This is a genomic window from Pseudomonas sp. C1C7 (assembly GCF_013359595.1).
Lineage (GTDB): Bacteria > Pseudomonadota > Gammaproteobacteria > Pseudomonadales > Pseudomonadaceae > Aquipseudomonas.
In genome coordinates this window covers 1-102,030 of the sequence record NZ_JABFMP010000028.1, presented here as the reverse complement: position 1 = coordinate 102,030, position 102,030 = coordinate 1, and the positions used below count along the sequence as shown (strand labels likewise).

Sequence of the window (102,030 nt, the reverse complement as noted above, 5' to 3'; positions counted from 1 at the left end):
TGGTCAGCGCCTTGGCAAGAAACAGAAAATCGGAAGCCATGCTCAACGCATCACCGAGCGGAACGTCGCGAGTGACATGGAACAGCGGTTGATCCGCGCAATAGATCGCGGGTGTCAGGCCGATGGTTTTGAGTTCGGGTTGTTCGGTCATTGGCCACCTCCGGTGAGGGAGAGGCAATGGGGGAGGGGGTTACGCGATTGGGGACTGCGTAGGGGGGAAGGCCAGGTTTTGTACGGACTTTTAGTGCACATGATCTAACTCCTTGATACGAAACTTCAGGAGCTGCCACGTTCGTTACCACACGAATGGGTGACAGCTGTGCGCAGGGTGGTAAACCGGGTATCAAGGAAACCGGCACGCCCGAGGGCGTCCCACGCACAGCCGCCATAACTCACGTCTGCGGGCATAAAAAAACGCCTGCATACGTGATGGGGGCGCTGTTGCGCCTTAATACATCGGGTTACCACACCCGGTCGCTGATTTGGCAGCGACGGGTGGGAGGGTATCGTGCCGATATTTTTCCTGCAACCCTAAGGTCCTGGTCGCCTATCTCCCTGGACGAAAAAGTTCATGTCCTCTGGACAGGACAAAAAGGGGACAGATCTAAAATCTGTCCCCTTTTGGACCTCAGCTTTCAGGTAACAAAAATTTCGTCTTTCATTAGAGATATCTTGCTGGAATAAAGGGGCTAAGCTTGGCCCAGCCCCGGTAAACCGGCACTGTTGCAGTCTTCTGCGCCTCAGTTTTTCTCGGCACTGACCTGGCCGGTGTACTTGGGCAGATTGATTTCCACATCAGCTTTTTGTTGCAGGCCTAGTTCCATCAGGCGGCCGATATGGTGTTGGGCGGCAGGGCGTCGAACAGAGTTGAGAAAAGCGGGCCATTCCTTCCCGACGTCTTCGTTTGAAGGGAGGGAAGCTACGTTCACCAGATCCTTGATCTCGCCCAGAGATTGCTTGTCGAAGGTGGCGATGCGGCGGGCCAGGGCATCGACGAAGCCGTTCAGCTCGTTTTCGGGAAAGCTGCGGTTTACGTACCCATAACGCTCGGCCAGCTTGCCGTCGATGTCGTTACCGCTTAGCAGGACTTCTAATGCACGGCCGCGGCCGATAAGGCGTGGCAGGCGCGCCATTGGGCCTCCGCCTGGAACAAAGCCGGCGCCGATTTCAAATTGGGAAAGTACTGCCTTGTCGCTGGCAAAACGCATATCGCTGGCCAGGGCCAGTTCGCTGCCCACGCCAGAGGCGCGGCCGTTGATCATCGCGATGGAAACCACCGGGGACTTGCTCAGGCGTACCAACATGTCCGGAAGGGGCGGCAGGCCGGTCTTCCCGTTGGGCATTTCCAGGGTCCGCTCCAGGGGCTCCGCGAAGTCGTAGTGGGTCAGGAAAAAGCCAGGCACCTTGCTTTCAAAAACCACCACCTTGAGTTTGGCGTCGTTTTCTATCGCGCTAACCACTTTCTCGAACTGTAAGGTTGAATCCGGACCATATATGTTGAAAGGCGGGTTGTTGATCTGCACTCGCCAGTATTCCGGGCTGACCTTATCAATCAGAAACTGGTTGGGGGAGGAACTGGCGGATTTTGGGGGGCTGGCAGCCGTGTCGGCGGCAAGGGCTTGACCTGCGATGAAGCTCCCACCCAACAGCATGCTAAAGGCGAGAGTGGCGCTTACGATACGTTGTGATTTCATAATGGTAGAGCTCCAATTTTATGGAATGAACTGCGATTGATTGACCTGAGTTCTGTTCAGGGCCACGAGCGCTAGTTGATGCTCGAATTATCAGTACCGTTTCGGCAGACATAGGCTCGATGTGGTCATTTTAGTGCTCAACTTTGTGATACCCCCCTCCTTCCGCCGGCAAGCCAATATCGCCGGTTTTTTATGGAATATTGAACTTGGCTGTGCTTCTGGAGAGCGATGGGGTCACTATATTTATGATGATCAGCAAGATAAACGGACGATTTGAAATATCAGTTAATACATGGCGTAACTAATCAGCTGAAATTTCAGGAGGGATGGGCTATCGATTCGAAGTGGTTGGTTGAGCGGTTGGGTGAGCGACAGGCTGAAATCGGCCGATTCTTTTGAAAAAGTCAGCGTTGTGGTTCGACACAGAACCCATCAAGTCATCGGCGGCAATCGATCCAGCATCTTGTCCAAGGTAATCGGGTACTCACGGACCCGAATCCCTGTCGCGTTGTAGATCGCATTGGCAATCGCCGCGCTGACCCCGCAGATACCCAGTTCACCGACACCCTTGGCCTTCATCGGCGAGGACACCGGGTCGGTTTCGTCGAGGAAGATCACTTCCTGGTGAGGAATGTCGGCATGCACCGGCACTTCGTAGCCGGCCAGGTCGTGATTGACGAAAAAGCCCAGGCGTTTGTCCACGGCTAACTCTTCCATCAGTGCCGCTCCCACACCCATGGTCATCGCGCCGATTACTTGGCTTCGGGCTGAGGTCGGGTTGAGGATGCGCCCGGCTGCGCACACCGCGAGCATGCGCCGCACTCGGGTTTCGCCCGTGGCGCTGTCCACCGCAACTTCGACGAAGTGCGCGCCGAAGGTCGATTGCTGGAATTTCTTGCTCAGCTCGCCGAACTCGATCGAGTCTTCGGCCACCAGCTCCCCGGCTTGCGCGGCGTCTTGCAGCGGTATGCGTTGATCGCCAGTCCGTACTTCGCCCTCGGCAAATGTCGCATCGTCCACCTTCACACCCAAGCGCTGCGCGACGGCTTCTCGCAGCTTGACGCAAGCGGCATACACCCCGGCCGTCGAGCAATTGCCGCCAAACTGCCCGCCAGACCCCGCCGACACCGGAAAGCTCGAATCGCCAAGGCGCACTACCACCTTGTCCAGGCTCACGCCCATCATCTCGGCCGCGGTTTGGCCGATGATCGTGTAGCTGCCGGTGCCGATATCGGTCATGTCGGTTTCGACGGTGACGATGCCTTGCGGATTCAACCTCACCCGCGCTCCCGACTTGACCAGCAGGTTGTTGCGAAACGCCACCGCCATTCCCATGCCGAGCAACCAGCGACCCTCACGCTGCGTACCCGGTTGCGCCGCGCGCTTGTTCCAGCCGAATCGTTCTGCGCCAGTGCGCAGGCATTCGGTCAGGTGGCGCTGGGAGAAGGGGCGCTTGGGGTCGACCGGATCGACCTGGGTGTCATTGAGGATGCGAAATTCCACCGGGTCCAGCTTCAGTTTGTGCGCCATTTCATCCATGGCGATTTCCAGGGCCATCATCCCTGGCGCTTCCCCCGGCGCGCGCATGGCGTTGCCTTCGGGGAGGTCGAGGGTCGACAGGCGCATGGTCACCCGACGGTTCTCCCCCGCGTACAGCAGTTTGCTCGGTTGCGCCGCCAACTCGACCTTGCCGTCGGGCAGGCCGCCGTTCCAGCCTTCGTGAGCCGAGGCGATGATCTTGCCTTCGGCGGTGCATCCGATACGAATGCGCTGAATAGTGGCGGGGCGGTGCGTCGAGTTGTTGAACATCAAGGGCCGGGCGAGGGCGACTTTCACCGGCCGCTTTGCCATGCGCGCGCCAAGCGCCGCCAGCACCGCATCGGCGCGCAGGAACAGCTTGCCGCCGAAGCCGCCGCCAATGTAGGGCGAGATCAAACGCACATTCTGTTTGTCGATGCCGAGGGTGGTCGCAAGGTCCGTCACGGACCAATCGATCATTTGGTTCGAGGTCCACAGGGTCAGTTTGTTGTCGTCCCACGCCGCCATTGAGGCGAACGGCTCCATCATGGCGTGGGCCTGATCCGGTGTGGTGTAGGTGGCGTCCAGTTGCACGGGTGCGGCGGCGAATGCTCCCTCGAAATCTCCGTGCAGGGTATCGGGCATCTGCTCCTTGTCTTCCTTGCCCGACTCGCGGGTGGCCGCCAGATCAAACATGCCCTCGGCGCGCTCGTAGCGAATGTCGACCATCTGCGCGGCGGTGCGGGCCTGCTCAAAGGTATCCGCCACCACCAGCGCGACGGCCTGGTGGTAGTGCTGGATCTGCGGCCCGCCCAGCAGTTTCGCCGTGTTGTATTTGCCTTTGCCGAGCTTGCCGGCGTTGGCCGCCGTGACGATGGCCAGCACTCCGGGCGCGGCCTGGGCAGCCTCCAGATTCATCGAGGCGATGCGCCCCTTGGCGATGGCCGAACCGATCACCACGCCATAGGCCTGGTTCGGCGCGACGTCGTGATGCTCGTAGGCGTAATGGGCGGTGCCGGTGGTTTTCAACGGGCCCTCGATGCGGGGAGTGGCCTTGCCCACGACCTGCAATTGATCGATGGGATTGGTGGTGGCCGGGGTATCGAATTTCATGCCTGTTCCCTCGCTTGGGCCATCACCGCAGCCAGCGTGCGCTCGACCAGGGTCAGTTTGAAGGCGTTGTCATGGGTGGGGGTGGCGCCGGCGAGCAGTTGCCCGGCCACCGCTTTTGCGCCTTGGGCCATCCGCGCTTCGGCACCCTCCACGCGCCAGGGTTTGGGCGCGACGCCGCCAAGGGCGATTCGACCGCTGCCATCCTTCTGGATCACGGCGGCCACGGATACCAGGGCGAAGGCGTAAGACGACCGATCTCGAACCTTCTGATAAAGGTGCGTACCGCCAAGGGGCGGTGGCAGCGTGACAGCGGTGATCAACTCATTGGCGGTCAGGCTGGTTTCGATGTTGGGCGTGGTACCGGGCAGTCTATGCAAATCGGCCATGGGAATGACCCGGGTGGTGCCGTCGGGTTTCACCGTCTCGATCTGGGCATCTAGCAAACGCATGGCCACGGTCATGTCGCTGGGATGGGTGGCGATGCAGGCGCTGCTGACACCGATGATGCCCAGTTGCCGACTGACGCCGTCGATGGCCGAGCAGCCGCTGCCGGGCTGGCGTTTGTTGCAGGCCTGGTTGGGGTCGTAGAAATACGGGCAGCGGGTGCGTTGCAGCAGGTTGCCAGCGGTGGTTGCCATGTTGCGTAGCTGGCCGGAGGCGCCGGCGAGCAGGGCCCGCGCCAGCACCCCATAGTCTTTGCGCACCCGCGAGTCGGCGGCGAGGTCGGTGTTGCGCACCAGCGCGCCGATGCGCAGGCCGCCATCGGCCGTGGCTTCGATCCGGTCCAGGCCGGCACCGTTGACGTCGATCAGATGGGTGGGCGTTTCGATTTCCAGCTTCATCAGGTCGAGCAGGTTGGTGCCGCCGGCAATGAAGCGCGACCCGTTGGCCTGGGCGGCGAGGGCGGCGGCGTCGGCGGGTGATTTGGCTCGCAGGTAGGCAAAGGGTTTCATGCGCTCGCCTCCGCGACTTCGCTGATCGCCTCGATGATGTTGGAGTAGGCGCCGCAGCGGCAGATGTTGCCGCTCATGCGTTCCTGGATTTCACGGGCAATCAGCTTCGGTGGCTCGGTCAGACTGGGGCTGGCGTGGCTGGGAATGCCATCGCGGATTTCCCCCAGTACCGCCACCGCCGAGCAAATCTGCCCCGGCGTGCAGTACCCGCACTGATAACCGTCGTGCTTGATGAAAGCGGCCTGCATCGGGTGCAACTGTTGCGGCGTGCCGAGACCCTCGATGGTGGTGATTTTCGAACCTTCGTGCATCACCGCCAGGGTCAGGCAGGAATTGATGCGCCGGCCGTCGGCGATCACTGTGCAGGCGCCGCACTGGCCATGGTCGCAACCTTTCTTGGTGCCGGTCAGGTGCAGCTGTTCGCGCAGGGTATCGAGCAGCGTGGTGCGGGTGTCGAGGTCCAGGGCGTGCTGGTGGCCGTTCACCTCGATCGACACCTTGGCGTTGATCGGACGGGCGGCGTTGGCGGCGCTGGCCCGTGCGCAAATGAAGGGCGGTAGCGCGACACTGGCGGCGGTCACGGCTCCTACGATCAGAAAGGTGCGTCGGGAAATCGTCATCAGGTCAATTCCTTTGCAGGTTCTGGGAGAGCAGCGCACTGCGGCGCTTTCGCTGCCCTCATAAGACTGACCTTGGGGTTGACTGAAACGTTCTGTATTTTTCGCCAATGCTGTCATGCGCGTGTCTCATGAGTCTCGACACCAATCCACTGTGGGACCTGTAGGAGCCGAGCTTGCTCGCGATGGTGGTGCAAACACCGCTGGGCATCACACCCAGTGTCATCGGTCTCCTCCGTCCGCTGGCGCTTGCGGGTACACCGGCAGCCCGTACGTCAACGCAAGTTCCATGGCCGATTACAAGGGGTATAACTGTCAGTGCAACAGACGGTGCACATGCCCTCCAAAGGCTGCGCCCTGACCACCCCCCCCCAGCCTGACAGGTACCCGCGGCGCGGAGCGATGTGATGAGTTCCAGAGCATGGCGATGGGCTCGCAAGAGTCTTCTTGGCGGCATCGAACTGGCCTTGCTGGTGGTGCCACTGTGCGCCAGCGCCATGTTCAAGTGCCAATCCAGGGACGGCGCCATCAGCTACACCAGCCAAACCATCGCCACCGCCCGCTGCACCCGCGTGAATGGCATGGCGGGCGCCGATACCGGTGCCGGTGCCAAGGCAACGGCCCAGCCACGCTTTGTCCGGGGCGACGACCCCGGCGCGATGCGGATTCGGGTGTTCACCTTCATGCACAAGGGTGTTCGTCAGTATGTGAGCCGGCGCCCCGTCGGGATCTCCGCGCGGGTCGATGAGCTCGACGTCTATTACATCAAGGGCTGCTACCTGTGCACGATGCCGAAGGATTTCAAGGTCGCCTCACTGCGCCTGGACACCCGGTCCTATCAGCGGGAAATCGAAGCCGCTTCGGGTCAGTATGGTGTCGACAGGGCGCTGGTGCGCGCAGTGATCCATGCCGAATCGGCGTTTCGCCCCAACGTCATTTCCGAAGCCGGCGCCCAAGGCCTGATGCAATTGATGCCCGCCACCGCCGAGCGCTTCGCCGTGAACGATCCGTTCGACGCTCGACAGAACATTCGTGGCGGTGTGCGCTACCTGGCCTGGTTGCTCAAACGCTTCAACGGCAACCGGACGCTGGCGTTGGCAGGTTACAACGCCGGCGAAGCGTCCGTGGATCAGTACAACGGGGTGCCTCCCTACGCCGAGACGCAATCCTATGTCAGCCTCGTGCAATCCTTGACGGAACGCTATCAGAACCACCGGTAGTACCGCAGGGCACATAGCCCGCAAGCTGCGCTTGCCCGCGTTCAACTCTGATCAGGCAATACAGCCATGCTGACCCGTGACGGCCTTTCACGACTCATATGGACGGTATTGAGCGCAACCCGTTTGTGCACAGCCTGTCCTTGCGGTTCACCACTGTTGGGATTCACGTCGAAACGAGGAAAGTTGCTGCTCGCAATATCGACTCGCAGCCGATGCCCGGCTTTGAAACGATTGCAGGTGGCAAACGGTGTGATCGATACCTTGAAGCACAGTCCGGGCACGGTGGGCGTTGGATCACTCCACGAATCACGGTAGCGGCAACGGATGATGCCGTCCGTGATGTTCATCGCGAAACCTTCCGGGTAGTCAGTGCTTGGCGGGTATACATCGATGAGTTTGGCTGTGAAGTCGGTATCCAGCCCATCGGTCTCTACCCACAGCTCGAACTCGATGCTGCCTGCCACCACAAGATCCGCTGACAAAGGGTTTGTTTCAAAGCTGAGTACATCCGGCCTGTCGCTCAAGTACTCGTTGTCACCTCTGGCACCGAAAAACCGGGACGATTCGCGTTGATCATAGGCGCCGCCCGCAAACACGGGAGCCCCCGACGTGAGTGCGCCACCAATCGTTGGTACAGGGTTCAGGGGATCGGCCTGATAGGTTTTGCGGGTCGATTTTTCAGGCGCGTCCTCTCGGAGTACGCCATCAGCATGGAAATGAAGTGTCATCTGTTGGCTACCCGGCAACGGCCATCGGCTTGTTGTCAGCCACTCTCCACCATGATCGATCCGCTGGTTTACGTCTTTGCGGCCCGATCCACCCCCCATGATGAACACCTGCACCTGTTGGGGCGGGGGCGTTGTGGAACTGGCCTGGAGCAAGTGGGTTTCGAACCAGCGCAAGCGACAGGCGAGCCAGTCATCCTCGACATGGCCATCGAATGCCGCGGTCAGTCCGTACTCGGCGTCACCGCTGTGCGTGATGTTCCGATCACCGTGAAGCCATGGCCCCATGATCAATCGTTGAGGGGCATTGCCATGGCGAATGAAGGCATTGAAGTTGTCCAGAGTCGAGCTGACGTAGGCGTCGTACCAGCTGGACATATGGAGCACTGGAATATCGGGAATTGTGCTCCGGTAGTGGTCGGCGCAGAGGCCCAGTTGCTGCCAGTACGAGTCGTAATTACCCCGTCGCCACTGGTCCAGGAGATAGTCCTCGTACTCGGGCGCATGACGCAGCGGCGAGTGCCCCGATTGCCAGGGCATATTGGCAAACCACTGGTGAATGTCTTCTTTTTCCAGCGATGCCCGCAGATGCGGGTCTGCCTTTGCCGTTGGGCTTTCCTTGGCCTGTTTGTAGGCCCAGGTGACCTGTTTCAATTCGAATGCGCCACCCTGGCGAATCCCGCAATGAAACGCGTTGGCGAAGCCGCCTGAGTCGAGCACCATTGTGCACAGGCCTGGCGGGCTCAGGCACGCCATGGCCAGCTGTGTATGGGCGGCGTAGGAAAGGCCCATGCTTCCCACCCGCCCGTTGCACCAGGGCTGTTCGACCAGCCACGAAAGCGTGTCGTAGCCGTCCTCGCCTTCATTGATGTACTTGACGAACTCGCCTTCGGATTCATATCGCCCACGGCAATCCTGAAAGACGGTGACGAATCCTTTGGCGGCGAACGCAGCTGCCATTTCCTCGCGTCCGAGGTGGTGTCCATCGAAACGTTTCTCGGAGCGAGAGGGCATGGATTTGTTGTACGGGGTGCGCTCAATGATGACGGGGAGCGGAGCATTTGTGGCATTGGGCAAGTAAACGTCCGTGGCCAGCCGAACGCCATCGCGCATCGGCACCATCAGGTTTTTCATAACGTGCATGTTTGAGACTCGAAGCTGCAGGGCTGCCGAGGCAGCCCGAAATTAGTAACCGATGTACACGGCGATACTCAGGAGCGCCAGGGCAATGGCGGTGAAGACAAGGAACAGCGGCCAGATGAAACGTGCCCATTGACCCCAGCCCACTTGTGCCGTCGCCAACAGAATCAGCAACCCGCTGGAGGTGGGTGTGATGAGGTTTGTCAGCCCGTTGCCGAGCAGAAACGCATACACAGTGGTCTGCGGTGTTACGCCCGAGAGTTGTCCGAGCGGGCCGAAAATCGGCATGGTCACGGCGGCCTGGCCGGAGGTTGAAGGAATCAGGACGTCCAGCCCCAGTTGGGCGAAGAACATGCCGAAAGCGGACACCAGCGGTCCATGCTCACTGATCAGTTCGGAGAGATGGTTGACGATGGTGTCGAGTACCTGCCCGGTGCTGAGGATGATTTCGACAGCGGTCGCCAGGCCAATCAGCACACCCGCCATCAATACTTTTTTCATGCCATCGACAAAGGCGCCGGCAGCTTCACTGGCCCCAATACCGGCAACCAGCGTGAAGACCATGCTGAGGGCCAGGTAGTACGCGGACAGCTCCGGATACTTCCAGTGCCAGCGGTTCGATGCATACACCAGGAAAGCGACGCCCATTGCCAGAATGATGAGGTTTGCCGCGTGACGTGGATGCAGTCGCGACTGCTTGAAGTCGAACTGTGCCGTGCTATCGAAACCGTGACGGCGAATGCTCAGCAGCACGAAAGCGATGCCGATGACCAGGAAGGTCAAATAGGCAACCACCCGCATGTTCAGGCCGCTGAACATCGGTACGCCCACCAGGGGCTGAGCGACTGCCAGCGATACCGGGTTGGTGATGGAGCCCAGGTAACCGACCTTCACCGAGATGGCCACAATCGCCAGGCCGATGATGTTCGGAAGGCCCAGCCTGTTGGCCATGGCCACCATCAGTGGGACGATCAGAATGAATTCCTTCGCCAGGCCCATGAATGTGCTCCCGGCAGAGAACACCAGCATCAGGCAAGGCACCAGGACGTAGATGTTGCCCCTGGTGAGTCCCAGTATCCGCTCGAGTCCGGCATCGATGGCGCCGGCCTTGTTCAGGACGCCGAACATTCCGCCGATGAACAGCACCATGAAAATGAGCCCGGCGCGTTTCTCGATGCCCTGAGGGATAGCCATGAAGGCCTCCACCAGGGAAACAGGGTGTGCGACCTCGGCATTCGCGGTTCTTGGCTCGATCGAAAACAACTGACCGAGGCCGGAGTCTTTTTGCAGGGTCTGGTAGGAGCCTGGGATGACCGCAATGCCTTTGCGCTCAAATTGGCCAGAGTCCACAAGGTAAGTGAATGCCAGTGCCATGAAGACGATGCTCAGCAGGATCAGCGCCGGGTTGAGTTGCTTGGGTGGATTCTGGGTGACGAGGTTGGCGGATGCAGACGCATCGACCGGTTCGGCAAATGCCGAAGGGGAGTGGGAGCGGTTCATAATGCGCGTTCTCGATTGTTGTTCTTCAGGGTGCCCAGGCGTTATGGCGGCACACTAGAACAACTCATTGTGATCGCTCAACGTTATGAGTGATTCGGGTTGGCCTATGCGTTATCCGTCTTGTGAGAGGCCCGCAAGGCGGTTGCTCAAGTGCTCGGCGAATGCCTCCACCAGCCTCGAACGCGGTTGATCCTTGCGGAAAATCAGACCGAACCGATACGGCAGAAGGGGGCGCAGAGGCCTGGTCAACAGTGGGAGATTACCGAAATCCCGGGCAAGCAATCCGTTGATGATCGAGACGCCCATCCCTTGAGCTACGAACGCACAGGCCGCACTCACGGAATGCACTTCGACCCGAACTTGTGGAGTGACACGGGCCTCTCGAAAGCGTTGATCCAGCTCTGAACGAAGATTTCTCTGGCGGCCAAGAAGAACCAGCGGAACGCCTCGAAGCTGATCGACGGTGATTTTCGAGTGTTCTGCCAGCGCATGCCCCACAGGCATCACGCATACCCCTTCGGTTTCCAGTACCGGTTGTACCTCGAAATCGGGCAGCTCGGCGGGCAACCGGACAAACGCGAAGTCGGCACTGCGGTCGAGGACAGCACGCTCCAACGCGTCATAGCCTCCGGTGACGACCTCGACAACGACGTCCTCCCGCTCTCGCAGAAACTCGGCAACGATGCTTGGCAGCAGGTGATGAGTCATGCTGGTGGGTACCGCGACCCGGAGCAGGCTGCGCTGGGAGCGGCCAACCCTGAGTTCGTCGGCCAAACGCTGAACGCGTTGCAAGTTGTCGACGAGCGAGGCGACCTGACCGAGCAGTTCTTCAGCTTCGGGCGTTGCCATCAACCGACCCTTGCGACGCAGGAACAGTGCGAAGCCCAGATGCTCTTCAAGCTGTGTCAGCAGTCGACTGACCGCCGACTGGGACAAGTCCATCCGCGTTGCAGCACCGATGGTAGATCCGGTCGCCATGATGGCCTGAAAGGCTTCGAGTTGCTTGAGGTTCACGTCCTGCTCCAACGATGTAGAAAGACCCGAGCGCATAGGGTGATGCGCTTTACACATAACGTTGTGACTTGATTCACAGGGCGTTAGTGTCCGCCGCACGAACACGCTGAGTCCAGTCCCGGCCTCGATAGCCTTACTGATTTCAGGCGTTCGTTAACCCATCTGCCAACAATCACAACATTAAGCAGAGACTTCCAATGCGCATGCTTATGAGCACAGGCACCCTCGCTTGCGTGGGTGCAATGACCAGCCTCGTCCCGGATTTGGCTGTCGCAGAATTCTTCAAAGACTCCCAGGCCCGCCTGGCCCTGCGCAATTACTACTTCAATGACGACTATCGTGACGGTGGTGCTGATCGAAGAGAATGGGCGCAAGGGTTCATACTCAAGGCGCAGTCCGGCTTCACTGAAGGACCTGTCGGGTTCGGCATGGAGGCATTGGGGCTATCAGGCTTGCGGTTGGACTCAAGCCGGGCTCATGCAGGGACAGGGCTGCTGCCTGTGCACGACGACGGGCGAGCTGCGAGCGAATACTCAAGCCTCGGCCTGACTGCCAAATTTCGTTGGCAAAATACCTTGGTCAGCACCGGCACCCTGTTACCCAAGATTCCGGTGCTCGTCTACAACGACGGTCGGCTTTTGCCTCAGACATTTCAAGGCATGCAAATCGAGTACACCGGTATCGATCGGCTCTACGCGCATGCCGGTCACCTGGACAAGTTCAAGGCCCGGAACTCCACCGATAGCGTCGATATCTTTCCTCAGGGATACACGGGTAGCGAAGGCTCCGATTTCGACTTCGCGGGCCTTCGCTACGACCTCAGCAAGCAGCTCAGCTTGAGTACCTATTACGGCGAGCTGCGAGATTTCTATCGGCAGCAATTCTACGGCCTGGTGTACACAGCTCCGGTGGGGGAGGGAAAGCTGACGAGCGATCTTCGGTACTTTGTCAGTGATGACGTCGGTGCCGCTCGAAATGGTTCTGTCGATGCCGACATGTTCAGCGGGCTATTCACCTATCGCCTGGGCGGCCACTCACTTGGATTCGGATATCAGAAAGTCGATGGCAGCACCGCCCTGCCGTACGTGAGTGTGAGTACGGTGTACTCCTTCAGTAACGCCAGTGTCGGGAAGTTCATTCAGCCGGGCGAACGCACCTGGATGCTGCGTTACGACTTTGACTTCGCCACTGTGGGCATACCTGGTCTTGCCTTCATGACCCGCTACTACAACGGCAGCGGCGGTGAATACCGTGGGTTGGAAGCCAGGGAGCATGAAACCAATACCCAGCTGAAGTATGTTGTTCAGGATGGGATGTTCAAGGGTGTAGGGGCCGAGTTGCGCCATGCTGTCTCACGAAGCACCTATGCTAGCGATCGGGACAACGTTCGGGTTTATCTGACGTATGACTTCGTGTTGTGGTGAGCACAGGCGGCGCAGCCAGGCACTCACACCGCGTGCCTTTTTCCAACCATCCCTTTCCATGGACTCCCAGACTACGCCGGGCCGCGGCCCAAGGCTCATACGGTATTCGCGCAAGCGATCCAGCCGAACCTTGGCGGCTTGGTGGGTAGCCAAGGGCACAGGACAGGACTATGGCGGGTTGAGACGGCCATCCAGAGCAAACCGCTCCTGCAGCACGACCTCAAAATGCCCCTCGGCGAGTGCTGGATTCATTAGCAGATTCCAGCTATGTCGCGAAACACACGACGGAAAAATCACAAACGGGCGGCTCTCTAGCAGCGATTCGCCATACTCTTGCTGGCTTCTGCTCGGTGAGCCGGGAACCAGCCAATTCTGATTAGCGATGTCTTCCGGCTTTATTACCAGTACTTCGGCTCGGTCGAGTATTCGCACCTCGGTCAAAATGTAGCTCTCACTATCCAGTGACTTGAACCCCTTGTGTACGGCAACCTCCAAAATGGCTGTTGCCGCATCAAGGGCACCATATACGATTGGCATGCCTTTGGGATTCCAACGCCCCCCGGCGATTTCTGCGCCACGTCCCGTGTGCCACGTCGCTGAATGACGGGCCGAATCAATTCGCCAAAAGTGGATGTCAGTGCTTAGCGGGTCCTTCGCCATTAATAAACTCCATAGTCCATTCTGGTCAGGAAATCATTGACCAGCTCATAGCCTATGGCATTGGCGATCAAATCAACTGGAGCCAGCCCGTCCAGCCCGCGAGCAGGCTCCGACATCCACTGCTCAGCCAGGTCCCTGCTGCCTAGTACCTCAGTCGCCTTTTCCATGATTTCGGCGAAGTAGAGAGCGCGCGTGCTTTGCTCAGGGGTAAGCAACCGATCAGGCTCCTGCATCCGGCGAGCAAGGGTGCGATCAGAAGATCCGATAATCTTTGAAAGCACGTTGGCTTTCTTGAACGCAGGGGAATTGTCCACCCAAACCACAACCGAGCGCAGCGGGAAACCGTTCTGCACCGCGTGGTAGGCATCCATGCGGTCGTCGCCGCGAACGTTGCGAAGAAAAAGCGCAATGGACTTTTCCATCGATTCCCCAACAACGCTGACTTTGCGGCCATGGGCCAATTTGCGCACGTAAGCCGCACGGCCTTCGTACAGGGTCTTGCCTTTGCCGTAGCCTGCGACTTCCATTTTTCCACTGTCAGGCAGTTCCTGGTTGTCCGGTTTATTTACAGCCATAAGGCCTCCCGCTGTTTATCATGACAAGTGGCACTTATATTAGTGCCACTTGGCAGAACAAGCGAGGCCCTCCCGGATCAACGGCCCAGCAGATCCCAGTAGCGCATGACAAGCGAGAAAGGGCTGTCGCTCGCATTGCCATAAGTTCACCAAAAAGGGATAGATCTCTCTTTAATAAATGATTCTGTCCCCTTTTGATTTGTTGACGACCATCGCGAGCAAGCTCGCTCCTACAGTGGATTTGTGTCGTGCGCAGCATTTGTGATCAACGCAGAACATTGTGGGAGCGGGTTTGCCCGCGAAGAGGCCGGTACATTCAACATCGATGTCGCCTGAACTGACGCCTTCGCGAGCAAGCCCGCAGTTGATTTGCGCGTTGGTTATGGCGAAGGCCGGGCGCGCAGGCGTCGGCCGATGATGTCCAGGACGTCGCAGCCATCGCGCAGCGGGATGGCGCAGAGCAGGGCGAAGTCGCCGAGGATGAAGGAGTCGCACTCGATGGAGCCGCGCATGGCGAGGTGGGACGGCGAGGGTTCAGTCTTTCTCACCGGGCCGGTGGAGACGTCTTTTTCAGGAACAATCGCGGATGCTTTGTTGAGAGCTTGAAGGTGGGTGGGAAGGCTTTCCAACCACCAACGCATCAAGGCCTCAGAACTGCCAGATAGGCCCGTGTGTCCCATAACAAGCATTTTCCAGCACATCGCTGCGCACGCCATGTTGAGTGACAGCGCCCCATTCGTTCACCTCAAAGATGAGCTGCGGCTTGCGCACCTTGCCATCGCGCATATGCACACTGTCGTAGACCTTGAGGCCTTTCCCGGCGCTAGCGACGCGTGTCTCGATCCAGGCGTTTGGCTCGTTCGCATTTTCCAGGCGTGCCAGCAACGCGTTATGCAGCGGCAGGTAGCGACCGTCCATGGCGCGGCAGTCGATATTGATCGTCCTGACCGTGCGCTCGGCCTGCGCGGTGGCGAAGTGCAGCCGCGCACCATAATCCCGTTGCAGCCGCTGCACGTAAGTCAAACCATCGCCGCCGGCCGTCTTGGTGAGCGAAGTGGTTTCGGGTTTTCTTTCCAGATCCTGTTTGCAGAGGTCTTCTCGTTTGTAAAAACGATGGGAAACATGCTCGCCGGAAGGTTTGTGCACCGCGGAAAGCACAAGCACATTGCCTTCCTCGAACAGCATTGAAGTTTCCGGGCCGTAGTCGCTGGCAGGACTCCAGACAGAGGCGGGCAGGCCCGCTTCGGATGGCACGCACTGTGGCCCCGACGGTGTGGCGCGCAACTCATAGAGCGGAGGTTGATGGAAAGACTGTGGCGTTGCGGCGTGCACTGAGCAGGTCAGCAACATGGGTACTGAAAAAGCGGTTCCGAGGATAGGGAAAGTTCGGCTCACGTTGTCCTCATGCGCAATCAAGTCGTCGAAAAACAGCATAGAAGCACGATGTAACCCGCAAGGTGCCCACGCAAGAATGCCTTCCAGGAATTCACGCGTTCGGTACGTCCTGCGGGCAATACCAGGACTTATCTAGCCATCACCTCATCCAATGCCTTCTCCAGCGTGCTGACCGTACGCTCGATGTTGTGCAGCTTTTCAAGCCCGAACAGCCCGACACGAAAGGTCTGGAAGTCCGCCGGCTCATCGCATTGCAACGGCACGCCGGCGGCGATCTGCAGGCCGTGGCTGACAAATTTCTTTCCGCTCTTGATGTCCGGATCATCGGTGTAGCTCACCACGACGCCGGGGGCCTGAAAGCCGGTGGCGGCCACGCTTTTGATGCCTTTGCCGGTCAGCATTGCGCGCACCCGATCGCCCAACGCCTGTTGCTCGTCGCGGACCTTGTCGAAACCGTAGGCTTGCGTCTCTTTCATCACTTCGTTGAATCGCGCGATGGAGTCGCAGGGCATGGTCGCGTGATAGGCATGCCCACCCTGTTCGTAGGCCTGCATGATCTGCAGCCACTTTTTCAGGTCACAGGCGAAGCTGCTGCTTTGCGTGTGTTCGATGCGTTCGAGGGCCAAGGCACTGAGCATTACCAGGGCGCAGCAAGGGGAGGCGCTCCAGCCTTTCTGCGGTGCGCTGATCAGCAGGTCGACCGCGCATTTGTGCATATCCACCCAAATCGTGCCCGAGGCGATGCAGTCCAGCACGAACAGGCCACCCACCGCGTGCACGGCGTCGCCAACGGCTCGCAGGTAGTCGTCGGGCAGGATGATGCCTGACGAGGTTTCAACGTGGGGGGCGAAGACGATCTGCGGCTTCTGCGTCTGGATGGCGGCCAGCACTTCGTCCAGAGGGGGAGGGGCGTAGGCCGCCTGCCGACCGGTTTCGACCGGCCGGGCCTTGAGCACCGTGGTGGCCGCCGGGATGTTGCCCATCTCCAGAATCTGGCTCCAGCGATAGCTGAACCAGCCGTTGCGAATCACCAGGCATTGCTGGCCGGTGGCGAACTGGCGCGCCACCGCTTCCATGCCGAACGTGCCACTGCCCGGCACCACCGCGACAGCCTGGGCGTTGTAGACCTGTTTCAGGGTGCTGGAAATGTTCTTCATCACGCCTTGGAACGACTGCGACATGTGGTTGAGCGAGCGGTCGGTGTAGACCACTGAGTACTCGACCAGCCCCTCGGGATCGATGCTGGGGTATAGCTTTGACATGGGGTGGCTCCTTATTCCGCAGGCAGGGGAAGTCTGCCTACGCGCATTAAACATAGCTGAACCGTGCGCGTTTAAAAGGCTTCGGAATTAGTTCCGGAAAGCTACAGGACCTTGCGTCGTTGCCTACGGCTACGCCAGAATCCGCCGGCTTGTGCGCCTGGGGGCTGCTGGGTAATTTGATTCGTGTCACTGCCCATCAGTGATCGGGTTTAGTCGCCCGTGGTGACATCGAAGCGCATTAGCATCCATATCGTCAGGTCATATTCATGCCTGCACTTCATGGTAGCTGTGCGCAGGGCGCCTTCGGGCGCGCCGGATTCGTGTCTCCCCGGTCGACTAACCTGCGTACAGCTGCCACCACTCGTTTAGTCGCGAGAGGGTGACGGCTCCACATTCTGGAGACCGAAAATTGATAAAACCTTCACCCAATCCCCCAAACACCGACTCCAATCTCGACACCCCCTCAACGGTCGACATCAAAGCCACTCCCCGAACACCCAGCACCCTGTTCATCGTCAACCCCGAAACCCGAACCGAAGACCTGATGGTCTATCTGGTCGAAACACTGGCCTCGGTCGACGTGATGGTCCATCACCTCGTCGATCATCTGGACGGCGGTTTACGCAACGCTCTGTTGGGCATTTCCAACAGCGTCATGCTGGCGGAGATCACGGCCAATCGCGTGCTGGATCAGCTTGATCCGCCTTGAGTGAGCGTTGTTCCGAAAAGATCGCAGCCTGCGGCAGCTCCTACAGGGAATGTGTTCCGGTTCAGGAGCTGTCGTCGTCCAGGAAAGGCAGAACGACCCTAAGTTGCCCTTTGCGTCACTTCATCCCTTCGCCGCGCAGACAATGACCTCCACCCGCAACGCCGGATCGGCCAGTTTCGCCTCGCCGCAGGCACGCGCCGGGGCGTGCCCTTCCGGGACCCAGGCGTCCCACACCGCATTCATCGCGGCGAAATCCGCCATGTCGGCAAGCCAGATGGTGGTTTGCAGCAGGTGTTCCTTCGAAGAGCCGGCCTGCGCCAGCAGGGCTTCGACCCGGGCCAGGGCGTCGCGGGTCTGGCCGGCGACGTCGTGCTGCGGGTTGCCCACTTGTCCGGCCAGGTACACGGTGTGGCCGTGGATGACGATCTGGCTCATGCGCGTGTTGGTCTGATGACGCTCGATGGTTTGCATCAATGTTTTCTCCTGTGGATGGGCGTTGCTCGGAAGCGTTGCACGGAAAAGCTGTCGAGCCACTGCGGCGCCTTGCCGGCGATGCAGTCGGCCACCAACTGGCCGGTGGCGCCGGCCAGCGTCAGGCCCAGGTGCTGATGGCCGAAGGCGTAGATCAGTCGTGGCTCGTTCGGCGAGGGGCCGATCACGGGCAGCGAATCGGGCAGGGAAGGGCGGAACCCCAGCCACTTGCGTGACACCGGTTGGGTCAGGCCCATGACTCGGCGCACGTTGCGCTCCAGATAGTCGAAGCGTTTCGGATTGGCCGGATCATTGATCGAACCGAGTTCCACCGTGCCCGCCACCCGCAGGCGACCGGCCATGGGCGTCATGTAGAACGCGCTTTCCACCGGGCAGCACGGGCGGTTGAGCGGAGTGTCCGGCCTGTCGAATTCGATGTGATAACCGCGTTCGGTATCCAGCGGGATCTTATCGCCCACCTGGCGGGCAAGGGCTGCCGACCATGCGCCGCCACACAGCACGACGCGGTTGGCGCGCCAGCTTTTGCCTTCGGTGCTGCTCAGGTACAGGCCATCGCTCTTGCGTTGCAGGCCGGTGATCGTCGCTTGATGCAAACTGCCGTCGGCAATCAACGGTGCCGCCAGCGCTTCGATGAAGGCGCGCGGGTCATCCATGTGCGACGACTCGGGGAACAGGATGCCGGCCACCGCCTTGCCCGCCAGCGCCGGCTCCATCTGCTCGACATCCGAGGCTTTCAGCACCTGTTGGGCGATGCCCAGCGAGCGTCGCAACTCGATGGCGGCCTGGGCGCCTGCAAAGCCCTGCTCGGTGCCGTAGGCATACAGGCAGCCGTTGTGGCGCAAATGTTGATCGGCCTCGGGGCAATCGGCCAACAACGGCGCATAACCGCTGTAAGTATGTTGAAGGATCTGGCTCAGGGCCTGGGTGTTGACGGCGCAACGCGAAGCCCGACACTCATTGAGAAACCGCACCAGCCACGGCATCAACTTCGGCAAGCGTGCCCAGTTGATGACGAAGGGCGATTCCCTGGAAAACAGCAGCGACGGTATCGCCTTGAGCAGCGACGGCTGGGCGATCGGCATCACGCCATAGGGCGCAAGCGTCCCGGCATTGCCGTAGGAGGCGCCGCTGGCAATCGCCTCGCGCTCCAGCAGCGCCACCTGGTAACCCTGGCGCCGCAGCCAGAGGGCGGTGGCCACCCCGACCACGCCGGCACCGATAACCGCAATTTCACAATGAACGGGCTGTGTCATGTCTCTCTCAGATCCGGTTGTGCATGTAGAGATGGCCCTGGCGCGCCAGTTGGCTGATGACCTTCAGGGCCTTGACCAGTTGCTCGCGGGACAGGGCCGCCGAAATATTGATACGCACCGCCTGCGGCGAGAGCTCCGGACGCAGGGTGAACGCGCCGCCGGCCAGCAGCACCACGCCACGGTCGTGGCACAGGCGGGCGAAACGCGAGCCGGTCCAGGGTTCCGGCAGGATCAGCCAGGCGTGAGTGCCGGTGGTGCTGTGTTCGAATTCCAGGCCTTCCAGGTGACTGGCGAGCAACGTCTGGCGGGCGCGCAACTCTTCGCGCTGCTCCGCCACCAGTTGCTCGGCATGGCCATCCTCGATCAGCCGGGTGGCGATCAGCGCCGTCAGCGGCGAAGTGCTCCAGCAGTCGATGCGCTGCATGGCGGCGATGTCCGGGGCCAGCGCCGGTGGGGCCATGACAAAGCCCATGCGCAGGCCCGGGGCGATGCATTTGGACAGGGCCGAGATGTAGATCGTGCGCTCTGGCAGCAAGGCGGCGAAGGCGGGCGGCGACTGATCCAGCAGCGGCCGGTAGACGTCGTCTTCGATCACCAGCAGGTCGGTCTCGCGGATGACCGCCGCCAGGGCTTCACGGCGCTCGGCGTCGAGGGTGATGGCGGTGGGGTTGTGAATCGAAGGCACCAGGAACAGCAGCCGTGGCTGATGTTCGGCGCAGGCCTGGCGTAGCGCTTCGGGTGACATTCCGCGCTCGTCCGCGTCGACCCCGACCAGGATCAGCCCCAGCGACCGGCACAAGGCATTGATGCCCTGGTAAGTGACGCTGTCGGCCAGCACGGTATCGCCGCTGTTGGTCAGGCTGCGCAAGGTGCTGGCGATGCCGTGCTGGGCGCCCTCGGCGATCAGCATCTGCGAGGCATGGGCCTGCACGCCCGTGTGGCGCAGCCATTGCGCGGCGGCTTCGCGCGCCCATAGCGGACCTTCGGAAGGGTGATAGTCCTTCATGTCGCCAAAGCGCGGGTCGCTGGCCAGGCGCGGCAGCAACTGCGCCAGCACCCGGTTGAAGCCGTCGGTGGCGGGGCGATTGACGCTCAGGTCAACCGTGCCCGGGTCATTGCTGGGTGACGACTGGAACTGCGCCGCCGGATGCCGTGGCTGTGCGACCTGGGTGCCGCGACCGGGGCGGCTTTCCACCAGACCTTTCTGCTGCAGCACCGCCATGGCCTTGGTCACGGTGGTGATGTTCACCCCCAAGGCACTGGCGAAGTCACGGTGGGGCGGCAGGCGCTCCCCCGGCTTGAGCTTGCCGTTGCCGATGGCTTCGGCCAGCGAGTCGGCCAGTTGCGCGTACAGGGTCTCCGCCTTGTCGCGTTGCAACGCCGCACTGGCCTTGAGTTCTTCCAATAGTTGTTCGAATTGACTCATGGTGCCTTATCCCTGCTTGTCATGCTCGTAGCAAGACAATAAGCAAATTTGTATTGCTTTTTATCCGATACAACGCCCATTGACAAGCTAAAAAACCGTGATTAGTGTGTGAGTTGTAATGCTTGTCATGCAACACAATAAGAAAATGACTGCCATACGCAGTTCAACGGGTACGCACATGACTTACAGATCGTTCCATTCGGGCACGCCCCGGTCCTGCGAACACCACCGACACCTGCGCCTGCCGGCGAGCGGCACAGAGTATCCGGTGAGTTGTCTCCCTCGCGCAAAGTCTTCGATGAAATTATCCGGTCGATTGACCCTATCCAATGCTGCGGAGGTCATCCGATGAGCAATGCCCAGCCAAAAGGCAACCCGCAACGCTTGAGTGGCGCATTGCGTCAGCGTCACATCACCATGATTTCCCTGGGCGGGATCATCGGTGCCGGTCTCTTCGTCGGCAGCAGCGCGACGATTCAGGCGATTGGTCCTGCCGCCTTCCTGAGTTATCTCGCTGCCGGCATCGTGGTGATGCTGGTCATGCGCATGCTTGGCGAGATGGCCGTGGCGTTGCCCGGCGTCGGCTCCTTCACCGAATACGCGCGCATCGGCCTGGGCAATTGGGTCGGTTTTACCAGCGGCTGGTTGTACTGGTACTTCTGGGTGATTGTGGTGGCGGTGGAAGCGGTGGTCGGCGCCAACATCCTCGAGCAGTGGATCCCGCTGCCGGCATGGATGATCGGCCTGAGCCTGCTGGCGATCATGACCGCCATCAACTGCCTGTCGGTGAAATCCTATGGCGAGTTCGAATACTGGTTCGCCTCGCTGAAGGTGTTCGCCATCATCGTCTTCATCTTTGTCGTCGGTGCCTATTTGTTCGGCTTTGCCCCGAGTACCAGCGACCTGCTGGGCAACCTGGTCAATGATCGCGGCTTCATGCCCTATGGCGTCAGCGCCATTCTGGCGGGAGTGCCGACGGTGATTTTCGCCGTGGGTGGCGCCGAGATCGCGACCATTGCCGCCGCCGAATCCGACGATCCTTCGAAGAACGTGGCGAACATGACCCGTTCGGTGATCTTCCGGGTCATCACCTTTTACGTCGGCTCGATCTTCCTGATCGTCTGCGTGGTGCCCTGGGGCCAGATCGTCGCCGGACATTCGCCGTTCGTGGCGGCGCTGGATGTCATGCGCATTCCGGGCGCGGCGATGATCATGCAGGCAGTGGTGCTGGTGGCGGTGCTGTCGGCGCTCAACTCCGGCCTGTATGTGTCTTCGCGGATTCTGTTCGGCCTGAGCCAGCGCGGTGATGCGCCGGCGAAACTCGCGGTGCTGACCGAGCGCAAGGTGCCACGGGCCGCGGTGCTGCTCAGCAGTGTGATCGGTTACATCGCGATCATGGCCGCAATCATTTCTCCGCAAGGCGTGTTCCTGTTTCTGGTCAACGCCTCCGGCGCGGTGATGCTGTTCGTGTACTTGGCGGTGGCGCTGGCACAGATCAAGGTGCGGCGTCAGGTCGAGGCCACGGCGCCGGCGCGGCTGACCCTGAAAATGTGGCTGTTCCCCTGGCTGTCCTATGCTGTGGTGGCAGTGATTGCGGGTGTTTTGGTCGCCATGGCGTTCCAGGAAACCTTGCGTACACAGTTCCTCGCCAGTCTGGTCAGCCTCGCCGTCGTGTCCGCCGCTTACCTGATCCTCAAGCGTCAGCGGCAGCAAGACGCCAAACCCCACGTCAATGCCAACGACATCCTCGCGGGCTTGTCGGCACGGTCATGAATCCCGGGAAACATCAGTAGAAGAACCCACCACGCCAGGGACGGCGCATCAGCAACAAGGCTTGTACCGGTCAAAAACAATAAATTTGCCAATAGGTGATCTATGTCCGACTTCAAGTTCGATACCCAGGGTTTCTCCCGCCGCGGCCTGCTCAAGGCGGCCGGCTACGGTTCACTCGCCGCATTGGCCGCCAGCGCCATGGGACCGGTGTCCTTCGCCTTCGCGGCCGACAAGCCGATCAAGACCGTGCGGCCCGGTTATCTGACCGCCGCGTGCCTGGGCGACATGCCCCTGGGCGCGCTGCGCGAAGGCGTGCCGATCGGCACTGACCTTGAACTGCTAAAGCTCATCGCCGATCGCCTGGAGCTGAAACTCGATGTGCTGACCATGGGCTTCCCGGCGGTGGTCGAGGCGGTGCGGTCCGGGCGCGCCGACTGGTTCGGCGGCAACTTCGCCTGGAACCCGATGCGCTCGAAAATCCTGCTGCTGACCGACCCGGTGTTCTACACCGGCGCCTACGTGATCATGCGGGACAGCGAACCGTTCGACACCTCGATCACGGTCAACGATGTGAAGGGCCGCACCATCGGCGCCATCACCGGCTATTTCACCATTCCCGACATGAAGAAAATCGAGGGCGTGAAGGAGGTCAAACTCTACGACAACACCGACTCCTGCCTGCGTGACGTGCGCGCCGGACGCCTGGATTTTGCCGTGCTCGATGCACCGACCATCGACTACATGATCCTTCAGGACCCGAGCCTCAAGCTCAAACAGATCCCCATGGCCTACGACGAGAAATTCCCCAGCCTGACCGCCAAGTTCGAGGCGATCTGGGGCGTGCATCCGCAGAACCAGGACCTGTTCGACGGGGTGAACCAGGGCGTGCGCTGGCTGAAGGCGACCGATCAGATCAAGCCGATCCTGGCCAAGTACGGCATCAAGAACCCCGACTACCTGGTACCACCGGCGAAGAACCCGCGTATCGGCGTCGATCGCGACGACAAGGGCAACGTGATCGGCCCGTTCGAGCACCCGGCCCGTGATTTCAGCCAGGCGTTTGCCTGAATAGAGGAGCGGGCGCATGGCTGAATCAACTCCACTGGTACGCATCGAGGGGCTGCACAAGTCCTTCGGCAGCCTGGAAGTGCTCAAGGGCATCGACCTCAATGTGCAGCAGGGCCAGAAGATCTCGCTGATCGGCCCCAGCGGCTCGGGCAAGACCACCTTGCTGCGCTGCGTGAATTACCTGGAGGAACCGACCAAGGGCGATATCTACATCGATAACGAACTGATCGGGCAACGGCTGGTGGGCACCCGCAAGGTGCCCATGAGCGATAAGGAACTGGCGCGGATGCGTGCGGAAATCGGCATGGTGTTCCAGCGCTTCAACCTGTTCCCGCATCTGTCGGTGCTGGAAAACATCATCCTCGGGCCGCTCAAGGTCCAGGCGCGCGAGCGTGCCGAAGCGGTGGCGATGGCTGAGGATCTGCTGAACAAGGTCGGCATGTTCGCCAAGCGCGATGCCTTTCCGGAACAGCTCTCGGGCGGGCAGCAGCAACGCATCGCCATCGCCCGCGCACTGGCGATGCGACCCAAGCTGATGCTGTTCGATGAAGCCACCTCGGCCCTCGACCCGGAACTGGTGGGGGAGGTGCTGGGGGTAATGCGCAAGCTGGCGGAGGAGGGCATGACGATGATCATCGTGACCCACGAAATGAGCTTCGCCGAGAGCGTGTCCGATCAGGTGATCTTCATGGCCGACGGCAACATCGTCGAACAGGGACCACCCCGGCAGATTTTCCGCGAGAGCCAGGTGGAACGGACCCGCTCCTTTATCCGCGCCGTGCAGGAGCATTGATCGATGTTCGATACTACCGCACTGCACAAGGCCATCGAACTGCTGCCGTACTTTCTGAACGTGCTGGGCATGGGCGCATTGACCACGGTTGGCCTGACCGCCGCGGCGTTCGTCGTGGCGGCGCTGCTGGGGTTCTGTCTGGCGTTGATGCGGTTGTCGCGCAGTCGCCTCCTGAGCCTGATCGCCAGTGTGTACCTGGAGATCTTCCGCAACGTTCCGATCCTGACCCAGTTGTTCATCCTGTACTTCGGGCTGACCTACATCGGCATCACCCTGCCGGCGATCGGTGCAGCGATCATCGGTTTCGGGCTCAACGGTGCGGCGATTCTGTCGGAGGTGTTCCGCGCGAGCATCCGCACCATCGATCGCGGGCAAAGCGAGGCGGCGTTTTCCATCGGCATGACCCGCGCCGTGGCGCTGCGCCTGATCGTGTTGCCCCAGGCGTTCAAGGTGGCGATTCCGGGGATGGCCAACTTCGCCATCGGCCTGCTCAAGGACACCTCGCTGGCCTCCGCCGCCGCGGTGCCGGAGCTGACGTTCAAGGCGAAGATGCTGGTCAGCGAGACCTACCAGACCAACCTCATCTACTTTTTGCTGGCGATGATTTACCTGGTGCTGAGTCTGGTGCTGTCCCACTGGGCGGCGCGCACCGAACGCCGCCTCAAAGTCGTCAAGGAGAACTGATATGGGCTACGGCGAACTGTGGGAAGCCACCCATGTCGAGTTCCTTGCGGCGGCCTGGGCTACCTTGCAACTGGCGTTTGGCGCGCTGGTGATCGGCTTGATCGTCGGGCTGCTGGTGGCGCTGGCGCGGTTGTCCAGCAGCCGGTCATTGCGCAGGCTGGCGCTGGGCTACATCGAGTTGTTCCGGGGAACACCGGCGCTGGTGCAACTGTTCATCGTCTATTTCAGCCTGACCGAAATCGGCGTGCAGTTCAGCTCGTTCCAGGCGGCGATGATTGGCCTTGGGCTCAATGCGGCGGCGTATCTGGCGGAGATTTATCGGGCGGGGCTGGAGGCAGTGCCCAAAGGGCAGGTGGAAGCGGCAAAAGCCATCGGAATGCCACGGCTCAAGGTGCTGCGCTGGGTGGTGCTGCCCCAGGCCATCCGCATCGTCCTGGCACCCATCGGCAACGTCGCCATTTCGCTGCTCAAGGACACCTCGGTCGCCTCGCTGATCGCCGCACCGGACTTGATGCTGCGGGCGCAGGACTTGAGCTCGGTGTACTTCATGCCACTGGAAATCTACATCCTGGTGGGCGCGATCTACTTTGCGTTGTGTTATCCGCTGTCGCTGGGAGTGCGGTTGCTGGAGCACAAGACGCGGCGGTCCTGAGTCCATCGCTCTCAGCCGCACCACAATACCCTGTGGGAGCGGTTCAATGCCTGCCCTGTAGGAGCGAGGCTTGCCCGCGAAGACGGTCTGCCAGTCCACACCGATGGCGTCTGATGAACCGCTTTCGCGAGCAAGCTTCGCTCCTACAGGCCCGGCAGCTTGGCGATCACCTTGATCTCGAAGTCGAAGCCCGACAGCCAGGTCACGCCGATAGCGGTCACCGTCGGATAGGGCGCTTCGCCCCAATACTCGGCCGCCACTTCCCAGATGGTTTCGAATGTCGAGTCGGGGTCGACCATGAAGATCGTCGTGTCGACCACATCCTCGAAACTACCGCCGGCCTCGGCCAAAATCGCGTTCAGGTTGGCAAAGGCCAAGCGAACCTGTGCCGCAAGGTCCGGCTCGGCCGAGCCATCCTTGCGGCTGCCCACCTGACCGGATACGAACAGAAAACCGTTGGAGCGAATCGCCGGCGAGTAGCGGTGCAGCTCGTACAGCGCATGGCGGTCAGGCGGGAAAACAACATCACGTTTGCTAGTCATTGCTTACATCCTTCAGGGCCATCGCGGCCCGGTGTTTACGGTGAGGCCACTATAAAAAAGGCCGCCGACCTCAATAAACGGGCAGCTCTGGTCATGACTGTTTGTACAATCCAAACAATCCAGACCCGAGAGAGGCGTGAAATGGACCGTTTCGATGCAATGCAGGCGTTTGCCCGGGTGGTGGAAACGGGCAGTTTCACCAAGGCCGCAGCCACCCTGCACATGAGCAAGACCACCGTGACGCAGCTCGTTCAGCAACTGGAAGCGAGGCTGCGTGTGCGCCTGCTCAACCGCACCACACGCAAGGTCAATGTCACCGCCGACGGCGCGGCCTACTACGAACGCGTCGTGCGGCTTCTGGTCGATATGGACGATGCCGAGACCAGCTTGTCCAGCGCGTCGCTGACACCGCGCGGGCGGCTGCGGGTGGATGTGCCCAGCCCATTTGCGCGCATGCTGCTGATGCCGGCTCTGCCGAGGTTCTTTGCGCGTTATCCGGAAATTCAGCTGACCCTGGGCGTGAGCGATCGCATCGTCGACATCATTGGAGAAAACGTCGACTGCGTGCTGCGTGGCGGCGAGATCACCGATCAGTCTCTGGTGGCCAGGCATGTGGGCGATTTGAAACTCGGCATCTATGCCGCGCCCGGCTATTTGCAGCGCTTCGGTACGCCGGCGCATCCCCGTGATCTGGAGGAGGGCCGACACCACACCGTCGGCTTCCTCTGGTTTCGTACCGGCAAAACCTTGCCCTACGCAATGCAGCGCGGTGAGGAGCACATCGAAGCCCACGGCCGCCCGCAACTGACGGTCGACGACGGCAATGCCTACCTTGCCGCCGGCCTGGCGGGCCTGGGCATGCTCTGGCTACCGCAGTACATGGCCAAACCGCACCTGGCCAGCGGTGAGTTGCTGCCGCTGTTTGAGGACTGGCAGATGGCGCCGATGCCGATGTACCTGGCGTTTGCGCCGAATCGCCATGTCAGTGCCAAGGTGCGGGTGTTTATCGATTGGGTGATTGAATTGATGGCTGAGCATGCGCCGGTGGTTGGGTGAGGCAGGTGTAAGCCTGTTTCAGGGGAAAGACTCTAAATTTCGGGTTTTGGCTGATTCATGCCATTCGAAAGCCACTCCGTACGTGTCATCTCCCAAACCTCGACCCGCATCAACCCGCAGACAAAATTACCTTCTCGCACACCCACCAACCGCATGCCCTCATGCTCTGAGACCCTGCGGGACGCGTGGTTGGCAACCGCTTTGGGAACCTGCATGACTGGACGCGACAATGTCTCGAACCAATACGCGTTGATGATCCGACATGCTTCACGCATATAGCCTTTTCCCCACCACTGCGGCGCAAGCCAGAAGCCTCTGTTGTTCCCAGGCTGTTCAAACAAACTGATGCTGCCGAGGGTGCATTCGGCATCGTTGCGCATGCGGATCATCCAATGCCATTCGCGACCCGCTGTCATCGCAGGCAGGGCGATATCCCGCACATAGACCAGTGCTCCATCTTCTGGATACGGCCATGGGACGCGGCTATCCAGGTAGCGGACTACCTCCCATTGGGGGAACAGCTCCTGGATGATGGGGGCATCCTCCAGCTGGAGGGGCGTGAGTACAAGACGATCGGTGAAGAGTGTCGGAAGGTGATCCATGGCATACGTCCCTGGGCATCCTTGGAGGGGCATTTGATGATCTGCGATGGACTCGTTTGTGTCGAGCGTTGCCAAAAGATCGCAGCCTGCGGCAGGTCCTACAGGGGACGTGTTCCAATTCAGGAGCTGCTGCGAAATTGCACTTCACTTGACCACCCGTTTGCATTCGACCTGACCAGCACGCTTCGTAGCCAAGATCGGCAAAGAATTGCCCATTGCTGCCGGTGGCGACAGGCAACAACCGGCCAGAAGCGGGCGGTTGACCCAAGTCTGCATCGTTTCCATCGAACGGTTGAACCCGAGCGGAAAACCACATTGCGTCAGCTTCCTCCAAGTCTAACTGTTGCCTGTAAGCAAACGTCGGAAGCGTCCAATCACGACAAAAGTTTGGCATCATATGCCTCCTGCGACGACGACCTATACGGCTATTCAAGGAGGAAACACCTTTGCCGCTGAGACCTTCAATCCCGTTATTCTGTCTCGCACTGTGCACCGCTGCACAGGCCGCGACTACCGCCGAGACCGACGCAGCCTTTCAACACGCGATCCAGATGGCCGAAGCTAATCAGCAATGGATTAATCTGTTAGTCGAGCAGGAGAAAACGGGACGAAGCGATAAACAAAAGCAGACCCAAGCCGTGCTGGAGATGACACAAAACATCCAAACCTATGAGGGGGAACTACGCAAGGCGAGCGCAGGAGGGCATGCAGTAGCCACTTACTTGCTGGCAAATCTGCAAGAAGGTCGTAAAACATTGCCTAATCAGGACTCTGTGTCGAGGCACGCCGAAGCCTGCGCGTTATACCAGAACGCCTCGGATCAGGGCTTAATGGCCGGCGCGGTGATGCTATTGCGTGACTGTGAAAACGCGTCCGAGCGCTTCAAGTTCGATGACCCAGAGCTTCTCCGACTACGGGACCAGCTACTCAAAGCTCTGGAACAGCCCGATCCGTACTCCGACTATTACCCATTGCCAGCGATAAACTCCTTCTGCTTCAAAGAGCAGAAGATGATCGCACGTAACCGTGAGCGTCCGCTGACTGCCCTGATGGATTTCTATGCGCCACTGCCTCTGAGTCTTGAACAGTTTCGTGCAGACGGTTATTACCTGCTTACTTTCAAAGGCGATATTGAGAGTCCGAAAGCGCGGGACCATTTCAAACAGATGCAGGCCCTGACCCCAGACTGCCAGGACCCTATCGGCATCGGGCTCATGTTCAAAGTCATGGACGAGAAGGCACGCTGATCTCATTCATGGCTCAACGCCCGCAGCCCAGTTGCAGGCAGCTGTCATCCATTTTTTGCTTAAGTTGGCCGGCAGCCATGGGTCGTTTTCAGCCGGTCACCACAGGCAGGAAACGGCCAGAAGCGGACAAATGCGAATGCTCGGCAGGCGATCTCAAATTTTCGACCCCGATCGCGCCACTCAACGCGCTTCAAAACACCTACGACGGTGAGCGACAGGCTGGTCCGTTTGTCATCAGGGCATTGACGTAATCAAGATGACCGGTCATCTTATTTTGAGGCACGGTAGACCCATAGGCTTAACAGAGCCTCCGCCCCCTTCTTGGATCTCGCGGCTGTCCGCGCGGTATACGCCTGAATAGAGATATTTCCGATGACTTATCCAACACTCTTTTCACCTATGAAACTTGGCCCATACAAGCTCTCTCACCGAGTAGTTATGGCGCCATTGACCCGCATGCGCGCAGCCGATGGAAACGTCCCTAATGAGCTGGCTCCTGAGTACTACGCACAACGTGCGAGCCAAGGTGGCCTGATCATCTCAGAGGCGACCCAGGTCTCTCCTTATGGCCAAGGCTATCCCTCCACACCTGGCATTCACTCCGCGGAGCAGATTGCTGGTTGGAAGAAAGTGACTGACGCAGTCCATACCAAAGGTGGCCTCATTTTCCTTCAGCTCTGGCACGTTGGACGCTCCTCCCACTCCAGCTTCCAACCTGGTGGAGTACTGCCGGTAGGGCCATCGGCGATCGCTATCACTGATCAGGTTTCTCTGACACCCGAATGGATGACAGTCCCGTACGAGACACCTCGTGCGCTGGAGCTCAACGAAATCCCAGGAATCATCGAGGCCTACCGACAAGGGGCTCGTAATGCGATGGCGGCAGGATTCGATGGCGTGGAGGTGCATGCCGCGAACGGCTATCTACTCCAGCAGTTCCTAGACAGCAAATCTAACCACCGCACCGATATCTACGGTGGCGCTGTAGAAAATAGGGCGCGCCTGCTGCTCGAAGTTACTCAGGCAGTGGTTGATGTATGGGGTGCAGAGCGAGTGGGGGTTCGGCTCATGCCTTTCGGTACATACAACGATGTAGGGGACTCTGACCCGATTGGTCTCTACAGCTACGCCCTGACTCAGTTGGATCGACTCGATATCGCCTACGTCAGCCTGATCGAAGCTCGCAAAGGTAACTCGATGGAGATTGATACCCCGAAAGATATCGGTGCACTTCGCCCCTACTGGCCGAGAACGTTGTTGGTGGCGGGTGGGTTCACGGGGGAATCTGCAGAGCAGGCAATCGTGTCACGCCATGCCGACGCAGTAGCGTTTGGTCGGCAGTTCATCGCTAACCCAGACCTTCCCGTGCGGCTAAAGATGGGGGCACCACTTAACCATTACGACCGCTCAACATTCTATGGCGGTGGTGCAGCTGGGTACGTTGATTACCCTGCGTTGGACGGAGTAGCAACATCCGACTAACGCCCGGGTTCCCTCACTGGTCCGGGGACGTCCTCGGAGCGAATTTATGTCCACTCAACATAGAGATCAATGATCATGAAAGTTGTTGTCTTAGCTGCAACCGGTAAAGCAGGGCGAGCAACCGTCAGCGAGCTGCTCAGCCGTGGCCATGAAGTAACTGCCGTTGCCCGCAGTCCTGAAAAGCTGCCGAGCAGCGTCACCAGTATCGCCGATGATCTAAGCAGCGCCGATAAGCTTGCGAGCATCATCAAAGGTGCAGACGCTGTTGTGAGTGCCTTTGGCCCATCGACGGATGATCCCAGATACTTCTCAGATGTGAGTTACACCGACCAGCTGGTTAGCGTCACCGAACGCGTGATTGAAGCTGTTAGTAAAACTGGAGTACCGCGATTAATAGTCGTTGGTGGCGCTGGCTCGCTATGGCTTTCGCCTGGAGTAACTGTTCTCAATTCGGGCCACTGGCCGGAGCAGTACGTCCCGATCGCCACCTCCCACGTGAAGGCGTTCGCCGCACTCAAAGCCTCGAGCATCAATTGGACCTACTTCAGTCCGCCAATGATGATTGCTCCCGGCATCCGTACTGGGAAATTCCGCCTTGGTGGCGACGATGTCGTTTTCGATGACAAAGGTAAGAACTGGATTTCCTTCGAGGACTACGCCGTGGCTCTGGTGAACGAGCTGGAGAAGCCTGAACACGAGTATGGTCGCTTCACCATCGGTTACTGACCCTCTGCTGGGTACGCTGCTGTGATGCGTACCCAGCACTTACTTCACGAATTGGTCCTGATATCTGGTAAAAGCTTCGCCTCAGGAGCCAACAGACTACCTAGCTGCGGGGGCTGGAATACGATTATCCCGTCAGTGCCGGCCAAGGGTGAGCACAAGACTCTATGCCTCATAAGCCCTCATGGCCATTTCTGCCGCCTGCTCTCGAAGCGGAATAAGTGCTTGATAAGCGGGCGATGAAAACCAGCCATTTAGCGCGGCCAAGCTTGGGAAGCTGATAACGACAATATCGAGATGAGAGTTTTCCCCGGCAAGCGTAGCTACTGGCTTACTCCGCAATAGAACCTCGCCCTGCCAAGGGAGTAAGGTCCCAGAAACCTTGCTTCGGTACTCAGACCAGAGATCATTGTCTTTAACGGAAATGTGTCCGACGACATACGCATTACTCATATGGAGCTTTTCCTTTGAAGAATACGTTCGAGTCACACGCTACAAGGCTGATAATGATATCAGCCTGCTCCCCTGGCTTTCCCCAAATCAATGGATTGCTAGTGTCAATGCAGAGCTGCATTGCCGAAAACTGCGACGTTTTGACGAGCGGAAAGAACTGGCCGGCCATCTGCCGCCCAGATCGTGATCACCTGCGTCGTAAAACCATTGCTTGCACTCTCTGCAACAGACCGGACCAGCCACCAACCCTCTTCGGTCTCGCACGACTCATCCAGCACGTCGACGGACCAAGTGACAGTGCTGATAGGGACAGGCTCCCGGAACATGACGAAAATGGCTGGAGGAAGTGCATCTGCCATCGCCAGCAGCCCCACCAAATTGGTTTCTGTTGCGAGATCCCTGTGGCGCAACCACACCAGCATTTCAGGCAGTTCATCAGCAGTACACGGTCTAGCTCCAGAGACGAGGCGACCTTCGAAGTGCTGCATGAAGTTAGGACGGTTCAGCCAGCTGAAATAAGCTGGGTAAGTGTCCGGATGGGAAACCTCTGGAGCGGGAATGCTGCAGTAGTCGTACCCTGAAACTCTCGCAGTTCCAAAGCAGAAACTTGCTTGAGCGGCTGTGCCCATTTCCCCGACCACGGTAGCTTGGGTGAACGCCGTTGACTTCCCTTGGCGAGACACTTCCGCAGAAACACCCAACTCGCCAACAGCAGGGCCAAGAAAAGAGAAATGCGCAGACCGCAGAGGGGGCAGCAATGGAAACGAGCGAATGGTTGCTTCAAGACAAAGCGCTGCGGATAGCCCCCCATAGGCGGTTCTCCCCTGGAGCCAATCAAGCGGCAGATCAATGGTGTATTTGTCGCCTTGCTTTGTGAGATTACAAATAAGGCTCGAAAAACCAGTTAAAGACTCAGGCATACCTCAACACTCCTTGATCTCACGAACACTTTGAAAAATCGGGAGCTCTTCGCTCAGCAAAGGCGGAGAAGGCTTCTATAGCCTCCTCGCTTCTCAAACGCTCTGCGAACACGACTCCTTCGGCTTGCATCCGCGCAGTGATGGACTCCGGGTCACGCATCAACCTCTTGGTTGCGACCAATGCACCAATTGGCTTCTGCGCCAAAACCTTAAACTTTGTGCAGGAGCTCCCCGAAGCGAGAGCTGGTCTTGTCGATGATGGCTTGGGCAGCCGGCGACCAGCGCCCCATATCGAAGAAACCGTGGACCATGCCAGCACCACGGACGACATCTACCTCGACACCTGCTGACTGAAGTCGCTCTGCGTAGACTTCAGCTTCATCGCGCAGCGGGTCGTACTCGGCAGTCACGATGACCGCCGGCGGGAGGTTAGCGAAGCTGGCAGCGTTGATGGGAGTAAGGCGAGGGTCTTTGAATTCACGCCACTCCCCGACGTACTGGGCGAAGAACCAGTTCAGCGTGTCTTGCTCCAAGAAATACCCTTTCGCATTTTCCGTTCTCGACGGATAGTCCCCATCCACATCATCTATACCGGGGTAGATGAGGAACTGGGCGGTCAGGTTGATACCTTCAGCGGCAAGCTGTTGAGCCACCACTGTAGCTAGGTTGGCACCGGCACTGTCTCCGGCTACGCCAATAGCGCTCGAACCACCAAACTGTGCAATGTGCTGGATCACCCACTTAGTGGCCGCGAGGGTGTCATCAACGGCTGCGGGGAACGGGCTTTCAGGGGAAAGGCGGTAGTCCACCGAGACCACCACGCTGTCGCTGGACTTGCAGATGTCACGGCACATGTTGTCGTGGGTATCGAGTCCACCCAGTACGAAACCGCCGCCGTGGAAGAACACCACTGTGGGCTTGGGGCCGCTACCTTTCGGACGATACACACGTGCCTTGAGCTTTCCGCCGCCGCCTTGGACTTCGGTGTCTTCAACGCTGCCGACAGGGACAATTTGTTCTTGAGTGCGAGTGCCAAAAGTCAGCGCGTAGTAACCGCCTCGGCTTTCTTTCAGCGTGATTTCATGAGGAGGCTTCCGGCCAGCGGCAGCGAGGGATTGCAAAACTTTTCCGAGATGTGGATCGAGAGCCATGCTTGTCTCCTTATTGTTTTTCAGTCGCCAAGTTGTTTATCACAGCAAGGCAACGCTTTTTTGATGGAACGTTGATTGTTTGTTTCCCGCGCCTCCAAGCCGCTTGGCGCAGACCTGTACAGTTCCTGCTTTGCTTCACTTTGGTCTGGCCATAAGTAATCAATATGACCGGTCATCTTGGTTGATGTGAAATAAAAAGGCCGAGCTTTTTCAAGTGAAAAAGCTGGCGAAAACTACGTGCTCGAACTGATCCAGGGCCGATCGAGTTTGCTCAACCTTGGCCCGAAGGACTGTGCCTTCCCATGCGCTCACCAGGAAGTCGGCGATGGCATCTGCGGAAAGGTCGGGCCGGACTTTCCCTGCTGCTTTCGCATCGTCAATGCAGGTCACCAAGGTTCGGCTCCACATGGTGTAAATCGATGCCAAGCGGCCCCGGATTTCCTCATTCTTTGCCATCTCGGAGCTGAAATTCCCGATCAGGCAGCCTTTGCGAAACTCTTGAAGTATCACTGCATCGGACAGAGCCTTGAAATGCTTCCGGAGGCGCTCGACTGGGTCGACCGCGGCGTCACTGAGCATCGCGCGGCGCTCGGCTCCGCTCTCCCAAAAGCGCTCAAGCACAAGGAGAGCAAGGGCCTCTTTACTCTCGAAGTGGTTGTAGAACGATCCCTTGGGAACGCCTGCTGCCTGGGTTATATCCTGTACTGCACATCCGTTGAAGCCGCTCAGCTGCAAGGTCTGGAGACCAGCGTCAATCAGTTGCTCGCGTACGTTATGTCTTGCCATGTTCAAACTCCTGCTGCTGAATTAATAATATGACTGGTCATCTTAAAGTCAAGCCACGCCTGTCTGGTCGTGCTACGCCTTGAGTTCTGCCGGCTTGTCTCTGCCTATGAAATTGCTCTCGCAGGAGACAACTAGCGATGCGCAATCCTTTGTCCGCTAACGACCCAAAGCGGTCGTAATGCAGTTTCCGAATCAGGGCTTGAATGGATCGATCCAGCCGGGCCGAAGTCCTGCCTCGTATTCTTTGCGTACGTAGGCGAGCGACTCTGAGCATCCCATTTCCGCCTCTATAGCGCCTATGCATCCCCAGCAATCTCCACCGGTATTGCCTGATAGCGGATCTTCCGGATTGTCGAGTAGGCGTCCACAGATCGTGCAGTATTGCGGCTTTTTGCTGCTTGTCATAATACGCTTCCGATACGTTCCGTCTTGACCGCTCGCTGCCTGCCTTGGGGACAGCTATCGACCCAAAGCGGTCGTACACGAAGGCTCAGCTACAAAGCGGGTAAATGCGGTTTAGTGGACGAGATTCAGTGCGTTGTTGGCCCGCTCACCACAGCAATGCTTCAACTTCATCATATTTCTCTGCCACTTTAAGGAAGGGGGCCGCCCAACCACTGCTGAGGCTGACTTCTTGCAGTGGACCGGTTGGAGCAAACAGAACAGCAAATTTTATCCTTTCGGGTAACACGCCAGATTTCAGGGTGCTGACCAAACCTAGCAATTCTCTCTTTGCCTGTTCTTCGTCCTCCCAACTCGACCAGCAGAAGTCATTGTCCGGAAGAGAAATCAGCTCAATGGCTGCTTCAAGAACATGGATGAGACTTTCGATAGGGAAGTCATGATTTAACACTCCGTGAATCAGCTGCTTTGCACGATCCAAATTCATAGGGTCACGGACTCTTCCTGTTCGTGGCGGTTAAAACAGCATTGAGGCTAGCGCGTACAGGGATGGGGAAACAAGGGAAAAGACCCTATTTCCGAACGTCTGCTCCTGGCCGATTCTGTTGAAAAAGTCGGATGCGGTTTTCACAGCAGAAAAGTACGCGCCTGAGATTGAAATCTGAGTTTTGGGCAGAAGGTTCAGGGCTCAAATTTCAAGCAGCAGCGTACAAAAGAGGTGTTTTTGCACATCAATATTCGAGCGACTTGGATATACCGACTTTTTCAACAGAATCGGCCGTTCTCCGCCGGTCATGACCACGAAGCGTGATGGTCAAATCCAATGCAAATGGCTGGTCAGGTCGAATGCAAATCGGTGGTCAAGTCCGTGCAATTACCCAGGTGCCGCGTAAATCTGTCAATTGGTATATACATATCGAAAACCTATCAGTATCGTTCCGCCTCCCTCCTTTGCGGCCACCTCTGCCGTGAACCGCCCAGGCGTTAATTCGCGAAGCGGTCATACACGTTGCCGATGCTTATACGGTCGCCATTCACTGGCGTGCCTCATTTGCGATATCAAGTACAAAAGGATGATTCCATGATCATTCGTCAGGCTACCAACGCCGACCATCCGCTACTGCTCGACATTTGGCTGCGCTCCGTTCGCGCCACTCACCACTTCCTGCAAGAATCCGATATCACGGCACTACTTGCGCAGCTGCGAGACATCTACCTGCCCGCTGTCGAGTTATGGGTTGCAGTCGATGCGCAAGACCGCCCGCTGGGTTTCATCGGGCTCAACGAAAAACACGTGGAGATGCTCTTCATCGAGCCGGATTTACGAGGGAAGGGTATTGGGCGCGCATTGCTGGATCACGCTCGCCGTTCTCGCAATGAGATCAGCGTTGACGTGAATGAGCAGAATCCGGAAGCGGTAGGTTTTTACCTGCATTACGGGTTTGTTCAGACAGGTCGTTCTCCACTGGACGGCGAGGGCCGACCGTTTCCCTTGCTGCACTTGAGGTTGCCCAGCTGCCGTCACCCAGCGTGAGCGTGGCCGAATCCGCGTTCCGGCTGGAGCCATGGCTGAATTGGCGGGACACGGCGTAGCCGTAGGCCAGATGGCCCTGGTGATCGAGATTGGTGAAGTTGCTGGTGACGAAATCGACATCCCTGGACACGTCATCGAGTTTTGTTTCAATCGGTCTTTCTCCAGTGAGTACGCTGCCGGCATGGAGCAGGTCAGCGCATGCTCACCTTATACCTCGCTTTAAGGTCAATCCCTGTTGTTGCAGAAAAATCCGCTGGCAGTTCAGCACTGCTGATGGTTGGTTGGGCAGGGGCTGAGCGATGAGGCCAGTACATCAAACCGCCACAAATCCCTGTAGCAGCTGGCGAAGCCTGCGTCCGGCTGCGAAGCAGTCGCAAAACCTGAGTGCGAGGTCTGCCTGAAACACCGCGTCGGCTGATTCTACGACTGCTTCGCAGCCGGACGCAGGCTTCGCCAGCTGCTACAGGATTGATGGTGAATGGGGCGGCCTCTTCGCGGGCAAGCCTCGCTCCTACGTCAATGTCACAGCCAAACCTGCAGGAGCAAGGCTTGCCCGCGAAGGTGTCAGGTCGGTCGACATCTGTTTCGCCTGACTCTCACGCAGGCTTCGTCAGCCGCTACGTTCTTCAGGCAACAGTTCCGTCAGGTGCTGTTTGGTAATGTTCCCCTGCATCTCCACAGGATCAGGCAAGTATTCGACCGGATTGAGCTACGGCAGAAGCGAATGGATCGGGACAATGTATTGAACTGATACAGGAGAACCTCCATGCAAGTTTTCGCTTATGGCGCCCACGCGGCCGATAAACCACTTGAACCCCTGCGCATCACTCGTCGCTCGCCCGGCGCGGAAGATGTGCAGATCGAGATCGCGTATTGCGGTATCTGTCACTCGGACCTGCATCAGGTTCGCTCCGAGTGGGAAGGCACCCAGTATCCCTGTGTGCCGGGCCACGAGATCGTTGGTCGTGTTACCGCAACAGGCGCGAACGTCACCGGTTTTTCGGTGGGTGATCTGGTCGGCGTCGGTTGCATCGTCGACAGCTGCAAGCATTGCGAGGAATGCGACGCGGGGCTGGAAAACTACTGCGACGGCATGATCGGTACCTACAACTTTCCGACCCCGGATGCCCCAGGCTGGACCCTTGGTGGATACTCGCAATCGATCGTGGTGAATCAGCGCTACGCGCTTCGTATTCGCCACCCCGAGGACCAGCTGGCTGCCGTGGCGCCACTGCTCTGCGCGGGTATCACCACCTGGTCGCCATTGCGGCATTGGAGCGCGGGCCCCGGCAAGAAAGTGGGCGTTGTCGGCATCGGTGGCCTGGGGCATATGGGCATCAAACTCGCCCATGCGCTGGGCGCCCATGTGGTGGCCTTTACCACCTCCGAGTCCAAGCGTGAGGCCGCAAGGGCCTTGGGCGCCGATGAAGTGGTGGTGTCCAGCGATGCACAGCAGATGGCTGCGCACCTGAAGAGCTTCGATCTGATCATCAACACGGTCGCCGCCCCCCACGACCTGGACGCCTTTCTGGTCCTGCTCAAACGCGACGGCGCCATGACACTGGTCGGTGCTCCGGCATCGCCGCACGCAGCGCCCAACGTGTTCAACCTGATCATGAAGCGACGCACGCTCGCCGGCTCAATGATTGGTGGCATCCCGGAAACCCAGGAGATGCTCGATTTCTGCGCCGAGCATGGCATCGTTTCGGACATCGAGCTGATACGCGCAGAGCACATCAACGAAGCCTACGAGCGGATGCTCAAGGGTGACGTCAAATACCGCTTCGTCATCGACAACGCGACGCTGGCGCAGTGAAGAACGGCGCGTCCGGGCAATCGCTCGGACGCGCACAGGTTTTCCTGATGTTTGCCGTGCTTTTCCTCGCTGGATGCGCCGACCAGAAGTTCAAGGCTGAATACCGTACCCGGATCCATACGGTGAAAATTCTCCCGGTTGTCTGCAAGCCCAAGGAAATGACTTACATCGGGCGTGAGCAAGCGTGGGGCGCTGCATTGGGGGGCCGGTCTCGGCGCCGGAGTGATGGGTGCTACAGGATTGATGGTGAATGCGCCGGCCTCTTCGCGGGCAAGCCTTGCTCCTACGCCAATGTCATACCCAAACCTGTAGGAGCACGGCTTGCCCGCGAAGGCGTCAGGTCTGGCGACATCTGCTTCGCCTGACACCCCGATACCAACTTCGTAAAACCGAGTACGCGTTCCATTACCTGCATCCCTTGCAAGCGCCTATCTCGCGGCCCCCAGCCCCTGTTCCACAGGATGAAACCTGATTGAATTGCCTCCTGACATGACCCGTTGGAATCTAGGTGCCGCCACCAAAGGGGCACCATTCTAATAACCCGAAAAAGGGACAGGTCATGTTGATTACTCGTAGCGCTCTGGCTGGTTTGGCATGCGGCATGCTCGTCACTGGCGTGCAGGCTGGCGGTTTTATCGAAGACAGCAAGACCTCGCTGCGCTATAGCCAGTACTACTGGAACGAAAACGACGGCGATGGCGTCGGCCCTGTCCGTGACGAGTGGGTCCAGGGTGCGCAGTTCACCTTCAGGTCGGGCTGGTACAACGACATGCTGGGCGTTGATTACAGCTACGGCCTGGCCAACGATCTGAACATCGGTCAGAACTCCACCAGCATCACCAACCTGGAAGCGCGCCAGTCGATCACCGATCCCCATGGCATCGCCAAACCCCTGGAGGCGTACCTTCGAGGCAAGTTTGCCGCGGGAGCGGGTGAGTTGAATGTCGGTGCCGGCAAGAAGATTCGCCGCTATGGACAATACCGCGATGACGTCACGCGCATTCTTCCTGCTGCGACCGTAGGCTACGACCTCGGCTACCGCCTGGGCACGTTCGAGGCACGTGTCAGCCGGATCAACGAATTCAGCCCCCGACAGGAAAATGGCTGGGGCAACGCCCTGACGAACTTCAGTGGGGAAAAGATCAAGGACCTGCGTTTGTACGCACTGTCCTGGAAAGCGCCCGAAGGCACCACCTTGCGCACCGAATACGCCGAATCGACGGATTACCTGCGCGAAGCGCTGCTCAAAGCCGAGCACAGTTTCGATCTGGGCCAGGCTCGCGGCATCGATGTGTACGCCACCACCGGGACCCAGCAGGATGCGGGCAAGCTGTTCGATTATGGCGGTGTGAAAGGTTTGTACGAACCGGAGCAATCCCACGATGCGCGCTTCATGGACTTGTCGATCAAATATCGCACGGGGCCCTATTACGCCGGCTTCGCGTACAACAAGGTCTGGGGCGATGACTTTGACCGGCTGTTCTTCTCGCAGGACCACGGCACCTGGGACAGCAGCGCCAAGGACTTCTACTACTTCGGTCTGAAGAACGAGGAGATGTTCAAACTCAGCGCCGGCGTGAACTTCGCGCCCCTTGGCTTACCGGGATTGGTGCTGGATACCTACTACGCGAAGTCGACCCATGCCGCCGGTTACGATGATTTTTCCCGGTACGATTTCCAGACAGTTCTGCAGTACGCCTTCCAGGGTTCGCTGAAAGGACTCAGCGCAGTCTGGTTGCACGATGAATTCAAGACCGAAGGTACACCAGATGGTGTTTCGCGGTTTGTTGCGAGTCGTGGACCGGCAGGCATCATTACCCATAACGCCGATCGGTTTTACTTCAGCTACACCTACGATTTCTGAGCCAGCCCCTGTAGGAGCGAGCTTGCTCGAGATGGACGTAAACGAACTGATGCGCAGGGCATGACAGAGCCGCGTCGCCCGTTCATCCATCCGAATGCACCCGCCGGCTGCATGGGCCTCCAACCCATAAGACCGGATTGCCCGGAATCTCATTGGCGAGGTGGTTATGTCTACAGACTCGAGTTTCGAAGACCAGACGCAAGACTCCGATCCATCAAAACCCGAGCCTGACTCGGACGAACCGCTGCTGGACCCGGATGATCCCGACAAGTACGACCCGTTGAAAAATCCCGCGGCTGAACGTCCCGATGATTGCAACCCTCCCGGGGAGAGGGTGACGCCGGAGGCGGATGAGCAGACGCCATTGTCAGACGACAGGCGATAGATCCCTACCACAACCGTAGGAGCGAGGCTTGCCCGCGAAGGCGGAGTGTCAAACGACATCCATGTTGAATGTGCTGGCCTCTTCGCGGGCAAGCCCGCTCCCACAGGTTATTGTGTCGATCATAAAGTCTGTAAACACCACTATCCACTGTGGGAGCGGGCTTGCCCGCGAAGGCGGAGTGTCAGGCGAAGCAAGTGTCGACTGGCCTGACGCCTTCGCGGGCAAGCCTCGCTCCTACAGCGTCAACTTTCGGCTGAACTTGGTTTCCATCACGATGTGCGAAGCGGTATGCGCCACGCCCTTGATCATGTTGATCCGGGTGAGTTCGGCATTGAGTTCGCTCAAGGTGGTGGTGACGAGGTGGATGATGAAGTCCGACTCGCCCGAGACCGCGTACACCGCCTGCACGGCGTCCATCTTGCGCAGTGAGGTCATGACGTCGGTGTAGCTCTTGTTGGTGCAGGAGGTCATGGTGAAGCAGTTGATGGTCTGCTGGAGGCGGTCCTGGTCGATGCGCACGCTGTAGCCGGTGATGACGCCGGCCTTTTCCAGGCGGGTGATGCGCTCTTGCACCGCGGAGCGCGATACGCCGAGTTTGCGGGCCAGTGAGGCCGTGGGTTCCCGGGCGTTGGCCTGAAGCAGGCCAAGCAGGTGCCGATCCTTGTCGGTCAGGTTGAACAGTGGACCGGCACTCTGCACATCCGTGGACACTTGCTTGACCTCGCTGGGTTTCAGTTTTTCTGGGTCGCTCTGAATTGCGAGCGGGTTTCCTGGAATATATCCATCATCTTCAGGCCCGCGTAAACCGTTTGTGCGGCCGCCGGGCCCAGCGGACCGCCGTTCCACTCAAGCCCATAGGCATCGAATAGCCGGTAGCGATCGGTCTCGCCGCTGATGGCTTCGGCGATGACGCGCGCGCCGATAGGGGCGGTGTTCATACCATGGCCACCAAAGGATGTACACGTCCACAGGCCTTTGCCCAGCGGGCCGATGTGCGGCATTTTGTGCCGCGCATAGCCCATCAGTCCGGACCACGCCTTGTCGATCCTGACGCCGCGCAATTGCGGGTAGACATCGAGAATGTCGGCGGTCAGCAATTGCCCCAGGCGTTTTTCATCCTGCAGGTTGCGGGTGGTGATGCGGCCGCCCCAGAGCAGGCGGTCGCCGTCGACGATCCGGTAATAGTCCGACGCCCGGCGGTTATCACCCACGGCATCGGTGGTACGCATCACCTGAGGCAGGCGCTCGCCCAGAGGTTCGGTGAGCACCACATAGGTCGCGATCGGCAGGAAGGCGCGACGCAGCTTGCCGAACTCGGGGCCGCCGTAGCCGCCGCAGCAATACACCACATGGGCGCAGTCGACCGAGCCTTGCTCGGTGATCACCCGATGGCGCCCGCGCTCGCTCTCGACCCGCAGCATGGGTGAATGCTCGTGGATCCGGCCACCCTTGAGTTCGATCAGGCGGGCCAGGCCCAGGCAGTAGTTCAAGGGATGAAAGTGAAAGCCATGGGTATCGCGAAGCGCCTGGAAATAGCGCTCGGTCCTGAGTTTTTCCTGCACCGCCTGGCGGTCCAGGTATTGGAGGTGGAAGTCGAAATCGGCGGCCATTTTGTCCCGCGTGCGTTGCAGGTTATCGCCATCCTCGTAGCGCACCACGCTGAGTTTTCCAGGGGTCGGCGCGCAGCCCGGCAACTGATGCTGGGCGATCATGTCGCGAACGGTGTCGACGCCTTCCAGTGACAGCTTGAACAGCGACGCGGCGGTTGCCTTGCCGCAGCGCCGTTCGATGGACGACAAGCCCTCGGACCAGCCCTGCAGGACAAAACCGCCGTTGCGCCCCGACGCGCCCCAGGCCACGCGACCGGCGTCGAGCAGCACTACCGATTGCCCTCGCGACAGCAGTTCCCAGGCGGTGCTGAGCCCCGCCAGCCCGGCGCCGACGATGCACACATCGGCCTGCGCCTGCCCCAGCAGCGCCGTGCGCGGGGGGGCGTTTTGCATCGTCGCGGTGTAGTAATTGTTGATGTACATGAAGTCCGTCGTCCTTTCTTCGGGCACAGGCAAGCCGTGCGCCGCGTTGGAAACGGGCGCCCGGTCATGCACGAGAGTCAGTTCACTGTTATTGCACGGCGGTCAGGTCCGCGCCGTACCATTTCTGCGACAGTTGCTTGAGGGTGCCGTCGGTTTTCATGTCGGCGACGATCTTGCTCAGCTCGCTGTTGAAGGCCTCGTCACCTTTGTCGACGGCAATGGCCAGGGGTTCGTAGTAGGCCGGTTTGCCTTCCACCTGCGCGATCGGGTAGCCGTTCTTGATAGCCGCGACGATGGTCGGCAGCGCGGACAGGGTGGCGTTAAGTCTCACGCCGTTACCCATGCGCAGGTCATCCAGCGGGCCCATGCTGTCGCCGTAGGTCTGGACTTCGCCGGGGGTGACGTCGTAGGTGAAGGGCGGCACATCGGCGGCGTCGATCTTGAGCCGGCGATTGATGTAGTCCTCGGAAGTGGTGCCGGCTTCGACGCCGATCACCTTGCCGTTGAGGTCCCCAGGCTTGGCCCCGGCGGCATCCTTGTGCACCGCGAACACATAGGGGGTGTAGTAATAGATCGCCGGGAAGTCCAGGACCCGGCCGCGCTCGGTGGTCGGGGTCATCGAGCCGACGGAAAGGTCCCAGCGATTCGACCAGCGCCCGGCGGTGATGATCCCGTATTCAGGCGTCACGAAGGTCACCTTGCTGCCCAGGCGCTTGCCGATTTCGGTGGCCACGTCGATGTCGAAACCTTGCAGCTGATTGTCCGGGCCGAGGAACGACTGGGGTGGCCAGTTGGCGGCGGTCGCGACCTTGATGGTCTTGGTTTCGTGCACGCGGTCCAGGGTCGCGCCGGCCCAGGCGGCGCTGGCCGTGGCGGTGACGGCGGTGGCGACAGCGGCTACGGCAAAGAAGCGAGAAAGCGAGATCATGAGTAAGCCTCCAGTTGCATGGGTGCAGGTTTGTTGTTGTTTTTGTCGATGACTCGGTGACGATGCTTCTCAGTGGCTGAGAATCTGCGATAGAAACTCCCGGGCGCGTTCGTGCCGCGGGTTATCAAAAAACTCGTTGGGCCTGGCCTGTTCGATGATGCTGCCCTGGTCCATGAAAATGATCCGGTCGGCGACCCGTCGGGCGAAGCCCATTTCGTGGGTCACGCAGACCATGGTGATGCCTTCCTGGGCCAGTTCGCCCATCACGTCCAGCACTTCCTTGACCATCTCCGGATCGAGCGCCGAGGTGGGTTCGTCGAACAGCATGATGCGCGGACGCATGCACAGGGCGCGGGCGATTGCCACGCGTTGCTGCTGGCCGCCGGAGAGCTGGCCGGGGTACTTGTCCGCCTGGTTGCCGATGCGCACGCGGTCGAGGTATTCGCGGGCCAGATCGCGGGCCTGGCTCTCGCTGAGCTTGCTCACCAGACGCGGCCCGAGCATCAGGTTCTCCAGCACCGTCATGTGCGGGAACAGGTTGAACTGCTGGAACACCATGCCCACCTGACGCCGGATGCCGGCCACGCAGGCGGCGTCGCGGGTCAGTTCGGTGCCATCGATGAACACGCGGCCTTTCTGGAAGTCTTCCAGCAGATTCAGGCAGCGGATCAGCGTGGATTTGCCGGAACCGGAAGGACCGCAGACCACGACGATTTCGCCGCTGGCGATGTGCAGGTCGATGCCCTTGAGCACGTGAAAATCGCCATACCATTTGTGCATGTCGTGGATCGAAACGGCAGGGCACGGGGCAGGGGCTTTTGACATTGACGACGGATTCATCCTGATGCTCCTGACTCAGCGGTGGGCGCGGTTGAAGTGCTTTTCCAGACGGGACTGCACGGTTTCCAGCACGATCGACAGCAGCCAATAGAGCACGGCGGCAGTGATCAGCATTTCCAGGTGGCGGAACTCGGCCCGGCCTTGGGTGCGCGCCAGGAACATCAACTCCCAGACGCCGATCACCGACACCAGCGAACTGTCCTTGAGCATCGAGATGAACTGGTTGCCGGTAGGCGGAATGATCAGTCGCATCGACTGCGGCAGGATCACCCGGGTCATGGTCTGGAACGGGGTGAGGCCAATAGCCCGCGAGGCCTCCCACTGTCCCCGGGAGATGCTGCTGATGCCGGCACGGAAGATCTCTGTCATGTAGGCGCCGTAGCACAGCGACAGCGCCAGGATCCCCGCCGGAACCGCCCCGACCACGTAGCCGAGCTGCGGAATGCCCAGGTAGATGAGGTAGATCTGGATCAGCAGCGGCACACCGCGGAAGAACGAGGTGTAGAAGCTGGCAATCGCAATGGCGAAACCGTTGGAGGACAAGCGTGCCGTCGCGCCGAGCAAGGCCAGGACGAAGGCGATGGCAATGGAAATCGCCGACACGTAGACCGTGGTGAACACCCCTTGGGTGATCATGTAGCCAACTTTGGTGGCGATGAAGCTGTAGGACAGATTGAAGGTGTCGAAGAACAGCAGGAACAGCGCCAGCAGTTCGCACCAGACCGTGATGATCTGGGTGCGCAAGGGGAATCGGCCCAGGATGAACAGGTTCAGGATGACCGTGAGGGTGAAGGTGCCGCCGACGGCGATGTCCCGGGCGAGGGGGGCTTGCAGGTCCAGCACGATGGGACCCATCAACTGGGAAAGCCGACCCTGGCCCACTCCGCACCAGAGCGTGACGATGAAAATCACCGCCGCGAGCGCACCCATGAACAGGGCGTTGTCGGTCATGCGGGACTTGACGATATGGTCTCGATACATGGCTTGCATGCCTCTGGGGGAGAGCCCCTTTATTGTTGTGGGTCCATTATGAGTGGGCAAAATGCCGGGCGGGACCCGGCGAAATGCCGGGTTTTGTGGTTTTTCCGGGCATTTGAACGGGCTGGATCCCTACAAATGAGAAGAGAGGGCTGTCGAATGGCATTTCCCAAAAACCGCAGGAGCGAGGCTTGCCCGCGAAGGCGGTGTGTCAAACGACATCTGTGTTGAATGTGCCGGCCTCTTCGCGGGCAAGCCACGCTCCCACAGGGTTTTGTGTCGATCACAGGACCTGTAAACACCACCATCCACTGTGGAAGCGGGCTTGTCCGCGAAAGCGGAGTATCAGGCGAAGCGAGTGTCGGCTGACCTGACGCCTTCGCGGGCAAGCCTCGCTCCTACAGGGGGCGGGCGAACCCTTGGCCTGCAAAACCCTCAAAACCTCCGTTAGATGGCAGAATCTGCGCTCTTGACCATTAAGGAGGCCACAATGCTTCGTGTGTTTGAACGAAGGCTCGACCCTTTTCCGCCCGATGAGCTACCCCCGCCACCCGTTGGCCTGGGGCGGTTTTTGTGGGCCTGCACCCGGGGGGCGCGGGGTTACATTCTGCTGTTTGCGCTGCTCAGTGCCAGCGTGTCGATTTACGAAGCCTGGCTGTTTTCCTTCCTCGGGCAGGTCGTGGACCTGCTCTCGACCTGGCAGGCCGGCGGTGATGCGCAAGGGCAGGAGCGTCGCGTGCTGTGGGGGATCGGCATTGTGCTGGTCACCAGCATTGGCCTGGTGGCGCTGCGCACCATGGTTCAGCACCAGATTCTGGCGATCAATCTGCCGCTGCGTCTGCGCTGGGATTTCCATCGCCTGATGCTGCGCCAAAGCCTTTCTTTCTTTTCCGATGAGTTCTCCGGCCGGGTCACGACCAAGGTGATGCAGACGGCGCTGGCCGTTCGCGAAGTGCTGTTCACCGTGATCGAAATCGCACCCGGGATCGGCGTTTATTTCATTGCAATCATTGCCCTGGCCGGCGGCTTCGCCCTGAAGCTGATGCTGCCGTTCATCATCTGGGTCGCGCTGTTCGGGCTGGCCATGCTGTATTTCGTGCCGCGCCTGGGGCAGGTCGGGCAGGAGCAGGCTCACGCACGGTCTTCGATGACCGGGCGCGTTTCGGATGCCTACACCAACATCACCACGGTGAAACTGTTCTCGCACTCCAAGCGTGAGGCGCATTTCGCCCGTGCGGCGATGGAGGATTTCAAGCAGACCGGCTTTCGCCAGATGCGCCTGGTCAGCCAGTTCGAAATAGTCAATCAGGCGCTGGTGGTCGGGCTGATCATTGGCGCCGGCGGTTATGCGCTGTGGCTGTGGCATCAGGGCGAGGTCGGCACCGGAGCGGTGGCGGCGATCACGGCCATGGCGCTGCGTATCAATGGCATGTCGCACTGGATCATGTGGCAGATGACCTCGCTGTTCGAGAGCATCGGCACCGTGCAGGACGGCATGGTGACCCTGACCCAAGGCCCCAAGGTGCAGGACGCGCCTAACGCGGGTGTGTTGGTGCCTGTGGGCGGCGCGGTGAGCTTCGACAACGTGCGCTTCAACTACAACGGTGAACGCCAGGTGCTCGATGGCCTGAGCCTGAACATCCGTCCGGGGGAGAAGATCGGGCTGGTGGGGCGTTCCGGGGCCGGCAAGTCGACGCTGATCAATCTGCTGCTGCGCTTCTACGACGTGGACAGCGGCGAGATTCGCATCGATGGGCAGAACATCGCTCAGGTCACCCAGGACAGCCTGCGCAGCGCCATTGGCATGGTCACTCAGGATACGTCGCTGCTGCACCGATCCATCCGCGACAACATCGCCTATGGCCGTCCGGATGCGACCGACGAGCAGATCCGCCGAGCCGCCGCCAACGCCCAGGCCGACGGTTTCATCAGCCAACTGCGGGACCCGCAGGGGCATTGCGGCTACGACACATTGGTGGGGGAACGCGGCATCAAGCTGTCGGGTGGTCAGCGCCAACGTATCGCCATTGCTCGGGTGATGCTCAAGAACGCGCCGATCCTGTTGCTCGACGAGGCCACCAGTGCGCTGGATTCGGAGGTCGAAGTCGCGATTCAGGAAAGCCTCGATGAAATGATGCAGGGCAAGACCGTCATCGCCATTGCTCACCGGCTGTCGACCATCGCCGCCATGGATCGTCTGATCGTCATGGATGAAGGCCGCATCATCGAACAGGGCACCCATGCCGAACTGCTCAAGAAGAACGGCACCTATGCGCGGCTGTGGCAGCACCAGAGCGGTGGGTTCCTGGGGGAGGATGAAGGGCTGGAGGAGGCAATGGATCGGGCCTGATTTGGGGCCATGTACAAATCCACTGTGGCAGCGGGCAAGCCACGCTCCCACAGGGTTTTTGTGTCGTTCACATATCCAGCGATCACCTTGAGATCCCGTAGGAGCGAGGCTTGCCCGCGAAGAGGCCGGCACATCCAGCATCAATGTTGACTGACCTGACGCCTTCGCGGGCAAGCCTCGCTCCTACAAAGCGCGCATCCAGGTTTCGCTGACGAGGTCTTTGCCGAAGCTGTGCATCGGTTCTTCTTCGATCAACTGGAAACCCGCCTTCTGGTACAGCCGGCGGGCGTCGAACAGGATGCTGGTGGTCCAGAGCATCATCTTTTCGTAGCCGGCCTGACGGGCGAAGGCGATGCATTCCTCGATCAGCCGGTTGCCGATGCCCAGGCCTCTGGCTGACGCGTCCACGTACAACATCCGCAGCTTGGCGGTCTTTTCGTCGTGCCGGACGACGAAGATCGAGCCGACGACCTCGCCGTCCTTTTCCGCGATCCAGCAGCGCTCGCAAATACAAATGAGAATTTCTATCAAAATTTAATATCTTGGTATACCATGCGCGGCGATTTTTTTGGCACGTATGCCTTTCCTTTTGGCCGTTTACGCAGGGTTCTAAAGATGCGTCGTAGTGTGGTGTCGATTTGTGTGCTTCAGGCGTTGTCCACTTCCTCCTGGGCGGAGGAGGTAGCAACCGATAAATCCAGCCTGGAACTGCAGGCGACGGACATCGTCGGCACGGCAGACTTCGAAACCGCCTTGGGCCCCGTTGATGGCTACCGCGCGACCCGTTCTGCGAGCGCGACCCGCACCGACACCTCGATTCACGAAACGCCGCAGTCCATCACCGTAGTGCCCAAGGATGTGGTCGAGGACATCAGCGCCACCCGATTGCAGGACGCCCTCGATTACGCCGGCGGTGTGGGGCGGGCCAACAATTTCGGTGGCCAAGGGCTCACCACCTTTACCGTTCGCGGCTTCACCACCGGTGAGTTCTATCGCAACGGCTTCCCGATCAACCGCGGCTATCCGAACATGCCGGATGCCAACACCATCGAGCGCCTCGAAGTGCTGCGCGGGCCGGCGACCATGCTCTATGGTCGTGGCGACCCGGGCGGTACCTTCAACGTCATCTCCAGGCAACCGCTGGCGAAACCCACGGTGACGCTGGGCAGCCAGCTCGACGATCAGGGCATGCAACGCGGCACCCTGGATGCCAGCGGCCCGCTGGACGAAGACGGCCGCCTGGCCTATCGCCTGAATGTGGTGGGCGAGGGCGGCGATACCTTCCGCGATCATGTCGAAACCGAGCGCTACGGCATCACGCCGGTGCTGAGCTGGCAGGCCACCGAGGACACCAAGGTGATCTTCGAGGGCGATTTCATGCGCAACAATCACCCGCTGGATCGCGGCCTGACTCGATACCCCAACCAGATCGGCACCGCGTCTCGCGACACCTTCTGGGGCGAAAAAGACGTCGGCAAATTGCACAACGACAACAACATGGCCCAGCTGCGTTTCGAGCATTTCCTCAGTGACAACTGGACCCTGGGCGGTGGCTTCCAGTGGCTCGACGGCACGCTGCAGGGCAATGCCGTCGAAGGTAACGGAGTCGCCGCGGACGGCCGTACCCTGGGCCGCAATTTCAACTACCGCAAGCTGGAATGGACGGACAAGGACACCCAGCTCAACCTCACCGGCCATTTCTCCGCGGGCGGTTTCGATCACACCCTGCTGACCGGCGTCGAGTACGAGGATTACGACTACAAGTCGATCATCCAGCGTTCCAGCGGCGCGGTGAGTGCCTACCCGATCGACATCTTCGATCCGGTGTACGGCCAGCCGCGTCCGGCCCTGACCCGCACGCCGACCGACGACAAGGAAAACCTCAAGACCTACGCCGCCTTCATCCAGGATCAGGTCGAATTGACCGAGCGCCTGAAACTGTTGGCGGGTGCCCGTTTCGAGCGTTTCGAACATGACTACGAAACCTTCGTCCCGGGCGGTAGAAGCTGGCAGGCCAGTGACAATGCGGTGACCCCGCGCCTTGGCCTCACCTATGACCTGACCGACACCGTGGCGGTCTACGCCGATACGGCCCGCTCGTTCAAGCCCAACACCGGCGCCAGCCGCGAGGGTGGCGGGTTCGAGCCGGAGAAGGGCAAGTCCTGGGAGTTGGGCATCAAGTGGGAAGCGCTGGACAGCCAGCTCAGCGTCGACGCGGCGATCTACCAGATCGAAAAGCGTAACGTGCTGACCACCGATCCCGTGGACTCGACCTTCAGCGTCGCAGCCGGTGAAGTGCGCAGCCGTGGCTTGGACCTCAACGTCGCCGGCAACCTGACACCGCAGTGGCGAGTGATTGGTGGCTACGCCTACGTCGATGCCGAGGTGACCAAGGACAACGTCATCAAGTCCGGCACGCGCCTGATGAACATCCCGCAGAACAGCTTCAGCCTGCTCAACGTCTACGAGTTTCAGGACGGCGCTTTCAAAGGGCTGGGACTGGGGGCAGGCGTGAAATACGTCGACGAACGTGCGGGGCAGACCGCCAATACGGCGTTTTCGATGGGCAGTTACACCGTTGTCGATCTGCTGAGTTACTACAAGGTCAACGAGAAGGTCCGGCTGAACCTGGATGTGAAGAACCTGGGTGACGAGGATTACGAGGAGGGCGCGTTCGGCAACGTCTACGCCTATCCGGGGGCGCCGAGGACCGTGCAGGTGGGGATTTCCTACACCCTCTGAAATGCCCCCGCAAAACCTGTAGCAGCCGGACGCAGGCTGCGCCAGCTGCTACTGGGGTCGTGCTTTGTTCAAGAGTGCCAGACTGGCTATTTCAGACTAAGTTTCCCCCGCAAAAAGATATTTTAAAACGCGCTAAAACCTCGAACTTTTCCTTGTTTATCAGTCTATGGGGATAGGCACATAGTCAATCAGAGGTTGTCTGCGATCATGAAATTCCTTGACCCACGGATGGTGCTCCTCGGCCTGTTCGCGTTTGCGGCGGTGGGCACGGCATCGGCAACACAGATGAAGACTTCAACGCCAGGTTCCGCAGCCAGCGCCGCGACTGAAATCACGGTCGCCAACGCTGCCGAGAATCCTTGGCCAACCCTGGCAAGCACGGCCGACACACAGCCGGGCCCAATGCTCGCCCATGACGATGGCTACTGGCGTGACGGCCGTTGGCACGATAACCGTCGCGACTGGCGCCGGGACGACTGGCGCAGGGAGCAGTGGCGTCGCGACCAGTGGCGTCGGGAGCAGGCTCGCCGGGAAGAGGAGCGGCGCCGTTACTGGGATCGCCACAATGACCGGGCGCACCATCGCTACGAGGCCGATCATCGCTACTACCGCCGCTAGGGTGATGCACTCGCCGAGTCGCCTCACCGAGTTTTTTTATCCGCCAAACGAGCGCAGAATGGGCAATCTGGCGCTCGAGTGAAATGCCGCCGCCGGCTGGCGCGCAGTCATCCTGAGCCTTTTTCTGGTAGACCGGCGCGCTTGCTGTCGACTGCAGGGGCGGAGGAGGCGTCTTGAAACCATTCCCGCTCAGGCCTGGCGCCTCGACTCTGGACATGTTTCTTCAGGCGTGCTTGCCACGCCGCGACGCTGTTCCGCCAGCCCTGACGGAAAGGGCCATCATCCCGGGCATTCCCAATGCCCGCTTCAGACTGGATCGCGACGTCACACCCTTCATTCAGGACGCGGTTCGGGCCAACAAACGTGAAGCCGATGTGCTCGCCGAAGCCGGCAAGCCGGTCGATGTTCTGCCGCTGGCCAACATGCTCGCCGTTTCGGGCGGCGGCGATGCAGGCGCATTCGCAGCCGGGCTCATTGCCGGATGGACCACCCACGGCACCCGCCCCATGTTCAAGGTCGTCACCGGCATCAGCGCCGGCGCCTTGGTGGCCCCGTTCGCTTTCCTGGGGCCCCAATACGATGGCGTGATTCGCTACGTCACCAACGCCATCGGGCCCAAGGACATCTTCCATTCCAGAAGCCTGCTGACCCGACTTGCCAGCGACGGCATCGCGGATAGCAAACCCCTGTCGCGGCTCATCGCCAAATACGTCACTGAAGAAATTCTGGCGCAGATCGCTGCCGAATACGCCAAGGGCAGAATCCTGCTGATCGGCACCACGGACCTCGACTCCGGGCGACCCGTCACCTGGAACATGGGCGCCATCGCCGAAAGCCGGGCACCGGGCGCGCTGGAGCTGTTTCGCAACATCATGATCGCCTCGATGAGCATCCCCGGCGCCGTCTCCCCGGTGATGATCGATGTCGAAGTCGACGGCCAGCAGTTTCATGAAATGCACGTGGACGGCGGGGTGATCACTCAAGTGTTTCTGTACCCGCCGAGCCTTTTGGTAGGTTTGAACAGAGACCCCGGAGCGCCGGTGCGACTCGAACGCAATTTCTATGTGATCCGCAACGGCACGCTGGAGCCGCAATGGTCCGGCACCAAACGCCGGACCTTGAGCATCGGCGGCCGCGCCATCAGCGCACTGATCCAGACCCAGGGCATCAGCGACCTGGAGCGAATCTACCGAATGGCGCAGCAGGATGGCGCGGACTTCAACCTGGCGTACATCGGCGCCGATTTCGACGTGACGCATCTGCAGAAATTCGATGGCGAGTACATGAAGCGCCTGTTCGACTATGCCTTTGTGCTCAGCGCGAAGGGCTATCCGTGGCACAAGACGCCGGATTCGGAGAAGGCCAGGTTGCGAATCAATCCCTGATGGCATTCGGTCAGGCGCATCGTGCGCAACATTGCTGCTCGCCATTGATCCGCTTTCAGCTCCTGCAACTGGCTCTTGATGTGGATTTCCACTAAACCCAAGCAGATGTGTAATCGGTTTTTGGAGCCGTCGGTCGCCAGAGCTTTCGCAGGCGACCGAGAGAGAGCAGACCATGCACAGTCCGTAACCCGAAAATCCGGAGTCAGAATCCATGTCCGAAAACCAACAATCCGATCTCTTCTCACCGCTGTCGATCGGCGCCATCCAGGTGGCCAACCGGGTCGCCATGGCGCCGCTGACACGCTCGCGGGCGACGATGGACGGCGTGCATACGCCGCTGGCGATTGAGTATTACCGACAGCGGGCGAGCGCCGGTCTGATCATCTCGGAAGCCACCAACATCTCCCGACAGGGCCGTGGCTATGCCTTTACGCCGAGCATCTATACCCCCGAGCACGTGGCCGCCTGGCGGCGTGTCACCGATGCGGTGCATGAGGCGGGTGGCAAGATCGTCTGTCAACTGTGGCATGTGGGGCGGATGTCCCATGTGAGTCTGCAGGAGAATGGCGCCGCTCCGGTGGCCCCTTCGGCTATCCAGGCGGGGGAGGTGGTGTTTCTCGAATCTCAGACCCTGGACACGCCGTCCATGCCTCGCGCGCTGCGCACCGAGGAGATTGCGCTGATTCTTGAGGATTACAAGAACGCCGCACGCTGCGCCAAGGATGCCGGATTCGATGGCGTCGAGGTGCATGCGGCCAACTGTTATCTGCTCGAGCAATTCATTCGCGACAGCACCAATCAGCGCACCGACCAGTTCGGCGGCTCGGTGGAAAACCGCATTCGCTTCCCTCTGGAAGTGGTGCGGGCCGTCGCGCAGATCTGGGGTGCGGACCGGGTGGGCGTGAGGCTGTCGCCCATCACCCGTGCGGTCGGCGACACGCCGCTGGACAGCAATCCGCAGGCGACCTATGGCTACTTTGTCGAGCAGCTTGGAAAACTGGGACTGGCTTACCTTCACTGCGTCGAAGGCCAGACCCAAGGCGAAAACGAGGCCAGCGGCTTCGACTTCAAGGCGCTGCATGAAACCTACGGCGGTCGCTACATCGCCAACAACAGCTACGACCGCCAAATGGCCCTGGACGCCGTTGCCTCGGGTCATGCCGACATGGTGGCGTTCGGGCGGCCGTTCATCAGCAATCCGGATCTGGTGCAAAGGCTACGGCTGAACAAACCGCTGGCGGAGCCGGATCGCAATACCTTCTATGGCGGTGGTGCAGAGGGTTACACCGACTACCCGACGTCGTCCTGAAAACTTGCTCGCTCCCACAGTTGACCGCGATTCCCTGCAGGAGCTGCCGAAGGCTGCCATCTTTTGATTTTGTTTTTTAAGGTCAAGATCAAAAGATCGCAGCCTTCGGCAGCTCCTACAGTGATTTGGGTTGGCAACCACAGAACGGGCATTCGCGGGAATAATCGGTCATGCTTTGTCGACCCCCAACGCTTCTCATCCAGTACTGATGGATGTCATCCCAAAGGCAGAGCGACCCGATTGAACATCGATACCCGAATCAAATTCCGTCATCTGGTGTGTTTTCTTGAGGTGGCGCGCCAGGGCAGTCTGGCGCGGGCGGCGGACAAGTTGGCGATCAGCCAGCCGGCGCTGTCCAAGACCCTGAAGGAACTGGAGACCCTGCTGGAGGCGACCCTGTTCGAGCGGGGCAAAAAGGGCGCGACGCTGACCGAGGCGGGCGCGGCCTTTCTGGGGTATGCGGGGCCGAGCGTGCAATCGTTGCGTGAAGGAGTGAACAGTTTGCGCTCCGGCCAGCATGAGCCGGTGACCGTCCAGGTCGGCGTGCTGTCCACCGTCGAAAGCCTGCTGGTGCCCGAAGTCGTCCGCCGCCTGCACGAACGTCATCCCTCATTGGTCGTCAGCATCATGACCGGCCCCAGTGCCTATCTGCTCTCGCAACTGCGAGTCGGCGAGCTGGACCTGGTGGTGGGACGGATGACCGACAGCCCGTTGATTTCCGGGCTGACGTTCGAACATCTCTACAGTGAATCCATGACCCTGGTGGTGCGCGCGGGTCATCCGGCGCTCACCGATCCACTGGGGCGCAAGAACCTCGAAAAATACCCGCTGATTCTGCCGTCGGCCGGGACCACGATCCGCAAGTTCGCCGACAGCCTGTTCGTGCAGCACGGGATCACGCCATCACGGCAACGCCTGGAAACCCTGTCTGTGGCCCTGAGCCGGCGTTATGTGCAATGCAGCCAGGCCATCTGGGTCGCGCCTTATGACGCGGTCCGGCAGGACTTGCGGCAAGGTGAGTTGCAGGAACTGGATCTGGGGATGCGCGAACCCGGCGGGTCGGTAGGGGTATGCAGCAATCCCGCGTCGCCGGTATCGGCCGCGGCGCAGTGGTGTGTGGAGGCCCTGCGCGAGGTCGGGCGAGAGTACCGCGAAGGGCAGTATCCATAACCATATGGTTATGGATAGGGGCGATTTTTTCACTTTCGCACGAGGGCGCGCGGGGGGACACTGAGGCCACGAGTTGCTGCCCGTGCAGTGCCTGCCTCCGAACCACCATAACAACAGGACAATCGACATGTCTGATGCGCCCGACAGCCGCTTCGCCATTCGTGACCGTAATTGGCATCCCAAAGCCCTGACCCCTGACTACAAGACTTCGATCCTGCGTTCGCCGCGCCAGGCGCTGGTGAGCATTCCACAATCGGTGTCCGAAAGCGGCGGCCCGGATTTTTCCCATCTGAAGATGGGCCGTTACGACAACGATCTGCTGTTGAACTTCAACAACGGCGGCCTGCCTGTTGGCGAGCGCATCATCGTTGCCGGCCGCGTCTGCGATCAGTACGGCAAACCGATTCCCCACACCCTGGTGGAAATGTGGCAGGCCAATGCCGGCGGCCGTTACCGCCACAAGAAGGACAGCTACCTGGCGCCGCTGGACCCCAACTTCGGTGGTGTCGGCCGTGCACTGACCGACCGCGACGGCAACTACAGCTTCCGCACCGTCAAACCCGGTCCGTACCCATGGCGCAACGGCCCCAACGACTGGCGCCCGGCGCATATCCATGTCTCGATCAGTGGCCCGTCCATTGCCACGCGCCTGATTACCCAGCTGTATTTCGAAGGTGATCCGCTCATCCCGATGTGCCCGATCGTCAAGTCGATCGCTAATCCGGAAGCGGTGCAGAGCCTGATTGCAAAGCTCGACATGAGCATGGCCAATCCAATGGATTGCCTGGCTTATCGTTTTGACATCGTCCTGCGCGGCCAGCGCAAGACCCACTTCGAAAACTGCTGAGGAGGCCTGCGCATGCCCGTTCAACTTCTGCCTGAAACCCCATCGCAAACCGCTGGCCCCTACGTGCACATCGGCCTGGCGCTGGAAGCGGCCGGCAACCCGCCACGGGAGCAGGAAATCTGGAACGAGATGGCCAAGCCTGGCGCGCCCGGCGAGCACATCCTGTTGCTGGGCCACGTTTACGACGGCAATGGCCATCTGGTGCGCGATGCGTTTCTGGAACTCTGGCAAGCCAACCACGACGGCGTCTACGACACCGATTACGACCTGGACAAGCCATTCAACAGTTTTGGCCGTACCGCCACCACGGACGTCGGTGAATGGACGATCAACACCATCAAACCCGGCGTCGTGAAAAATGCCGCCGGCGTGCCCATGGCTTCCCACGTCAACGTCGCGCTGTTTGCCCGTGGCATCAACATCCACCTGCACACCCGCCTGTATTTCGATGACGAGCCACAGGCCAACGCAGTGGACCCGGTGTTGAACCTGATCGAACAACCAGCCCGCCGCGAAACCCTGATTGCCAAGCGCTGCACGGTGGACGGGAAACTGGCGTACCGGTTCGATATTCATATCCAGGGTGAAGCGGAAACCGTGTTCTTCGATTTCTGATCATCATCACGCTGGACCGCTTCCTGTAGGAACTGTCGAAGGCTGCGATCTTTTGATTCTGTTTTTAAAAGCAGGATCAAAAGATCGCAGCCTGCGGCAGCTCCTACAATTGACCGCGTTGTGCTCACTGCCACGCCGCCAGGCTATCCCCCGGGCCATCGGCATGGCTGCGAAAATACTCCCGCAAATGCTCGACGAAGCACGACACCTTCGCCGACAAATTCAACCGCTCCAGGTACACCGCATAGATATCCGCAGGCGGTGTCTCGTAGTCACTCAGCACCTCCACCAACCGACCGGAACGCAGGTGGTTGGCCAGGTTCCATTCGGCTCGCATGAGAATGCCGTGGCCATCCAGCGCCCAGTTCAGGGCCACTTCGCCGTCGTTGGTACTCAGGCTGCCATGCACCTTGACTGACTCGGACTGCTTGCCCCGGCTCAATCGCCAGATGCCGAACGCCGCCTCGTTCTGACGCAACACGATGCAGTTGTGACCTCCCAGGTCCTTGGGCGATTGCGGCATACCAAAGGCTTCCAGATAGCGGGGCGCCGCGCAGAGCCGACGGCGGTTGGCGGCGATCTTGCGGGCGATCAGGCGGGAGTCGGGCAATTCACCGAAGCGGATCGCCACGTCGATTGCGTCATCCGGCAAATGAATCGGCCGGTCCGTCAGATGCAACTGCACCTCTACCTCGGGATAGCGCTGGGCAAACGACGAAACCGCAGGTCCCACGTGCGTGCGCCCGAAGCCCAGGGGCGCATTCACCCGCAGCAAGCCCTTGGGTTCGGCGCGACTGCTCGACACCTGCCGTTCCAATTCCTCGATATCACTCAGGATCCGCCTGGCGTTGACCAGATAGGTCTCGCCTTCGGCCGTCAGGCTGATGCTGCGGGTGGTGCGGTTGAGCAGGCGCACGCCCAGGCGCTTCTCCATTTGCACCAGCCGCTTGGAAACGGCGGGCGGCGTCAGATTCATTTCCCGCGCCGTGCCGGCAAGGCTGCCGATGCTGATGAGCTGGGTGAAAAAGGCCAGTTCCGATACCGGATTCATAATTAACCTGAGGGAAATAATGAGTTGAATTTGATTGTATTACAGCATTTTTTAAAAGCCATTATCTTGTCCCTGCGTGATTAACCACAAGAAATCTGGGCTATTTAGCCGTAGCCCGGTTGCCACTCAAATCCGACTCACAACAATAATTCGGGGACGGCAATGGCCAAGCGACTACTAGGCAAGCTGTACGTACAAGTGCTGATAGGTGTGACCCTCGGCGTGTTGATCGGTGTGTTCTGGCCTCAGGTCGGCGCCGATCTGAAACCGATAGGCGACGCCTTCATCAAGCTCATCAAAATGGTGTTCGCACCGATCATCTTCGCCACGGTGGTGCTGGGCATCGCCAAAATGGAAAACATGAAAGAACTCGGCCGGGTTGGAGTCCGGGCGCTGATCTACTTCGAAGTGCTGTCGACCTTTGCCCTGGTGCTGGGGCTGATCGTGGTCAACCTCGTGCAGCCCGGGCACGGCATGAACGTCGATCCCGCCACCCTCGACGCCAAGAGCATTTCCACCTACACGGCCGCGGCCGCCAGCAATACCGGCGGGTTCACCGACTTTCTGTTGCACGTGATACCCGGCAGCGTCACCGACGCCTTCGCCAAGAACGAGATCCTGCCGATCCTGCTGTTCTCGACCCTGTTCGGCATCGCGCTTTCACACCTGGGAGCGCGGGGCAAACCGATGGTCGATGTGCTGGAGGCGTTCTCCCACGGCATGTTCTTCATCGTCGGCCTGATCATGCGGGTCGCACCGCTGGCGGCCTGCGGGGCCATGGCGTTCACCGTCGGCAAATACGGCCTGGGTTCGATCGTCTCGCTCGGCAAACTCATGGCGACCATGTACCTGACCTGCTTTCTCTTCGTGGTGATCGTCCTGGGCTCCATCGCCCGGCTGTCCGGCTTCAACCTGTGGAAGTTCCTCAAGTACCTCAAGGAAGAACTGTTCACCGTGCTGGGCACCAGTTCCTCCGAATCGGTGGTGCCGCAGTTGATGAACAAGCTGGAGAGGGTCGGTGTTTCCAAGCCCGTGGTCGGCCTGGTGATCCCTTCGGGCCTGACCTTCAACCCCGACGGCCAGTGCATCTACTACACCATGGCAGCGATCTTCATCGCCCAGGCGACCAACACGCCACTGACCCTGATGGACCAGTTGATCGTGCTCGGCGTGCTGCTGCTCACCTCCAAGGGCTCGGCGGGGGTGACCGGTTCCGGCTTCATCACCCTGGCCGCGACCCTGGCGACCATGGACAACATCCCTGTGGCCGGCATGGTCCTGCTGCTGGGCGTCGACCGCTTCATGTCCGAAGCCCGGGCCATCACCAACACCATCGGCAACGCGGTCGGGACCATGGCCATCGCCAAGTGGGTCGGTGCACTGGACCAGGAACGCGTGCAGCAGGTGCTCGATGGCCACGCGCCGGCCGAGACCGAACCGTCGCAGGCGTCAGCGCTGCGAGACCCCGTAGTACGAGTGAAGGCCAGCGCCTCCATCTCCTGAACAACCAAAAAATCGAAAGATCTGCCTTGTGATGAAGTGAGGAAAATATCGTGGATAAAGAACTAGCAGTCTCATCGCTCACCGACGTGATGGCCAAATTCACTGCCTACATTGGCAAGCGCCTGCCCAAGGACGTGAAGGAAAAAACCGCCAAGCTGCGCGCCGCGGAAACCAATCCGCTGGCCATCGCCGTGTACGACTCGATGGCCGACAACCAGGAGTACGCCGACAAGCTGGATCGCCCCAGCTGCCAGGACACCGGGGTCATCCAGTACTTCATCTCCGCCGGCGCACGCTTCCCGCTGCTGAGCGAGCTGGAGGGCATCCTTGAAGAGGCCACCCGCGAGGCGACCATCAAGGGCCCGCTGCGCCACAACGCGGTGGAGACCTTCATCGAGAAAAACACCGGGACCAACACCGGCTCGAAAATCCCGTGGCTGGACTGGGAAATCATTCCCGACGCCGACTACGCCATCGTTGACGTGTACATGGCCGGCGGCGGCTGCACCTTGCCGGGTTCGGCAAAAGTGCTGATGCCGGGGCAGGGCTACGAAGGCGTGACCGAATTCGTCTTCGACGTGATCACCTCTCGGGGCGTCAATGCCTGCCCGCCGTTGCTGGTGGGGGTAGGGGTGTCCACTTCGGTTGAGACCGCGGCGCGCCTGTCCAAGCGGGCGATCCTGCGCCCCGTGGACTCCAGCCATCCGAACGAAAGCGCGGCGATGATGGAAAAACTACTGGAAGACGGCCTCAACGAAATCGGCATCGGGCCACAGGGCCTGACCGGCAACAGCAGCGTGATGGGGGTGAACATCGAGTCCTCCGCGCGCCATCCGTCGACCATCGGCGTGGCCGTGTCCACCGGCTGCTGGGCCCACCGTCGCGGCAAGATCCGCATCAACGCCGACATGTCCTATGACATCCTTTCCCACGAAGGAGTAGTACTGTGAAAAAGATTCTCTCCACGCCGATCAAAGACGAAGACCTGGCCAACCTCAACGTGGGAGACGTGGTCTACCTGACCGGCCAGCTGGTGACCTGTCGCGACGTGGCCCACCGCCGCCTCATCGAACTCAAGCGCGAATTGCCGGTGGATCTGCGCGGCGGCGCGATCTTCCACGCTGGCCCCATCGTGCGCAAGAAGGACGACGGCAGTTTCGAGATGGTCTCCATCGGCCCGACCACCAGCATGCGCATGGAAAAATTCGAGAAGCAATTCATCGAGGAAACCGGCGTGAAACTGATCGTCGGCAAGGGCGGCATGGGCCCGGAGACCACCACCGGCTGCCTTGAGAACAAGGCGGTGCACGCCGTGTTCCCCGGCGGCTGCGCGGTGCTGGCCGCCACCCAGGTCGAAGAGATCGAGCGCGCCGAATGGCAGGACCTCGGCATGCCGGAGACCCTGTGGGTCAACCGCGTCCGCGAGTTCGGCCCGCTGATCATCTCCATCGACACCAAGGGCAATAACCTGTTCGAACAGAACAAGGCCCGCTTCAACGAGCGCAAGGGCGCGGTGATCGAGAAGATCAACGCCCAGGTTCGCTTCATCAAGTAATCGCATGGGCAGTCCGGGCTATCGCGTCCGGACTGCCTTGCCACATCTGCAGAGAATTGTATGCACAAGCGTTGTCATCATGAACTGCGTAACGAGTTCCGTGCGCTGCTTGCCGGACAGGCCTGTGTCAGCACGGCCTCTGTGTTCGATCCCATTTGCGCGCGAATTGCCGGCGACCTGGGATTCGAGGTGGGCATTTTGGGCGGTTCTGTCGCTTCATTGCAGGTACTGGGTGCACCGGATATTGCCCTGATCACCCTCAGCGAATTTGCCGAGCAGGCCAGTCGCATCGGCCGGGTTGCGCGGCTGCCCATCATCGCCGATGCCGACCACGGCTACGGCAACGCGCTCAATACCATGCGCACCGTGGTCGAACTGGAACGAGCCGGGGTTGCGGCATTGACGCTGGAGGACACACTGCTGCCGGGTCGATACGCAGGCAAATCCTTCGAGCTGATCAGCCTCCAGGAGGGTGTCGGCAAGGTGCGGGCGGCGCTGCAGGCGCGGGGCGATTGTGCGTTGAGCGTGATCGCTCGAACCCACGCTGGTGCGCAACCCCTGACCGAGGTTATCCGGCGCACACGTGCTTATCAGCATGCCGGGGCTGACGCGATTTGCCTGGTGGGTGTCGAGGATTTCGCGCAATTGGCGGCGGTTGCCGACGGGCTGCGCATTCCGCTGATGCTGGTGACATATGGCAATGCAAAGCTACGCAATAGGGAACGTCTTGCAGAGCTGGGCGTGCGGGTCATTGTCGATGGCCACGCGGCATACTTTGCTGCGATCAAGGCGACCTATCAGAGCCTGCTGATGCAGCGCGGGATGGCGCCGGCTCGAGACCTGTCGGCCTCTGAGCTGGTAGCGAGTTATACATTGCCTGCCGAGTATCAGGCGTGGACCAGAGAGCACATGTGCATAGAGTGAATCTCACACCCCGTGCAGTCTGTCGAATGGACTGCGCGAAGCTTCAGCAATCGAACTCGCTCTCAAACGCTGCCCGGAAATCCCCGAGGATTCATCCACCGTGGCAGAGCAAGTCTTCTGAGTGTTCTTCGATTACGCCACTGGCGTGGCAAGGCAGGCCGAAAAAGGCCAGACATCACGGGTTGTCGATCAGGGGTAGTACAGTCACGAAAAAGCCCGGCTGATCAGACCGGGCTTTTTGCGGGTGTTGCTATGAAGTGAAAGGCTTAGGCGACAGTGTTGCCGTGCAGGCGATCAGAACCATCGGCGGCGACAGTGTTGCCGTGCAGGCGATCAGAACCATCGGCGGCGACAGTGTTGCCGTGCAGGCGATCAGAACCATCGGCGGCGACTTCGTTGCCTTTCAGGCGGTCAGAACCATCGGCGGCGACTTCGTTGCCTTTCAGGCGGTCAGAACCATCGGCGGCGACTTCGTTGCCTTTCAAACGATCCGAACCATCGGCAGCGACTGCATTACGTTTTTCCAGCAGGCGATCAGCGCCACCTTCGGCAACACGATTCTGTTGCAGACGATCAGAACCACCTTCAGCCACGCGGCTTTCGATCAGCCGATCCGAGCCGCCTTCAGCGACTACAGGTTGAACAGAGGAAGCGGCGAAAGCGTTAACTGCGAAAACCGAGAAAGCGATGCTGAGGAGGGTTTGGCGTTTCATGATCGTGTGCTCCGGGGGTGTTCTTGGTTGGTGTGGAGCCATTGTTACGCCGCAGGGTTTTCAATAGAACTTGATTGAGGTGATTGCGAACATCGACGCGATTGATAGGGGAGGAGGGCTACCGCTCGTGACCGTGATGATGGTCAAAGCTTCGGGTCTGCGGACTTTTTCACCTTTCGGGGCCTCTAACCCTGGGACTGCACACACGGCTTTCTTCCCAATACAGATGGCTTGCGCCAAGGACCGATGATGACTTTTCCCATTTTCCTTCTAGCCTGTGCCGCCGCCGCGAGCAGCGGATTTTTTTTCAAGCCGGACGAATGGTATGCGTCGCTCGAAAAACCCGGCTTCACCCCACCCAACTGGGTGTTTCCCGTAGCCTGGACGACGCTTTATCTGCTCCTGGCCTGGGCTGGCTATCGCTTGTCGCTGTTACCGGGCAGCCAGATGGTGCTGGCGTTGTGGGCGGCGCAAATCGCCCTCAACACGCTGTGGACGCCGGTGTTTTTCGGCGCGCATCGGCTGTTCGCCAGTCTGGTGATTCTCGTGCTGCTCTGGCTGGTGGTCGCGGTGATGCTGGTGCTGGCGATGCGTCTGGATGTCATCACCGGGCTGATTCTGTTTCCGTATCTGGTGTGGCTCTCGCTGGCCGCCGCGCTGAATTTTTCCATTCTGCGTAAAAATCCGTGAGACAGGCACCAGCGGTTCCCGGACTCAGATCTCGATGATCAGGGAACTGTCGAAAGCGGGATTTTCATTCACCCCGTTTTTCGCATACCCCCGCGGATTGCACACCACGCGCGTCTGCCCCACCCGGTAATCAAAACTGCCGTGGGTATGTCCGTGCAGCCACAGCACCGGTTGCCACTGCCTGATTTTCTCTTCCAGGTCAGAGACGAAACTCGAATTGATCGGCGAGTCGGCGAACATCGGCGCGATGCTCGCGCGAGTCGGGGCGAAGTGGGAGATGACCACCGTTTGCGTGGTGTTGTCGCGGCGGAAACAGTCGTCGAGCCAGGCGACGGTTTGCAGGTAAATCAGCTGGGAAATCGCCGGGGTGAACAGGTCGGGAAAGTCCGGTGCAATCCTGATATGGCTGAAGTCGCGAATCAGGTCCGTGGCCATGTCGACCCCCAGATCCCGCTTCGGACCTTCTTCGAACAAGCGATAGTCCGACCACAGCGTGCAGCCCAGAAACCGCACGCCGTCGTGCACATGTTCCGAGTGTTCCAGCACCGTGATCCGCGTGCCTCGGGACAGGTTGCGCAGCTGCTCATAAGTCGAGGCCAGATCGCTGCCGTAGAACTCGTGATTGCCCGCTACATACAGGATCGGCAGCGGGCAGGTGCTGGCCCATTCGATGGCCCTGGCCGGCCGGGCGATGTCGCCGGCGAGCACGACGATATCGGCCTCCACCTCGGGAAAGGGGATCGCGTTGACGGACAGGTGCATGTCGGAGAGCAGGGCGATGCGCATGGAGGGCTCCTGTAGCGATATTCAGCATTCTCCTCCTGCAGGAGCTGCCGAAGGCTGCGATCTTTTGATTTTTAACAGCAAGATCAAAAGATCGCAGCCTTCGGCAGCTCCTACAGGCGGCCGGGAATTACCCGACCGATCTGACCAATATGGATTCGTCGATCTGATCGATCGAGGTCACCCCGGTCAACGTCATGGCCACGCGCATCTCTTTGGCAAAGATATCCAGCATGTTCTCCACCCCCCGTTGCCCGTCGGCGGCCAGGGCGTAGGCCATGGAGCGGCCAAGCAACACGCCTTTGGCGCCCAGGGCCAGCATGCGCACCACGTCCAGACCGGAGCGGATGCCCGAGTCCACCAGTACGCTCAGGTCGTTGCCGATCGCCTGCATGATCGGCGGCAGGGCGTGGGCGGTGGAGAGGACGCCGTCGAGCTGTCGACCGCCGTGATTGGAGACGACGATGCCATCGGCGCCAAAGCTGACCGCGTCGCGGGCATCCTGGGGATCGAGGATGCCCTTGATGATCATCGGGCCTTTCCAGAAGTCGCGAATCCACTCCAGATCGTTCCAGCTGATCGACGGGTCGAAATTGTTGGCCAGCCAGCCCATGTAGTCCTCGAGTGTCACCGCCTTGCCCAGGTACCTGGAGATGTTGCCCAGATCGTGAGGGCGGCCCATCAGGCCGACGTTGAACGACCAGTCGGGGCGGGTCATGGCTTGCAGGATGCGGCGCGTCGAGGCGAAGGGGCCGGACATGCCCGAGTGGGCGTCACGGTAACGGGCGCCGGGGGTGGGCATGTCGACGGTGAACACCAGGTTCTTGACCCCGGCGGCTTGCGCACGCTCCAGGGCATTGCGCATGAAGCCGCGGTCCTTGAGCACGTACAGCTGGAACCAGATCGGTTGTTGCGCGCTGGCCACCACTTCCTCGATCGAGCACACCGAGACGGTCGACAGGCACAGCGGGATGCCTTTGTTCTGCGCCGCCTTTACCGCCTGCACTTCGCCCCGACGGGCGAACATCCCGGTCAGGCCGACCGGTGCCAGCGTGATGGGCATCGCCTGGCGCTGGCCGAAGAGGCTGGTTTCCAGGCTCAGGCTCTCGACGTTTTTCAGGATCCGCTGGCGCAGGCTGACGCCGCTCAGGTCGGCGCTGTTGGCCCTTAGCGTGTGCTCTGCATAGGCCCCGCCATCGATGTAGTCGAACAGGAAACGGGGGAGTTTGCGACGTGCCGCTTCGCGGTAATCCGATGCAGAAGAGATGATCATGGATGGGTAGGCCCTGGTCTTGGGAATGGCGAGATTTGAGGAGGGTAGCGTATGTGTGGGGTGTTGCGGGTACATTCGATGGTGATGTTGACTCGGCTGCCGTCTTCGCGGGCAAGCCACGCTCCCACAAGGGACAGGGCTACCCCAGGGTTTTGTGTTCGCCGAAAATCCTGTGGGAGCGGGCTTGCTCCCACAGGTTGAGATGCTGTGCAGATGTATGGATCAGCCGCGGGCGATGTCTAGCCAGACCGGGCCATCGGGGTATTGGTAGCGTTCCAGGGTTTCGGTGGTCATTTCGATGCTGTAGCCCGGGCGCTGTGGGGGCATGTAGCGGCCGCGGCGGATGACGACGGGGTCGAGGAAGTGTTCGTGCAGATGGTCGACGTATTCCAGGACGCGGTTGTGCAGCGAGGCCGAGACGGCGATGTAGTCGAACAGGGCGATGTTCTGTACGTATTCGCAGAGCCCGACACCGCCGCCATGGGGGCAGACCGGTACGTCGAATTTGGCCGCCATCAGCAGCACGATCAACACCTCGTTCAGGCCGCCCAGACGGGCCGCGTCCAGTTGGCAGAAGTCCAGCGCGCCGGCCTGGAACATCTGCTTGAACATCACCCGGTTGTGGCAATGCTCGCCGGTGGCGACGCCGATCGGTGCAATGCGCTGGCGAATGCTGGCGTGGCCGAGGATGTCGTCGGGGCTGGTCGGTTCTTCGATCCACAGCGGTTCGAACGCAGCCAGGCGGCGCATGTTGGCGACCGACTCATCGACGCCCCAGACCTGGTTGGCGTCCATCATCAGGCTGCGTTCCCAGCCGATTTCTTCGCGCAGGATCGTGGCGCGGCGAATGTCTTCTTCCAGGTCCGCGCCGATTTTCTGCTTGATGTGGGTCCAGCCATCCGCCACCGCTTCGCGGGCCAGCGTACGCATTTTTTCTTCGCTGTAGCCCAGCCAACCCGGCGCGGTGGTGTAGCCGGGGTAGCCTTCCTCCAGCATCTGCGCCTCGCGCCGGGCCTTTCCCGGTGCCTGGCGGCGCAGCAGGGCGATGGCTTCTTGGGGGGTGAGCACGTCGGTGACGTAGCTGAAGTCCAGGCAGCGCACCAGTTGCTCGGGCGTCATGTCCGTCAGCAACTTCCACACCGGCTTGCCTTCGCGCTTGGCCCACAGGTCCCAGACGGCGTTGACGATGGCGGCGGTGGCGAGGTGGATCACACCTTTTTCCGGGCCCAGCCAGCGCAGTTGGCTGTCGCCCACGGTGATCCGGTGCCAGAAGGCGCCCATGTCGGCGACGATCTCCTCCAGGGTCAGGCCGACGACCATCGGCGCCAGTGACTGGATGGCCGCCACGCAGATCTCGTTGCCACGGCCGATGGTGAAGGTCAGACCGTGGCCCTCAAGGGCAGGGACGTCGGTGTGCAGCACGACATAGGAGGCGGAATAGTCTGGCGCGCTGTTCATCGCGTCGGAGCCGTCCAGGGACAGGGACGTGGGGAAGCGCAGATCGCGAACGCTCAGGTGGGTGATTCGAATACTCATGGCGGGCTCTTGTTCTTGTTGATCGATTGAGACCCGACTGTAGGTCGCCGAACGATATGTGCATAATCGCGATTCTTTAAGCAGCGATATCGGATTCGATATGTCTCCAGATCCAGAACTCGTGCCGCGCACACCCGGCGCCCTGAAGATTTCCAGCCGGCAGATAACCTTGCTCAATGCCTTGGGCGAGTACGGCAACCTGCGCCGGGCCGCTGCCGCGATGCACACCACGCAACCGGCCGCCAGCCTGCTGTTGCAGCAGCTGGAGGAGCGTCTCGGCGTGCGCCTGTTCGAGCGCCTGCCCCGGGGCATGCAGCCGACGCTCTATGGCGAGGTGATGATCCGCTACGCCCAGGGCGCGCTGCATGAGTTCGAGCACGCCCAGGCGCAAATCGCCGAACTGGCGCGCGGGGCGATGGGGCTGGTGCGGGTCGGCAGCGTGATGGGACCGGTGCCGCGGCTGCTGACCAAGGCGGTGCTGGCCTACAAGCGCGATCACCCCAAGGTGCGGATTTCCATCGAGGTCGGGACCAGCGATACCTTGTTGCCGGCCTTGCTGCGGGGCGATTTCGACGTGGTGCTGGGGCGTCTGCCGGACCAGAGCGACAGCCGTGACCTGGACATCGAACTGTTCGACAACGGCGAGCAGATGCGCGTGATCGCCCGGGCCGGCCATCCGCTGGCCGCGAGTTCGTCATTGCAGCTGGCGGATCTGGTCAGTTCGACCTGGATCCTGCATCCCATCGGCAGCCCCATGCGCCGTCGGGTGGAAAGTGCCCTGCAGGCCGGCGGCATGGTGCAGTCGCTGGACGTCGTCGAAACCGCCTCGATCCTGGCGACCACGGCGATGCTGGAAGCGTCGGACATGATCGCCGTGGTGCCCAATGATGTGGCCGAGCATTATGCGGGCTATGGCATGGTCGCTATCCTGCCGGTGGAGTTGCCGATTTCCATGGTCAACATCGGCTTGCTGACCTTGCGCTCCCGACCCAGGTCCGTGGCGCTGGAGACGCTGTTGCAGTATTTGCGCGAACAATGACCCAGACTGCCACGCGATCCCTGTAGCAGGTTGTGGTGCGGCCGAGTAAACCGCGTACACCCCTTTGAAGAGGCTTGACCCGATGCCGTCGGACATCACCCATTCCAGTTTTTGCAACTGGGTGCGCTTCAAGCACCTGGTGCTGATCGACACCCTGGCGCGCACGCGCAACATGCACGCCACCGCGGCGCACATGAACCTCAGCCAGCCGGCCCTGAGCAAGATGCTGCGCGATCTCGAGGAGCAGTTCGGCTTTGCCCTGTTCCAGCGTCTGCCGCGCAGCATGCCGCCGACGGAACTGGGCGAGCATGTGGTGAAGTACGCCCAGGCCGCGCTGGCCGATTCGCACACTTTCGTCGATCAGGTGAACCGCCTGCGCAAGGGCGGCCACGGTTTTCTCAAGGTCGGCGGGATCTTCGCCGCGACCTCGGTGGTGCTGCCTCAGGCCATCGCGGCGATCAAGGCGCGCAGCCCGTTGCTGTCGATCGAAGTGGTGGAGCAGTCCAGCGACCACCTGCTGGAGATGCTCGAACAGAACAAGCTCGACCTGATCATCGGCCGCTTCACCGAGGAGCGCTACAGCCAGGTCTTCGACTTCCAGCCCCTGGAGCCCGAGCCGTTCAGTCTGGTGGTCAACAGTCGGCACCCCCTCAACGAGCAGGACAGTACGCCGCTCGATGCCCTGGGGCAGTGGCCCTGGGTGCTGTACCCGGTGGGCACGCCGATTCGCAATCGTCTGGAAGCGGCATTCCGCGCCGCCGGCATCGCCTCGCCGGCGGACAGCGTCGATACCACCTCGATGCAGATGTTCCTGCAATTGCTGCAGTCAGGGCCGATGATCGCCATGCTGCCCCGGTCCATGGTGGCAGCGCAGCTGGCCAGCGGTCAGTTGAAGGAACTGCAGAGCCCGTTGCACCTGGCGCCGCTGGAATACGGCGTCATCACCCGCAAGGAAGACCCCCTGACCGGTTCGGCCCGGGAGTTCGTCGAAATCCTGCTCGACTGCGCCCGCCAACGCCGGGAAGCCCCTCTGTAGGAGCGAAGCTTGCTCGCGAAGACGCCAGTCCTGTGAATACACCTTTGCCTCGCCACAATGCCCTCATTGCCTGTTGAATCTCTTGACTGACTGGCATTAGGGCATGCCCCTTCACCACAGGTTTGACGGTCAAAGCGATTGATTTGCTTCGCGCAACAGGCCACTTTGATAACTCTTGGTTATCGTTCGATCGGATCATCTCATTGGGAATGTCCAGTGCGGCTCCTTACAGTTATCTCAGATTCGCCCGTCACCGAACGGGCGGCGCCATAACAAGAATGCGGCCGTACTGCCCTGAGAGGTCCCATGCAACTGATTGCCAGAACCCGGACCGGCGATGCCGCCGTGATCCGCCTCAACCCCCAGGACAACGTACTGATTGCACGCCAGGCCCTGCCTGAAGGCCTGAGCCTCGAGGCCGAAGCGATCACCGTGCGCCAGCCGATTCCCTCCGGTCACAAGGTCGCCACCCAGCGCGTGGAGCAGGGCCAGCCGCTGCGCCGTTACGGGCAAATCATCGGTTTCGCCTCGCAGCCCATCGAAGCCGGCGACCATGTGCATGTGCACAACGTGGAGATGGGCGACTTTGCCCGTGACTACGCGTTCGGCGTCGACGTTCATGACTCGCCTGCAACCGAAGCCGTGTTCCAGGGCATCGTGCGCGCCGATGGCCGCGTCGCCACCCGCAATTACGTCGGCATCCTGACCTCGGTGAACTGCTCGGCCACCGTGGCCCGGGCCGTGGCCGATCATTTTCGTCGTGACATCCACCCGCAAGCGCTGGCCGATTACCCGAACATCGATGGTGTCGTGGCCCTGACCCACGGCGCCGGCTGTGCCGTCGACCCCAGCGGCGAAGCCTTGGGCCTGCTGCGCCGCACCCTGGCCGGTTACGCCGCACACCCCAATTTCGCCGCCGTGCTGATCATCGGCCTGGGCTGCGAGACCAACCAGATCGAGAGCCTGATGGAAAGCCAGGGCATGCAGCCCGGCGATCAGTTGCGCGCCTTCACCATTCAGGGCCTGGGCGGCACCTCGAAAACCATCGCCAGTGGCATTGAACAGGTCAGGGCCTTGCTGCCCAAGGCCAATCAGGTACGGCGCGAGCCAGTCAGCGCCCGGCATCTGGTGGTCGGCCTGCAATGCGGCGGCTCGGACGGCTATTCAGGCATCACCGCCAACCCTGCATTGGGTAACGCCGTCGACCGTCTGGTGGCGGCGGGCGGCACTGCGATTCTCTCCGAGACCCCGGAAATCTATGGCGCCGAGCACTTGCTGACGCGCCGAGCAGTGAGCCGCGAAGTGGGGGAAAAACTCATCGCGCGGATTCACTGGTGGGAAGACTACTGCCGACGCATGAACGCCGAACTGAACAACAACCCCTCGGCCGGCAACAAGGCCGGTGGCCTGACCACCATCCTCGAGAAATCCCTGGGCGCCGTGGCCAAGGCCGGCTCCAGCAATCTGGTGGATGTGTACGAATACGCGCAAGCGGTTCAAGCCAGGGGCCTGGTGTTCATGGATACACCGGGCTATGACCCGGTCTCGGCCACGGGCCAGGTGGCCGGCGGCGCCAACCTGATCGCCTTCACCACCGGTCGCGGTTCGGCCTACGGCTGCGCGCCGGCACCGTCGATCAAGCTGGCGACCAACAACCGGGTGTTCGAACACCAGGAAGAAGACATGGACGTGAACTGCGGCGGCATCGCCGACGGGTCCACCAGCATCGAGGAACGCGGCGCCTACATCTTCGAACAGATGCTGCGCATTGCGTCGGGCGAGCGCAGCAAGAGCGAGCAGCACGGTTACGGGCAGAACGAGTTCGTGCCCTGGCAGATCGGTGCCGTCACCTGAGTGAGTCTTTGACCGGCAAAACACACGCTGAATCCAGAATTGATCACGGAGTCACAAGCATGACCCAAGCCAATCGCTACGACGTGCAGACGCTGACAGCGTTCGTCGAGCAACTGTTCGAAAAAAGTGGAGCCGATGCGGAGGTGGCCCGGGTGGTGACCCGCGTGTTGCTTGAAGGCGAGTTGCTGGGCCATCGCACCCACGGCTTGAATCTGGTGAGCCGCTATATCGGCGGCATGCAGAGCGGGCAGGTGAAGGCCCGCGCGCAGATGCTCGAGCAGGTCTCGGACAGCGGCATATCGAGCCTGTTCGACGGTCACTATGTGCTTGGGCCGTACTGTGTCAGCCGGGCCCTGGACAGCGCGGCGAAGGGCGCGAGCGAGCAGGGCATCGGCATCGCCGTGGTCCGTCGCGCCTCGCACATAGGCTGCCTGGCGGCGTATCTCAAGCCGTTCACCGATCGCGGCCTGGTGGCCATGGTGTATTCCTCCGATCCGTCGGTCGGCATCGTCAGCGCCCACGGCGGGATCGACCCGATCTACACGCCCAACCCGATTGCTGCCGGCATTCCCACCCAGGGCGAGCCGATTCTGCTGGACGTGAGCATGTCCACCGTGACCCTGGCCATGGTCGGTCAGTGCCGTGACGCGGGTACCGCGTTGCCGCATCCGGTGGTGATGAGCAACGAAGGGCGGGTGAGCAACGACCCCAACGATTTCTTCAGCACGCCGTCGGGCAGCATCCTGCCGTTGGGTGGCGAGGCCTTCGGGCACAAGGGTTTTGCTTTGGCGATTCTGGTGGAGGCGCTGACCTCGGGACTGGCCGGGCACGGACGCAAGGACGGCCCGGATCAGTGGGGCGCTTCGGCCACGGCGCTGGTGATTGACCCGCGTTTCTTCGGCGGGCTCGAGGCCTTCACCGACGAGAGTTCATTCCTCGGCAAACTGATCCTGGCCAGCCGCCCGATCGACCCGCAACGCCCGGTGCGCCTGCCGGGACAGGCCGGTCTGAAACTGCGTGCCCAGGCACTGGCGCAAGGCCTGAGCCTGACGCCAAAACTGCGCGAAGACCTCAACCAAACCGCCCGTCAACTGCAACTGCCCGAACTGCCCTGAACACCGACCCCTGTAGGCGCGAGCACGCCCGCGATGGTGGATCGGACACCGCGGGGTGTCAGGCTGCCAGCGTCATCGTTGGCGGCCATCGCGAGTGAACTCGCTCCTACAGGTCATGAGAAACAGACAATAAGAGAGCACCCATGACAAACCATTCAGCATCACCTTTGCCGCAAAGCAACGACCTCGCCGTGTTCCACACCGGCAGCTGGGTCGGCCGTGTCTGGCTTCCCGACCAGGGCCCGGCCGTGGTGCTGGTCAAGGCCGGCGCCGTGCACGACATCAGCGCCCATGTGGCCACTGTCTCGGCGCTGCTCGAAGTGGCGGACCCGGTGGCCTATCTGCGCTCGCTGCCCCTGGCCGACGCCTTGATCGAATTGCCCCGGTTGCTGGAAAACAGCGACCCGAACCGGCGCGATGACCGCCTGCCATGGCTGCTCGCGCCCATCGACTTGCAGGCGGTCAAGGCTGCCGGCGTGACCTTCGCCACCAGCCTGCTGGAGCGTGTGGTCGAGGAGCAGGCCAAGGGCGATCCGGCCAAGGCCGACGCGATTCGCGACACCCTGGCCAGCCGCATCGGTGCCGACCTGTCGCAGATCGTCCCGGGTTCGGCCCAGGCCGAAGCCCTGCGCAAGGTGCTGGTGGAGCAGGGCCTGTGGTCGCAGTATCTGGAGGTGGGCATCGGCCCGGACGCCGAAATCTTCACCAAGGCCCAGCCGCTGTCGGCGGTCGGTCACGGTGCCGACATCGGCATTCACCCCAAATCGAGCTGGAACAACCCGGAGCCGGAAGTGGTGCTGGCGGTGTCGAGCAACGGCACGGTCCACGGCGCGATGCTCGGCAACGACGTCAACCTGCGCGATTTCGAAGGGCGCAGCGCCTTGCTGCTGTCCAAGGCCAAGGACAACAACGCCTCGACGTCCCTGGGACCTTTTTTGCGCCTGTTCGACGAGACCTTCAGCCTGGACGACGTGCGCAGTGCCCAAGTGGATCTGCGCGTCGAAGGCCAGGACGGATTCGTGCTGCAAGGCCGCAGTTCCATGTCGCAGATCAGCCGCGATCCTCTGGATCTGGTCCAGCAGACGCTCAATGAAAACCATCAATATCCCGACGGCCTGGTGCTGTTTCTCGGTACTCTGTTCGCCCCCAAGCAGGACCGCGATCAGCCGGGCAGCGGCTTCACCCACAAGCCGGGTGATCTGGTCACCATCAGCAATGCGCAACTGGGCGCCCTGTGCAATCGCGTGACCACCAGCGATCAGGCGCCGCAGTGGGCGTTCGGTTTGCGCTCGTTGATCGACAGCCTGGGACGGCGTGGTTTGCTGGATGCGGCGGTGACGGCGCGCCAGCCATGAGGAAGGTTCGGCAGCAGGGATGAATGAGACGCCGGCTGAGTGCCGGCAGAATCCACGTCAATAACAATAATAAAGGCCATCAGATGAAACCACTGAAGAAGTACCAGAGCATCACCGTCGTGTTCCTGCTGTTGATCGGCATCGTCAACTACCTCGACCGTAGCGCGCTGTCGATCGCCAACACCTCTATCCAGAAAGACATGATGATCAGCCCCTCGCAGATGGGCATCCTGCTGTCGGCGTTCTCCATTGCCTATGCCTTCGCGCAGTTGCCGATGGGCCTGATCATCGACCGTCTGGGCAGCAAGATCGCCCTGGGCGCCTCGCTGCTGGCCTGGTCGGTCGCCCAGTCGGCGTTCGGCATGGTCAACAGCTTCGCCGGCTTCATGGGCCTGCGGGTGATGCTGGGGATTGGCGAGGCGCCGATGTTTCCCTCGGCGGCCAAGGCCCTGTCGGAATGGTTCGATGCCAACGAGCGCGGCACACCCACCGGCATCGTCTGGTCCTCGACCTGCCTTGGCCCATGCCTGGCGCCACCCTTGCTGACGCTGTTCATGGTCAATTTCGGCTGGCGCGGGATGTTCATCATCACCGGCGTGATCGGGATCATCCTGGCGCTGTGCTGGCTGAGCTTCTACAAGAGCAAGGCGCAGTATCTGGCGGAGCTGGCGGCCGAAGGCAAGCCGCTGCCGAATGAGCGCAAGGCGCAAGTGGCCCAGCCCGATGCCCCGAAAGTCTCCTACTTTGCCGGCTGGCTCGACCTGTTCAAGCATCGCAGCACCTGGGGCGCGGTACTGGGCTTCATGGGTGTGATCTACATGCTCTGGCTGCACCTGACCTGGCTGCCGGGCTACTTCGAACGTGAACACGGCATGAACCTGTACAAGACCGCATGGCTGGTGTCGCTGGCCTATGGTTTCGGCGCGGTCGGCACCATCGTCGCCGGGCGTTTCTGCGACATGCTGGTACGCCGTGGCATGGGCATCCTGGCCAGCCGCAAGTTCGGGGTGATCACGGGCCTGGTGCTGGCGGCACTGTTCACGCTGCCGCTGTCGTTCGTCACCGGGCTGACCGGCTGCATCATCCTGCTGTGCCTGGCGCTGTTCAGCATCAACATGGCCAGCGCCACGGCCTGGATGATCGTCAACACCATTGTCGACAGCCGCCGCGTGGCCTCGTTCGGCTCGATCCAGAACTTCGGCGGCTACATCGCCGGCTCCGTCGCGCCGATCGTCACCGGTTTCAGCATCGAGTATTCGGGATCCTTCAACACCGCGTTCATGATCAGCGCGGTGGTGGCCCTGTGCTCGGCCCTGGCGTACTTCCTGCTGCTCAACGCGCCGGTGACCGAGGCACAGGCTGCGCCGGAGCATGTGGTAGGCGTCACCGAATAAAACACCAACCCTGTGTAGGAGCGAGCTTGCTCGCGATGGACTCGAAAACGCCGCGGGGCATCAGATACCCAGCGTCATCGTTAACGACCATCGCGAGCGTGCTCGCTCCTGCAGGTTTTTGTGTCAGGAGGGTACGGCTGCGGCGTTGCGCACTTCGCGTGCGGTGCAACCGAAATGCTGGCGGAAGCTGCGGGTGAATTGGGCCTGGTCGCTGAAGCCCCAGCGCATGGCCAGTTCGCCGATGGACAGGTGGCAGGCGGGGTCGTGCAGGCCGCGGTGGACCGCTTCGAGGCGGCGCAGGCGGATCCATTCGCCGAGGCTGTAAGGTGTGCTGCTGAAGAGTTTGTGCAGATAGCGCACCGACAGACCGCAGGCGTCGGCGACCATTTGCGGTGACAGGTCGGGGTTGCCCAGTTGCTTGTCGACATACTGCTCGATGCGCTGCAAATGCATCGCCGCCAGGTTCGAACTTTCACTGCTGAGCACGCGCTCGTCCTCACGCAGGGCCATCAACAGGGTCGACAGCGCCTGGTCGAGCAACATGTGCCGGGCCGTGTCGCTGCATTCATCGAAGCGCGCCGCGCACATCGCCAGTTGATCGACAAAGATCCTTCCCAGCGCACGGCGGGCGTCGAAACAGAAACGGGTGTAGCGCTCGGCGCCGCGCAACTGCCCGTGCAACGCCCGTTCGGGAAGCTTGAACACCCACAGATCATTGTCGCAGGCGTAGTGAAAACGGTAGGGCGCATCGCCCCGTTCGAAGATGAACCCGCCCGGCCGGCAATGCAGGGCGCGGCCGTCCTGCTCGAAATGAACTTCGCCACGACGGGGCACGGTCACCAGATAACAGGCTTCATGGTCTTCGCTGACCTGGGCCTTGCTGCGCGAATAACCCAGCTGGCTGGAGCGCAGGCGCGACAGGGTCAGCGGCGTGCTGCCGGTTTCCCATATCTGCAGGCTGCCGCTGAAGCGGCTGCTGGGGGCGAATTCCAGGGTCAGGGGAAAATAAGCACTGGCGATGGCCTGGGCCCAGAGCGGCTGACACTGACTGTCGGACCAGGCGCGGGTGGAGAGTTTGTAGGCCATGGCTGTCCTCGTATGATTTTTATTATGAGGACGGTGCCGAGGCCAAAGCCCGAGGCACCGCTGGGTTGCCATCATTTGCCATTGCTGGCGGACGGTCAATCGTCAGGCGTCAGCCGGTAGGTGGCGGACGGCGCCAGGGTGGCCTGCCAGCCCGGTGGCACGACGATGTTGGTGGTCGATTCCTCGATCACGCACGGGCCCTTGACGGTTTGCCCCGCTTGCAGGTGCTCGCCGTTGTACACCGGCGTGTCCTGCCACGGCGACTGGTCGCTGAACAGCATCGAGCGATGGGCGCTGGCTTTGGCCGCCAGATACTCGTCGGGCTGCGCCAGTTCCGGCATCGGCGGACGTTGCAGGCGGGCGATCACCGAGCATTCGAGGTTGACCAGTTCCGCCGGGCTTTGTGGCTCGCTGTAGGAAAACAGCGCCTTGTGCCGGGTGTGGAAGGCGTCGCGCAACGTGGCCAAACCGGCTTGATCCAGTTGATCGCAGCTCAGTTCCACGCTGCATTCGTGGACCTGGCCGAGGTAGCGGATCTCCAGGTTGTAGTGGCATTCGACGTTGTTGCCGGCGCCGAAACCGTCGTCGCGCAGGTTGTTCATGCCACGCTCGCGCAAGTCGCGCAGGGTGCGGTTGAGCAACGGCAGGTCGACCAGATCGTCGTCCAGGCGCATCGGCAGGGTGGTCAACTGGTCGTAACGGATGTCCGAGAGGATCTGCCCGTAGGCGCACAGGCCGGAGGCGACTTTCGGGATCAGCACCACCTTGCTGCCGATTTCCTCGGCCAGGCGCATCACGTGCATGCCCGCTGCGCCGCCGGCGCCGATCAGGGCGAAGTCCCGTGGGTCGAAGCCACGCTCCACCGAAACCCGGCGAATGCCGCTGACCATGTTCAGGTTGACCAGGGTGATGATGCCGATGGCCGCCCGTTCCACGCTGATGCCCAGGGGCTCGGCGATCTTACTGCGGATCGCTTCGATGGCCGCCTTGCGGTTCAGGCGAATGCTGCCACCGAGCAGGGCGCCGTCGGCCAGGTAACCAAGGGCCAGATTGGCGTCGGTGACGGTCGGCTCGGTGCCGCCCTTGCCGTAGCACACCGGGCCCGGGTTGGCGCCGGCGCTGCGCGGGCCGACCTGGAGCATGCCGAAGTCATCCAGATAGGCGATCGAGCCGCCACCGGCGCCGAGGGTTTCCACCTGGATCATCGGCACACCGATGCGATAGCGCAGAAAGTCGGTGTCCTTGCTGAAGTTGGTGCGCCCCGACTTGCTCAGGGTGATGTCGAACGAGGTGCCGCCCATGTCCACGGTGATCACGTTGTCGATGCCGAACGGCTGGGCCACGCACAACCCGGCCTGGGGCGCGGAGGCAGGGCCGGAGTTGATCGCGTTGACCGCACGCTCGCGCATCACCACGCCGGGCGCCAGGCCTCCGTTGGACTGGAAGTAGCGGGTCGGCTGCTGGGCGCCTAGCTCTTCGAACAGGGCGTCGATGCGCTCGATGTAGCGGCCCATCACCGGGCTCAGGTAGGCGTTGACCACTGTGGTCGAAGTGCGGGTGTATTCGCGGATCTGCGGGAACACTTCGTTGCCGGTGCACACGAACACCCCCGGCAGCGCCGCGCGCACCATCTCGGCGGCCCGTTGTTCGTGGGCCGGGTTGCGCACCGACCAGACGAAGGAAATCGCGACTGCCTTTACCTCCTGCTGGCGAAAGTATTCGATGGCTTCGCCGATGGCCTGTTCGTCGAGCGGCGCGTGTTCGCTGCCGTTGCTGAGCATCCGGCCCTTGATCGGACGACGCAGGTGACGCGGCACCAGCATGTAGGCCGGCGGGAAAGTGGCATCGTAGCGATGGCCGTCTTCCTTGTGGCCCAGGCGGATTTCCAGGCTGTCTTCGTGGCCGTCGGTGCACAGCAGGCCGACCTTGACCCCGGTTTTTTCGATCAGCGCGTTGAGGGCCACGGTGGTGCCGTTGATGCACAGGTCGCAGTCGCCGATGATCTCGGCGGGCGTGCGGCCGATGGCGTCGGCGATCTGCGCCAGGCCGTTGCGGATCGCGATCGTGCCGTCCTGTGGCGTGGAAGGGGCCTTGAACAGCTGCACGTTGCCGCTGCGGTCCGCCAGGATGAAATCGGTGAAGGTGCCGCCGGCGTCGATGCCCAGACGATATTGTTGCTTGCTCATGATGAGAGATTCCAGATAGCTCAAAGGGGCCGGGGCGATCAGTGCAGGTCGCGGCGGGCACGGGTGGCAGCGTCATCGACCTGACCGTTGCCGTCGATCACCACGCCGTACTCCAGGCGCGCGCCTTCCACCGACACCAGACCGTCGCGCACATCGTTCAGCACGCTGGCGACGGGGCGGCGCAGCGGATTGCCGTAGCCACCGCCGCCTGGGTTGACGTTGATCACCCGTTCTCCCGGTTGCGCGGTGATCTGCGCGTTATGGATGAAGTGCTGTTCCTCGCCGTCGGCCTTGCGGTGAATCAACCGGCCGAGCTTGGGTTCGAGTAGCACGTTGGTCGCGCCGGCGGCCCCTGAAGTCGGCAGTTGTCGGCCTTCGCCGAAACCGACCACGGTCATGCCGTGATCGAGCGGTTCGATTTCGATGCGGGTGCCCGAGCCACCGCGAAATTCGCCTGCGCCACCGCTGTCGGTCATCAGGCTGTAGCGGTGGATCAGGATCGGGTAGGAGTACTCCAGCAACTCGATATCGCCGGACATCAGCGCGCCGAAGCAGCACAGCGGACCGCACGCCGGCCAGCCATCCATGGCCTTGTTGGCCCCGGCACCGGAGATGATCGAGGCCAGCACCATGGTCACGTATTCGTCATTGTTGTTGCGCGGGTCGTGGCCAGCGATGTTGATCCCGCTGGCGTGGCCCCAGGACGCGGTGACGCGATCGGGTGCGGCTTGCTCCAGCGCCTGGCGCACGGCATCGGCCAGGGTTTCCATCGGTGTGGTGGTGCTGTTGACGTGGGGCGCCGGTTCCCGGGCGTTGCACAGGGTGCCGGGCGGGCCGAGGTCAACCGATACGCAGCGGTACAGGCCTTCGTTGTAGGGCGGCGGCACCTGGGCAAACATCATCAGCCCCAGGTAGACCCCGGACACCGAATTGCCGGCGTAGGAGTTGATGAAGTAGGGCACTTGCGGCGGGCTTTCGATCAGCACGTGGGCCTCGTCGCCGCGAATTTCCACTTGCGCAGTGATCGACAGTTGTCCCAATCCGTGGCCGGAATCTTCCAGCACCGCGGTGCCAGTGTAGAAACCGTCGGGCACGTCGCGCAGCAGGGCGCGCATGTGCCGGTCGGCCATGTCCTTGAGTTCGGCGATGCAGGCACGCACCTGTTCCACGCCGTAGCGGTCGAGCAGCTCCAGCAGGTGGCGTTCACCGACGTTGCAGGCGCCGTACTGGGCGTTGAGATCGCCTTCCTGATAGGCGCGGGCGCGCATGTTGGTCAGCAGCAGGTTGATCACGTCTTCGCGGCGCTTGCCCTGGGACCAGAGCTTGACCGGCGGGATGCGCAGGCCTTCGGCGTAGATCTCTTTGGCGTCGGGGTTGTAGCCGGCTGGCACCGGGCCGCCGATGTCGGTCAGGTGGCCTTTGCACACCGTCCAGAACACCAGTTCGCCCTTGTAGAACACCGGTTTGTACATGCAGCAATCGAGGATATGGCTGCCTTTGTAGGCCGGGTCGTTGTGGTAGATCACATCGCCTTCCTGGATGTCATCGCCGAAGAAACCGGCGACGCATTTCATCGCCGGAATCAGCGAGCCCAGGTGGATCGGGATGTCCTGGCCTTGCAGGATCATTTCCGGCAGGTGGTCGAAGAGGGCGTTGGAATAGTCGTGAGCCAGGTTGAAAACGCTCGAACGGCCGGTTTTCTCGAGGGTGATGGTCATTTCGCGCTGAGCGGTTTCAAGCGCGCCCCGCACGACGGCCAGGGTGATCGGATCGACTGTACTCATGGGTCACCAGAAATCTTGTTGTTATCCAGGTGGAGGTCAGGACGGATGCCTGACCCACGACACAAAGCTACGCGCCGTGAGTGGGGGCTGGCTTGGCGTGGGGTGCACTGGTTTTTGATCACGGGTGCACTGGTTGCCGACGGTGAAAATGGCCTTCTGTGGCGAGGGGGCATGCCCTCTCACCACAGGGGTTTGCATTCACAGGTAGAGGAATCAGGTGTAATTGGCGCGCACGAACCAGCTGCGTCGGGCGTTGCTGTAGCCGTATTGCTTGACGGTCATCGCCACCAGCGCCACCAGGCCGATCAGATAGAACGGCAGCAGTACGCCGTTGAGCTTGTCCATCCAGTTCTGCACGCGCCCCAGGATCAACGGCACGCTGTACAGCACCACCAGCAGGTAAGCCTGGTTGAGCGAGAGGTTCGGCACGTAGTTCTGGATCGCAATGGCAATCACCGAGCCTTCGAACATGCTGTAGTAGGTGGCGGTGGCAAAGAAAATCAGGGTCGCCAGCACCGCCCCCTTGTGCCCGAACAGCACCCGGGAAAACAGCGCGACCGACAACCCGGTCCTGATCGCATAACGGGAAATGACCCCGTTGATGACCGCGTAGGTGACCACCGACAGCAGCAGTCCGATGATTGCGTTGGCAGTGCCAAAGGTCATGGCCAGGGTGGCGGACACCACCAGCCAGAACATCGCACTGCAAATGCCCCACCAGGCCATCGTCAGCGAGCCTTTGGGCATGCGGTGTGTTGCGGGAACGGCGACCACCGAATAATCGGTGCTGTCGCCTTGTTGCGAGAGGGTGGCGGCCATGGTTCTTCTCTTGTTTTTGGATGAAGAACCTGGATGGTAAGAGCGCTGTGGCGAGAAAAGATTGCTGTTGGCTGCACTGGTTTTTGTGTAGGAGCGAGCTTGCTCGCGATGGAGGCCAAGACACCGCGGGGCATCAGGTTTCCAGCGTCATCGTTGACGCCCATTCGCGGGCAAGCCTCGCTCCTACATGGGGGATGGTGTTTAGGTTTGTTTGTTCAATGCCGCCTCGGCGGCGGCGATTTCGGCCTGGCGCTTGAGGATCACATCCCCCACCGGCGGCCCCTGGAAGCGCCGCGCTTCGAAGCCGAACCAGACGATCGCCGTCAGCACCAGGAAGCCGATGGTGATGTACAGCGCCCAGTCGTTGGGTGGCTGGATGCCGATGACGAAGATGATCACCATCGACAGCACCGAGAGCAGGGCGAACACCGTGTACCAGAATCGGCCCATGTTCCAGGGCCCCATGGTCGGCCACTTCGCGGTGCCGTAGGTGAACAGGCCGAGCACGATCGGGATGATGAAAGAGAAGAAAAGGAAGATCACGGTGCAGGACACCACGATGGTGTAGACCGGGGTTTCACCGACCGAGATCACCGACGAGCCCCAGTCGAACAGCACCGCCAGGGTCGCGCCGGTCCAGATCGCGGCCACCGGGCTGCGGAAAGTCGGCGACACCGAAGACAGCGCCTTGGAGCAGGGCAGGCCGCCATCCCGGGAGAAGGCGAAGATCATCCGCGACACCGAGGTCACGGTGGCCAGTCCGCACAGGACCTGGCAGATGAAAATCGCCACGTACAGCGCGTCCTTGAGCAGCGGGTTGACCTGGGCGTTCATGGCCCAGAAGAACACGTTCCAGCCTTGCTTGGCGGCATCGTCCATGTTCGGCAGCATCAGCACGAAGGCGCTGAGCATCAGCCAGCCGAACAGCAGCGACCAGAGCACCGACATGACCATGCCCTTGGGCACGGAGACCGCCGCGTTGCGGGTTTCCTCGGAGGTGTGGGCCGAGGCGTCGTAGCCGGTGATGGTGTAGATCGGCAGCAGCAGGCCGAGCATGAAGATCCAGGCGTTGGACGCCTCTGGCCACACGCCGCCCCCGGCCGCGCCGGAGTAGTTGCCGAAGGTCACCAGCCGCGCGAACTCGAAACTGGGCGCCGAGATCAGGCAGACGACGGTCAGCGCCAGCGCGGTGGCGAAGATCAGGTAGCCGGAGAAGTCGGTGAGCTTGGCAGTCAGGCCGATGCCCAGGTGGTTACACAGGGCCTGCAAGCCCGTGAGGATCGCCAGGAAAATCACCCGGGTCGTGGTGGTGTCCTCCATCCCCAGCGTCGGTCCGAAGGCGCCGAAGAAGAAGTAGTAGGTGCCGACGTTGATCGCCCCCAGCACCGTCACCAGCCCCAGCAGGTTGAACCAGGCGGTGAGCCAGCCGGTGAAGCGGTTACCGAGGATCGAGCCCCAGTGATACAGACCGCCGGCGGTGGGGTAGGCCGAGGAAATCTGCGCCATGGCCAGGGCGAACACGCCCGAGATCAGGCAACCTATCGGCCAGCCGATGCCGATCGAGGCACCGCCCGCGCCCGAGGTACCCTGGGCCAGTGAGTTGATCCCTCCGGAGAGGATGCAGATGATCGAAAAGGAAATCGCGAAGTTGGAGAAAACCCCCATTCGTCGCGACAGCTGCTGGGCATAGCCCATGCTGTGCAGCACTTTGACGTCATCGTCATGCGCCTCGGTGCCGGGCTGGCTTGCTGGGTTCATCGTGTGTGCCCCTTCAGGTTTTGATACGCATCCATCCGCGACGGCGGACAGCTCGGCCTTCAACCCCTTGTTGTACTGCTCCTGTTTTCAACGGCACCGGGTCCTGACTTCAGTCAGTCAAACCTGGTGCAAACCTGTGGTGAGGGGGCGAGCCCTATGCCAATCAGTAAATCCGCCGCATAACCTGTAACAGCTGGCGAAGCCTGCGTCCGGCTGCGAAGCAGTCGCAAAACCTGTGTACCGGTTCTGTCTGATAGACCGAGCTTTCCGGGTTTACGACTGCTACGCAGCCGGACGCAGGCTTCGCCAGCTGCTACATGGATTGCGTTTTGCCTTTACCGACTGGCACCAGAGCGGGCCCTCTCACCACAATGTCCTCATCTGTGCATTACAGGCGGCCGTGAAACGCCGCCGCAAAAATCTCCGAAACTCCCGCCTTTGTCAGCGGCAACGGATTCCCGCCCGCCGACGGATCGACCACCGCCATATCGGCGATCAATTCGGCCTGCTTGTCATCCACCCCCAGCTCGGACAGGGTGTGCGGCACGGCGATGTCCTTGCGCAACTTGAGGACGAAAGCCATGAAACCGTCGAAGTCGGGTTTGGGCAGTTGCAGATACGCGGCCAGGCGGACGATGCGTTCTTCGATGGCCGGGCGATTGAATTTCAGGACATAGGGCATCAGCGTGGCGTTGGTCATGCCGTGATGGGTGTCGTATAGCGCGCCGATGGGATGGGCCAGGGCATGCATGCCGCCCAGGCCTTTCTGGAAAGCGGTGGCACCCATCGCGGCGGCGGCCAGCATGTTGGCGCGGGCATCGAGGTCGTCGGGGGTGTGCACGGCACGCACCAGCGCGTGGCTCACCAGGCGCATGCCTTCCACCGCGATGCCGTCGGCCAGCGGATGAAAGCCGGGGGCGCAGTAGGCTTCAAGGCAATGCGACAGCGCATCCATGCCGGTACCGGCGGTGACTTTCGGCGGCATGCCGACGGTCAGCGCCGGGTCGCTGATGACCACCCGGGGCATCATTTTCGGATGGAAGATAATGCGTTTGGTGTGGGTGCGATCGTCGATGATCACCGCCGCCCGGCCCACTTCCGAACCGGTGCCCGCCGTGGTCGGCACCGCAATGATCGGGGCGATGGCTTTTTCATCGGCGCGGGTCCAGTAGTCGCCGATGTCCTCGAAATCCCATACCGGGCGGGTCTGGCCGCTCATGAAGGCGATCAGTTTGCCCATGTCCAGGCCGCTGCCGCCGCCGAAGGCCACCACGCCGTCGTGATTGCCGGCGCGCCAGGCTGCCAGCCCGCCGGCCAGATTGGCCTCCACCGGGTTGGGCTTGAGATCGCAGAACAGCTCGGCCCCCAGCCCCGCGCCGCGCAACGCATCCAGCGCGGCGGTGGTGATCGGCGCCTTGCCCAGGCCACTGTCGGTGACCAGCAAGGGTCGCTGGATGCCCTGACTGCGGCAGACATCGGCCAGCTCGCTGATGCGCCCGACGCCGAAGCGGATGCTTGTGGGGTAGTTCCAGTTTCCCTTCAGGCTCATGGTTCAGATCTCGTGGCGCAGATGGAAGGATTTGGCGCGGGTCAGGTGTTCATAGCCCAGGCTCGACAGGGTCACGCCGCGCCCGCTGTTCTTCACCCCGGTCCAGGCCAGGGCCGGGTCCAGGTAGTCGCAGCGGTTCATGAACAGGGTGCCGGTGTCGATCCGGTTGCCCAGGCGTTCGGCGGCGGCGAGGTCCGAGGTCCAGATCGAGGCGCTGAGACCGAATTCGCTGTCGTTCATCAAGGCGACCGCCTCGTCATCGCCGGACACCGGCATGATGCCGACGACCGGGCCGAAGCTTTCATCGCGCATCACCGACATTTGATGGGTAACGTTGACCAGCACCTGCGGCGCAAGGTAGGCGCTGCCCGCGACGTCGGGGGCGAAGGCCTGGGGCTCGATCAGTGCTCTGGCGCCCTGGGACAGTGCGTCGGCGATCTGCCTGCGAACGAAATCCGCCGCGCCGGGATTGATCAGCGGGCCGAGGGTGGTGGCTTCGTCCAACGGATTGCCCACGACGTACTGGCGGGTGAGGGCGGCGAAGCGCTCGATGAATTGCGGGTAGAGGGACTGATCGACGTAGATCCGCTCGATGGCACAGCAGCTTTGCCCGGAGTTGAAGAAGCTGCCGTCCACCAGGTTTTCCACGGCGTATTCGAGGTTGGCGTCGGCCCTCACGTAAGCCGGGTCCTTGCCGCCGAGCTCCAGGCCCAGGCCGAGGAATCTGCCGGTGGCGGCGCTTTCCATCGCTTTGCCTGCGGGCACGGAACCGGTGAAGTTCACCTGATGCACGCGACCTGAGCCAATGATCGCGCCGGTCTGCTCGTGGCTCGGCAGCAGGTTCTGGAACAGCCCGTCGGGCAGGCGCGCACGGCGGAAGGCTTCGGCAAAACGCTCACCGACCAGCAGGGTTTGCGAGGCGTGCTTGAGGATGACGCTGTTACCCGCCATCAGCGCCGGAATGATTGTATTGACCGCCGTGAGGTAGGGGTAATTCCACGGCGCGACCACCAGCACCGTGCCCAGCGGATCGCGCTGGATATGCCGGCGGAAACCGGCGATGGGTGTCGGCTCGACGTTTGCCAGGGCCTGCGGCGCGAGGGCGATCATGTGCCGGGCGCGGTCCTGGAAACCGCGCAGTTCACCGGCGCCATAACGCACCGGACGGCCCATCTGCCAGGCCAGCTCCGGGACGATGTCGTCCTTCATCGCCAGCATCGCGTCCACCGCGGCGCTGCAATAGGCCGCGCGTTCGCTCAAAGGCCTGAGTTTCCATTGCGCCTGGGCGCTGGCGGCCGCCGTCAGCGCCTGCTCGATCTGCACGGCATCGGCATACGGACGCTCGGCATAGATCCGGCCATCGACCGGCGAGATGAGTTGAATCGTTGCAGTCATGATTGCCCAACCCTGAGTGATCAATAACGCTCGAAGCCGCGCTGCAGTTCCCAGTCGGTGACCCGCCGGTCGTATTCTTTCTGTTCCCATTCGGCGGTGTGCACGTAGTGGTCGACCACTTCATCGCCGAAGGCCTCGCGCAACATGGCCGAGCCCTTCAAGGCGGCGCTGGCGTCGCGCAGGGTCTTGGACACTTCGGGCAGCTCTTCATTGGCGTAGGCATCGCCTTCGTAGGGCGGGTCGAGGCTGAGTTTCTCGTCGATGCCCGCCAGCCCCGCGGCAATCAGCGCGGCGAAGGCCAGGTAAGGGTTGAGATCGGCGCCGCCGATGCGGCATTCGATGCGAATCGATTTGCTCTCTTCGGCGCACAGGCGAAAGCCGGCGGTGCGGTTGTCGCGGCTCCAGACCGCCCGGGTCGGGGCGAAGGTGCCGGCCTGGAAGCGCTTGTAGGAATTGATGTAGGGCGCGAGGAAACAGGTGATGTCGTCGGCGTACTTGAGTTGTCCGGCCACCCAGGACCGCATCAGTTTCGACATGCCGAACTCGGCCTTGGCATCGAAGAACAGCGGCTTCTTGCCGTTCTTGTCCCACAGCGAATTGTGGATGTGGCTGCTGGAGCCGGCGGCGTCGTAACGCCATTTGGCCATGAAGGTGATCGCCTTGCCTTGCAGCTGCGCGATCTCCTTGCAGGCGTGTTTGATGAGCACGTGATGGTCGGCCATGGTCATGGCGTCGGCGTAGCGGATGTTGATCTCTTCCTGGCCCGGGCCCCACTCGCCCTTGGAGTTCTCCACGGGAATCCCGCAGGCCTGCAGGTGCTTGCGGATCGCCCGCATCACCGGTTCCTCGCGGGTGGTTTGCAGGATGTTGTAGTCCTCGATGTAATGGCCGGCGGTTTTCGGCTTGTAGTAGTTGCGCTTGTGGATGGCTTCGTAGCTTTCGTCGAACAGGTAGAACTCCAGTTCCGAGGCGAACATGCCCTTGTAGCCGCGTTCGCGCAGGCGTTCGACCTGTCTTTTGAGGATCGCCCGCGGGCTGTGGGGCAGGTCCTGGCGATGGTGGTGATCGAGCACGTCGCACAGCACCAGGGCCGTGCATTCCAGCCAGGGCACCTTGCGCAGGGTGCTCATGTCGGGTTTGAGGACGAAGTCGCCGTAGCCTTTGCTCCAGCTGGCGGCGGCGTAGCCGGGTACCGGTTCCATGTCGATGTCGTCGGCCAGCAGGTAGTTGCAGCAGTGGGTTTCTTCATGGCCCGAGTCGATGAAGAATTCGACCTGGAATCGCTTGCCGACCAGTCGGCCCTGCATGTCGACCATGCACACCAGCACGGTGTCGATTTCGCCGGAGGCGGCGGCACGCTTGAGTTCGTCGAAACTGAGAAGGGGCTCGGTCATCGAGGCAAGTCCTGCGCAAGGGGGTGGGGGCCTGTCTGAAATAGCCGTTGCAGACGCTCTCCAGAAAACAACCCAAACCTGCAGATGCGAGCATCGTGAGCAATTGGCTGAACATAGCTTAGCCTACTGTCAATTATTGCAAGTTTTTGCTGATGCGCCCTTTACCGGTTCTATTGGGGGCATCGCCTCCGCTCAGCCTGCCGAAGGGGCGGGTGGATCAAAAGCAAAAACAAAAGCCAAAGCAGCCGAGGCGAGCAGACACTCGACCTGTCTGTTAGCACGGTCCCATGCAGGAGCTGCCGAAGGCTGCGATCTTTTGATCCTGAAAGATCGCAGCCTCGTTCCACTCGACAGCTCCTACAGGGGTTCGGGGGCGTCCACGGATTTTGTGTCCATCAACTCCTACAATGAAATGCGTTTACATGCTCGCGGAGTAGTTCACATGGCGAAGAAGAGAGATCACACCACCTATGAAAACCTGAAACGGACCTACCCGGATTTTCTGGATGCTGTGGAGGCGTTGGGGGCGAGGGTTCGGCAGGCGGGGCCGTTGGATGAGTTGTCGGTGCAGTTGATTCAGCTGGGGGCCGCGGCGGCGGTTCGCTCGGAGGGGGCGGTGCATAGTCATGCGCGGCGGGCGCTGGAGGCAGGGGGGACGCCGGAGCAGGTTCGGCATGCGTTGATTGCGCTTACCAGCACCATCGGGTTTCCGACGGTCGTGGCGGCGGTCAGTTGGGCGGATGATGTGATTGGGGAGGGCAAGGCGACTTGAGTGCAGTGCACCGGACCTGTAGCCGCTGGCGCAGCCTGCGTCCGGCTGCGTAGCCGTCGTAAATTCGGGCACCGTGGTCTTTCAGGGAGATCCGGTACACAGGTTTTACGACTGCTTTGCAGCCGGACGCAGCCTCGCAAGCTCGACAGCTGCTGCAGGGGCCGTGGGCTCAGTACTGCGCCCGCACCGCCAGCGTCACGGTGCGCGGATCACCGTAGAAGTTGGTGCCCCACGATGCATCCACCCGGTCGTAGTACTTGCGGTCGAACAGGTTGTTGGCGGTCAGGGTGGTCGACAGGTTTTCGTTGATTTTGTAGCCCACCTGCGCGGTGGCGATGGCATAGCCGCCTTGCTGGAATTTCACTTCACGCTGGTAGTAGGTGTCGCTGACCGCGCGAACACCGCCGGCGACGTTGAAGTCCTTGAGCGGGCCGTCGCTGAATTCGTACTTGGTCCACAGGTTGAAGTTGTGCTTGGGTGTGATGGTGCTGAAGGTCTTGCCTTCGGAGCCGTCCTCGGCGTTCAGGTACTTGGTGGACGTGAAGGCGTAACCGGTGATGATGCTCCAGTTGTCGGTCAGGTTGCCGCTCAGCTCGGTTTCCCAGCCCTGGCTGCGGGCTTTGCCCTCGGACATGTAGGCGGCAATGCTGTTGTTGTATTCGGCGCGGTTTTCGTCGTAGATGCGGAACACCGCGATGCTGGCGTTCAGGCGTCCGTCGAAGAATTCACGCTTGAGACCGATCTCGTATTGCTCACCCTCACGCGGACCGATCGGCGTGTTGTCGGCGCCCAGTTCGCTCTGCGGCTTGAACACGCCGGTGTAGCTGGCGTAGGCCGACAGCTCGGGCGTGAGTTTGCCGATGATCGCGCCGTAAGGCACGACCTTGCGGTTGATGCTGGTGCTGGCGCTGCCGAAGTTGTTGAAGAAGGCGTTGGCGTTTTTCGCCTCGCTTTCGTACCAGGTCACGCGGCTGCCCCCGATCACGTCGAGCCAGTCGGTGACGTTAAGCTTGGCGCGGGTGTAGAGGCCGTACTGGTCGGATTTGGACCAGTTGCCGTTGTCCTTCACATAGTCCTGTTTCGGGATGTCGATGCTGCCCGGATCAAAGACATTGATCGGGAAGTAGTCGCCGCCACCGTAGGTGAAGTCCTTGTCCAGATGCTGGTATTCGGCGCCCACGGTGAATTCGTGGGTGCGGCCCAGGGCTTCGAACGGGGTGGTGACGAAGCTGTCGGCGCCGATGGTCTTGATGTGGGTGTAGTAGTTGTAGGCCACGGCCCAGCTGTCGCCGGTGTCCGGATCGACCGCGCCGTCGGCCCAGGTGAAATTGCGCTTGGGGGTTTCGGCGTCGCGGTAGGTCAGGGTGGTCTTGAACTGGCCGCCGTTGTCCAGGGCGTGGTCGACTTCGGCGAAGGTTTCCCAGACTTTTTCGTTCAGTTCGTTCCACTTCGCATCGACGAAGGTCGAGCGCGGCACGTCCAGCAGTTTGCCGCTGGCATAAGCCGGCAAGCCGAAGGCCGGGGTGGAATGGTTCTGCTGATAGGCGCCGCCGACCGACAGGGTGGTGGCCGGATCCAGGTCGAACTCCAGGCGACCGTAGACCATTGGCCGTTCGTTCTGCGCGTAGTCGACGAAGGATTTGTTGTTCTCATAGGCGGTGATGAAACGTCCGCGCACGTTGCCCTGTTCATTCAACGCACCGGTGACGTCCACCGAGGAACGGTAATGATCGTAGGAGCCGGCCGCCAGCTCGCCGCCGATGGCGAATTGGCCAAGGGCGCGCTTGCGCACCACGTTGATCGTGCCGACGGGTTCGCCCGCACCCTGATACAGGCCGGACGGGCCGCGCAGCACTTCGATGCGGTCGTACATCGCCAGGTCGAACGAGGTGGCCATGTCGCCCTGGCCGGTGGGTTGCGAGACGCCGTCGACCTGCACCTGATCGACCAGGAAGCCGCGCATGTACACATCGTTGAGGCTGGAACCGGAGTTGTAGGTCTTGATCGTCACCCCGGTCACCTGGCGCATGGCGTCCTGCAGGCTGTTCATGTTCTGGTCGTCCATGCGCTGGCGGGTGACCACCGACACCGATTGCGGGATGTCCTTGAGCTTGATGTTGCCCTTGCCGATGCTCACTTCGTTGGTGGTGTAGGAATGCGTGCCTTCGGTGGTCACGCCGAGCCGTTGGGCGTTGATCGATGTCGCGCCCAGTTGCAACGCGCCGCTGTTGGCCGAGCGCACCAGGGTGTAGCTGGCATCGCTGCGCTGGACCATGTCCAGGCCGGTGCCGTTCAACAGGCGGCTCAGCGCCTCGAGTGGCGAATAGGTGCCGGACAGGCCCGGGCTTTGCAGGCCGTCGGTGAGGGCCGGGTCGAAGGACAGGGCGATGCGGCTGTCGGCGGCGAAGCGCGACAGGGTCTGCCCCAGCTGGCCGGCCGGGATCTGATAGCTGCGGACATCGCTGATGGCCGCCGGTTGCGCCGCCCACGCGGAGGCGCAGGCGCCGCCGATCAGCAGGCCGAAAAGGGTGTGGCGCAGGGGAGGCGTGAAGCGTGGAGCGCGTAAAACGGACATTTGAGTCGTGGTCCTGTCGGCAAGGGAAAGGGGGTGTTTATTCCCTTGCCAGCCAAGTGCGGAAAAAGTATCAGCCCCCGGCAAAAATATTTTTACCTGTAGGAGCTCGCTCCTACAGGGGTGTTCAGGCGGGGGAAATGGTGAGCAAATAACCGCCCAGATGCGTGCTCACTTTGACCGGATAGGTCTGCACCAGCATGTTCAACGCCTGGCGGCTGTCGTCCAGCGGAAACGCCCCGGAAACCCGCACTTTGGCCACCGCCGGATCGCAGCGCACCAGGCCATGGCGGTAACGCGCCAGTTCTTTCGCAAACTCACCCAGCGGCATGCCGTCGGCCACCAGCATGCCTTCGCTCCAGGCGGTCAGGGCGCTGTCGGCGGGCTTTATCGGGCCGATGACAGAGGCAGAAAATGAAGTCTGCTGTCCCGCACTCAAGATCATCGGCGTCGCCTGCGGGCGTTTGTACAGTTCGATCTGCACCCGACCCTCCAGCACCGCCAATCGGGTGACACCCTCGTCTTCGCGAACACTGAAACGGGTGCCCAGCGCCTGCATCAAGCCCTGTTCGGTCGAAATCCGGAACGGCCGGCCCGGCACCTGAATATCCGTCGCCGTCTGCACCAGGATTTCACCGCGACGCACGCGGATCAGGCGCTGTTGCGCATCGAAGTTCACGTCGACCGAGGTATCGGTATTGAGGGTCAGCTGACTGCCATCGGCGAGGGTCAGCTCGCGACGTTCGCCAATCCCGGCGTGATAGTCGGCGGTCCAGCCCAGGCGCTCGTTCAGCTGCCAGCCGATCCAGCCTGCCGGAGCCAGCGCCAGCAATGCGGCCAGGCGCCCGAGCATCGCCCGGCGTTGCGGGTTGGCGGGCCGGTCGAGTGCCGGTATCGCCAGTTCCGCCGGCAATCCGCCCAGCTTGCCCATCAGGCTCTCCGCACGCTGCCAGGCGAATTCGCATTCTTTATTGCTGGCTCGCCATTGTTGCCATTGCACCAGTTCACGCTCGCTCAGCGAGCCTTCGCTCAAGCGCATCAGCCACTCGGCGGCTTCTTCCAGGGCGACGGGGTTGATCTTCGAGGGGCCGTTCATGCAGGCATCAACGTCAGGCACTGGACGAAGGCCTGTTTCATGTAGCGTTTGACGGTAATCAGCGACACATCCAGCTTCGCCGCGATGTCGTGGTATTTCATCCCGCCGATCTGCGATAGCAGGAACGCGCGTTTGACCAGGATCGGCAGCGAATCGAGCATCGCATCGACTTCATGCAGGGTTTCCAGAATCAGGAAGCGTTGCTCGGGGGAGGGGGCCAGCGATTCGGGCATCTGCGCCAGCGCCGACAGATAGGCGCGTTCCAGCGCCTGACGCTGATACCAGTTGACGAGAATGCCCTTGGCCACGCAGGTCAGATAGGCCCGCGGCTCTGCAAGGTCCGGCAGGGACTTGCCGGCGAGGATGCGCGTGAAGGTGTCGTGCATCAGGTCTGCGGCATCCACGCGGTTCCCGAGCTTGCGCTGAAGCCACCCGTACAGCCAGCCTTGATGGCCGATATACAGGGCTTCGACCGAGCGAACGTGGTGCTGATAAACCGCAGACTGAAGGTCACTCATCGCGTCAATGCTTTTTCTAAGTGAGAATTATTAGCAATTGTAGTGAGCGCTTTGGCTAACGGCAAGGGCCTCATGGGGCAATGCCGGTTGTACAACAAGCTGTTACAGTCCGGGGATCACTGCTCCACGAGGCCCCGCATGCATTTGTCCGTCAGTACTGAAACACTCTGGATCGATACGCCCCACGGTCGGCTGTTTGCCAGTCGCTGGTTTGCGCAAGAGGGCGTGGGCAATGGGGCGAAACCGCCCATCGTGCTTTTCCATGACTCACTGGGATGCGTCGCCCTGTGGCGCGACTTCCCCGAACAACTGTGCCGCGCGACCGGGCACGAAGTGATTGCCTATGACCGCCTCGGTTTTGGCCAATCCGATGCGTATCCCGGCACGCTGCCTCTGCACTTCATCCGCGATGAAGCCGCAGGGTTTTTCGGGCATTTGAAGGCTGCGTTGGGGATCGAGGATTTCATCGCTTTCGGGCACAGCGTTGGCGGGGCGATGGCGGCGGTGTGCGCGTCCCTGTACGGGCAGCACTGCTCGGCCCTGATCACCGTGTCGGCGCAGGCGTTCGTCGAGGATCGCACCCTGGAAGGCATTCGAGTGGCCAAGGAGCAGTTCGCACAGCCGGGGCAGATGGGCAGGCTGGAGAAGTACCACGGCGCGAAAGCGCCCTGGGTGTTGGCCGCCTGGACAGAGACCTGGCTATCCCCGGCATTCAGCGACTGGACGATCGAAAATACGGTCGAGACCATCAACTGCCCGTCGCTGGCCATTCATGGTCAGTACGATGAATACGGATCGGACCTGCATCCCAAGCGCATCGCCCGGCTGTCGACTGGCACGGGCGAGTATCTGATTGTGGACGATTGTCATCACGTGCCGCACCGCGAGGCCCCGGACAGGGTGCTCGCGGCGGTCAGTGAGTTCCTTGGCGCAGCGGCTCGATAACCGCCTGCCGTTCCGCCGGATGAAAGGGCAGCGGACTGGCGAAGGCCAGCCGCAGGCGCTCGATGGTCTGCTCGATCGAAGGCCCCTGAATGCTTGGGGGCTCAAGGCTTTCGCCGAATTCACGCCAGACGAACAAGGTCATTTCCGCGCCATCGGTCGAGGTATGCGCATCGGCCCCCACGCCGAAATTCTTCAGCACGCGATAGCGCTCGTCCTTGCCGAACAGCTCTTCGACCCAGCTATAGACCGGGATGTAGTGAAAGTGGATGGGGAAGCGCGGGTCGTGGCCGAAACGGCTGATGTAGAGCCATTTGGGTTTGAGCTCGGTTTGCAGGATTTTCTGCACGCGGGCCAGCAGCGGGCCCATTTCGATCAGCGCTTCTTCCGGCAAGTCGGACAATGAACGCACAGGATGCCGTGTCCCGAACACCAGGTAGCCGGGCAGCTTCGAGGACATGTGGTGGTTGAGTATCCAATGATCGGTTTCATGGATGATGAATCGTGGCGCTATGTCCATGGCGAGTGTCCGTTGGTGGCTGGCAAGGACCCTTGAAGGATCCAGTCGCTTCTTTTTCTTCAATCGTCGGTTCGAACAGTCGCGTGAAGGGTTTTCGTTCGCTCCTTGAGCTTCTCGCGCCTGCTTGAGGCAAGACACACTGGATGGGTACCGGCAGCTCGGTCGATGAGCCTGCGTGTATCGATTCTAGATCCAGATTTGCATCATGCGAATCGCTTTTATTTGAGTAGGCCGGGAGGCGCTCTGGCCCAAGGTTCGTGGCTTTGGCCCAGAGCGCCGCACATCAGCCCTTGATGAACGCCAGCAGGTCCTGGTTGATCACCTCGGTGTGAGTGGTGCACATGCCGTGGGGCAGGCCCGGGTAGGTTTTCAGGGTACCGCGCTTGAGCAGTTTGATGGTCAGTTGCGCGGAATCGGCGATCGGTACGATCTGGTCGTCTTCACCGTGCAGGACCAGGGTCGGCACTTCGATGGTTTTCAGGTCATCGGTGAAGTCGGTTTCCGAGAAGGCCTTGATGCAGTCGTACTGCGCCTTGATCCCGCCGTTCATGCCCTGGCGCCACCAGTTGTCGATGACGGGTTGCGAGACTTTCGCGCCCGGACGGTTGAAGCCGTAGAACGGACCGGTGGGGAAGTCGCGATAGAACTGCGCGCGGTTGTCGGCCACGGCTTTGCGCAAGCCGTCGAAAACGTCCATGGGCAGGCCGCCGGGGTTCTTCGCGGTGCGCAGCATGATCGGTGGCACGGCGCCGATCAGCACCGCCTTGGCCACGCGGCCACGGCCGTGACGGGCGACGTAGCGCGCCACTTCACCGCCACCGGTGGAGTGACCGATATGGATGGCGTTGGTGATGTTCAGGTGCGCCATCAGCTCGGCAACGTCGGCGGCGTAGGTGTCCATCTCGTTGCCGGTATCGGTCTGGGTCGAGCGGCCATGACCACGGCGATCGTGGGCGATGACACGGAAGCCTTTGCCGAGGAAGAACAGCATCTGCGCATCCCAGTCGTCGCTGGAAAGCGGCCAGCCGTGGTGGAACACGATGGGCTGTCCGTTGCCCCAGTCCTTGTAGAAAATCTGCGTGCCGTCCTTGACTGTGAAGGTGCCCGAGCCCTTGGTGCTGCCTTTGCCACCGGTGTTGCCGGTTGTGCTGGCGGCGGCCGGCGCCTGCTGCGCGGCAAGCGCCGGCACCGCCACGGCCAGGGCGGCGGCCATGGCACCGGTTGTAATCAGGCCACGACGGGAGGTTCCGCTGGTCTCATCAGTCATTTTTCAATACCCATTCGGTTCTGGAGGGAGCGCTGGCAAGGCTCGTGGCCATGCGTTCGGCGGCTGGGGAAAATTTAGGGGTAAAGGCGGGGGGCTGAATATCAGACATGGGTGTCTGGGGTTAACGCTTTGGTATAGACGCGCTACGCCGGGATTTGAGGGATGATGCTGGCCGCTGGCAATTTGATTTATGCCAATGTAGCGTGCGGCCGATAACCTGAGGGGGCGAGCAAGCCCGCTCCCACAGGTTTTGTGTTGCCCATCGACCACAAGGAAGAACCATGTACGTCAACTCATCGTCATCCTCATCCAGCGCCTTGATCGCCGCCTATTCCTCCGCCGCCAGCGGCAAGACCTCCAATGCCCAGGGCAACGGTGCCAGCCAGACGGCGAACGCGACGCAGAATGACGATTCGGTGAGTTTCTCCGGCACCGCCACCGACTACAGCGCGGCCATCGCCAGCAATGCGCCGTACTTTCCGGTGCGCGAGGGGATGAATGCCGATGCGCTGATCCTCGGCGCCGCCAAGCCCGGGGCGATTTCCAGCTCCAAGGACAAGACCTTCGCCGACGTCGCCCTCGATGCCCGCAAGCGCATGGACGAGAAGTACGCGCTGATGAAGGACAGCGGCAAGCCCTACGACAACAGCATGACCGATCGCAATTCGCTGATGGGCGATCTGGACCGGCGCTCGCTGTACGCCGTGGCCACCAACGAAGGCGGTCAGTTCACCCAGGAAGAAATGGCTTCTGCGCAGGAGCTGATGCGCCAGCAGGCACAACTCGCCACCGGCTATTACGTGGGCCCCGAAGATCAGAAGAAGAACTGGCGCGACCCGTTCGCCAACGACCCGGTCGGTCGGGCCAAGGCGGCGCTGAACTTCCTCGACAACATGAGCCCGGAAGAGAAATCCACCCCGCAATGGCTGACCCAGCGCGCGACCATCCAGAACGCCCTCGACCAGGCCACCGCCGCCGACCCGGTGGAACTGGCGAAGAAGAAACAGCTGTATTTCCCGATCCTTGCCGAGATCCTGGAGAAGGGCACCAGCTGGTTCGACAAGAAAGCGTCCGATGAAGACAAATCCGCCGAATTGCTCAACCAGCTGAAAGCCGTCATCAAATAACTCATGTACCGGCGTTCGTACGCCCCTGTAGGAGCGAAGCTTGCTCGCGAATGCGGTGCATCAGTCAAAGCAATGTTGACTGACCTGACGCCTTCGCGGGCAAGCCCGCTCCCACAGGGATTTGTGTCGGTCACAGATTTTTGAGTCGACAGAGGACCCTGTGGGAGCGGGCTTGCCCGCGAAGGCGTCAGATCAGTCAACATCCACGTTGAATGTTCCGGCCCCTTCGCGGGCAAGCCCGCTCCCACAAAGGATTTGTGTAGTCCCCCCATTACAGGGTGGACCACGGATCAGCCGCGCACGGCCCTTGAGCGCCAGACCATCATTTTCTCGGTCTGCATTTCCTTCATGGTGTGAGGGATGCCGCCCACGCCGTGGCCGGACTGGCGGGCACCGGCGAAGGGCATCCAGTCGACGCGGAAGGTGGTGCTTTCGTTGATCATCACGGCGGTGGCGTCCAGGTCCTGGTAGCACTGCATGGCGGTGTCCAGGTTCTGGGTGAAGACCGCAGCCTGGAACGAATCAGGCAGCGAGTTGGCCAGCCCGATCGCCTCCGACAAATCGTCGTAGGCATACACCGCGACCACCGGACCGAACACTTCCTTCTGCATCACATTGGCGTCGATGGACGGGTTGAGCAGTACAGTCGGCGCGTAGCAATTGTTGCCCAGCGCACGGCCACCGGAGATCAGGCGCGCGCCGCCGGCGACGGCTTCGTCCACCCATTGGCTGACGCGAGCGACTTCACGCTCGGTGATCAGCGGGCCGACATCGGTACGGGCATCGGTCGGATCGCCGACCACCATGGCATCGCCCAGTTGGCCCAGACGCTCGGCCACCTGTTCGGCGATGCTGCGGTGACAGAACACTCGCTGCACGCTGACGCAAACCTGGCCGGCATGGAAGAAGGCGCCACGGGCGATGCGCGGCAGCGAGTCGTCCAGATCGGCATCGGCCGCCAGCATCACTGGTGCCACACCACCGTGTTCCAGGGCGCAACGGGCACCCGGGGCCAGGGTCGAACGCAGCATCCAGCCCACTTTCGCCGAACCGATGAAGCTGAAGAAACCTACCCGCGGGTCGGACACCAGCTTGCCAGTGATGGTGTTGTCTGCCGGCAGCAGCATCTGCGCCCAGCCTTGCGGCAGGCCGGCTTCGGTCAGGATATCGATCAGGGTGCGGCAACTGAGCGGGGTGTTGCCCGCCGGCTTGACGATCACCGGCGCGCCGACGGCGATGGCCGGGATCACCTGGTGCACGATCAGGTTGAACGGGTGGTTGAAGGCGGAAACAGCCGCCACCACGCCAATCGGCTCGAATTGGGTGAAGGCCACACGGTTGGCCGACGCGGCGTTTACGCCCATCGGAATCACATGGCCGCCCTCGGTGCGCAGCACCTCGATGCTGTTGAGGATGCCGTCGATACCGCGCTCCACCTCAGCCAGAGAATCCTTCAACGGCTTGCCGCCTTCGCTGGCCGCCTGGGTGGCGATCTCGACCTTGCGTTCGGTGACCAACTGGGCCGCACGGTGCAGGATTTCGATGCGCCGAGGCTTGCTCAGCCATTGGCTGCGATCGCGATACAGGCCGTGGGCGACGCTCAGCGCCTGCTCGACATCGGCCGCGCTGGCGGCGACGACATGACCGAGTAGGGCGCCGTTGTAAGGCGCGTGCACAGCCAGTTTTTGTTCAGACATGGGACTTACCTCGGATCGCAAGAAATCAATGGGCAGGATTGGCGAAAAAAGATTGCACACCCCTATCCATTGTAGGAGCTGGGCTTGCCCGCGAAGGCGTCGGATCAGCCAACATTGATGTTGGATGTCCCGACCTCTTCGCGGGCAAGCCCGGCTCCTGGAAGGTTAACCGGCCAACGGCGCTTGCCGGACTTGCGATCAAGTTAGCCCTGGGCGGGTGTTTCGAAAACTGAATAATTAAGAAACAATCGTTCATTTTTACAGAAGACATGGCGGCAGCCACAAGCCACAAGCCACAAGCGACAAGCCACAAGCTGAAAAGCGACGTGTTCAACTTGCAGCTTGTAGCTTGCCGCTTGAAGCTCTCTTACAAGCCATCAGCGTCAATGATCGCCTTTGCAAAGGCCTGCGGGTCTTCCTGCGGCAGGTTGTGGCCGATGCCGCCGGAGATCAGCCGGTACTCGTATTTGCCGGTGAAGCGCTGGCGATAGTCCTCGGCTTTGGGGTGCGGCGCGCCGTTGGCGTCGCCTTCCATGGTGATGGTCGGCACGCTGATGGACGGGGCCTTGGCCAGCTTCTGCTCCAGGGCGTCGTACTTGCTTTCGCCGGTTTCCAGGCCCAGGCGCCAGCGGTAGTTGTAGACCGTGATGGCGACGTGATCCGGGTTGTTCAGGGCGGCGGCGCTGCGGTCGTAGGTGGCGTCATCGAACTTCCACTGCGGCGACGCCAGCTGCCAGATCAACTTGGCGAAGTCGTGGGTGTTTTTCTGGTAGCCATCGCGGCCGCGGTCGGTGGCGAAGTAGAACTGATACCACCACTGCAGTTCAGCCTTGGGCGGCAGCGGGTTCTTGCCGGCAGCCTGGTTGCCGATCAGGTAACCGCTGACCGACACCAGCGCCTTGACCCGCTCAGGCCACAGCGCCGAGACGATATCCGCCGAACGCGCGCCCCAGTCGTAGCCACCGAGCACCGCCTGCTTGATGTTCAGCGCGTCCATGAAATCGATCACGTCACTGGCCAGCGCAGCAGGCTGGCCGTTGCGCAGGGTTTTGTCGGACAGGAATTGGGTCTCGCCATAACCCCGGGCGTAAGGCATCAGCACGCGGTAGCCCTTGGCGGCCAGCAGCGGGGCGACTTCGTCGTAGCTGTGAATGTCGTATGGCCAGCCGTGCAGCAGGATCACCACCGGACCATCGGCCGGACCGGCTTCGGCGTAAGCCACGTTCAGCAGGCCGGCGTTGACATGCTTGAGCGGGCCGACGGGGGTATCGGCGTTGACGGAAGCGGCGGCAGGCGTGGTGGTTGGCGTGGTGCTCGCCTGGGCATTGATGGCGCCCAGGACGCCCAGGGTCAGGGCAAGAACAGTGGAACCCACCAGATGGCGGCGATTTTTGTCGGTGTTGGTTTTCGAAAAATGCACGTTCATGGTGGAGCTCCTTATTCAGTGGTGGCCAGGCGGTGGAGGCCGTGGTTCACATTTAAGGGCAGGGAGGTATCCGGGCTATTTCAGAAATGCGCGCGGGTGAAGCGTTTTGTATCGCGGGGAAGTTTAGATACATTGCGATACAAAGCAGGACGGCATGTCGCGATTCAAACACCTGTGGGAAACAACTGCGGGAGCGAGCCTGCTCGCGATAAACGCCCGGACAACGCGGTCATCCAGATGGACCGCGTTATCGTTGACGCTCATCGCGAGCAGGCTCGCTCCCACATTTCAGAGCAGATCAGACAGCGGGGCACTCAGCGAAACGCCGGCACCACGTGCTTGATGAACAGCTCCAGCGACTTTTTCTTTTCCGCGTGGGGCAGGCTGTTGTCGCACCAGAAGCTGAATTCGTCGACGCCCAGTTCCTGGTAGTACTTGATGCGCGGAATGATTTCTTCCGGGGTGCCGATCATGGCGGTCTTGTGCAGGCTTTCCAGTTCGAATTCCGGGCGGCCGGCGAACTTCTCTTCCGGGCTTGGCGCCAGGAAACCGTTGACCGGGGTCTGCTTGTTGCCGAACCAGGCGTCGAAGGTGCGGTAGAACTTCGAGATGGCCTTGGCGCCGACTTTCCAGCCTTCCGGGTCGTCGGCGGTGTGCACGTGGGTGTGACGCAGCACCATCAGTTGCGGGCGCGGCACGTCCGGGTTGTTGTCCAGTGCGGCCTGGAACTTGTTCTTCAGGTCGAGGACTTCTTCGTCGCCTTTCATCAGCGGCGTGACCATCACGTTGCAGCCGTTGGCGACGGCAAAGTTGTGCGAGTCCGGATCGCGGGCGGCGATCCACATCGGCGGGTTCGGCTGCTGGATCGGCTTGGGCACGCTGGTGGAGGTCGGGAATTTCCAGATGTCGCCGTCGTGGGCGTAGTCGCCTTTCCACAGCGCGCGAACCACCGGAACCATTTCCCGCAGGGCCTGGCCGCCGCTGGAAGCTGGCATGCCGCCGGCCATGCGGTCGAATTCCACCTGATAAGCGCCACGCGCCAGGCCGACTTCCATGCGACCGTTGCTGATCACGTCGAGCAGGGCGCATTCACCGGCGACCCGCAACGGGTGCCAGAACGGCGCGATGATGGTGCCGGCGCCCAGGTGAATGGTGGTGGTCTTGGCGGCGAGGTACGCCAGCAGCGGCATCGGGCTCGGCGAGATGGTGTATTCCATGGCGTGGTGTTCGCCGATCCATACGGTGTTGAAACCACCGGCTTCGGCCATCAGGGTCAGTTCGGTCAGGTCTTCGAACAACTGACGGTGACTGACGCTTTCGTCCCAACGTTCCATGTGTACGAACAGGGAAAATTTCATGACGCTACCTCGAATCTCTTGTGGTCGACCCGTCGACTGCGGGGCTGATGTTTGTTGGTATACCATAATACGAAATGGCTGCAAATTCTTTTAACCTGTGGGAGGTGGCTCAGGCCAGAACGGGCAACGCACCCATCTTCCCGTGGCAATACACCAGCGGGCCGGCGTCGTGCGAAGGCACGATCAGGTTCTTTACCGCGCCGACCATGATCGCGTGGTCGCCGCCTTCATATTCGCGCCACAGCTCGCATTCGATGACCGCCGTGGCGTTGGCCAGAATCGGGTTGCCCAGTTCGCTCAGGGTCCACTCGATGCCTTGGGCCTTGTCCTTGCCTTTGCGGGCGAAGGCGTAGGCTTCGCTCTGTTGGCCACCGGACAACACGTGAATGGCGAAGCGCTTGTTTTTGATCAACACAGGATAGGAGTCGGAGCTGTAATTGGGGCAGAACAGCACCAGGGCAGGGTCCATGGACAGCGAGCTGAAGGCGCTGGCGGTCAGGCCGACGATCTGCCCGTCGTCATCGAGGGTGGTGATAACGGTCACGCCGGAGGGGAACGAACCCATGACTTGTTTGTAGATGGCGGCATCGATCATTGGACGGTCCTCGGGTGGTGTGACGCGGTTTTTATGTGTTTGTAGGTCTGATGGTATACCGTAATACCAAGTTTGCAAGAACTTTCATTGCGTGCCGACAAACGCGCATGGCATCACTCAGGCTCAATGATTACGGGGCTTTTCGCGTAGGTGAGTGCATCGAAATACCGCAGGAAAGCGGATCAGATGCGATTTTCAGGACCGGATCAGTCTTGTGAAAATGTTGGAATACCATAATATGGTCCGCATCTGAGGGGCGCCAAAGAGCGTCCCCGGTTTGGCTTTTACAAAGATAAGAACAGACAAACTCGAGTTCATACCCTATGTCCCAGATGTCCCGGCAAGATCCGTTGATCGAGAACCACACGGTCGACTACGTTCCTCTCGCAGAGCGCCATGGGAAGGCCCGCGATCTCTTCACTCTATGGTTCAGCACCAACATTGCGCCGCTGCCGATCGTGACCGGCGCGATGGTGGTTCAGGTGTTCCACCTCAATCTGTTCTGGGGTCTGCTGGCGATTGCCCTGGGGCATATGGTCGGTGGCCTGGTGATTGCGCTCGCCTCGGCCCAGGGGCCGCGCATGGGCATCCCGCAAATGGTCCAGAGCCGGGGTCAGTTCGGGCGTTACGGCGCGCTGCTGATCGTGTTCTTTGCCGCATTGATCTACATCGGCTTCTTCATTTCCAACATCGTGCTCGCGGGCAAGTCGATCGTCGGCATCGTGCCTTCGGTACCGGTGCCGGCCAGCATTCTGATCGGTGCGCTCAGCGCCACGGCGATCGGGGTGATCGGCTATCGCTTCATCCATACCCTGAACCGTATCGGCACCTGGGTCATGGGCAGCGCGCTGCTCGCCGGCTTCCTCTACATCTTCGCCCATGACCTGCCGGCGGACTTCTTCACCCGCGGTGGCTTCAACCTGTCCGGCTGGCTGGCGACGGTATCGCTGGGGATCATCTGGCAGATCAGCTTCTCGCCTTACGTGTCGGACTATTCGCGCTACCTGCCGGCGGATATCGGCATCAGCCGTCCGTTTTTCGCCACCTACCTGGGCGCGACCCTGGGCACGATTCTGTCGTTCACTTTCGGTGCGGTAGCCGTGCTGGCGACTCCGGAGGGCACTGAAGCGATGGCGGCGGTCAAGCAGTCCACCGGTTGGCTGGGGCCGATTCTGATGGTGCTGTTCCTGCTCAACATCATCAGCCACAACGCCCTGAATCTGTATGGCGCGGTGCTGTCGATCATCACTTCGATCCAGACGTTTGCCAGCCAGTGGACGCCGAGCATCAAGGTGCGTGTGGTGTTGTCGACGGTGGTGCTGGTGGGTTGCTGTGTGGTGGCGCTGGGTGCGTCGGCGGATTTCATTTCGCAGTTCATCGGGTTGATTCTGGCGCTGTTGCTGGTGCTGGTGCCGTGGGCTTCGATCAACCTGATCGACTTCTATGTGATCAAGCGTGGCTGCTATGACATCGCTTCGATCTTCCGCGCCGATGGCGGGATTTACGGGCGGTTCAATCTGCATGCGATTGTGGCGTATTTCATTGGCATCATTGTGCAGTTGCCGTTTGCCAACACGTCGTTGTATGTCGGGCCGTATGCCAATCTGGTGGAGGGGGCTGATCTGTCGTGGCTGGTGGGGTTGGTGGTGACTTGTCCGCTGTATTACTGCCTGGCGACGCGGGGGCAGGGGCAGCGGAGTCGGGCGGCGAAATTCGGTTATACCGATTGATCGCATTTCCCTGTCGTTGTTTTTGTGGGGGCGAGCCTGCTCGCGAGCTTTTTAGGCTGTGTACATATCCATTGCTGCGGGCGCGGCTGCTGCCTTTGTTTCGGCCTGGCGGCCGACTCCCTTTGGCAAACGCCGGAGTGCCGGCCCAGCCCAAAGGAAGCAAAGGTCTCGCCCCAACGT

General features: G+C 61.0%; 88 protein-coding genes and 2 pseudogenes. 38 read left to right on the top strand and 52 right to left on the bottom strand.

The features are described 5' to 3' along the window. The 5 genes from HNO86_RS21570 to paoA all read right to left on the bottom strand — a co-directional run. A partial coding sequence (locus HNO86_RS21570) for a DUF3077 domain-containing protein (RefSeq protein ID WP_175375277.1) occupies positions 1-151 on the bottom strand: 151 nt, incomplete at its 3' end. A 589-nt stretch (positions 152-740) separates the two neighbouring features. Beyond that, positions 741-1,694: an enoyl-CoA hydratase/isomerase family protein gene (locus HNO86_RS21565; RefSeq protein WP_175378945.1), complete on the bottom strand. Its 954-nt coding sequence runs from the start codon at positions 1,692-1,694 to the stop codon at positions 741-743. Between the two features lie 432 nt (positions 1,695-2,126). Beyond that, on the bottom strand, positions 2,127-4,325 hold the full coding sequence (paoC, locus tag HNO86_RS21560) for an aldehyde oxidoreductase molybdenum-binding subunit PaoC (protein WP_175378944.1): 2,199 nt from the start codon (positions 4,323-4,325) through the stop codon (positions 2,127-2,129). Continuing rightward, entirely contained in the window at positions 4,322-5,278 is a 957-nt protein-coding gene (locus HNO86_RS21555) for a xanthine dehydrogenase family protein subunit M (protein WP_175378943.1), read from the bottom strand. The genes paoC and HNO86_RS21555 overlap by 4 nt, the downstream gene beginning before the upstream one ends. After that, positions 5,275-5,898, bottom strand: coding sequence for an aldehyde dehydrogenase iron-sulfur subunit PaoA (gene paoA, locus HNO86_RS21550; RefSeq protein WP_175378942.1), 624 nt, complete (start codon positions 5,896-5,898; stop codon positions 5,275-5,277). The genes HNO86_RS21555 and paoA overlap by 4 nt, the downstream gene beginning before the upstream one ends. 404 nt (positions 5,899-6,302) lie before the next feature. Here paoA and HNO86_RS21545 point away from each other — a divergent pair, with 404 nt between their 5' ends. Continuing rightward, positions 6,303-7,115 (top strand): lytic transglycosylase domain-containing protein, encoded by an 813-nt coding sequence (locus HNO86_RS21545; RefSeq protein WP_175378941.1) that lies wholly within the window; start codon positions 6,303-6,305, stop codon positions 7,113-7,115. 41 nt (positions 7,116-7,156) lie between these two features. Here the strand turns inward: HNO86_RS21545 and HNO86_RS21540 are convergent, their stop codons facing one another. From HNO86_RS21540 to HNO86_RS21530, 3 genes are all read right to left on the bottom strand, one after another. Next, positions 7,157-8,983, bottom strand: a complete 1,827-nt coding sequence (locus HNO86_RS21540; protein ID WP_175378940.1) for a CocE/NonD family hydrolase — start codon at positions 8,981-8,983, stop codon at positions 7,157-7,159. Between the two features lie 42 nt (positions 8,984-9,025). Beyond that, positions 9,026-10,480 (bottom strand): YfcC family protein, encoded by a 1,455-nt coding sequence (locus HNO86_RS21535; protein ID WP_175378939.1) that lies wholly within the window; start codon positions 10,478-10,480, stop codon positions 9,026-9,028. Between the two features lie 111 nt (positions 10,481-10,591). Beyond that, positions 10,592-11,494 carry a LysR substrate-binding domain-containing protein gene (locus HNO86_RS21530; protein ID WP_175378938.1) on the bottom strand — a complete coding sequence of 301 codons (903 nt, stop codon included), beginning with the start codon at positions 11,492-11,494 and terminating at the stop codon, positions 10,592-10,594. A gap of 197 nt (positions 11,495-11,691) precedes the next feature. On the opposite strand from HNO86_RS21530, the gene HNO86_RS21525 reads away from it, so the two are divergent. Continuing rightward, complete coding sequence (locus tag HNO86_RS21525) at positions 11,692-12,918, top strand: OprD family porin (protein WP_175378937.1); 1,227 nt, start codon at positions 11,692-11,694, stop codon at positions 12,916-12,918. Positions 12,919-13,086: 168 nt separating this feature from the next. Here the strand turns inward: HNO86_RS21525 and HNO86_RS21520 are convergent, their stop codons facing one another. From HNO86_RS21520 to HNO86_RS21500, 5 genes are all read right to left on the bottom strand, one after another. Further along, on the bottom strand, positions 13,087-13,578 hold the full coding sequence (locus HNO86_RS21520) for an RES family NAD+ phosphorylase (RefSeq protein WP_175378936.1): 492 nt from the start codon (positions 13,576-13,578) through the stop codon (positions 13,087-13,089). Continuing rightward, a complete protein-coding gene (locus HNO86_RS21515) occupies positions 13,578-14,153 on the bottom strand; it encodes an antitoxin Xre/MbcA/ParS toxin-binding domain-containing protein (protein WP_256672710.1) in 576 nt (191 codons plus the stop codon). The genes HNO86_RS21520 and HNO86_RS21515 overlap by 1 nt, the downstream gene beginning before the upstream one ends. 380 nt (positions 14,154-14,533) lie before the next feature. Continuing rightward, the gene (locus tag HNO86_RS21510) at positions 14,534-14,701 is read right to left on the bottom strand and encodes a hypothetical protein (protein WP_175378864.1); all 168 of its coding nucleotides are present in this window, start codon (positions 14,699-14,701) and stop codon (positions 14,534-14,536) included. Between the two features lie 100 nt (positions 14,702-14,801). Next, a complete protein-coding gene (locus HNO86_RS21505; RefSeq protein WP_175378935.1) occupies positions 14,802-15,587 on the bottom strand; it encodes a hypothetical protein in 786 nt (261 codons plus the stop codon). Between the two features lie 89 nt (positions 15,588-15,676). Next, on the bottom strand, positions 15,677-16,810 hold the full coding sequence (locus HNO86_RS21500) for an aminotransferase class V-fold PLP-dependent enzyme (RefSeq protein ID WP_175378934.1): 1,134 nt from the start codon (positions 16,808-16,810) through the stop codon (positions 15,677-15,679). Positions 16,811-17,219: 409 nt separating this feature from the next. On the opposite strand from HNO86_RS21500, the gene HNO86_RS21495 reads away from it, so the two are divergent. Further along, positions 17,220-17,519, top strand: coding sequence for a DUF6124 family protein (locus HNO86_RS21495; RefSeq protein ID WP_256672709.1), 300 nt, complete (start codon positions 17,220-17,222; stop codon positions 17,517-17,519). Positions 17,520-17,639: 120 nt separating this feature from the next. Here HNO86_RS21495 and HNO86_RS21490 read toward each other — a convergent pair whose 3' ends face one another. The 3 genes from HNO86_RS21490 to HNO86_RS21480 are packed head-to-tail and all read right to left on the bottom strand — an operon-like array spanning position 17,640 to position 20,690. After that, complete coding sequence (locus HNO86_RS21490; RefSeq protein WP_175378933.1) at positions 17,640-17,990, bottom strand: RidA family protein; 351 nt, start codon at positions 17,988-17,990, stop codon at positions 17,640-17,642. Next, the gene (locus HNO86_RS21485) at positions 17,990-19,264 is read right to left on the bottom strand and encodes an FAD-binding oxidoreductase (RefSeq protein WP_175378932.1); all 1,275 of its coding nucleotides are present in this window, start codon (positions 19,262-19,264) and stop codon (positions 17,990-17,992) included. Before HNO86_RS21485 ends, HNO86_RS21490 begins: the two co-directional genes overlap by 1 nt. A gap of 7 nt (positions 19,265-19,271) precedes the next feature. Further along, on the bottom strand, positions 19,272-20,690 hold the full coding sequence (locus HNO86_RS21480) for a PLP-dependent aminotransferase family protein (RefSeq protein ID WP_175378931.1): 1,419 nt from the start codon (positions 20,688-20,690) through the stop codon (positions 19,272-19,274). 348 nt (positions 20,691-21,038) lie between these two features. Between HNO86_RS21480 and HNO86_RS21475 the strand changes: the two genes are divergently transcribed. The 5 genes from HNO86_RS21475 (at position 21,039) to HNO86_RS21455 (ending at position 25,660) form a co-directional block, all read left to right on the top strand. Further along, entirely contained in the window at positions 21,039-22,463 is a 1,425-nt protein-coding gene (locus tag HNO86_RS21475) for an amino acid permease (RefSeq protein ID WP_175378930.1), read from the top strand. Between the two features lie 102 nt (positions 22,464-22,565). Further along, positions 22,566-23,531 (top strand): transporter substrate-binding domain-containing protein, encoded by a 966-nt coding sequence (locus HNO86_RS21470; protein WP_175378929.1) that lies wholly within the window; start codon positions 22,566-22,568, stop codon positions 23,529-23,531. Between the two features lie 16 nt (positions 23,532-23,547). Next, entirely contained in the window at positions 23,548-24,324 is a 777-nt protein-coding gene (locus HNO86_RS21465; RefSeq protein ID WP_256672708.1) for an amino acid ABC transporter ATP-binding protein, read from the top strand. A gap of 3 nt (positions 24,325-24,327) precedes the next feature. Further along, complete coding sequence (locus HNO86_RS21460; RefSeq protein ID WP_175378928.1) at positions 24,328-25,008, top strand: amino acid ABC transporter permease; 681 nt, start codon at positions 24,328-24,330, stop codon at positions 25,006-25,008. A gap of 1 nt (position 25,009) precedes the next feature. After that, a complete protein-coding gene (locus tag HNO86_RS21455; protein ID WP_175378927.1) occupies positions 25,010-25,660 on the top strand; it encodes an amino acid ABC transporter permease in 651 nt (216 codons plus the stop codon). A 143-nt stretch (positions 25,661-25,803) separates the two neighbouring features. On the opposite strand, the gene HNO86_RS21450 is transcribed toward HNO86_RS21455, so the two are convergent. Further along, positions 25,804-26,202 carry a RidA family protein gene (locus HNO86_RS21450; RefSeq protein ID WP_175378926.1) on the bottom strand — a complete coding sequence of 133 codons (399 nt, stop codon included), beginning with the start codon at positions 26,200-26,202 and terminating at the stop codon, positions 25,804-25,806. 141 nt (positions 26,203-26,343) lie between these two features. On the opposite strand from HNO86_RS21450, the gene HNO86_RS21445 reads away from it, so the two are divergent. Further along, positions 26,344-27,258 carry a LysR family transcriptional regulator gene (locus tag HNO86_RS21445; protein ID WP_175378925.1) on the top strand — a complete coding sequence of 305 codons (915 nt, stop codon included), beginning with the start codon at positions 26,344-26,346 and terminating at the stop codon, positions 27,256-27,258. A gap of 32 nt (positions 27,259-27,290) precedes the next feature. Here HNO86_RS21445 and HNO86_RS21440 read toward each other — a convergent pair whose 3' ends face one another. Continuing rightward, positions 27,291-27,860, bottom strand: coding sequence for a GNAT family N-acetyltransferase (locus HNO86_RS21440; protein WP_175378924.1), 570 nt, complete (start codon positions 27,858-27,860; stop codon positions 27,291-27,293). Positions 27,861-28,411: 551 nt separating this feature from the next. On the opposite strand from HNO86_RS21440, the gene HNO86_RS21435 reads away from it, so the two are divergent. The 3 genes from HNO86_RS21435 (at position 28,412) to HNO86_RS21425 (ending at position 31,315) form a co-directional block, all read left to right on the top strand. Continuing rightward, the gene (locus tag HNO86_RS21435) at positions 28,412-29,107 is read left to right on the top strand and encodes a hypothetical protein (protein ID WP_175378923.1); all 696 of its coding nucleotides are present in this window, start codon (positions 28,412-28,414) and stop codon (positions 29,105-29,107) included. Between the two features lie 372 nt (positions 29,108-29,479). Further along, the gene (locus HNO86_RS21430; protein WP_175378922.1) at positions 29,480-30,589 is read left to right on the top strand and encodes an alkene reductase; all 1,110 of its coding nucleotides are present in this window, start codon (positions 29,480-29,482) and stop codon (positions 30,587-30,589) included. Between the two features lie 75 nt (positions 30,590-30,664). Then, positions 30,665-31,315 (top strand): NAD(P)-dependent oxidoreductase, encoded by a 651-nt coding sequence (locus tag HNO86_RS21425; RefSeq protein WP_175378948.1) that lies wholly within the window; start codon positions 30,665-30,667, stop codon positions 31,313-31,315. 162 nt (positions 31,316-31,477) lie between these two features. On the opposite strand, the gene HNO86_RS21420 is transcribed toward HNO86_RS21425, so the two are convergent. From HNO86_RS21420 to HNO86_RS21400, 5 genes are all read right to left on the bottom strand, one after another. Beyond that, positions 31,478-31,765 (bottom strand): DUF1330 domain-containing protein, encoded by a 288-nt coding sequence (locus tag HNO86_RS21420; RefSeq protein ID WP_175378921.1) that lies wholly within the window; start codon positions 31,763-31,765, stop codon positions 31,478-31,480. Positions 31,766-31,869: 104 nt separating this feature from the next. Then, positions 31,870-32,685: a thioesterase family protein gene (locus tag HNO86_RS21415; protein WP_175378920.1), complete on the bottom strand. Its 816-nt coding sequence runs from the start codon at positions 32,683-32,685 to the stop codon at positions 31,870-31,872. Positions 32,686-32,894: 209 nt separating this feature from the next. Beyond that, positions 32,895-33,836 (bottom strand): alpha/beta hydrolase, encoded by a 942-nt coding sequence (locus HNO86_RS21410; protein ID WP_175378919.1) that lies wholly within the window; start codon positions 33,834-33,836, stop codon positions 32,895-32,897. Between the two features lie 210 nt (positions 33,837-34,046). Next, positions 34,047-34,622 carry a TetR/AcrR family transcriptional regulator gene (locus HNO86_RS21405; protein WP_175378918.1) on the bottom strand — a complete coding sequence of 192 codons (576 nt, stop codon included), beginning with the start codon at positions 34,620-34,622 and terminating at the stop codon, positions 34,047-34,049. Between the two features lie 550 nt (positions 34,623-35,172). Beyond that, positions 35,173-35,511, bottom strand: coding sequence for a hypothetical protein (locus HNO86_RS21400; protein WP_175378917.1), 339 nt, complete (start codon positions 35,509-35,511; stop codon positions 35,173-35,175). Positions 35,512-36,105: 594 nt separating this feature from the next. Here HNO86_RS21400 and HNO86_RS21395 point away from each other — a divergent pair. Next, a complete protein-coding gene (locus HNO86_RS21395) occupies positions 36,106-36,558 on the top strand; it encodes an acetyltransferase (RefSeq protein ID WP_175378916.1) in 453 nt (150 codons plus the stop codon). Here HNO86_RS21395 and HNO86_RS30315 read toward each other — a convergent pair. Further along, positions 36,539-36,700 (bottom strand): annotated as a pseudogene (locus HNO86_RS30315) (acetoacetate decarboxylase (ADC)); the annotation flags it as partial. The gene HNO86_RS21395 and the pseudogene HNO86_RS30315 overlap by 20 nt on opposite strands. Positions 36,701-37,324: 624 nt before the next feature. Between HNO86_RS30315 and HNO86_RS21385 the strand changes: the two are divergent. Together HNO86_RS21385 and HNO86_RS21380 are read left to right on the top strand one after the other, a co-directional pair. Further along, positions 37,325-38,374, top strand: coding sequence for an NAD(P)-dependent alcohol dehydrogenase (locus HNO86_RS21385; protein WP_175378914.1), 1,050 nt, complete (start codon positions 37,325-37,327; stop codon positions 38,372-38,374). 559 nt (positions 38,375-38,933) lie between these two features. Next, positions 38,934-40,238 carry an OprD family outer membrane porin gene (locus tag HNO86_RS21380; RefSeq protein WP_175378913.1) on the top strand — a complete coding sequence of 435 codons (1,305 nt, stop codon included), beginning with the start codon at positions 38,934-38,936 and terminating at the stop codon, positions 40,236-40,238. 619 nt (positions 40,239-40,857) lie between these two features. Here the strand turns inward: HNO86_RS21380 and HNO86_RS21375 are convergent. From HNO86_RS21375 to HNO86_RS21355, 5 genes are all read right to left on the bottom strand, one after another. Beyond that, a complete protein-coding gene (locus HNO86_RS21375) occupies positions 40,858-41,334 on the bottom strand; it encodes an AsnC family transcriptional regulator (protein ID WP_175378912.1) in 477 nt (158 codons plus the stop codon). Between the two features lie 20 nt (positions 41,335-41,354). Beyond that, positions 41,355-42,656, bottom strand: coding sequence for an FAD-binding oxidoreductase (locus HNO86_RS21370; protein ID WP_175378911.1), 1,302 nt, complete (start codon positions 42,654-42,656; stop codon positions 41,355-41,357). Positions 42,657-42,744: 88 nt separating this feature from the next. Beyond that, positions 42,745-43,584 carry a transporter substrate-binding domain-containing protein gene (locus HNO86_RS21365; RefSeq protein ID WP_175378910.1) on the bottom strand — a complete coding sequence of 280 codons (840 nt, stop codon included), beginning with the start codon at positions 43,582-43,584 and terminating at the stop codon, positions 42,745-42,747. A 69-nt stretch (positions 43,585-43,653) separates the two neighbouring features. Continuing rightward, the gene (locus HNO86_RS21360; protein WP_256672707.1) at positions 43,654-44,364 is read right to left on the bottom strand and encodes an amino acid ABC transporter ATP-binding protein; all 711 of its coding nucleotides are present in this window, start codon (positions 44,362-44,364) and stop codon (positions 43,654-43,656) included. 75 nt (positions 44,365-44,439) lie between these two features. Continuing rightward, positions 44,440-45,405: an amino acid ABC transporter permease gene (locus HNO86_RS21355; protein ID WP_175378908.1), complete on the bottom strand. Its 966-nt coding sequence runs from the start codon at positions 45,403-45,405 to the stop codon at positions 44,440-44,442. Between the two features lie 487 nt (positions 45,406-45,892). Here HNO86_RS21355 and HNO86_RS21350 point away from each other — a divergent pair, with 487 nt between their 5' ends. Next, on the top strand, positions 45,893-47,752 hold the full coding sequence (locus tag HNO86_RS21350; protein WP_175378907.1) for an ABC transporter ATP-binding protein: 1,860 nt from the start codon (positions 45,893-45,895) through the stop codon (positions 47,750-47,752). Positions 47,753-47,935: 183 nt separating this feature from the next. Here the strand turns inward: HNO86_RS21350 and HNO86_RS21345 are convergent. Continuing rightward, positions 47,936-48,256: pseudogene (locus HNO86_RS21345) on the bottom strand (GNAT family N-acetyltransferase); the annotation flags it as partial. A gap of 111 nt (positions 48,257-48,367) precedes the next feature. Between HNO86_RS21345 and HNO86_RS21340 the strand changes: the two are divergent. From HNO86_RS21340 to pcaG, 7 genes are all read left to right on the top strand, one after another. Further along, complete coding sequence (locus HNO86_RS21340; protein WP_175378906.1) at positions 48,368-50,494, top strand: TonB-dependent siderophore receptor; 2,127 nt, start codon at positions 48,368-48,370, stop codon at positions 50,492-50,494. Positions 50,495-50,701: 207 nt separating this feature from the next. Further along, complete coding sequence (locus tag HNO86_RS21335; protein WP_175378905.1) at positions 50,702-51,112, top strand: hypothetical protein; 411 nt, start codon at positions 50,702-50,704, stop codon at positions 51,110-51,112. 173 nt (positions 51,113-51,285) lie between these two features. Beyond that, entirely contained in the window at positions 51,286-52,497 is a 1,212-nt protein-coding gene (locus HNO86_RS21330) for a patatin-like phospholipase family protein (RefSeq protein ID WP_175378904.1), read from the top strand. A gap of 211 nt (positions 52,498-52,708) precedes the next feature. Beyond that, complete coding sequence (locus tag HNO86_RS21325; protein WP_175378903.1) at positions 52,709-53,806, top strand: alkene reductase; 1,098 nt, start codon at positions 52,709-52,711, stop codon at positions 53,804-53,806. 240 nt (positions 53,807-54,046) lie between these two features. After that, entirely contained in the window at positions 54,047-54,976 is a 930-nt protein-coding gene (gene pcaQ / locus HNO86_RS21320; protein WP_175378902.1) for a pca operon transcription factor PcaQ, read from the top strand. Between the two features lie 127 nt (positions 54,977-55,103). Beyond that, the gene (pcaH, locus tag HNO86_RS21315) at positions 55,104-55,823 is read left to right on the top strand and encodes a protocatechuate 3,4-dioxygenase subunit beta (protein WP_175378901.1); all 720 of its coding nucleotides are present in this window, start codon (positions 55,104-55,106) and stop codon (positions 55,821-55,823) included. Positions 55,824-55,835: 12 nt separating this feature from the next. Continuing rightward, on the top strand, positions 55,836-56,438 hold the full coding sequence (gene pcaG / locus HNO86_RS21310) for a protocatechuate 3,4-dioxygenase subunit alpha (RefSeq protein WP_175378900.1): 603 nt from the start codon (positions 55,836-55,838) through the stop codon (positions 56,436-56,438). A 124-nt stretch (positions 56,439-56,562) separates the two neighbouring features. Here the strand turns inward: pcaG and HNO86_RS21305 are convergent, their stop codons facing one another. Next, positions 56,563-57,489, bottom strand: coding sequence for a LysR substrate-binding domain-containing protein (locus HNO86_RS21305; protein ID WP_175378899.1), 927 nt, complete (start codon positions 57,487-57,489; stop codon positions 56,563-56,565). Positions 57,490-57,651: 162 nt separating this feature from the next. Between HNO86_RS21305 and HNO86_RS21300 the strand changes: the two genes are divergently transcribed. The 4 genes from HNO86_RS21300 to HNO86_RS21285 are packed head-to-tail and all read left to right on the top strand — an operon-like array spanning position 57,652 to position 61,471. Further along, positions 57,652-58,992, top strand: a complete 1,341-nt coding sequence (locus HNO86_RS21300) for a dicarboxylate/amino acid:cation symporter (RefSeq protein ID WP_175378898.1) — start codon at positions 57,652-57,654, stop codon at positions 58,990-58,992. Positions 58,993-59,042: 50 nt separating this feature from the next. After that, complete coding sequence (gene ttdA / locus HNO86_RS21295; protein WP_175378897.1) at positions 59,043-59,942, top strand: L(+)-tartrate dehydratase subunit alpha; 900 nt, start codon at positions 59,043-59,045, stop codon at positions 59,940-59,942. After that, positions 59,939-60,547, top strand: coding sequence for a L(+)-tartrate dehydratase subunit beta (gene ttdB, locus HNO86_RS21290; RefSeq protein ID WP_175378896.1), 609 nt, complete (start codon positions 59,939-59,941; stop codon positions 60,545-60,547). Before ttdA ends, ttdB begins: the two co-directional genes overlap by 4 nt. Positions 60,548-60,607: 60 nt before the next feature. Continuing rightward, positions 60,608-61,471 carry an oxaloacetate decarboxylase gene (locus HNO86_RS21285; protein WP_175378895.1) on the top strand — a complete coding sequence of 288 codons (864 nt, stop codon included), beginning with the start codon at positions 60,608-60,610 and terminating at the stop codon, positions 61,469-61,471. A gap of 266 nt (positions 61,472-61,737) precedes the next feature. Here HNO86_RS21285 and HNO86_RS21280 read toward each other — a convergent pair whose 3' ends face one another. Further along, on the bottom strand, positions 61,738-62,184 hold the full coding sequence (locus HNO86_RS21280) for a hypothetical protein (RefSeq protein ID WP_175378894.1): 447 nt from the start codon (positions 62,182-62,184) through the stop codon (positions 61,738-61,740). A 249-nt stretch (positions 62,185-62,433) separates the two neighbouring features. On the opposite strand from HNO86_RS21280, the gene HNO86_RS21275 reads away from it, so the two are divergent. Then, positions 62,434-62,874 carry a TspO/MBR family protein gene (locus tag HNO86_RS21275; protein WP_175378893.1) on the top strand — a complete coding sequence of 147 codons (441 nt, stop codon included), beginning with the start codon at positions 62,434-62,436 and terminating at the stop codon, positions 62,872-62,874. Between the two features lie 24 nt (positions 62,875-62,898). Here HNO86_RS21275 and HNO86_RS21270 read toward each other — a convergent pair whose 3' ends face one another. The 3 genes from HNO86_RS21270 to HNO86_RS21260 form a co-directional block, all read right to left on the bottom strand. Further along, positions 62,899-63,660: a metallophosphoesterase family protein gene (locus HNO86_RS21270; RefSeq protein WP_175378892.1), complete on the bottom strand. Its 762-nt coding sequence runs from the start codon at positions 63,658-63,660 to the stop codon at positions 62,899-62,901. 127 nt (positions 63,661-63,787) lie between these two features. Next, positions 63,788-64,930, bottom strand: coding sequence for an FMN-dependent L-lactate dehydrogenase LldD (gene lldD, locus HNO86_RS21265; protein ID WP_175378891.1), 1,143 nt, complete (start codon positions 64,928-64,930; stop codon positions 63,788-63,790). 222 nt (positions 64,931-65,152) lie between these two features. Then, the gene (locus HNO86_RS21260) at positions 65,153-66,466 is read right to left on the bottom strand and encodes an L-fuconate dehydratase (protein WP_175378890.1); all 1,314 of its coding nucleotides are present in this window, start codon (positions 66,464-66,466) and stop codon (positions 65,153-65,155) included. 100 nt (positions 66,467-66,566) lie between these two features. On the opposite strand from HNO86_RS21260, the gene HNO86_RS21255 reads away from it, so the two are divergent. From HNO86_RS21255 to HNO86_RS21230, 6 genes are all read left to right on the top strand, one after another. Next, on the top strand, positions 66,567-67,505 hold the full coding sequence (locus HNO86_RS21255; RefSeq protein ID WP_175378889.1) for a LysR family transcriptional regulator: 939 nt from the start codon (positions 66,567-66,569) through the stop codon (positions 67,503-67,505). Positions 67,506-67,587: 82 nt separating this feature from the next. Next, positions 67,588-68,541: a LysR family transcriptional regulator gene (locus HNO86_RS21250; protein ID WP_175378888.1), complete on the top strand. Its 954-nt coding sequence runs from the start codon at positions 67,588-67,590 to the stop codon at positions 68,539-68,541. A gap of 306 nt (positions 68,542-68,847) precedes the next feature. After that, positions 68,848-70,395 carry a UxaA family hydrolase gene (locus tag HNO86_RS21245; RefSeq protein ID WP_175378887.1) on the top strand — a complete coding sequence of 516 codons (1,548 nt, stop codon included), beginning with the start codon at positions 68,848-68,850 and terminating at the stop codon, positions 70,393-70,395. A 59-nt stretch (positions 70,396-70,454) separates the two neighbouring features. Next, a complete protein-coding gene (locus tag HNO86_RS21240; protein ID WP_175378886.1) occupies positions 70,455-71,510 on the top strand; it encodes an Ldh family oxidoreductase in 1,056 nt (351 codons plus the stop codon). Between the two features lie 143 nt (positions 71,511-71,653). Beyond that, complete coding sequence (locus HNO86_RS21235; RefSeq protein ID WP_175378885.1) at positions 71,654-72,865, top strand: fumarylacetoacetate hydrolase family protein; 1,212 nt, start codon at positions 71,654-71,656, stop codon at positions 72,863-72,865. Between the two features lie 83 nt (positions 72,866-72,948). Then, positions 72,949-74,259 carry an MFS transporter gene (locus HNO86_RS21230; RefSeq protein ID WP_175378884.1) on the top strand — a complete coding sequence of 437 codons (1,311 nt, stop codon included), beginning with the start codon at positions 72,949-72,951 and terminating at the stop codon, positions 74,257-74,259. 123 nt (positions 74,260-74,382) lie between these two features. Here the strand turns inward: HNO86_RS21230 and HNO86_RS21225 are convergent, their stop codons facing one another. The 8 genes from HNO86_RS21225 to HNO86_RS21190 all read right to left on the bottom strand — a co-directional run bounded on the left by HNO86_RS21225 (position 74,383) and on the right by HNO86_RS21190 (position 86,230). Beyond that, positions 74,383-75,345, bottom strand: a complete 963-nt coding sequence (locus HNO86_RS21225) for a helix-turn-helix domain-containing protein (protein ID WP_175378883.1) — start codon at positions 75,343-75,345, stop codon at positions 74,383-74,385. 95 nt (positions 75,346-75,440) lie between these two features. Beyond that, positions 75,441-77,531 (bottom strand): hydantoinase/oxoprolinase family protein, encoded by a 2,091-nt coding sequence (locus tag HNO86_RS21220; RefSeq protein WP_175378882.1) that lies wholly within the window; start codon positions 77,529-77,531, stop codon positions 75,441-75,443. 38 nt (positions 77,532-77,569) lie between these two features. After that, a complete protein-coding gene (locus HNO86_RS21215; RefSeq protein WP_175378881.1) occupies positions 77,570-79,315 on the bottom strand; it encodes a hydantoinase B/oxoprolinase family protein in 1,746 nt (581 codons plus the stop codon). Positions 79,316-79,528: 213 nt separating this feature from the next. After that, on the bottom strand, positions 79,529-80,134 hold the full coding sequence (locus tag HNO86_RS21210; protein WP_175378880.1) for a hypothetical protein: 606 nt from the start codon (positions 80,132-80,134) through the stop codon (positions 79,529-79,531). Positions 80,135-80,335: 201 nt separating this feature from the next. Beyond that, positions 80,336-81,892, bottom strand: coding sequence for an amino acid permease (locus HNO86_RS21205; RefSeq protein ID WP_175378879.1), 1,557 nt, complete (start codon positions 81,890-81,892; stop codon positions 80,336-80,338). A gap of 388 nt (positions 81,893-82,280) precedes the next feature. After that, on the bottom strand, positions 82,281-83,441 hold the full coding sequence (locus HNO86_RS21200; RefSeq protein WP_175378878.1) for an iron-containing alcohol dehydrogenase: 1,161 nt from the start codon (positions 83,439-83,441) through the stop codon (positions 82,281-82,283). Positions 83,442-83,444: 3 nt separating this feature from the next. Continuing rightward, entirely contained in the window at positions 83,445-84,836 is a 1,392-nt protein-coding gene (locus tag HNO86_RS21195) for an aldehyde dehydrogenase family protein (RefSeq protein WP_175378877.1), read from the bottom strand. A 20-nt stretch (positions 84,837-84,856) separates the two neighbouring features. Next, positions 84,857-86,230 carry a glutamine synthetase family protein gene (locus HNO86_RS21190; RefSeq protein ID WP_175378876.1) on the bottom strand — a complete coding sequence of 458 codons (1,374 nt, stop codon included), beginning with the start codon at positions 86,228-86,230 and terminating at the stop codon, positions 84,857-84,859. Between the two features lie 103 nt (positions 86,231-86,333). Between HNO86_RS21190 and HNO86_RS30310 the strand changes: the two genes are divergently transcribed. Beyond that, positions 86,334-87,002: a carboxymuconolactone decarboxylase family protein gene (locus HNO86_RS30310; RefSeq protein WP_256672706.1), complete on the top strand. Its 669-nt coding sequence runs from the start codon at positions 86,334-86,336 to the stop codon at positions 87,000-87,002. Positions 87,003-87,171: 169 nt separating this feature from the next. Here HNO86_RS30310 and HNO86_RS21180 read toward each other — a convergent pair whose 3' ends face one another. The 3 genes from HNO86_RS21180 to HNO86_RS21170 form a co-directional block, all read right to left on the bottom strand. After that, positions 87,172-89,577 (bottom strand): TonB-dependent siderophore receptor, encoded by a 2,406-nt coding sequence (locus HNO86_RS21180; RefSeq protein WP_175378875.1) that lies wholly within the window; start codon positions 89,575-89,577, stop codon positions 87,172-87,174. A gap of 124 nt (positions 89,578-89,701) precedes the next feature. After that, positions 89,702-90,670: a FecR domain-containing protein gene (locus tag HNO86_RS21175; RefSeq protein ID WP_175378874.1), complete on the bottom strand. Its 969-nt coding sequence runs from the start codon at positions 90,668-90,670 to the stop codon at positions 89,702-89,704. Beyond that, positions 90,667-91,188: a sigma-70 family RNA polymerase sigma factor gene (locus HNO86_RS21170; RefSeq protein ID WP_175378873.1), complete on the bottom strand. Its 522-nt coding sequence runs from the start codon at positions 91,186-91,188 to the stop codon at positions 90,667-90,669. Before HNO86_RS21170 ends, HNO86_RS21175 begins: the two co-directional genes overlap by 4 nt. 138 nt (positions 91,189-91,326) lie before the next feature. On the opposite strand from HNO86_RS21170, the gene HNO86_RS21165 reads away from it, so the two are divergent. Beyond that, positions 91,327-92,133, top strand: a complete 807-nt coding sequence (locus HNO86_RS21165; RefSeq protein ID WP_175378872.1) for an alpha/beta fold hydrolase — start codon at positions 91,327-91,329, stop codon at positions 92,131-92,133. Here HNO86_RS21165 and HNO86_RS21160 read toward each other — a convergent pair. Then, positions 92,102-92,650, bottom strand: coding sequence for an HIT family protein (locus HNO86_RS21160; protein WP_256672705.1), 549 nt, complete (start codon positions 92,648-92,650; stop codon positions 92,102-92,104). The genes HNO86_RS21165 and HNO86_RS21160 overlap by 32 nt on opposite strands. Before the next feature lie 283 nt (positions 92,651-92,933). Then, a complete protein-coding gene (locus tag HNO86_RS21155) occupies positions 92,934-93,917 on the bottom strand; it encodes an alpha/beta fold hydrolase (RefSeq protein WP_175378871.1) in 984 nt (327 codons plus the stop codon). 281 nt (positions 93,918-94,198) lie between these two features. Here HNO86_RS21155 and HNO86_RS21150 point away from each other — a divergent pair, with 281 nt between their 5' ends. Next, a complete protein-coding gene (locus HNO86_RS21150) occupies positions 94,199-95,044 on the top strand; it encodes a hypothetical protein (RefSeq protein WP_175378870.1) in 846 nt (281 codons plus the stop codon). A gap of 290 nt (positions 95,045-95,334) precedes the next feature. Here HNO86_RS21150 and HNO86_RS21145 read toward each other — a convergent pair whose 3' ends face one another. The 4 genes from HNO86_RS21145 to HNO86_RS21130 form a co-directional block, all read right to left on the bottom strand. Beyond that, positions 95,335-96,741: an aldehyde dehydrogenase family protein gene (locus tag HNO86_RS21145; protein ID WP_175378869.1), complete on the bottom strand. Its 1,407-nt coding sequence runs from the start codon at positions 96,739-96,741 to the stop codon at positions 95,335-95,337. A 367-nt stretch (positions 96,742-97,108) separates the two neighbouring features. Beyond that, a complete protein-coding gene (locus tag HNO86_RS21140; RefSeq protein ID WP_175378868.1) occupies positions 97,109-98,167 on the bottom strand; it encodes an alpha/beta fold hydrolase in 1,059 nt (352 codons plus the stop codon). Positions 98,168-98,481: 314 nt separating this feature from the next. Next, complete coding sequence (locus tag HNO86_RS21135) at positions 98,482-99,525, bottom strand: LLM class flavin-dependent oxidoreductase (RefSeq protein ID WP_175378867.1); 1,044 nt, start codon at positions 99,523-99,525, stop codon at positions 98,482-98,484. A gap of 109 nt (positions 99,526-99,634) precedes the next feature. Continuing rightward, positions 99,635-100,120, bottom strand: coding sequence for a flavin reductase family protein (locus HNO86_RS21130; RefSeq protein WP_175378866.1), 486 nt, complete (start codon positions 100,118-100,120; stop codon positions 99,635-99,637). A gap of 323 nt (positions 100,121-100,443) precedes the next feature. On the opposite strand from HNO86_RS21130, the gene HNO86_RS21125 reads away from it, so the two are divergent. Beyond that, entirely contained in the window at positions 100,444-101,850 is a 1,407-nt protein-coding gene (locus HNO86_RS21125) for a cytosine permease (RefSeq protein ID WP_175378865.1), read from the top strand. The last annotated feature ends 180 nt before the right edge of the window (positions 101,851-102,030 follow it).

Coding starts and splice junctions, on each gene's coding strand:
- HNO86_RS21235 (WP_175378885.1), top strand. CDS start 71,654: ATGACAAACCATTCAGCATCACCTTTGCCGCAAAGCAACGACCTCGCC.
- HNO86_RS21225 (WP_175378883.1), bottom strand. CDS start 75,345: ATGGCCTACAAACTCTCCACCCGCGCCTGGTCCGACAGTCAGTGTCAG.
- HNO86_RS21475 (WP_175378930.1), top strand. CDS start 21,039: ATGAGCAATGCCCAGCCAAAAGGCAACCCGCAACGCTTGAGTGGCGCA.
- HNO86_RS21250 (WP_175378888.1), top strand. CDS start 67,588: ATGCCGTCGGACATCACCCATTCCAGTTTTTGCAACTGGGTGCGCTTC.
- paoC (WP_175378944.1), bottom strand. CDS start 4,325: ATGAAATTCGATACCCCGGCCACCACCAATCCCATCGATCAATTGCAG.
- HNO86_RS21285 (WP_175378895.1), top strand. CDS start 60,608: ATGCACAAGCGTTGTCATCATGAACTGCGTAACGAGTTCCGTGCGCTG.
- HNO86_RS21240 (WP_175378886.1), top strand. CDS start 70,455: ATGACCCAAGCCAATCGCTACGACGTGCAGACGCTGACAGCGTTCGTC.
- HNO86_RS21205 (WP_175378879.1), bottom strand. CDS start 81,892: ATGAACCCAGCAAGCCAGCCCGGCACCGAGGCGCATGACGATGACGTC.
- HNO86_RS21140 (WP_175378868.1), bottom strand. CDS start 98,167: ATGAACGTGCATTTTTCGAAAACCAACACCGACAAAAATCGCCGCCAT.
- HNO86_RS21535 (WP_175378939.1), bottom strand. CDS start 10,480: ATGAACCGCTCCCACTCCCCTTCGGCATTTGCCGAACCGGTCGATGCG.
- HNO86_RS21245 (WP_175378887.1), top strand. CDS start 68,848: ATGCAACTGATTGCCAGAACCCGGACCGGCGATGCCGCCGTGATCCGC.
- HNO86_RS21470 (WP_175378929.1), top strand. CDS start 22,566: ATGTCCGACTTCAAGTTCGATACCCAGGGTTTCTCCCGCCGCGGCCTG.
- HNO86_RS21180 (WP_175378875.1), bottom strand. CDS start 89,577: ATGTCCGTTTTACGCGCTCCACGCTTCACGCCTCCCCTGCGCCACACC.
- HNO86_RS21465 (WP_256672708.1), top strand. CDS start 23,548: ATGGCTGAATCAACTCCACTGGTACGCATCGAGGGGCTGCACAAGTCC.
- HNO86_RS21505 (WP_175378935.1), bottom strand. CDS start 15,587: ATGCTGTTTTTCGACGACTTGATTGCGCATGAGGACAACGTGAGCCGA.
- HNO86_RS21485 (WP_175378932.1), bottom strand. CDS start 19,264: ATGACACAGCCCGTTCATTGTGAAATTGCGGTTATCGGTGCCGGCGTG.
- HNO86_RS21415 (WP_175378920.1), bottom strand. CDS start 32,685: ATGCCTGAGTCTTTAACTGGTTTTTCGAGCCTTATTTGTAATCTCACA.
- HNO86_RS21380 (WP_175378913.1), top strand. CDS start 38,934: ATGTTGATTACTCGTAGCGCTCTGGCTGGTTTGGCATGCGGCATGCTC.
- HNO86_RS21270 (WP_175378892.1), bottom strand. CDS start 63,660: ATGCGCATCGCCCTGCTCTCCGACATGCACCTGTCCGTCAACGCGATC.
- HNO86_RS21370 (WP_175378911.1), bottom strand. CDS start 42,656: ATGTACATCAACAATTACTACACCGCGACGATGCAAAACGCCCCCCCG.
- HNO86_RS21365 (WP_175378910.1), bottom strand. CDS start 43,584: ATGATCTCGCTTTCTCGCTTCTTTGCCGTAGCCGCTGTCGCCACCGCC.
- HNO86_RS21210 (WP_175378880.1), bottom strand. CDS start 80,134: ATGGCCGCCACCCTCTCGCAACAAGGCGACAGCACCGATTATTCGGTG.
- HNO86_RS21260 (WP_175378890.1), bottom strand. CDS start 66,466: ATGAGTATTCGAATCACCCACCTGAGCGTTCGCGATCTGCGCTTCCCC.
- HNO86_RS21515 (WP_256672710.1), bottom strand. CDS start 14,153: ATGGCTGTAAATAAACCGGACAACCAGGAACTGCCTGACAGTGGAAAA.
- HNO86_RS21190 (WP_175378876.1), bottom strand. CDS start 86,230: ATGACCGAGCCCCTTCTCAGTTTCGACGAACTCAAGCGTGCCGCCGCC.
- HNO86_RS21200 (WP_175378878.1), bottom strand. CDS start 83,441: ATGAGCCTGAAGGGAAACTGGAACTACCCCACAAGCATCCGCTTCGGC.
- HNO86_RS21400 (WP_175378917.1), bottom strand. CDS start 35,511: ATGAATTTGGATCGTGCAAAGCAGCTGATTCACGGAGTGTTAAATCAT.
- HNO86_RS21425 (WP_175378948.1), top strand. CDS start 30,665: ATGAAAGTTGTTGTCTTAGCTGCAACCGGTAAAGCAGGGCGAGCAACC.
- HNO86_RS21545 (WP_175378941.1), top strand. CDS start 6,303: ATGAGTTCCAGAGCATGGCGATGGGCTCGCAAGAGTCTTCTTGGCGGC.
- HNO86_RS21395 (WP_175378916.1), top strand. CDS start 36,106: ATGATCATTCGTCAGGCTACCAACGCCGACCATCCGCTACTGCTCGAC.
- HNO86_RS21445 (WP_175378925.1), top strand. CDS start 26,344: ATGGACCGTTTCGATGCAATGCAGGCGTTTGCCCGGGTGGTGGAAACG.
- HNO86_RS21435 (WP_175378923.1), top strand. CDS start 28,412: ATGGCCGAAGCTAATCAGCAATGGATTAATCTGTTAGTCGAGCAGGAG.
- HNO86_RS21220 (WP_175378882.1), bottom strand. CDS start 77,531: ATGAGCAAGCAACAATATCGTCTGGGCATCGACGCCGGCGGCACCTTC.
- HNO86_RS21555 (WP_175378943.1), bottom strand. CDS start 5,278: ATGAAACCCTTTGCCTACCTGCGAGCCAAATCACCCGCCGACGCCGCC.
- HNO86_RS21150 (WP_175378870.1), top strand. CDS start 94,199: ATGTACGTCAACTCATCGTCATCCTCATCCAGCGCCTTGATCGCCGCC.
- HNO86_RS21405 (WP_175378918.1), bottom strand. CDS start 34,622: ATGGCAAGACATAACGTACGCGAGCAACTGATTGACGCTGGTCTCCAG.
- HNO86_RS21175 (WP_175378874.1), bottom strand. CDS start 90,670: ATGAACGGCCCCTCGAAGATCAACCCCGTCGCCCTGGAAGAAGCCGCC.
- HNO86_RS21520 (WP_175378936.1), bottom strand. CDS start 13,578: ATGGCGAAGGACCCGCTAAGCACTGACATCCACTTTTGGCGAATTGAT.
- HNO86_RS21165 (WP_175378872.1), top strand. CDS start 91,327: ATGCATTTGTCCGTCAGTACTGAAACACTCTGGATCGATACGCCCCAC.
- HNO86_RS21565 (WP_175378945.1), bottom strand. CDS start 1,694: ATGAAATCACAACGTATCGTAAGCGCCACTCTCGCCTTTAGCATGCTG.
- HNO86_RS21145 (WP_175378869.1), bottom strand. CDS start 96,741: ATGTCTGAACAAAAACTGGCTGTGCACGCGCCTTACAACGGCGCCCTA.
- HNO86_RS21385 (WP_175378914.1), top strand. CDS start 37,325: ATGCAAGTTTTCGCTTATGGCGCCCACGCGGCCGATAAACCACTTGAA.
- HNO86_RS21280 (WP_175378894.1), bottom strand. CDS start 62,184: ATGAAACGCCAAACCCTCCTCAGCATCGCTTTCTCGGTTTTCGCAGTT.
- HNO86_RS21230 (WP_175378884.1), top strand. CDS start 72,949: ATGAAACCACTGAAGAAGTACCAGAGCATCACCGTCGTGTTCCTGCTG.
- HNO86_RS21460 (WP_175378928.1), top strand. CDS start 24,328: ATGTTCGATACTACCGCACTGCACAAGGCCATCGAACTGCTGCCGTAC.
- HNO86_RS21195 (WP_175378877.1), bottom strand. CDS start 84,836: ATGACTGCAACGATTCAACTCATCTCGCCGGTCGATGGCCGGATCTAT.
- HNO86_RS21420 (WP_175378921.1), bottom strand. CDS start 31,765: ATGAGTAATGCGTATGTCGTCGGACACATTTCCGTTAAAGACAATGAT.
- HNO86_RS21340 (WP_175378906.1), top strand. CDS start 48,368: ATGCGTCGTAGTGTGGTGTCGATTTGTGTGCTTCAGGCGTTGTCCACT.
- HNO86_RS21480 (WP_175378931.1), bottom strand. CDS start 20,690: ATGAGTCAATTCGAACAACTATTGGAAGAACTCAAGGCCAGTGCGGCG.
- HNO86_RS21275 (WP_175378893.1), top strand. CDS start 62,434: ATGACTTTTCCCATTTTCCTTCTAGCCTGTGCCGCCGCCGCGAGCAGC.
- HNO86_RS21170 (WP_175378873.1), bottom strand. CDS start 91,188: ATGAGTGACCTTCAGTCTGCGGTTTATCAGCACCACGTTCGCTCGGTC.
- HNO86_RS21160 (WP_256672705.1), bottom strand. CDS start 92,650: ATGGACATAGCGCCACGATTCATCATCCATGAAACCGATCATTGGATA.
- HNO86_RS21215 (WP_175378881.1), bottom strand. CDS start 79,315: ATGAGTACAGTCGATCCGATCACCCTGGCCGTCGTGCGGGGCGCGCTT.
- paoA (WP_175378942.1), bottom strand. CDS start 5,898: ATGACGATTTCCCGACGCACCTTTCTGATCGTAGGAGCCGTGACCGCC.
- HNO86_RS21540 (WP_175378940.1), bottom strand. CDS start 8,983: ATGCACGTTATGAAAAACCTGATGGTGCCGATGCGCGATGGCGTTCGG.
- HNO86_RS21135 (WP_175378867.1), bottom strand. CDS start 99,525: ATGAAATTTTCCCTGTTCGTACACATGGAACGTTGGGACGAAAGCGTC.
- HNO86_RS21490 (WP_175378933.1), bottom strand. CDS start 17,990: ATGCAAACCATCGAGCGTCATCAGACCAACACGCGCATGAGCCAGATC.
- HNO86_RS21355 (WP_175378908.1), bottom strand. CDS start 45,405: ATGTATCGAGACCATATCGTCAAGTCCCGCATGACCGACAACGCCCTG.
- HNO86_RS21155 (WP_175378871.1), bottom strand. CDS start 93,917: ATGACTGATGAGACCAGCGGAACCTCCCGTCGTGGCCTGATTACAACC.
- HNO86_RS21130 (WP_175378866.1), bottom strand. CDS start 100,120: ATGATCGATGCCGCCATCTACAAACAAGTCATGGGTTCGTTCCCCTCC.
- HNO86_RS21255 (WP_175378889.1), top strand. CDS start 66,567: ATGTCTCCAGATCCAGAACTCGTGCCGCGCACACCCGGCGCCCTGAAG.
- HNO86_RS21300 (WP_175378898.1), top strand. CDS start 57,652: ATGGCCAAGCGACTACTAGGCAAGCTGTACGTACAAGTGCTGATAGGT.
- lldD (WP_175378891.1), bottom strand. CDS start 64,930: ATGATCATCTCTTCTGCATCGGATTACCGCGAAGCGGCACGTCGCAAA.
- HNO86_RS21360 (WP_256672707.1), bottom strand. CDS start 44,364: ATGCACAAATGGTATGGCGATTTTCACGTGCTCAAGGGCATCGACCTG.
- HNO86_RS21525 (WP_175378937.1), top strand. CDS start 11,692: ATGCGCATGCTTATGAGCACAGGCACCCTCGCTTGCGTGGGTGCAATG.
- HNO86_RS21125 (WP_175378865.1), top strand. CDS start 100,444: ATGTCCCAGATGTCCCGGCAAGATCCGTTGATCGAGAACCACACGGTC.
- HNO86_RS21335 (WP_175378905.1), top strand. CDS start 50,702: ATGAAATTCCTTGACCCACGGATGGTGCTCCTCGGCCTGTTCGCGTTT.
- HNO86_RS21350 (WP_175378907.1), top strand. CDS start 45,893: ATGCTTCGTGTGTTTGAACGAAGGCTCGACCCTTTTCCGCCCGATGAG.
- pcaH (WP_175378901.1), top strand. CDS start 55,104: ATGTCTGATGCGCCCGACAGCCGCTTCGCCATTCGTGACCGTAATTGG.
- HNO86_RS21450 (WP_175378926.1), bottom strand. CDS start 26,202: ATGACTAGCAAACGTGATGTTGTTTTCCCGCCTGACCGCCATGCGCTG.
- pcaG (WP_175378900.1), top strand. CDS start 55,836: ATGCCCGTTCAACTTCTGCCTGAAACCCCATCGCAAACCGCTGGCCCC.
- HNO86_RS21305 (WP_175378899.1), bottom strand. CDS start 57,489: ATGAATCCGGTATCGGAACTGGCCTTTTTCACCCAGCTCATCAGCATC.
- HNO86_RS21325 (WP_175378903.1), top strand. CDS start 52,709: ATGTCCGAAAACCAACAATCCGATCTCTTCTCACCGCTGTCGATCGGC.
- HNO86_RS21500 (WP_175378934.1), bottom strand. CDS start 16,810: ATGTCAAAGCTATACCCCAGCATCGATCCCGAGGGGCTGGTCGAGTAC.
- HNO86_RS21410 (WP_175378919.1), bottom strand. CDS start 33,836: ATGGCTCTCGATCCACATCTCGGAAAAGTTTTGCAATCCCTCGCTGCC.
- HNO86_RS21440 (WP_175378924.1), bottom strand. CDS start 27,860: ATGGATCACCTTCCGACACTCTTCACCGATCGTCTTGTACTCACGCCC.
- HNO86_RS21430 (WP_175378922.1), top strand. CDS start 29,480: ATGACTTATCCAACACTCTTTTCACCTATGAAACTTGGCCCATACAAG.
- HNO86_RS21455 (WP_175378927.1), top strand. CDS start 25,010: ATGGGCTACGGCGAACTGTGGGAAGCCACCCATGTCGAGTTCCTTGCG.